At 72.1% G+C, this 84,243-nt stretch carries 91 protein-coding genes (1 of these 91 cut by a window edge); 70 read left to right on the top strand and 21 right to left on the bottom strand.

What is annotated here, in order from left to right; all coding sequences use genetic code 11:
• Positions 1-137: 137 nt before the first annotated feature.
• The 5 genes from ACZ3IL_RS04485 to ACZ3IL_RS04465 all read right to left on the bottom strand — a co-directional run bounded on the left by ACZ3IL_RS04485 (position 138) and on the right by ACZ3IL_RS04465 (position 3,479).
• Positions 138-1,376: a hypothetical protein gene (locus ACZ3IL_RS04485; protein ID WP_467386417.1), complete on the bottom strand. Its 1,239-nt coding sequence runs from the start codon at positions 1,374-1,376 to the stop codon at positions 138-140.
• Positions 1,366-2,160, bottom strand: a complete 795-nt coding sequence (locus tag ACZ3IL_RS04480) for a DUF8175 domain-containg protein (RefSeq protein ID WP_467386415.1) — start codon at positions 2,158-2,160, stop codon at positions 1,366-1,368. The genes ACZ3IL_RS04485 and ACZ3IL_RS04480 overlap by 11 nt, the downstream gene beginning before the upstream one ends.
• 17 nt (positions 2,161-2,177) lie before the next feature.
• Positions 2,178-2,459 (bottom strand): hypothetical protein, encoded by a 282-nt coding sequence (locus ACZ3IL_RS04475; RefSeq protein ID WP_467386413.1) that lies wholly within the window; start codon positions 2,457-2,459, stop codon positions 2,178-2,180.
• A 167-nt stretch (positions 2,460-2,626) separates the two neighbouring features.
• Positions 2,627-2,869, bottom strand: a complete 243-nt coding sequence (locus tag ACZ3IL_RS04470) for a hypothetical protein (RefSeq protein ID WP_467386411.1) — start codon at positions 2,867-2,869, stop codon at positions 2,627-2,629.
• A gap of 22 nt (positions 2,870-2,891) precedes the next feature.
• On the bottom strand, positions 2,892-3,479 hold the full coding sequence (locus ACZ3IL_RS04465; RefSeq protein WP_467386409.1) for a DUF6668 family protein: 588 nt from the start codon (positions 3,477-3,479) through the stop codon (positions 2,892-2,894).
• A gap of 167 nt (positions 3,480-3,646) precedes the next feature.
• Between ACZ3IL_RS04465 and ACZ3IL_RS04460 the strand changes: the two genes are divergently transcribed.
• The 7 genes from ACZ3IL_RS04460 to tuf all read left to right on the top strand — a co-directional run bounded on the left by ACZ3IL_RS04460 (position 3,647) and on the right by tuf (position 11,427).
• On the top strand, positions 3,647-4,684 hold the full coding sequence (locus ACZ3IL_RS04460; protein WP_467386407.1) for a peptidoglycan DD-metalloendopeptidase family protein: 1,038 nt from the start codon (positions 3,647-3,649) through the stop codon (positions 4,682-4,684).
• A gap of 38 nt (positions 4,685-4,722) precedes the next feature.
• Positions 4,723-5,397, top strand: a complete 675-nt coding sequence (locus ACZ3IL_RS04455) for a hypothetical protein (protein ID WP_467386406.1) — start codon at positions 4,723-4,725, stop codon at positions 5,395-5,397.
• Positions 5,398-6,338: 941 nt separating this feature from the next.
• Positions 6,339-6,749: a hypothetical protein gene (locus ACZ3IL_RS04450; protein ID WP_467386404.1), complete on the top strand. Its 411-nt coding sequence runs from the start codon at positions 6,339-6,341 to the stop codon at positions 6,747-6,749.
• A gap of 323 nt (positions 6,750-7,072) precedes the next feature.
• A complete protein-coding gene (gene rpsL / locus ACZ3IL_RS04445) occupies positions 7,073-7,444 on the top strand; it encodes a 30S ribosomal protein S12 (RefSeq protein WP_003948652.1) in 372 nt (123 codons plus the stop codon).
• A 2-nt stretch (positions 7,445-7,446) separates the two neighbouring features.
• Entirely contained in the window at positions 7,447-7,917 is a 471-nt protein-coding gene (rpsG, locus tag ACZ3IL_RS04440) for a 30S ribosomal protein S7 (RefSeq protein ID WP_015035567.1), read from the top strand.
• A 39-nt stretch (positions 7,918-7,956) separates the two neighbouring features.
• Positions 7,957-10,083, top strand: coding sequence for an elongation factor G (gene fusA / locus ACZ3IL_RS04435; protein WP_467386401.1), 2,127 nt, complete (start codon positions 7,957-7,959; stop codon positions 10,081-10,083).
• Positions 10,084-10,233: 150 nt separating this feature from the next.
• Positions 10,234-11,427 (top strand): elongation factor Tu, encoded by a 1,194-nt coding sequence (gene tuf, locus ACZ3IL_RS04430; RefSeq protein WP_388687963.1) that lies wholly within the window; start codon positions 10,234-10,236, stop codon positions 11,425-11,427.
• Between the two features lie 115 nt (positions 11,428-11,542).
• Here tuf and ACZ3IL_RS04425 read toward each other — a convergent pair whose 3' ends face one another.
• The gene (locus tag ACZ3IL_RS04425; RefSeq protein ID WP_467386399.1) at positions 11,543-13,531 is read right to left on the bottom strand and encodes a PIG-L family deacetylase; all 1,989 of its coding nucleotides are present in this window, start codon (positions 13,529-13,531) and stop codon (positions 11,543-11,545) included.
• Between the two features lie 270 nt (positions 13,532-13,801).
• Here ACZ3IL_RS04425 and gdhA point away from each other — a divergent pair, with 270 nt between their 5' ends.
• From gdhA to truA, 34 genes are all read left to right on the top strand, one after another.
• On the top strand, positions 13,802-15,169 hold the full coding sequence (gene gdhA / locus ACZ3IL_RS04420; RefSeq protein WP_467386397.1) for an NADP-specific glutamate dehydrogenase: 1,368 nt from the start codon (positions 13,802-13,804) through the stop codon (positions 15,167-15,169).
• Between the two features lie 330 nt (positions 15,170-15,499).
• Complete coding sequence (locus ACZ3IL_RS04415) at positions 15,500-15,862, top strand: YciI family protein (RefSeq protein WP_467386395.1); 363 nt, start codon at positions 15,500-15,502, stop codon at positions 15,860-15,862.
• Entirely contained in the window at positions 15,859-17,121 is a 1,263-nt protein-coding gene (locus tag ACZ3IL_RS04410; RefSeq protein WP_467386393.1) for an RNA polymerase sigma factor, read from the top strand. Before ACZ3IL_RS04415 ends, ACZ3IL_RS04410 begins: the two co-directional genes overlap by 4 nt.
• Positions 17,122-17,575: 454 nt before the next feature.
• Positions 17,576-17,884: a 30S ribosomal protein S10 gene (gene rpsJ, locus ACZ3IL_RS04405; RefSeq protein WP_003948644.1), complete on the top strand. Its 309-nt coding sequence runs from the start codon at positions 17,576-17,578 to the stop codon at positions 17,882-17,884.
• Between the two features lie 13 nt (positions 17,885-17,897).
• Positions 17,898-18,542 (top strand): 50S ribosomal protein L3, encoded by a 645-nt coding sequence (rplC, locus tag ACZ3IL_RS04400; protein WP_388687950.1) that lies wholly within the window; start codon positions 17,898-17,900, stop codon positions 18,540-18,542.
• A 7-nt stretch (positions 18,543-18,549) separates the two neighbouring features.
• Complete coding sequence (gene rplD / locus ACZ3IL_RS04395; RefSeq protein WP_467386391.1) at positions 18,550-19,200, top strand: 50S ribosomal protein L4; 651 nt, start codon at positions 18,550-18,552, stop codon at positions 19,198-19,200.
• Entirely contained in the window at positions 19,200-19,523 is a 324-nt protein-coding gene (rplW, locus tag ACZ3IL_RS04390; protein WP_053646169.1) for a 50S ribosomal protein L23, read from the top strand. Before rplD ends, rplW begins: the two co-directional genes overlap by 1 nt.
• Before the next feature lie 39 nt (positions 19,524-19,562).
• Positions 19,563-20,399, top strand: coding sequence for a 50S ribosomal protein L2 (gene rplB, locus ACZ3IL_RS04385; RefSeq protein WP_030208986.1), 837 nt, complete (start codon positions 19,563-19,565; stop codon positions 20,397-20,399).
• 12 nt (positions 20,400-20,411) lie between these two features.
• Positions 20,412-20,693, top strand: a complete 282-nt coding sequence (gene rpsS / locus ACZ3IL_RS04380) for a 30S ribosomal protein S19 (RefSeq protein WP_015035577.1) — start codon at positions 20,412-20,414, stop codon at positions 20,691-20,693.
• A gap of 42 nt (positions 20,694-20,735) precedes the next feature.
• Positions 20,736-21,083 (top strand): 50S ribosomal protein L22, encoded by a 348-nt coding sequence (gene rplV / locus ACZ3IL_RS04375; protein ID WP_004571827.1) that lies wholly within the window; start codon positions 20,736-20,738, stop codon positions 21,081-21,083.
• Positions 21,083-21,931 carry a 30S ribosomal protein S3 gene (gene rpsC, locus ACZ3IL_RS04370; RefSeq protein ID WP_017239578.1) on the top strand — a complete coding sequence of 283 codons (849 nt, stop codon included), beginning with the start codon at positions 21,083-21,085 and terminating at the stop codon, positions 21,929-21,931. The genes rplV and rpsC overlap by 1 nt, the downstream gene beginning before the upstream one ends.
• Before the next feature lie 5 nt (positions 21,932-21,936).
• Positions 21,937-22,356: a 50S ribosomal protein L16 gene (gene rplP / locus ACZ3IL_RS04365; RefSeq protein ID WP_015035580.1), complete on the top strand. Its 420-nt coding sequence runs from the start codon at positions 21,937-21,939 to the stop codon at positions 22,354-22,356.
• Entirely contained in the window at positions 22,356-22,580 is a 225-nt protein-coding gene (gene rpmC / locus ACZ3IL_RS04360; protein WP_017239580.1) for a 50S ribosomal protein L29, read from the top strand. Before rplP ends, rpmC begins: the two co-directional genes overlap by 1 nt.
• The gene (gene rpsQ, locus ACZ3IL_RS04355) at positions 22,580-22,861 is read left to right on the top strand and encodes a 30S ribosomal protein S17 (RefSeq protein WP_388687943.1); all 282 of its coding nucleotides are present in this window, start codon (positions 22,580-22,582) and stop codon (positions 22,859-22,861) included. Before rpmC ends, rpsQ begins: the two co-directional genes overlap by 1 nt.
• A gap of 106 nt (positions 22,862-22,967) precedes the next feature.
• Positions 22,968-23,336, top strand: a complete 369-nt coding sequence (gene rplN / locus ACZ3IL_RS04350; protein WP_003956455.1) for a 50S ribosomal protein L14 — start codon at positions 22,968-22,970, stop codon at positions 23,334-23,336.
• Positions 23,337-23,338: 2 nt separating this feature from the next.
• On the top strand, positions 23,339-23,650 hold the full coding sequence (rplX, locus tag ACZ3IL_RS04345; protein ID WP_030208998.1) for a 50S ribosomal protein L24: 312 nt from the start codon (positions 23,339-23,341) through the stop codon (positions 23,648-23,650).
• Positions 23,647-24,204, top strand: a complete 558-nt coding sequence (rplE, locus tag ACZ3IL_RS04340) for a 50S ribosomal protein L5 (RefSeq protein ID WP_104860432.1) — start codon at positions 23,647-23,649, stop codon at positions 24,202-24,204. Before rplX ends, rplE begins: the two co-directional genes overlap by 4 nt.
• 5 nt (positions 24,205-24,209) lie before the next feature.
• Complete coding sequence (locus ACZ3IL_RS04335) at positions 24,210-24,395, top strand: type Z 30S ribosomal protein S14 (RefSeq protein WP_003948630.1); 186 nt, start codon at positions 24,210-24,212, stop codon at positions 24,393-24,395.
• Between the two features lie 206 nt (positions 24,396-24,601).
• Positions 24,602-25,000 carry a 30S ribosomal protein S8 gene (gene rpsH, locus ACZ3IL_RS04330; RefSeq protein ID WP_015035585.1) on the top strand — a complete coding sequence of 133 codons (399 nt, stop codon included), beginning with the start codon at positions 24,602-24,604 and terminating at the stop codon, positions 24,998-25,000.
• A gap of 21 nt (positions 25,001-25,021) precedes the next feature.
• Positions 25,022-25,561: a 50S ribosomal protein L6 gene (gene rplF, locus ACZ3IL_RS04325; protein ID WP_467386386.1), complete on the top strand. Its 540-nt coding sequence runs from the start codon at positions 25,022-25,024 to the stop codon at positions 25,559-25,561.
• A gap of 4 nt (positions 25,562-25,565) precedes the next feature.
• A complete protein-coding gene (gene rplR / locus ACZ3IL_RS04320; RefSeq protein WP_056651228.1) occupies positions 25,566-25,949 on the top strand; it encodes a 50S ribosomal protein L18 in 384 nt (127 codons plus the stop codon).
• A 46-nt stretch (positions 25,950-25,995) separates the two neighbouring features.
• Positions 25,996-26,598, top strand: coding sequence for a 30S ribosomal protein S5 (gene rpsE, locus ACZ3IL_RS04315; RefSeq protein ID WP_017239585.1), 603 nt, complete (start codon positions 25,996-25,998; stop codon positions 26,596-26,598).
• Positions 26,598-26,780, top strand: coding sequence for a 50S ribosomal protein L30 (gene rpmD, locus ACZ3IL_RS04310; RefSeq protein ID WP_015035589.1), 183 nt, complete (start codon positions 26,598-26,600; stop codon positions 26,778-26,780). The genes rpsE and rpmD overlap by 1 nt, the downstream gene beginning before the upstream one ends.
• A gap of 1 nt (position 26,781) precedes the next feature.
• Positions 26,782-27,237 (top strand): 50S ribosomal protein L15, encoded by a 456-nt coding sequence (rplO, locus tag ACZ3IL_RS04305; protein WP_030687807.1) that lies wholly within the window; start codon positions 26,782-26,784, stop codon positions 27,235-27,237.
• Between the two features lie 219 nt (positions 27,238-27,456).
• The gene (secY, locus tag ACZ3IL_RS04300) at positions 27,457-28,776 is read left to right on the top strand and encodes a preprotein translocase subunit SecY (protein ID WP_467386817.1); all 1,320 of its coding nucleotides are present in this window, start codon (positions 27,457-27,459) and stop codon (positions 28,774-28,776) included.
• Complete coding sequence (locus ACZ3IL_RS04295) at positions 28,776-29,423, top strand: adenylate kinase (protein ID WP_467386383.1); 648 nt, start codon at positions 28,776-28,778, stop codon at positions 29,421-29,423. The genes secY and ACZ3IL_RS04295 overlap by 1 nt, the downstream gene beginning before the upstream one ends.
• Before the next feature lie 97 nt (positions 29,424-29,520).
• Positions 29,521-30,372 (top strand): type I methionyl aminopeptidase, encoded by an 852-nt coding sequence (gene map / locus ACZ3IL_RS04290; protein ID WP_467386381.1) that lies wholly within the window; start codon positions 29,521-29,523, stop codon positions 30,370-30,372.
• 208 nt (positions 30,373-30,580) lie between these two features.
• Positions 30,581-30,802, top strand: coding sequence for a translation initiation factor IF-1 (gene infA / locus ACZ3IL_RS04285; RefSeq protein ID WP_003956442.1), 222 nt, complete (start codon positions 30,581-30,583; stop codon positions 30,800-30,802).
• A 63-nt stretch (positions 30,803-30,865) separates the two neighbouring features.
• Positions 30,866-30,979: a 50S ribosomal protein L36 gene (rpmJ, locus tag ACZ3IL_RS04280; RefSeq protein WP_003956441.1), complete on the top strand. Its 114-nt coding sequence runs from the start codon at positions 30,866-30,868 to the stop codon at positions 30,977-30,979.
• Positions 30,980-31,169: 190 nt separating this feature from the next.
• Entirely contained in the window at positions 31,170-31,550 is a 381-nt protein-coding gene (rpsM, locus tag ACZ3IL_RS04275) for a 30S ribosomal protein S13 (RefSeq protein WP_030209021.1), read from the top strand.
• Positions 31,551-31,616: 66 nt separating this feature from the next.
• Complete coding sequence (gene rpsK / locus ACZ3IL_RS04270; protein WP_003956432.1) at positions 31,617-32,021, top strand: 30S ribosomal protein S11; 405 nt, start codon at positions 31,617-31,619, stop codon at positions 32,019-32,021.
• A 116-nt stretch (positions 32,022-32,137) separates the two neighbouring features.
• Positions 32,138-33,160, top strand: a complete 1,023-nt coding sequence (locus ACZ3IL_RS04265) for a DNA-directed RNA polymerase subunit alpha (RefSeq protein ID WP_030209023.1) — start codon at positions 32,138-32,140, stop codon at positions 33,158-33,160.
• 177 nt (positions 33,161-33,337) lie between these two features.
• Entirely contained in the window at positions 33,338-33,808 is a 471-nt protein-coding gene (gene rplQ, locus ACZ3IL_RS04260) for a 50S ribosomal protein L17 (RefSeq protein ID WP_467386379.1), read from the top strand.
• An 84-nt stretch (positions 33,809-33,892) separates the two neighbouring features.
• Positions 33,893-34,750, top strand: coding sequence for a tRNA pseudouridine(38-40) synthase TruA (gene truA / locus ACZ3IL_RS04255; RefSeq protein ID WP_467386377.1), 858 nt, complete (start codon positions 33,893-33,895; stop codon positions 34,748-34,750).
• On the opposite strand, the gene ACZ3IL_RS04250 is transcribed toward truA, so the two are convergent.
• On the bottom strand, positions 34,721-35,737 hold the full coding sequence (locus tag ACZ3IL_RS04250; protein ID WP_467386375.1) for a hypothetical protein: 1,017 nt from the start codon (positions 35,735-35,737) through the stop codon (positions 34,721-34,723). The genes truA and ACZ3IL_RS04250 overlap by 30 nt on opposite strands.
• 55 nt (positions 35,738-35,792) lie before the next feature.
• Here ACZ3IL_RS04250 and ACZ3IL_RS04245 point away from each other — a divergent pair, with 55 nt between their 5' ends.
• The 4 genes from ACZ3IL_RS04245 to glmM all read left to right on the top strand — a co-directional run bounded on the left by ACZ3IL_RS04245 (position 35,793) and on the right by glmM (position 40,142).
• Complete coding sequence (locus tag ACZ3IL_RS04245) at positions 35,793-37,415, top strand: ABC-F family ATP-binding cassette domain-containing protein (protein WP_467386373.1); 1,623 nt, start codon at positions 35,793-35,795, stop codon at positions 37,413-37,415.
• Positions 37,416-37,634: 219 nt separating this feature from the next.
• Positions 37,635-38,078 carry a 50S ribosomal protein L13 gene (gene rplM, locus ACZ3IL_RS04240; protein WP_467386371.1) on the top strand — a complete coding sequence of 148 codons (444 nt, stop codon included), beginning with the start codon at positions 37,635-37,637 and terminating at the stop codon, positions 38,076-38,078.
• A gap of 44 nt (positions 38,079-38,122) precedes the next feature.
• Positions 38,123-38,635, top strand: coding sequence for a 30S ribosomal protein S9 (gene rpsI, locus ACZ3IL_RS04235; protein WP_015035601.1), 513 nt, complete (start codon positions 38,123-38,125; stop codon positions 38,633-38,635).
• 148 nt (positions 38,636-38,783) lie between these two features.
• Positions 38,784-40,142 carry a phosphoglucosamine mutase gene (glmM, locus tag ACZ3IL_RS04230; protein WP_467386369.1) on the top strand — a complete coding sequence of 453 codons (1,359 nt, stop codon included), beginning with the start codon at positions 38,784-38,786 and terminating at the stop codon, positions 40,140-40,142.
• Positions 40,143-40,239: 97 nt separating this feature from the next.
• On the opposite strand, the gene ACZ3IL_RS04225 is transcribed toward glmM, so the two are convergent.
• Both ACZ3IL_RS04225 and coaA read right to left on the bottom strand, forming a co-directional pair.
• Entirely contained in the window at positions 40,240-41,223 is a 984-nt protein-coding gene (locus ACZ3IL_RS04225) for a DUF389 domain-containing protein (RefSeq protein ID WP_467386367.1), read from the bottom strand.
• A gap of 37 nt (positions 41,224-41,260) precedes the next feature.
• Positions 41,261-42,412, bottom strand: coding sequence for a type I pantothenate kinase (gene coaA / locus ACZ3IL_RS04220; RefSeq protein ID WP_467386365.1), 1,152 nt, complete (start codon positions 42,410-42,412; stop codon positions 41,261-41,263).
• Positions 42,413-42,583: 171 nt separating this feature from the next.
• Between coaA and ACZ3IL_RS04215 the strand changes: the two genes are divergently transcribed.
• The 8 genes from ACZ3IL_RS04215 to ACZ3IL_RS04180 all read left to right on the top strand — a co-directional run bounded on the left by ACZ3IL_RS04215 (position 42,584) and on the right by ACZ3IL_RS04180 (position 51,294).
• Positions 42,584-43,345: a hypothetical protein gene (locus tag ACZ3IL_RS04215; protein ID WP_467386363.1), complete on the top strand. Its 762-nt coding sequence runs from the start codon at positions 42,584-42,586 to the stop codon at positions 43,343-43,345.
• 111 nt (positions 43,346-43,456) lie between these two features.
• Positions 43,457-45,304: a glutamine--fructose-6-phosphate transaminase (isomerizing) gene (glmS, locus tag ACZ3IL_RS04210; RefSeq protein ID WP_467386361.1), complete on the top strand. Its 1,848-nt coding sequence runs from the start codon at positions 43,457-43,459 to the stop codon at positions 45,302-45,304.
• 66 nt (positions 45,305-45,370) lie between these two features.
• Positions 45,371-45,739: a holo-ACP synthase gene (locus ACZ3IL_RS04205; protein WP_467386359.1), complete on the top strand. Its 369-nt coding sequence runs from the start codon at positions 45,371-45,373 to the stop codon at positions 45,737-45,739.
• 583 nt (positions 45,740-46,322) lie between these two features.
• The gene (locus ACZ3IL_RS04200) at positions 46,323-47,774 is read left to right on the top strand and encodes an NAD(P)H-hydrate dehydratase (RefSeq protein WP_467386357.1); all 1,452 of its coding nucleotides are present in this window, start codon (positions 46,323-46,325) and stop codon (positions 47,772-47,774) included.
• 275 nt (positions 47,775-48,049) lie between these two features.
• Positions 48,050-49,198 carry an alanine racemase gene (gene alr, locus ACZ3IL_RS04195; RefSeq protein WP_467386355.1) on the top strand — a complete coding sequence of 383 codons (1,149 nt, stop codon included), beginning with the start codon at positions 48,050-48,052 and terminating at the stop codon, positions 49,196-49,198.
• Positions 49,199-49,210: 12 nt separating this feature from the next.
• Positions 49,211-50,461 (top strand): alpha/beta fold hydrolase, encoded by a 1,251-nt coding sequence (locus tag ACZ3IL_RS04190; protein WP_467386353.1) that lies wholly within the window; start codon positions 49,211-49,213, stop codon positions 50,459-50,461.
• Positions 50,462-50,471: 10 nt separating this feature from the next.
• Entirely contained in the window at positions 50,472-50,996 is a 525-nt protein-coding gene (tsaE, locus tag ACZ3IL_RS04185; protein WP_467386351.1) for a tRNA (adenosine(37)-N6)-threonylcarbamoyltransferase complex ATPase subunit type 1 TsaE, read from the top strand.
• 115 nt (positions 50,997-51,111) lie between these two features.
• The gene (locus ACZ3IL_RS04180) at positions 51,112-51,294 is read left to right on the top strand and encodes a hypothetical protein (RefSeq protein ID WP_467386349.1); all 183 of its coding nucleotides are present in this window, start codon (positions 51,112-51,114) and stop codon (positions 51,292-51,294) included.
• A gap of 96 nt (positions 51,295-51,390) precedes the next feature.
• Here ACZ3IL_RS04180 and ACZ3IL_RS04175 read toward each other — a convergent pair whose 3' ends face one another.
• Positions 51,391-51,933 carry a L,D-transpeptidase gene (locus ACZ3IL_RS04175; protein ID WP_467386815.1) on the bottom strand — a complete coding sequence of 181 codons (543 nt, stop codon included), beginning with the start codon at positions 51,931-51,933 and terminating at the stop codon, positions 51,391-51,393.
• A gap of 120 nt (positions 51,934-52,053) precedes the next feature.
• Between ACZ3IL_RS04175 and tsaB the strand changes: the two genes are divergently transcribed.
• The 5 genes from tsaB to ACZ3IL_RS04150 all read left to right on the top strand — a co-directional run bounded on the left by tsaB (position 52,054) and on the right by ACZ3IL_RS04150 (position 55,506).
• The gene (gene tsaB, locus ACZ3IL_RS04170; RefSeq protein WP_467386347.1) at positions 52,054-52,713 is read left to right on the top strand and encodes a tRNA (adenosine(37)-N6)-threonylcarbamoyltransferase complex dimerization subunit type 1 TsaB; all 660 of its coding nucleotides are present in this window, start codon (positions 52,054-52,056) and stop codon (positions 52,711-52,713) included.
• Positions 52,714-52,736: 23 nt separating this feature from the next.
• Entirely contained in the window at positions 52,737-53,198 is a 462-nt protein-coding gene (gene rimI, locus ACZ3IL_RS04165) for a ribosomal protein S18-alanine N-acetyltransferase (RefSeq protein WP_467386813.1), read from the top strand.
• Positions 53,198-54,295: a tRNA (adenosine(37)-N6)-threonylcarbamoyltransferase complex transferase subunit TsaD gene (gene tsaD, locus ACZ3IL_RS04160; protein ID WP_467386345.1), complete on the top strand. Its 1,098-nt coding sequence runs from the start codon at positions 53,198-53,200 to the stop codon at positions 54,293-54,295. Before rimI ends, tsaD begins: the two co-directional genes overlap by 1 nt.
• Before the next feature lie 11 nt (positions 54,296-54,306).
• On the top strand, positions 54,307-54,552 hold the full coding sequence (locus ACZ3IL_RS04155) for a hypothetical protein (RefSeq protein ID WP_467386811.1): 246 nt from the start codon (positions 54,307-54,309) through the stop codon (positions 54,550-54,552).
• A 102-nt stretch (positions 54,553-54,654) separates the two neighbouring features.
• Complete coding sequence (locus ACZ3IL_RS04150; RefSeq protein ID WP_467386343.1) at positions 54,655-55,506, top strand: polysaccharide deacetylase family protein; 852 nt, start codon at positions 54,655-54,657, stop codon at positions 55,504-55,506.
• 304 nt (positions 55,507-55,810) lie between these two features.
• On the opposite strand, the gene ACZ3IL_RS04145 is transcribed toward ACZ3IL_RS04150, so the two are convergent.
• Positions 55,811-56,998: a THUMP-like domain-containing protein gene (locus ACZ3IL_RS04145; protein ID WP_467386341.1), complete on the bottom strand. Its 1,188-nt coding sequence runs from the start codon at positions 56,996-56,998 to the stop codon at positions 55,811-55,813.
• Positions 56,999-57,106: 108 nt separating this feature from the next.
• Between ACZ3IL_RS04145 and ACZ3IL_RS04140 the strand changes: the two genes are divergently transcribed.
• From ACZ3IL_RS04140 to groL, 3 genes are all read left to right on the top strand, one after another.
• A complete protein-coding gene (locus tag ACZ3IL_RS04140) occupies positions 57,107-58,066 on the top strand; it encodes a polysaccharide deacetylase family protein (protein WP_467386339.1) in 960 nt (319 codons plus the stop codon).
• A gap of 648 nt (positions 58,067-58,714) precedes the next feature.
• On the top strand, positions 58,715-59,023 hold the full coding sequence (groES, locus tag ACZ3IL_RS04135) for a co-chaperone GroES (RefSeq protein ID WP_190121666.1): 309 nt from the start codon (positions 58,715-58,717) through the stop codon (positions 59,021-59,023).
• A gap of 117 nt (positions 59,024-59,140) precedes the next feature.
• Positions 59,141-60,769, top strand: coding sequence for a chaperonin GroEL (gene groL / locus ACZ3IL_RS04130; RefSeq protein ID WP_388687863.1), 1,629 nt, complete (start codon positions 59,141-59,143; stop codon positions 60,767-60,769).
• Positions 60,770-60,959: 190 nt separating this feature from the next.
• On the opposite strand, the gene ACZ3IL_RS04125 is transcribed toward groL, so the two are convergent.
• The 5 genes from ACZ3IL_RS04125 to ACZ3IL_RS04105 all read right to left on the bottom strand — a co-directional run bounded on the left by ACZ3IL_RS04125 (position 60,960) and on the right by ACZ3IL_RS04105 (position 66,293).
• On the bottom strand, positions 60,960-61,979 hold the full coding sequence (locus ACZ3IL_RS04125; protein ID WP_467386335.1) for a hydroxyacid dehydrogenase: 1,020 nt from the start codon (positions 61,977-61,979) through the stop codon (positions 60,960-60,962).
• 17 nt (positions 61,980-61,996) lie between these two features.
• Positions 61,997-62,851 (bottom strand): carbohydrate ABC transporter permease, encoded by an 855-nt coding sequence (locus ACZ3IL_RS04120; RefSeq protein ID WP_467386333.1) that lies wholly within the window; start codon positions 62,849-62,851, stop codon positions 61,997-61,999.
• Positions 62,848-63,747, bottom strand: coding sequence for a carbohydrate ABC transporter permease (locus tag ACZ3IL_RS04115; RefSeq protein WP_467386331.1), 900 nt, complete (start codon positions 63,745-63,747; stop codon positions 62,848-62,850). Before ACZ3IL_RS04115 ends, ACZ3IL_RS04120 begins: the two co-directional genes overlap by 4 nt.
• Before the next feature lie 5 nt (positions 63,748-63,752).
• Positions 63,753-65,069, bottom strand: a complete 1,317-nt coding sequence (locus tag ACZ3IL_RS04110) for an ABC transporter substrate-binding protein (protein ID WP_467386329.1) — start codon at positions 65,067-65,069, stop codon at positions 63,753-63,755.
• 102 nt (positions 65,070-65,171) lie between these two features.
• The gene (locus tag ACZ3IL_RS04105; protein WP_467386327.1) at positions 65,172-66,293 is read right to left on the bottom strand and encodes a substrate-binding domain-containing protein; all 1,122 of its coding nucleotides are present in this window, start codon (positions 66,291-66,293) and stop codon (positions 65,172-65,174) included.
• A gap of 348 nt (positions 66,294-66,641) precedes the next feature.
• On the opposite strand from ACZ3IL_RS04105, the gene ACZ3IL_RS04100 reads away from it, so the two are divergent.
• A complete protein-coding gene (locus ACZ3IL_RS04100; RefSeq protein ID WP_467386325.1) occupies positions 66,642-68,483 on the top strand; it encodes a DUF2264 domain-containing protein in 1,842 nt (613 codons plus the stop codon).
• Positions 68,484-68,669: 186 nt separating this feature from the next.
• Here the strand turns inward: ACZ3IL_RS04100 and ACZ3IL_RS04095 are convergent, their stop codons facing one another.
• Together ACZ3IL_RS04095 and ACZ3IL_RS04090 are read right to left on the bottom strand one after the other, a co-directional pair.
• A complete protein-coding gene (locus ACZ3IL_RS04095) occupies positions 68,670-69,443 on the bottom strand; it encodes an SDR family NAD(P)-dependent oxidoreductase (RefSeq protein WP_467386323.1) in 774 nt (257 codons plus the stop codon).
• Positions 69,444-69,471: 28 nt separating this feature from the next.
• Complete coding sequence (locus tag ACZ3IL_RS04090; protein ID WP_467386321.1) at positions 69,472-70,137, bottom strand: MOSC domain-containing protein; 666 nt, start codon at positions 70,135-70,137, stop codon at positions 69,472-69,474.
• Positions 70,138-70,218: 81 nt separating this feature from the next.
• On the opposite strand from ACZ3IL_RS04090, the gene ACZ3IL_RS04085 reads away from it, so the two are divergent.
• On the top strand, positions 70,219-71,112 hold the full coding sequence (locus tag ACZ3IL_RS04085; RefSeq protein ID WP_467386319.1) for a LysR family transcriptional regulator: 894 nt from the start codon (positions 70,219-70,221) through the stop codon (positions 71,110-71,112).
• A 61-nt stretch (positions 71,113-71,173) separates the two neighbouring features.
• On the opposite strand, the gene ACZ3IL_RS04080 is transcribed toward ACZ3IL_RS04085, so the two are convergent.
• Positions 71,174-71,509 carry a WhiB family transcriptional regulator gene (locus ACZ3IL_RS04080; RefSeq protein WP_467386317.1) on the bottom strand — a complete coding sequence of 112 codons (336 nt, stop codon included), beginning with the start codon at positions 71,507-71,509 and terminating at the stop codon, positions 71,174-71,176.
• 433 nt (positions 71,510-71,942) lie between these two features.
• Between ACZ3IL_RS04080 and ACZ3IL_RS04075 the strand changes: the two genes are divergently transcribed.
• The 4 genes from ACZ3IL_RS04075 (at position 71,943) to ACZ3IL_RS04060 (ending at position 76,263) form a co-directional block, all read left to right on the top strand.
• Positions 71,943-72,554: a response regulator transcription factor gene (locus ACZ3IL_RS04075; protein WP_003948568.1), complete on the top strand. Its 612-nt coding sequence runs from the start codon at positions 71,943-71,945 to the stop codon at positions 72,552-72,554.
• 243 nt (positions 72,555-72,797) lie between these two features.
• Positions 72,798-73,400 carry a sigma-70 family RNA polymerase sigma factor gene (locus ACZ3IL_RS04070; protein ID WP_467386315.1) on the top strand — a complete coding sequence of 201 codons (603 nt, stop codon included), beginning with the start codon at positions 72,798-72,800 and terminating at the stop codon, positions 73,398-73,400.
• A gap of 130 nt (positions 73,401-73,530) precedes the next feature.
• On the top strand, positions 73,531-75,033 hold the full coding sequence (gene guaB, locus ACZ3IL_RS04065) for an IMP dehydrogenase (RefSeq protein ID WP_467386313.1): 1,503 nt from the start codon (positions 73,531-73,533) through the stop codon (positions 75,031-75,033).
• Between the two features lie 105 nt (positions 75,034-75,138).
• Positions 75,139-76,263, top strand: coding sequence for a GuaB3 family IMP dehydrogenase-related protein (locus ACZ3IL_RS04060; RefSeq protein WP_467386311.1), 1,125 nt, complete (start codon positions 75,139-75,141; stop codon positions 76,261-76,263).
• 66 nt (positions 76,264-76,329) lie between these two features.
• Here the strand turns inward: ACZ3IL_RS04060 and ACZ3IL_RS04055 are convergent, their stop codons facing one another.
• Both ACZ3IL_RS04055 and ACZ3IL_RS04050 read right to left on the bottom strand, forming a co-directional pair.
• Positions 76,330-76,821 (bottom strand): hypothetical protein, encoded by a 492-nt coding sequence (locus tag ACZ3IL_RS04055; RefSeq protein ID WP_467386309.1) that lies wholly within the window; start codon positions 76,819-76,821, stop codon positions 76,330-76,332.
• Between the two features lie 124 nt (positions 76,822-76,945).
• Positions 76,946-78,187: a nucleotide sugar dehydrogenase gene (locus ACZ3IL_RS04050; RefSeq protein WP_467386307.1), complete on the bottom strand. Its 1,242-nt coding sequence runs from the start codon at positions 78,185-78,187 to the stop codon at positions 76,946-76,948.
• 350 nt (positions 78,188-78,537) lie between these two features.
• Between ACZ3IL_RS04050 and ACZ3IL_RS04045 the strand changes: the two genes are divergently transcribed.
• The 3 genes from ACZ3IL_RS04045 to ACZ3IL_RS04035 form a co-directional block, all read left to right on the top strand.
• On the top strand, positions 78,538-80,244 hold the full coding sequence (locus ACZ3IL_RS04045; RefSeq protein WP_467386305.1) for a glycerol-3-phosphate dehydrogenase/oxidase: 1,707 nt from the start codon (positions 78,538-78,540) through the stop codon (positions 80,242-80,244).
• Between the two features lie 621 nt (positions 80,245-80,865).
• Positions 80,866-83,244, top strand: a complete 2,379-nt coding sequence (locus tag ACZ3IL_RS04040) for a serine/threonine-protein kinase (RefSeq protein WP_467386303.1) — start codon at positions 80,866-80,868, stop codon at positions 83,242-83,244.
• Between the two features lie 163 nt (positions 83,245-83,407).
• On the top strand, positions 83,408-84,243 hold the 5' portion of the coding sequence (locus ACZ3IL_RS04035) for a protein kinase family protein (RefSeq protein ID WP_467386301.1). The gene runs 2,602 nt beyond the window's last position; only the first 836 of its 3,438 coding nucleotides appear in the window; its start codon is at positions 83,408-83,410; its stop codon lies beyond the right edge, outside the window.

Genomic DNA, 84,243 nt, shown 5'->3' with positions numbered 1-84,243 from the left:
GGGGGGGGGTTGCCGCCGGGGGCTTAGGGCTTTTGTTCTCGGGGTTGGTTGGGTTTTTGGGGGGGGGGGGGGGGGGGGCCGGGGGGGGGGCCCCGGGGGGGGGGCCGGCGCGCCGCGCGCCCCCCCCGCCGCCGTGGTTACTGGTTGTGGCCCTTCATACCGTCGTTGTCGTCCAGGGAGCCCGCGACCTCGTTGGCCGCGTTCAGGCCCGCCTGGGCGACCACCGCCGCGGCCTGGACGGCGACCATCGCGGGGCCCGCGGCCGCCGCGGCGCCACCGGCCGCCGCTCCCGCGCCACCCGCTCCGGCGCCTCCGGCACCGCCCGCGCCGGCCGACGGGGCCGCGCCGGCGCCGGACGACGGGGAGCCCGCGGGGCCCCGTCCGCCGCCTCCGCCACCACCGGCGCCACCCCCGCCTCCGCCTCCGCCGCCTCCGCCGCCACTGGCGATGCTGATCGCACCGCTCGCGATGCTGTTGGCGAAGTTGAGGGCCACGGTGCCGCCCGAGGTGCCGCCGAGCGCGGCGGTCGCCGGGACGATCAGCTTGAGCAGGGCGGGCAGGGCGAAGACCGAGAGGATGAGCATGCCCATGCCCGCGATGGTGTTCTCCAGGCCCGGGTCCTTCCGGCTCTGGGTCATGGACGTGGCCGAGTAGATGATCAGCGCGGCGGCCGGCTTGTAGAGCAGCCAGGCGACCAGCCAGCCGATGTGCTTCTTCCACCAGCCGTCGCCCCAGCCCGTCATCGAGGAGGCGGCGGCGATGGGGAGGGTGCCGATCAGCATGATGAGCACGCCCAGCCTGATGTACATCAGGATGATCTGCACGAAGCTGGCCAGCATGACCAGCAGGCCGAAGATCAGGATCAGGCCGGGGCTGGTCAGGGCGGTGACGCCGAGGATGGTCTCGGCGTTGTCCCCCAGGTTGGCCTTCCTGTAGACCTCCTGGGCGTACGCGTCCGACGCCTGGTACAGCAGACCGGCCACGACGGGGACGAGGGTGGAGACCAGGATGACCTTCCACATGCCCATGAACGCCTGCTGCATGGACTGGCCCTTGCGCTCGTAGGCCATCCTGATCGCGGCGACGAGGACGGAGGCGACGGCCACGTAGCCGACGATCCACTTCGTCTCGCCGATGATCATGTCGAGCCCGGTGCCCCCCTCGGGGTTGAGGCTGCTGCCCGTCCCGACCTTCATCCAGACGCCGTTGAGGGCCTTGAGGACTTCGGAGGCGGCCGCGCCGATCGCGTTCGCGAAGGCCTCCACGGCGCTGCCGACCACGCTGTCGACGGCGCCCTTGGCGCCGTCCTTGGCGCACTGCAGCGGACTGGTGGCGCACTCGAGGATGTCTCCGGGGCCGGGCAGGTCAAGCGCCACTTCCGCCTCCCCAGAGGACGAATCCGTCCGTGCCGCCGACCGGGGTGATGCTCTCCGTGATGGAGCCGCTCAGCGTGGGACGGAGCTTCCAGTCCCCGCCCTCCCAGACGACCGAGACGGTGCCCGTGACGTACGCGCCCTCGGGGAGCCGCATGAGCATCATCACCGTGGCGCGGTCCTTGTCGTAGGTGACCATGCTGAAGCCCACGTAGGTGCCGTTGCTGCCCGGTGCGCCGGCGTCGTTCTCGTCCTTCTTCGCGGCGCGGGACTTCTTGAGGGCCTCCGTGCCGGGGCCGCGGGCGAACTGCCTCTCGACGACGGCCTTCCAGTCCGAACCGCCCATCTTGGTGGAGATGGAGTGCACCGCGAGCGCCGCGCCCAGCGGCGTGCGCGCGAAGCAGGACCAGACGGGTCCGTCGTACTGGAGGGGGCCCGCCGTCGCGGACACCGGGACGAGTTCCGCCCGGTAGACCTTCCACTTCAGGTCCGCCGGGCTCTTCGGCGGAACCGTCTGGTCGCCGTCGTCCGTACGGCAGCCCGCCGGGCGGGGTTCCTCCGTCCCGTTCGACGGCGCGCCCGAGGGAGTGGGCCGTGTGCCCGAGGTGGGGGACGCCGTCGTCTCCGGCCCCCGGCCGGCGTTCGCGTCCCCGTCGTCGGCGAGCACCACGAAGCCGCCGACCAACGCCAACACCAGGAAGAATCCGGCGGACAGCAGCCAGCCGGGCTGCTGCCAGAACGGCTTCTCCCACTCGCCACTGCTGTTTCGCCGGCTTCGCGGACTCATGGGTCGGCCTTCCCGGGTCAGTTGAAGACGAAGGAGACGAGCGGTCCGGCGGTGGCGACCAGGATGCATCCGCCCAGCACCATGCCGAGGCGGCCCATGTGCTCCGAGCCCTCGCCCCGGCGCATGGAGATCGCCATCATGGCGCCGGTGATCAGCACGCCCGCGACGCCCGCCGCGGTTCCCGCCCACGCGACGATGCCGAGGACGTCGTTGACCTTGCTGGTGAGTTCCTTCGGCGCGTCCATGCCCGGCTTGGGCACGTCGGCGGCGAGGACGATGTCGCGGACCTTGCTCAACATGGAGAAGCTCCCCCCGTGGAAGTGAGCCGTTTTGGCTCAAATGTGTTGTCTCTGGTGGTGGTTGGGCGGCGAAGTCGCCGCTGCATCATGTCAGGGCTTCTTCGGTGCGTGTCCGTTCGAGGCCGCAACAGTGACCTGTTCGGAACGGAACGCGGTCCGAAATCCCTTCAAGGCAGCAGGAACTGGACGAGCGGCCCGGCGGTCGCCCCGATGATGCAGGCCCCCATCACGACCGCGAACTGTGTCAAGTGCTCCTCCCCGCTTCCCGATCGCAGCGAGATCGCCATCCGCGACCCGATGATCAGGACGCCCAGCACGCCCGCGGCGGTGACCAGCCAGGCGAGGTAGCCGAGGATCTGGTTGAGGGGACCGGTGACGTTCGCACCGGGAGCGGCCAGTATCAGTTCCATCTCGTACTTCCCGTGGGCCGGTTCAGGTGCCGGCGACGAGCCGGCCGAGTGCGGCGACCTCGCGCGGCAGGGGCCCGGAGAGATTACCGGTACGCCAGGACGGGACCCAAGGGACCCGGTGCACTTCGACCACCGAACCGATCACCTTGATCCGCTGGTTCAGCTCCCTCGGCAGCCGGCCGGGAGCGTCCGCGACGAGGACGACCCCGGCGAGCGTGACGCCCGCCGGAAGCTCGTTCTGCCGCTGGGCGTTGAGGATCCGGGAGACCGCCTGGAGGCCCGATGCGTGGGTGCGGGCCACCAGCAGCACGTTCCCGGGCAGCCCGGCCGCCGTGTCGGGCCAGGAGAGACCGGCGTCGTGCCCGCCGAACACCTGGGCCAGGGTGGAGGTGCCCGCCCCGCCGTGGGCCCCCCTCCAGGAGAACGGGCCGGAGGAGCCCGGCGGGACGGCCGCCCCGGGCACCGGACCGGACGGCACGGGTGCCGGAAGGTCCTGGTGCGGCACGGGAGTCGGCCCGGCCCCGTCCGGGTGCGCCGGTGCCGGCCGTGCGGAATGGTCCACCGGACCGCGGAGCCAGATCTCCGGTCCGCCGATCGTGTTCTGCTGCATATGTCCTGCCCCCGTGTCGACGTCCGTCGACTGTCTCGCGTAGCGTCCGACCCCGACAACGTACTGCGGAACTCCGGGCGTCGAGCGCGCCGGACACGTGAGGGTGCCGCCGGGCATGTGGAAGCGCGGCCCGGCGCGGGACCTCGGAACACGCCGACGGGGGAGCGATGTCAGGCAATGGGGGAAGCACGGTCGCGTGGATCGCGGGCGGTGCCTTCGCGCTGGTCGTCATGCCGGTCTTCCTGTTCGTGGGAGTCGGAGCGGGAGACGCCGGACCCGACATGTCGGGGGTCGAGGGCGGGACGCTGGACCCGAAGCACGTACCGCCGCAGTACCTGCCGTGGGTGCTGAAGGCGGGCTCCATGTGCCCGCAGATCACCCCGCCGGTCATCGCCGCGCAGATAGAGGCCGAGTCCGGCTGGATCAACGGACGGACCTCGCCCGTCGGGGCCCAGGGGCTCTCCCAGTTCATGCCCGGCACCTGGACCACCTGGGGCCGGGACGACGACGGCAACGGCCGCGTGAACCCCTTCGACCCCGGGGACGCGATCATGGCCCAGGGGCGCTACGACTGCGCCCTCGCCAAACAGGTCGAGGGGTACAAGTCCCGGGGGAAGGCGAGCGGACCGACGCTCGACCTCACCCTCGCCTCCTACAACGCGGGGCCGGGCGCGGTGCTCAAGTACGGCGGCATACCCCCGTACCAGGAGACCCAGGGCTACGTCGTCAAGATCAAGGCCGCCATGGCGAAGTACACGGCGATCGCCTCCGGGCCCGGCACGGGCACCATCCCCGCCGGGCAGCGGCTGGCCATGCCCCTCTCCGGGAACCCGCCCGTCACCTCGCCCTTCGGCATGCGCGTGCACCCCATCACCGGGGTCCGCAAGCTCCACTCCGGCATGGACTTCGGCGTGGCGACCGGAGTGCCCATCCTCGCCGCGAAGGAGGGCGTCGTCACCTTCTCCGGCATGACGCGCGGATACGGAAACCGCGTGATCGTCTCCCACGGCACGATCGGCGGCAAACAGATCTCCACGACCTACAACCACATGTCCGCGATCAGCGTCTCCAAGGGACAGAGCGTCGGCGTGGGAACGGTGGTCGGCCTCGTCGGCAGCACGGGCTACTCGACCGGGGCCCACCTGCACTTCGAGGTGCAGGAGAACGGCCAGTACGTCGACCCCGCGCCCTGGATCGGCAAATGACCGGGCGCCGGGCGGACGGGGACAGGAGGAGGACGACCGTGCGGAAGGGCATCGCCACCGTGCTCGTGACCGTCATGGGGGCGGCCGCGCTGGCCGGCTGCGGACTGAAGGACCTCCGGGAGGAGTCCGACGGCGCGGGCGGGGGGCCCGGACCGGACCCGGTGGCCTCCGGCAGCTTCACGCCCAAGGCGCCCGTCCCCCGGGGAAGGCCCCTGGACGCGGGAAGCCGGCTCCCCGCCCCGCCGAAGGCGGACGACCGGGACCCGACCTCGGTCGCCGGGGCCTGGGCGACCGTCGCCTACGGCTACGACACCGCCTACGACGCGGGACCCCAGGACGCGGTGCTCCGGGCCCTTCCCTACCTCACCCCCGAACGCGCCGCCGCCGAACGCGAGCACGTCCCGGTGGGCGGCACCGGGGACGACTGGAACGTCTGGGCGCGGCACAAGGCGTGGACCACGGTGCGGCCCGCGTTCGACGACGGCGACGACGACCTCCCGCCCGACACCCCCGTCCTCGCCTACCGGGAGGTCTTCGTCGAGGGCACGGCCCGGGGCCGGGACGGCTGGACCGGCCCCGGGCCCCGGCTCATGGCCTCGGTCAAGCTGACCCGCGCGGCCGGCGGCCCGTGGCGCGTCGCCGACGTCAGGGTGGTCACGGAGGCCGTACCGCCCGCCGTCACCGCCTCCCCTCCGTCCGCACGAAAGAACTGAGTGAGGCATCCATGTCCGTGTTCAGCCGCCGGAAGCGGGCGGAAGGAACTCCGCCGCCGCCCTCCGGGCCCGTGGCGGCCGAGGTGCGGGTGCGCGCCGACGGTTTCGCCGAGGTCGACGGCCGGCCCGTCGTGGCGGGGGTGGGGGAGACGCCCCAGGACGCCGTGCTCGACTACCTGCACCGCCTGGCCCTGACGTCCGGGGGAGCGGTCCGGGCCACGGTGTACGACGAGCGGATCGGGACGATCGTCCCGCTGCGGGTGCTGGAGGACGGGTCGAGCGCCCTCCTGGGGCAGCCGGTGCCCCTGGAGGGCGCCGGCCGGGCCTGGCCCGCGCCGGTGTCGGACCTCGGGTCCCGGACCGCTCCGGCGGCACCGGCACCTCCGCCCGCGACTCCGGCACCGGAAGACCCGGCGCCCCGGCGGGAGCCCGTACCGGCGCCTGGACCGGCGCCTGAACCGGTGCCGGGACCGACGCCTGAACCGACGCCCGGGCCGGCGCTTGAACCGGCCCCCGCACCGGCCGCGTCTCCCGTGCCGCCTCCGGTTCCCGTGCCGACGCCCGTGCCGTCCCCGGCGTCCACGCCGATGCCCGTGCCGTCTCCCTCCCCCGTGCCGACGTCCGTGCCGTCCCCGGCGTCCACGCCGATGCCCGTGCCGTCTCCCTCCCCCGTGCCGACGTCCGTGCCGTCTCCGGTTCCGGAGCCGACGCCCGTGCCGTCTCCCTCCCCCGTGCCGACGTCCGTGCCGGCCCCGGTGCCGGCCCCGTCTCCCGTGCCGTCTCCGGTTCCCGGGCCGACGCCCGTGCCGTCCCCGGCGTCCACGCCGACGCCCGTGCCGTCCCCGGTTCCGGAGCCGACGCCCACGCCGTCTCCGGTTCCCGCACCGCCGCCGCCGGCGCCGTCCCCCCGTCCTCCCGTCGGCGATCCGGCCGCCGGCCCCGTGGCCCGCATCCACGAGGCGCTTCAGTCCGGGCGCATCGAGTGGGCCGCCACCCTCGCCCTGCAGAGCGTGAACGAGGCCGCCGCGCGCCTCGGCCCGGAGGCGCCGGAGACGCTGCGGCTGCGCGAGCTCAACGCGTACGTCGCCTTCGTCGCGGGGGACAGCCACCGCGCCTTCGAGGGGTCTCTGGAGATCGCCCGCATACGGGCCGGACGCGACGACCCGCAGGCGCTGCAGAGCGTGATGAACGCGGCGGCGGCCTGGCTCAGGGTCTCGGACCCCCGCGAGGGGCTCCGGATGGGGCGCGATCTGATCGCCCTCTGGTCCACCCTGCCCCCGGCGGACCAGGCCCGGCTGGAGTCCGCGCGGGCCCGGATGGCCCGGCTGGAGCGGCGGGCGGAGACCGGCTAGGAGGCACGGACCCACCACGCACCGCGCGGGCGCCGTCCGCGCGGTGCGGCCCGGCCCCGCCGCGTCCGCTCCCCGCCGCCGCTCGGCCGCGTCCCATTTGTTTTGACCGGAGTCCGTGCGATAGGTACGCTCAAGCCTTGTGCCTGGGGTGTGCCTGGGCTCGTGTGCGTGTCTTCAGCCGCACGGCGAGTCAGATATCGGCCACCGTGATCCGCGCTTTTTCCGCCCTTGGCGGGGTCCGCGTGATTCGACACACCCGACCGCGTGGGTCGGTGACTGTTCCGGGTTAGTTTTACCGACGGCACACAGAAACCGGAGAAGTAGTGCCTACGATCCAGCAGCTGGTCCGGAAGGGCCGGCAGGACAAGGTCGAGAAGAACAAGACGCCCGCACTCGAGGGTTCCCCTCAGCGTCGCGGCGTCTGCACGCGTGTGTTCACGACCACCCCGAAGAAGCCGAACTCGGCCCTCCGTAAGGTCGCGCGTGTGCGTCTGACCTCCGGCATCGAGGTCACGGCCTACATCCCGGGTGAGGGTCACAACCTGCAGGAGCACTCGATCGTGCTCGTGCGCGGTGGCCGTGTGAAGGACCTGCCGGGTGTTCGTTACAAGATCATCCGCGGTTCCCTCGACACGCAGGGCGTCAAGAACCGTAAGCAGGCTCGCAGCCGCTACGGCGCCAAGAAGGAGAAGTAAGAATGCCTCGTAAGGGCCCCGCCCCGAAGCGCCCGGTCATCATCGACCCGGTCTACAGCTCTCCTCTTGTCACCTCGCTGATCAACAAGATCCTGCTGGACGGCAAGCGTTCCACCGCCGAGCGCATCGTGTACGGCGCCATGGAGGGTCTTCGCGAGAAGACCGGCCAGGACCCGGTCATCACGCTGAAGCGCGCTCTCGAGAACGTGAAGCCGGCCCTCGAGGTCAAGTCCCGCCGTGTCGGTGGCGCCACCTACCAGGTGCCGATCGAGGTCAAGCCGGGCCGCGCGTCCACGCTCGCCCTCCGCTGGCTCGTCGGTTACTCCCGCGCCCGTCGCGAGAAGACCATGACCGAGCGCCTCATGAACGAGCTGCTCGACGCCTCGAACGGCCTCGGCGCTGCGGTCAAGAAGCGTGAGGACACGCACAAGATGGCCGAGTCCAACAAGGCCTTCGCGCACTACCGCTGGTAGTCGCAACCCACATCGAGACCGAGAGAAGACTGAGCCGATATGGCTACCACTTCGCTTGACCTTGCCAAGGTGCGCAACATCGGCATCATGGCGCACATCGACGCGGGCAAGACGACCACCACCGAGCGGATCCTGTTCTACACCGGTGTCTCGTACAAGATCGGTGAAGTCCACGACGGCGCTGCCACGATGGACTGGATGGAGCAGGAGCAGGAGCGCGGCATCACGATCACGTCCGCCGCGACGACCTGCCACTGGTCGCTCGAGAACGTCGATCACACGATCAACATCATCGACACGCCCGGCCACGTCGACTTCACCGTCGAGGTGGAGCGTTCGCTGCGCGTGCTCGACGGTGCTGTCACCGTGTTCGACGGCGTGGCCGGCGTCGAGCCGCAGTCCGAGACCGTCTGGCGTCAGGCGGACCGCTACGGCGTTCCGCGCATCTGCTTCGTCAACAAGCTCGACCGCACCGGTGCCGACTTCCTGCGCTGCGTCGACATGATCGTGAACCGCCTCGGCGCGACCCCGATCGTCATGCAGCTCCCGATCGGTGCCGAGGCCGACTTCCAGGGCGTGGTCGACCTCGTCCGCATGAAGGCGCTCGTCTGGTCCGCCGAGGCCAGCAAGGGCGAGATGTACGACGTCGTCGACATCCCGGCCGAGCTGACCGAGCTGGCCGACGAGTACCGCGGCAAGCTGGTCGAGACCGTCGCGGAGAACGACGAAGAGATCATGGAGCTCTTCCTCGAGGGCGTCGAGCCCACCGAGGAGCAGCTGTACGCCGCGGTCCGTCGCATCACCATCGCCTCCGGCAAGGGCGGCGAGACCACGGTCACCCCCGTGTTCTGTGGCACCGCGTTCAAGAACAAGGGCGTCCAGCCCCTGCTCGACGCGGTCGTCCGCTACCTGCCGTCGCCCCTGGACGTCGAGGCCATCGAGGGCCAGGACGTCAAGGACCCCGAGGTCGTCGTCCGGCGCAAGCCGTCCGACGACGAGCCGCTGTCGGCCCTCGCGTTCAAGATCGCGAGCGACCCGCACCTCGGCAAGCTCACCTTCGTCCGGATCTACTCCGGTCGCCTGGAGGCCGGCACCGCGGTGCTGAACTCCGTCAAGGGCAAGAAGGAGCGCATCGGCAAGATCTACCGCATGCACGCGAACAAGCGTGAGGAGATCGACTCGGTGGGCGCCGGCGACATCGTCGCCGTCATGGGCCTCAAGCAGACCACCACCGGTGAGACGCTGTGCGACGACAAGAACCCGGTCGTCCTGGAGTCCATGGACTTCCCGGCGCCGGTCATCCAGGTCGCCATCGAGCCCAAGTCCAAGGGTGACCAGGAGAAGCTGGGTGTCGCCATCCAGCGTCTCGCGGAGGAGGACCCCTCCTTCCAGGTCCACTCGGACGAGGAGACCGGCCAGACCATCATCGGTGGCATGGGCGAGCTCCACCTCGACATCCTCGTCGACCGCATGCGGCGCGAGTTCAAGGTCGAGGCGAACGTCGGCAAGCCGCAGGTCGCGTACCGCGAGACGATCCGCAAGGCCGTCGAGCGCGTGGACTACACCCACAAGAAGCAGACCGGTGGTACCGGTCAGTTCGCCAAGGTGCAGATCGCGATCGAGCCCATCGAGGGCGGCGACGCCTCGTACGAGTTCGTGAACAAGGTCACCGGTGGCCGCATCCCGAAGGAGTACATCCCCTCGGTCGACGCGGGTGCGCAGGAGGCCATGCAGTTCGGCATCCTGGCCGGCTACGAGATGACCGGCGTTCGCGTCATCCTTCTCGACGGTGGCTACCACGAGGTCGACTCCTCCGAGCTCGCGTTCAAGATCGCCGGTTCGCAGGCCTTCAAGGAGGCCGCGCGGAAGGCTTCGCCGGTCATCCTCGAACCCATGATGTCCGTCGAGGTCACCACGCCCGAGGACTACATGGGCGAGGTCATCGGCGACATCAACTCCCGCCGTGGCCAGATCCAGGCCATGGAGGAGCGCAGCGGCGCTCGCGTCGTGCGGGGCCTCGTGCCCCTCTCGGAGATGTTCGGCTACGTCGGAGACCTCCGCAGCAAGACCTCGGGTCGCGCAAGCTACTCGATGCAGTTCGACTCCTACGCCGAGGTTCCCCGGAACGTCGCCGAGGAGATCATCGCGAAGGCCAAGGGCGAGTAACTCTTCCGAGTTCACGCTTTAGGCTTGACACCGAACGCCGGGGCTCGGCCCCCGAAACCCGAGGAACGGGCCCCGGCGGACGGCATCCCAGCAAAGATCACCTGGCGCCGATGAGCAAGGCGTACAGAACCACTCTCCAGGAGGACCCCCGTGGCGAAGGCGAAGTTCGAGCGGACTAAGCCGCACGTCAACATCGGCACCATCGGTCACATCGACCACGGTAAGACGACCCTCACGGCCGCCATTACCAAGGTGCTGCACGACGCGTACCCGGACCTGAACGAGGCCTCGGCCTTCGACCAGATCGACAAGGCTCCCGAGGAGCGCCAGCGCGGTATCACGATCTCGATCGCGCACGTCGAGTACCAGACCGAGTCGCGTCACTACGCCCACGTCGACTGCCCCGGTCACGCGGACTACATCAAGAACATGATCACGGGTGCGGCGCAGATGGACGGCGCCATCCTCGTGGTCGCCGCCACCGACGGCCCGATGCCGCAGACCAAGGAGCACGTGCTCCTGGCCCGCCAGGTCGGCGTTCCCTACATCGTCGTCGCCCTGAACAAGGCCGACATGGTGGACGACGAGGAGATCCTGGAGCTCGTCGAGCTCGAGGTTCGTGAGCTCCTCTCCGAGTACGAGTTCCCGGGCGACGACCTGCCGGTCGTCCGTGTCTCGGCGCTCAAGGCCCTCGAGGGCGACAAGGAGTGGGCGGACAAGCTCCTCGGTCTGATGAAGGCCGTCGACGAGTCCATCCCGCAGCCCGAGCGCGACGTCGACAAGCCGTTCCTGATGCCGATCGAGGACGTCTTCACGATCACCGGTCGTGGCACCGTCGTCACCGGTCGCATCGAGCGCGGTGTCCTCAAGGTCAACGAGACCGTCGACATCATCGGCATCAAGACCGAGAAGACCACCACCACGGTCACCGGCATCGAGATGTTCCGCAAGCTGCTCGACGAGGGCCAGGCCGGTGAGAACGTCGGTCTGCTCCTCCGTGGCATCAAGCGCGAGGACGTCGAGCGCGGCCAGGTCATCATCAAGCCGGGTTCGGTCACGCCGCACACCAGCTTCGAGGCCCAGGCCTACATCCTGTCGAAGGACGAGGGTGGCCGTCACACCCCGTTCTTCAACAACTACCGCCCGCAGTTCTACTTCCGTACCACGGACGTGACCGGCGTCGTGACCCTCCCCGAGGGCACCGAGATGGTCATGCCGGGCGACAACACCTCCATGTCCGTCGAGCTGATCCAGCCCGTCGCCATGGAGGAGGGCCTCAAGTTCGCCATCCGTGAGGGTGGCCGGACCGTCGGCGCCGGCCAGGTCGTCAAGATCAACGCCTGATCTCGCACTGACCTGGTGGCTCGCAGGAGCCGCTGAGCGATAAGGGGAAGGCCCCGCACCGAGAGGTGCGGGGCCTTCTTCGCGTTCCGCCACCGGGGCCGCCGCGGCCGGGCCCTCAGGGCCGCCAGCTCCACGGCCGCCCGTCGGCGCCGACGCCCACCACGGTCACGCCCCGCGCGCCCAGGTGCAGCGCGGCCGAGACCACCGGCCCGCCGGCCGTACGGGTGCGCCTCCGGCCGCCGGCCCGCACCGTCACCCGGCCGCGCGGGTCCGTGCCGAGCAGGACGGTCCCGAGCGCCGCCGTGTGCGCGGCGACCACGCCCCCGTACCCGTCGAGGCCGGTGTCGCCGTGCGGGCCGGTCAGCTTCCCGGACGCCGGGGCCCGGTGGTACAGCGCGCCGTTCGCGCTCGCCACCGTGGAGCCGGAGAGCGGCAGGCGTTCCGCCCGTTCCGCTCCGTCCACCCAGTGCCGCACGGACTCCCGGCCCGCCGCGTAGAGGTGCGTCCGGCCCGCCGCGTCCACCGAGACGGCCAGCCCGTCTTGGACCTCCGCGTTCCCGGGGAGGGGCCGCCAGGGGCTCCAGGTCCCGTCCGCCGACCGGACCCTGGTCGAGACTCCCTTGTCCGCGTTCCGCACGAAGAGGTGGACCCGGCCGTCGGGGGCCGCGACCGCCACCGGAGAACCGATTCTGCGTCCCCGGTCGTTCGTGCGCTCCGGGTTGCCCAGGCCCCGCCAGGCGAGGAACGGGCCGCCGGGGGAGCGCTGCTCCAGGAGGACCACCTCGCGCCGGTTGGCCCCGCCGTGCCCGTCGAGCGCGGCGAACCGCACGCCGAAGAGCAGCGTCCGGCCGTCGTCGAGCACGGCCGAACCGAGCACCGGGGCCAGCGGGCCGCCGCCCAGGTCCTCCGGCCCGCCCCAGACGCCGCTGCCGGGCGCCGACTCGCGCCGGCGGACCGCGCGCGTGCCCAGCACCCCGTACGCCACGAGCCGCCCGTCCGGCTCCTCGGCGAGCGCCGGACGGGCACCGGGCCAGCGGTGGTGGGTGGAGCGGACCCAGCCCTTGCGGTTGGTCAGCGGCCGGTCCCCGCCCACGCCGTAGTCGCCGCAGCCCGAGGGGTTCCCGCACCGCCAGGACGGGCTCCCGCCGTACGGGACGAGCCGGGCGGCCTTCTCCTTCAGGACCCCCGGCGGGAGGTTCTTGGGCCAGTGCCGGTTGTAGTAGCCCCGGAAGGCGGTCGTGGTGAAGGCCGGCACCGGCTCGCCGTCCCGCACCGCGTCCGCGACGCGGCGGCACAGCGCGGCCCAGGTGAAGCAGGCGACCGCCGTGTGGTCCCCGTGGTCCTCGTAGCCCGGCTGTTCGGAGTCCCGCCGCCGGTCCGCGTCACCGGCGTGCTGGATGTCGGGGTCCGGGTCCAGGGTGTGCACCACGGTGGGCCGGTAGCGGGCGAGCAGCCCGGCGAGGACGCCGACCAGCCCGTCGTAGTCGTAGGTGTCCGTACGGGTGAGGGGGGAGCCCGCCGGCAGGTGGGTCCGCACCTCCAGGGAGCGGTCCTCCCAGAGCGCGGGCAGGGCCATGTACCGGCGGGGGACGTGCATCGGCAGGTTGAGGAAGACCAGCTCGACCCTGCGGGTGCCGTGCGCGAGCACGTCGACCTCGGCCCGGCGGCCCCCCGGGAGCGTCAGGACCTCCCGCCGCCACGGCGTGAACACCGGGAGGCCGAGGGCCACGGCGTACGACTGGCGCAGCCCCTGGTGACGGGCGGCGGAGTAGGCCGCCCGGTCCGGGCGGGCCCCGGGCGTCCCCGCGGCCCGGTTCCTGCCGTCGTGCTCCCCGGCGGTCACGTACACGGAGACGAGCGGGACCCCCGCGTCGACCAGCCGCTGCGAGTCCGGGTTCATGAAGTACAGGTCGTCGTCCGGGTGCGCGGCGAACTGCATCAGGAGCGCCCGGCCGGGCGGCGTCGGGGCGACCGGCTTCCCCGGCGCCGGATCGGCGGTCGGCCCGGCCCGGCGGGGCTCCGGCACGGAGCACCCGGCGACGGCCGGAGCGGCCGCGAGGGCGGCGGCGAGAACCGTCCTGCGGCGGGGGGTGGTGTGCTGCACTGCGGGGCCCTTCCCTCATCGGTCTCCCGGGAAGACGGACGGGTGTGCGAAGGGGTTGTGTCCGTACGGCACGGCCGGCGGCCGTCTCGGATGACGGAACCCGGACTCCGCTCACTGGTGCTCACGATCACATGGATGTAACAGTGAGGACGACGGCGGCGGGACGAAGGGGTTCCGGACGGCCGTCCCTCCCTCCCGCGCGCGGCAACGGCGCCGAGCGCTCCCACCGTTTTCTCTGCCGGCGCATGCCGTGCCAGAAGGGGGTCCCACGTGCCGAACCGACCCGACCCGAAGACCGCCCGGGCCGCTCTCGACGCCCTCCGCGCGGAGATCGAGCACCGCAACCCGGCGCAGCCCGAGTTCCACCAGGCCGTCCACGAGGTGCTCGACAGCCTCGCCCCGGTGCTCGCCGCCCGTCCGGAGTTCGCCGAGCCGGGGCTCCTGGAGCGGCTGGTCGAGCCGGAGCGGCAGATCGTCTTCCGGGTGCCGTGGCAGGACGACCAGGGCCGCACGCGGGTCAACCGGGGCTTCCGCGTCGAGTTCAACAGCGCCCTCGGTCCCTACAAGGGCGGCCTGCGCTTCCACCCGTCGGTGAACCTCGGGATCGTCAAGTTCCTCGGCTTCGAGCAGATCTTCAAGAACGCCCTGACCGGGCTGGGCATCGGCGGCGGCAAGGGCGGCAGCGACTTCGACCCGCACGGCCGCAGCGACGCCGAGGTCATGCGGTTCTGCCAGTCGTTCATGACCGAGCTGTACCGGCACCTCGGCGAGCACACCGACGTGCCGGCCGGTGACATCGGCGTCGGCGGCCGGGAGATCGGCTACCTGTTCGGCCAGTACCGGCGGATCACCAACCGCTGGGAGGCCGGCGTCCTCACGGGCAAGGGCGCCGGCTGGGGCGGTTCCGCGATCCGCCCGGAGGCCACCGGCTACGGCAGCGTGCTCTTCACCGAGGCCATGCTCCGCGAGCGCGGCGAGGACCTGGAGGGCCAGACGGCCGTCGTCTCCGGCTCCGGCAACGTGGCCCTGTACACGATCGAGAAGCTGCTCGCCCTCGGCGCCAACCCGCTGACCTGCTCCGACTCCAGCGGTTACGTGTACGACGACAAGGGCATCGACCTCGACCTCCTCAAGCACGTCAAGGAGGTCGAGCGCGGTCGCGTCGCGGACTACGCCGAGCGCCGGGGCGCCTCCGCGCGCTTCGTGCCCGGCGGCCGGGTCTGGGAGGTCCCCGCCGACGTGGCCCTGCCGTCCGCGACCCAGAACGAGCTGGACGAGAACGACGCGGCGACCCTGATCCGCAACGGCGTGAAGGCCGTCGCCGAGGGCGCCAACATGCCCACGACGGCGGAGGCGGTCCACCTCTTCCAGCGGGCCGGCGTCGCCTTCGGCCCGGGCAAGGCCGCCAACGCGGGCGGCGTCGCCGTCAGCGCCCTGGAGATGGCCCAGAACCACTCCCGCACGACCTGGAGCGCGACCCGGGTGGAGGAGGAGCTGGCGGGGATCATGACCTCGATCCACACCGCCTGCCACGAGACGGCCGAGCGCTACGGGGCGCCGGGCGACTACGTCACCGGGGCCAACATCGCCGGGTTCGAGCGGGTCGCCGAAGCGATGCTGGCGCAGGGCGTCATCTGAACCGCGGCCGGGGGGCGCCGGGCCCCGGCCCCGCGCGTCTCCCGGGCCTGTCCGGTCCCGGACCCCGGCCCCGTACGTCCCCCGGCCTGTCCGATCCAGGGCCCCGGCCCCCCGGGCGCCGGGCCCGCGCGTCCCCCGTCCCCGCGCGACCTCCGGTCCCGCCCGGTCCCGGCTCCGCAGGCCCCGTGACGGCGCGTCCCCCGGCCCCTTACGTCCCCCGGAAAATTCTCCAGAAGATTTTTCCGGGGGACGTAGAGGCGGCCGGAACGGCTCCGACCGTAGGGTGACAGCGCGCCGGAGGGGCGCGCGGGGACGGGGAGGACACCCGGAATGAAGTACGTCGCGATGATCTACGGCAACCAGGCGAAGTGGGACTCCTTCCCCGCCGAGGCGTGGCCCGAGGCGATCGCCCGGCAGGAGGCCTTCAACCGCAAGTACCGGGAGAGCGGCGAGCTGATCGGCGCGTACGGCCTCGCCGACGCGGCCGCCACCCGGCTCGTGCGGCGCGAGGACGGGGCGCCGGCCGTCACCGACGGCCCGTACCTGGAGACCAAGGAGTACCTGGCCAGCTTCTACCTCCTGGACTGCGACAGCCAGGAGCGGGCGCAGGAGATCGCCGCGGACATGCCCTTCGCGGACGTCGAGCCCGTCGAGCTGTGGCCGGTCCTGCACGAGTCCGCGGCGGACGTGTGAGCGACCCGAACGGCGTCGAGGACCTGCTGCGCGCGCACGCGCCGCGGGTCCTCGGCGCGCTCGTCCGGCGGCACGGCGACTTCGACCTCTGCGAGGACGCCCTCCAGGAGGCCCTGATCGCCGCCGCCCGGCAGTGGCCCGAGGAGGGCGTCCCCGGGAACGCGTACGGCTGGCTGCTGACCGTCGCCCGGCGCCGGTACGTGGACCTGGTGCGCGGCGAGGCCGCGCGGAGGCGCCGCGAGGACGCCGTCGCGCTCGCCACCCCGGACTCCGAACTCCTGGCGCGCGCGGCGGACGAGGACCCCGGCACGGACCGGGACGACTCCCTGGCGCTGCTCTTCCTCTGCTGCCGTCCCGAGCTGTCGCCCCCCAGCCGGATCGCGCTGACCCTGCGGGCCGTCGGCGGCCTCACCACCGCGCAGATCGCCGCCGCCTTCCTGGTGCCCGAGGCGACCATGGCGCAGCGGATCAGCCGGGCCAAACAGGCGATCAGGGAAGGGGGCTGGCCGCTGTCCCCGTCCGGGGACGAGGACCGCACGGCCCGCCTCGCCGAGGTGCGGCACGTGCTGTACCTGATCTTCAACGAGGGCTACACGACCAGCGGCGGCGACGCGCTCACCGCGCCCGCGCTGTCCACGGAGGCGATCCGGCTCGCCCGGCTGCTGCACCGGCTCGTCCCCGACGACACCGAGACGGCGGGACTGCTCGCCCTGATGCTGCTCACCGACGCCCGCCGCCCTGCCCGCACGGGACCGGGCGGGGAACTCGTGCCGCTCGCTGACCAGGACCGGACGCGCTGGGACGGCCGGCTGATCGCGGAGGGCGTGGAACTGCTGGGCCGCACCCTGCCGAAGGGACGGGTCGGCCCGTACCAGCTCCAGGCGGCGATCGCGGCCGTGCACGACGAGGCGGGGTCCGCCGGGGAGACGGACTGGCCGCAGATCCTCGCCCTGTACGACCTCCTGGAGCGGACCGGGCCGAATCCGATGGTCACGCTCAACCGCGCGGTCGCCGTCGCGATGGTCCACGGCCCCGGGGCCGGGCTCGCCGTCCTGGACGGGCTGGCGGAGGACCGGCGGCTCGCCCGGAACCACCGTCTCCTCGCCGCCCGCGCCCATCTCCTCGAACTCCTCGGCGACGGCGCGGCCGCCGCCACCGCCTACCGCGAGGCGGCCCGCCGCACGGCCGGGGCCCCCGAACGGCGCTATCTGACGGAGCGGGCCCGGCGCCTGGCGGGACCGGGGGAGGGGAGCGCCTGAACGCCGCGCGCACACCCTGTGTATGCGCCCCGGCGCATGGCCGTACGTGACGTGGGGTACAGTCTTGGACCCCGATTGGCGGCCGGATGCCCGCGTGTGGCAGACTGTCGGGGTTGCTCGGTTGAGTGCCGATGCTGCGCGCCTCCCGTCGGGGGGACCGGAAGCGAGTCCCACAGTACTCGTCGCTCCTTCTCAGGGGCGGACGTACGGGAATCTTCTGGGAAGCGTGAGCGGGGTGCCGGCCAGGCGCCCGGTGGGCCGGTGGAGACAGTGCAGCCGCCCCCGGCCCGCGGTCATGGTGACCGTGCCCCCTTGGTTGGGAAGTCCCTGGGACTTCTGCGTAGAGGGAGCGCGACACACCCGACCGCGTGGGTCGGAGGAGGGCCGTGGTTCTCCGGAAGCACGACCGACCGGGTTCCAGAGCGTTTACGAGACAAAGGACTACTGAGTAGCCATGGCGGGACAGAAGATCCGCATCCGGCTCAAGGCCTACGACCACGAGGTCATCGACTCCTCGGCGAAGAAGATCGTCGAGACGGTGACGCGCACTGGTGCGTCGGTCGCGGGCCCGGTGCCGCTGCCCACTGAGAAGAACGTGTACTGCGTCATCAAGTCGCCGCACAAGTACAAGGACTCGCGCGAGCACTTCGAGATGCGCACGCACAAGCGCCTCATCGACATCCTCGACCCCACGCCGAAGACGGTCGACTCGCTCATGCGCCTCGACCTGCCGGCGGGCGTCGACATCGAGATCAAGCTCTGAGGTGACGCGCGAGATGGCTAAGAACATCAAGGGCATCCTGGGCGAGAAGCTCGGCATGACGCAGGTCTGGGACGAGAACAACCGGGTCGTCCCGGTGACCGTCGTCAAGGCCGGCCCGAATGTCGTGACCCAGGTGCGTACGAACGACACCGACGGCTACGAGTCGGTCCAGATCGCCTTCGGCGAGATCGACCCGCGCAAGGTGAACAAGCCCCTCAAGGGTCACTTCGCCAAGGCCGACGTCACCCCGCGCCGCCACCTGGTGGAGCTCCGCACCGCCGACGCCTCCGAGTACACGCTCGGCCAGGAGATCACCGCCGAGCTCTTCGAGGCCGGCGTGAAGGTCGACGTCACCGGCAAGAGCAAGGGCAAGGGCTTCGCCGGTGTCATGAAGCGCCACAACTTCCGTGGTGGCAAGGCGTCGCACGGTGCCCACCGCGTGCACCGCAAGCCCGGTTCCATCGGTGGCTGCGCCACCCCGGGCCGTGTCTTCAAGGGCATGCGCATGGCCGGTCGCATGGGCAACGAGCGTGTGACCACCCAGAACCTGACCGTCCACGCCGTTGACGCCGAGAAGGGTCTGCTGCTCATCAAGGGCGCCGTCCCCGGCCCGAACGGTGGCCTCGTCCTGGTCCGCACCGCGGCCAAGGGGGTTTGAGGAACCGATGAGCACCATTGACATCCTTTCGCCGGCGGGCGACAAGGCCGGGACCGTCGACCTCCCCGAGGAGATCTTCGGCGCGAAGGTCAGCGTTCCGCTGATCCACCAGGTCGTCGTCGCGCAGCTGGCCGCGGCCCGTCAGGGCACGCACAAGACCAAGACCCGTGGCGAAGTCCGCGGTGGCGGCAAGAAGCCGTACCGCCAGAAGGGCACCGGCCGCGCCCGTCAGGGTTCGACCCGCGCCCCGCAGTTCGCCGGTGGTGGCGTCGTGCACGGTCCCGTGCCGCGTGACTACTCGCAGCGGACCCCGAAGAAGATGAAGGCCGCCGCTCTCCGCGGTGCCCTCTCGGACCGGGCGAACCACTCCCGCATCCACGTCGTCACCGGCGTGGTCGAGGGTGAGATCTCCACCAAGGCCGCCAAGACGCTGTTCGGCAAGATCTCGGAGCGCAAGAACCTGCTCCTGGTCGCCGAGCGCTCCGACGAGGCCGCGTGGCTGTCCGCTCGTAACCTGCCCCAGGTGCACATCCTGGAGCCGGGCCAGCTCAACACGTACGACGTGATCGTCTCCGACGACGTGGTCTTCACCAAGGCCGCCCTCGAGTCCTTCGTGTCTGGCCCCCAGACCGCTGAGACCGAAGGGAGCGACGCCTGATGAGCGAGGCCGTCGTCACCAGCAAGACCTTCTCGGACCCGCGTGACATCCTCGTCAAGCCGGTCGTCTCGGAGAAGAGCTACGCCCTGCTCGACGAGAACAAGTACACGTTCATCGTCGCGCCCGGCTCCAACAAGACCCAGATCAAGCAGGCCGTCGAGGCGGTCTTCTCGGTCAAGGTCACCGGGGTCAACACGATCAACCGCCAGGGCAAGCGCAAGCGGACCAAGGCCGGTTTCGGCAAGCGCAAGGACACCAAGCGCGCCATCGTGACCCTTGCTGAGGGCAACCGAATCGACATCTTCGGCGGCCCGACCGCCTGACGGCGGTCGAGTCGTCCGATATCGGACGAGGACTGAGAAATGGGTATCCGCAAGTACAAGCCGACTACGCCGGGCCGCCGTGGCTCCTCCGTAGCCGACTTCGTCGAGATCACGCGGTCCACGCCGGAGAAGTCGCTGGTCCGCCCCCTGCACAGCAAGGGCGGCCGTAACAACACCGGTCGTGTGACCGTCCGTCACCAGGGCGGTGGCCACAAGCGCGCCTACCGCGTGATCGACTTCCGTCGTCACGACAAGGACGGCGTGCCGGCCAAGGTCGCTCACATCGAGTACGACCCCAACCGCACCGCGCGCATCGCGCTGCTCCACTACGTGGACGGCGAGAAGCGCTACATCATCGCCCCCAAGGGTCTGACGCAGGGCGACCGCGTCGAGAACGGCCCCGGCGCGGACATCAAGCCCGGCAACAACCTGGCGCTCCGCAACATCCCGGTCGGTACCACGATCCACGCGATCGAGCTCCGTCCCGGTGGCGGCGCCAAGTTCGCCCGCTCGGCCGGTGCCTCCGTGCAGCTGCTGGCGAAGGAGGGCACCATGGCCCACCTCCGCATGCCGTCCGGTGAGATCCGTCTGGTCGACGCCCGCTGCCGCGCCACCATCGGCGAGGTCGGCAACGCCGAGCAGTCGAACATCAACTGGGGCAAGGCCGGACGCAAGCGCTGGCTGGGTGTTCGCCCGACCGTCCGCGGTGTGGCGATGAACCCGGTCGACCACCCGCACGGTGGTGGTGAGGGCAAGACCTCCGGTGGTCGCCACCCGGTCTCCCCGTGGGGTCAGAAGGAGGGTCGTACTCGTTCGCCGAAGAAGGCTTCGAACAAGTACATCGTCCGCCGCCGCAAGACGAACAAGAAGCGCTAGGAGCGGGTTTAGATGCCGCGCAGTCTCAAGAAGGGACCCTTCGTCGACGGCCACCTCGTCAAGAAGGTGGACGCCCAGAACGAAGCCGGTACCAAGAACGTCATCAAGACCTGGTCCCGTCGCTCGATGATCATCCCGGCCATGCTCGGCCACACGATCGCGGTGCACAACGGCAAGACCCACATTCCGGTGTTTGTCACCGAGTCGATGGTCGGCCACAAGCTCGGCGAGTTCTCGCCGACGCGCACCTTCCGGGGTCACGTGAAGGACGACCGGAAGTCGAAGCGCCGCTAGTAGCGGGGTGGAATGACCATGACAGACACTGGAAGGACAACCATGGAAGCCAGGGCCCAGGCGCGGTACATCCGCGTCACGCCCATGAAGGCCCGCCGCGTGGTGGACCTTATCCGTGGCATGGACGCCACGGAGGCTCAGGCGGTCCTGCGTTTCGCCCCGCAGGCCGCGAGCGTGCCGGTTGGCAAGGTGCTGGACAGCGCCATCGCCAACGCTGCACACAACTACGACCACACCGACGCCTCTTCGCTGGTCATCAGCGAGGCGTACGTGGATGAGGGCCCGACCCTGAAGCGGTTCCGTCCGCGTGCTCAGGGCCGTGCCTACCGGATCCGTAAGCGGACCAGCCACATCACCGTGGTCGTCAGCAGCAAGGAAGGAACCCGGTAATGGGCCAGAAGGTTAACCCGCATGGGTTCCGGCTCGGCATCACCACGGACTTCAAGTCCCGCTGGTACGCCGACAAGCTGTACAAGGACTACGTCAAGGAAGACGTCGCCATCCGCAGGATGATGACGTCCGGCATGGAGCGCGCCGGCATCTCGAAGGTGGAGATCGAGCGCACCCGTGACCGTGTGCGTGTGGACATCCACACCGCGCGTCCCGGCATCGTCATCGGCCGCCGCGGCGCCGAGGCCGACCGCATCCGCGGCGACCTCGAGAAGCTCACGGGCAAGCAGGTCCAGCTGAACATCCTCGAGGTCAAGAACCCCGAGATGGACGCCCAGCTGGTCGCCCAGGCCGTCGCCGAGCAGCTCTCCTCCCGCGTCTCCTTCCGTCGTGCCATGCGCAAGAGCATGCAGGGCACGATGAAGGCCGGCGCCAAGGGCATCAAGATCCAGTGCGGCGGCCGTCTCGGCGGCGCCGAGATGTCCCGCTCGGAGTTCTACCGCGAGGGCCGCGTGCCCCTGCACACGCTCCGCGCGAACGTCGACTACGGCTTCTTCGAGGCCAAGACGACCTTCGGCCGCATCGGCGTGAAGGTCTGGATCTACAAGGGCGACGTCAAGAACATCGCCGAGGTCCGCGCCGAGAACGCCGCGGCCCGTGCGGGCAACCGCCCGGCCCGTGGTGCCGGCGCTGGCGACCGCCCGGCCGGCCGTGGTGGCCGCGGTGGCGAGCGTGGCGGCCGCGGCCGCAAGCCGCAGCAGCAGTCCGCGCCGGCTGCCGAGGCCCCCAAGGCCGACGCTCCCGCCGCCGCTGCCGCTCCGGCTGAGAGCACCGGAACGGAGGCCTGACCGACATGCTGATCCCCCGTAGGGTCAAGCACCGCAAGCAGCACCACCCCAAGCGCTCTGGCATGAGCAAGGGTGGTACGCAGGTCGCGTTCGGCGAGTACGGCATCCAGGCCCTCACGCCGGCGTACGTGACCAACCGCCAGATCGAGGCGGCCCGTATCGCGATGACCCGCCACATCAAGCGTGGCGGCAAGGTCTGGATCAACATCTACCCGGACCGCCCCCTCACGAAGAAGCCCGCCGAGACCCGCATGGGTTCCGGTAAGGGTTCTCCCGAGTGGTGGATCGCGAACGTCAAGCCGGGTCGGGTGATGTTCGAACTGTCCTACCCGAACGAGAAGATCGCGCGCGAGGCTCTGACCCGTGCGGCTCACAAGCTGCCGATGAAGTGCAAGATCGTCAAGCGCGAGGCAGGTGAGCTGTGATGTCGGCCGGTACCAAGGCGTCCGAGCTGCGCGAGCTGGGCAACGAGGAGCTTCTCAACAAGCTCCGCGAGGCCAAGGAAGAGCTGTTCAACCTCCGCTTCCAGGCGGCGACGGGCCAGCTCGAGAACCACGGTCGGCTCAAGTCCGTCCGTAAGGACATCGCCCGGATCTACACCCTGATGCGTGAGCGCGAGCTGGGCATCGAGACGGTGGAGAACGCCTGATGAGCGAGAGCAACGTGACTGAAAAGAACGAGCGGAACGCTCGTAAGGTCCGCGAGGGCCTGGTCGTCAGCGACAAGATGGACAAGACCGTCGTCGTCGCCGTCGAGGACCGCGTCAAGCACGCGCTGTACGGCAAGGTCATCCGCCGTACGAACAAGCTCAAGGCTCACGACGAGCAGAACGCCGCCGGCATCGGTGACCGCGTCCTCCTGATGGAGACCCGGAAGCTGTCCGCCACGAAGCACTGGCGCGTCGTCGAGATCCTCGAGAAGGCCAAGTAATCACCTAGGGGGCTTTCCCTTAGGTTCAGTTCCGCCAGGCTCGGTGGAGAAGCGCTCGTCACGAGTGCTTCTCCACCGGGAACCGGCAGACAATCAGGAGATAGACGTGATCCAGCAGGAGTCGCGACTGCGTGTCGCCGACAACACTGGTGCCAAGGAGATCCTTTGCATCCGTGTTCTCGGTGGCTCGGGTCGCCGCTACGCGGGCATCGGTGACGTCATCGTCGCCACCGTCAAGGACGCGATCCCCGGTGGCAACGTGAAGAAGGGTGACGTCGTCAAGGCGGTCATCGTTCGCACCGTGAAGGAGCGCCGCCGCCAGGACGGCTCGTACATCCGCTTCGACGAGAACGCCGCCGTCATTCTCAAGAACGACGGCGACCCTCGTGGCACCCGTATCTTCGGCCCGGTCGGCCGTGAGCTGCGCGAGAAGAAGTTCATGAAGATCATCTCGCTCGCGCCGGAGGTGCTGTAAGCATGAAGATCAAGAAGGGCGACCTGGTCCAGGTCATCACCGGTAAGGACAAGGGCAAGCAGGGCAAGGTCGTCACGGCCTTCCCCCGCGAGAACCGCGTCCTCGTCGAGGGTGTCAACCGGGTCAAGAAGCACACCAAGGCCGGCCCCTCGCAGGCCGGCGGCATCGTGACGACCGAGGCCCCGATCCACGTGAGCAACGTTCAGCTCGTCGTGGAGAAGGACGGCAAGAAGGTCGTCACGCGTGTCGGTTACCGCTTCGACGACGAGGGCAACAAGATCCGCGTTGCCAAGCGGACGGGTGAGGACATCTGATGGCTACCACCACTCCGCGTCTCAAGACGAAGTACCGCGAGGAGATCGCGGGCAAGCTGCGTGAGGAGTTCTCGTACGAGAACGTCATGCAGATCCCCGGTCTCGTCAAGATCGTGGTCAACATGGGTGTCGGCGACGCCGCCCGTGACTCGAAGCTGATCGACGGCGCGATCCGCGACCTCACGACGATCACCGGTCAGAAGCCGGCCGTCACCAAGGCGCGCAAGTCCATCGCGCAGTTCAAGCTCCGCGAGGGCCAGCCCATCGGCGCCCACGTCACGCTCCGTGGCGACCGCATGTGGGAGTTCCTGGACCGCACCCTGTCGCTGGCGCTCCCGCGCATCCGCGACTTCCGCGGCCTGTCCCCCAAGCAGTTCGACGGCCGTGGCAACTACACCTTCGGTCTCACGGAGCAGGTCATGTTCCACGAGATCGACCAGGACAAGATCGACCGTGTCCGGGGTATGGACATCACCGTGGTGACCACGGCGACCAACGACGACGAGGGCCGTGCCCTTCTGCGTCACCTCGGCTTCCCGTTCAAGGAGGCGTAAGCGAGATGGCGAAGAAGGCTCTCATCGCGAAGGCTGCCCGCAAGCCCAAGTTCGGCGTGCGCGGTTACACGCGCTGCCAGCGCTGTGGTCGTCCCCACTCCGTGTACCGCAAGTTCGGCCTGTGCCGCGTGTGCCTCCGTGAGATGGCTCACCGTGGCGAGCTGCCGGGCGTGACCAAGAGCTCCTGGTAATCCCTCACTTGGGATGACCGGAGTCTCTCGGTAAGCATTGGGTCGGCGGAAGCCCGCCCCCGCATGCCTTAGGCTTGTGGGGTTGGGCGTCCGCCGCCCGTACGACTTACTACGCCGTAGGTCCCCGCGCCGCACCCGTCCCGCCCCTGTGTGGGGAGAGGGATGGCGCACTGGAAACCCCGGCGAGAGAGGCCGAAGGCCAATTCATGACCATGACTGATCCGATCGCGGACATGCTGACTCGTCTGCGTAACGCGAACTCGGCATACCACGACTCCGTGACGATGCCGCACAGCAAGATCAAGTCTCACATCGCGGAAATCCTCCAGCAGGAGGGCTTCATCACGGGCTGGAAGGTCGAGGACGCCGAGGTCGGCAAGAACCTCGTCCTCGAGCTCAAGTTCGGTCCGAACCGTGAGCGCTCCATCGCGGGCATCAAGCGGATCTCGAAGCCCGGCCTCCGGGTTTACGCGAAGTCCACCAACCTGCCGAAGGTCCTCGGCGGCCTGGGCGTGGCGATCATCTCCACGTCCCACGGTCTCCTGACCGGCCAGCAGGCAGGCAAGAAGGGCGTAGGTGGGGAAGTCCTCGCCTACGTCTGGTAGTCGGGAACGGAGGAATAGCTAATGTCGCGTATTGGCAAGCTGCCTATCCAGGTTCCCGCCGGCGTGGACGTCACCATCGAGGGCCGCACGGTCACGGTGAAGGGTTCCAAGGGCACCCTGAGCCACACCGTCGCCGCGCCGATCGAGATCGTTAAGGGCGAGGAGGGCGTTCTCAACGTCACCCGTCCGAACGACGAGCGTCAGAACAAGGCCCTCCACGGCCTGTCCCGCACGCTGGTGGCCAACATGATCACCGGTGTGACCCAGGGTTACGTCAAGGCGCTCGAGATCAGCGGTGTCGGTTACCGCGTCGCCGCGAAGGGCTCCAACCTGGAGTTCCAGCTCGGTTACAGCCACCCGATCCTGGTCGAGGCGCCCGAGGGCATCTCGTTCAAGGTCGAGTCGCCGACCAAGTTCTCGGTCGAGGGCATCGACAAGCAGAAGGTCGGCGAAGTCGCCGCCAACATCCGCAAGCTGCGCAAGCCCGACCCGTACAAGGCCAAGGGCGTCAAGTACGCGGGCGAGGTCATCCGCCGCAAGGTCGGAAAGGCTGGTAAGTAAAGCCATGGCATACGGTGTGAAGATCGCCAAGGGCGACGCCTACAAGGGCGCCGCCAAGAAGCGCCGCCACATCCGCATCCGCAAGAACGTGTCGGGTACGGCGGAGCGTCCGCGCCTCGTCGTGACGCGTTCCAACCGCGGCATCACCGCTCAGGTCATCGACGACCTCAAGGGTCACACCCTTGCGTCGGCGTCGACCCTGGACGCGTCGATCCGCGGCGGCGAGGGTGACAAGTCCGCGCAGGCCAAGCAGGTCGGTTCCCTGGTCGCCGAGCGCGCCAAGGCCGCCGGCGTCGAGGCTGTCGTGTTCGACCGTGGTGGCAACAGGTACGCCGGGCGCATTGCCGCTCTGGCTGACGCCGCCCGCGAAGCCGGGCTGAAGTTCTGAGCCCCGGTTCCGGGACCAACGGACGTAACAGAGAGAGGTAATCCAAATGGCTGGACCCCAGCGCCGCGGAAGCGGTGCCGGTGGCGGCGAGCGGCGGGACCGGAAGGGCCGCGACGGTGGCGCTGCCGCCGAGAAGACCGCGTACGTTGAGCGCGTTGTCGCGATCAACCGCGTCGCCAAGGTTGTCAAGGGTGGTCGTCGCTTCAGCTTCACCGCGCTGGTCGTGGTGGGCGACGGTGACGGCACCGTAGGTGTCGGTTACGGCAAGGCCAAGGAAGTTCCCGCGGCCATCGCCAAGGGCGTCGAGGAAGCCAAGAAGAACTTCTTCAAGGTTCCCCGCATCCAGGGCACCATCCCTCACCCGATCCAGGGCGAGAAGGCCGCGGGCGTCGTCCTGCTCAAGCCGGCTTCCCCCGGTACCGGTGTGATCGCCGGTGGCCCGGTGCGCGCCGTGCTCGAGTGCGCCGGCGTTCACGACATCCTGTCGAAGTCGCTCGGCTCCGACAACGCGATCAACATCGTGCACGCGACCGTGGCGGCCCTCAAGGGCCTGCAGCGTCCCGAGGAGATCGCGGCCCGCCGCGGTCTGCCCCTCGAGGACGTCGCCCCCGCGGCTCTGCTCCGTGCGCGTGCTGGGGCGGGTGCGTAATGGCTCGCCTCAAGGTCACGCAGACGAAGTCGTACATCGGCAGCAAGCAGAACCACCGCGACACCCTGCGCTCGCTCGGCCTCAAGAAGGTCAACGACGTGGTTGTCAAGGAGGACCGCCCCGAGTTCCGCGGCATGGTGCACACCGTCCGCCACCTCGTGACGGTCGAGGAGGTTGACTGACATGGCGGAGAACAACCCGCTGAAGGCCCACAACCTCCGTCCCGCCCCCGGTGCCAAGACCGCGAAGACCCGTGTCGGTCGTGGTGAGGCGTCGAAGGGTAAGACGGCCGGTCGTGGTACCAAGGGCACCAAGGCCCGTTACCAGGTTCCGGAGCGCTTCGAGGGCGGGCAGATGCCCCTCCACATGCGCCTCCCGAAGCTCAAGGGCTTCAAGAACCCCTTCCGCACCGAGTACCAGGTCGTGAACCTGGACAAGCTCACCGCGCTCTACCCGCAGGGTGGCGAGGTCACGGTGGCCGATCTGGTCGCCAAGGGTGCCGTTCGCAAGAACCAGCTCGTCAAGGTCCTGGGCCAGGGCGAGGTCTCCGTGGCGCTGCAGGTGACGGTCGACGCCGTCTCCGGCTCCGCCAAGGAGAAGATCGCCGCCGCCGGCGGCACCGTCACCGAGCTCGTCTGAGACGACCGCTCGATGGCTTGAACATCCGACCGGGGATGCCTCTCAAAAGGGGCATCCCCGGTTGGTCGTTCCTAGGGGGGCATGGTCGCCGGTAAGGTGGCGTGCACTGTCCGGACTCCGTGTGCCGTGTGCGCGCGGGGTCGATGACTGAAACCAACTATTCGTCGAACCTCAAGACCGTCACCCTTGACGCATTGCGCGGGGGTCGCAGGAGGCACCGTGCTCACCGCGTTCGCCCGGGCGTTCAAGACGCCCGACCTGCGCAAGAAGCTACTCTTCACGCTCGCCATCATCGTGCTGTACCGGCTCGGGGCCCACGTCCCGGTCCCCGGTGTCAGCTACGAGGCCGTCCAGCAGTGCGTCAAGCAGGCCAGCGAGGGCAACAGCAGCCTGTTCGGCCTCGTCAACATGTTCAGCGGCGGGGCGCTGCTGCAGATCACGATCTTCGCGCTCGGCATCATGCCGTACATCACGGCGAGCATCATCCTGCAGCTGCTGACCGTCGTGATTCCGCGCCTCGAGGCCCTCAAGAAGGAGGGTCAGTCCGGTACCGCCAAGATCACGCAGTACACCCGGTACCTGACGATCGCCCTCGCCATCCTCCAGGGCACCGGTCTCGTCGCGACCGCCAAGAGCGGTGCGCTCTTCAGCGGCTGCGCCGTCGCCGACCAGGTCGTGCCCGACCAGTCGATCTTCACCATCGCCACCATGGTCCTCACCATGACGGCCGGCACCGCCCTCGTCATGTGGCTCGGTGAGCTGATCACCGACCGCGGCATCGGCAACGGCATGTCGATCCTGATGTTCATCTCGATCGCCGCCGGCTTCCCCGGCGCCCTGTGGGCCATCAAGGAGAGCGGCAAGCTCGCCCAGGGCTGGATCGAGTTCGGCGTCGTCATCCTGGTCGGCTTCGTGATGGTGGCCCTCGTGGTCTTCGTCGAGCAGGCCCAGCGCCGCATTCCGGTGCAGTACGCGAAGCGCATGATCGGCCGGCGCTCCTACGGCGGTACGTCCACGTACATCCCGCTGAAGGTGAACCAGGCGGGTGTGATTCCTGTCATCTTCGCGTCGTCGCTGCTCTACATTCCGGCCCTCGTCGCCCAGTTCTCCAACTCCACCGCGGGCTGGAAGACCTGGATCGAAGCCCACTTCGTCAAGGGTGACCACCCGTACTACATCGCCGCCTACTTCCTCCTGATCGTGTTCTTCGCCTTCTTCTACGTGGCGATCTCGTTCAACCCCGAGGAAGTCGCCGACAACATGAAGAAGTATGGTGGCTTCATCCCGGGTATCCGGGCCGGTCGACCTACTGCCGAGTACCTGAGCTACGTGCTCAACAGGATCACTTGGCCGGGCTCGCTGTACTTGGGCCTGATCGCTCTTGTGCCGACGATGGCGTTGGCAGGCTTCGGTGGCGCCAATGCCAACTTCCCCTTCGGCGGGACGAGCATCCTCATCATCGTGGGTGTGGGGCTGGAGACCGTGAAGCAGATCGAGAGCCAGCTCCAGCAGCGCAATTACGAAGGGTTCCTCCGCTGATGCGAATCGTCCTCGTCGGACCGCCCGGTGCGGGCAAGGGCACGCAGGCTGCGTTCCTCGCCAAGAACCTGGACATCCCGCACATCTCCACGGGTGATCTGTTCCGTGCCAACATCTCCCAGGGCACGGAGCTGGGTCTCAGGGCCAAGGCGTTCATGGACGCCGGCGACCTGGTGCCCGACGAGGTGACCATCGGGATGGCCAAGGACCGGATGGACCAGCCGGACGCCGCCAACGGCTTCCTCCTGGACGGGTTCCCCCGGAACGTCGCCCAGGCCGAGGCCCTGGACGCCGTCCTGAAGGCCGGCGGCATGGAGCTGGACGCGGTCCTGGACCTGGAGGTCCCCGAGGACGAGGTCGTGAAGCGGATCGCGGGCCGCCGCATCTGCCGCAAGGACAGCGCGCACGTCTTCCACGTGACGTACAACGCGCCGAAGACCGAGGGCGTCTGCGACGTCTGCGGCGGCGAGCTCTACCAGCGCGACGACGACTCCGAGGAGACCGTCCGCCGGCGCCTGGAGGTCTACCACACGCAGACCGAGCCGATCATCGACTACTACCGGGCGCAGAACCTGGTCGTGACGATCTCGGCGCTCGGCAAGGTGGACGAGGTCACCGCCAAGGCGATGGCCGCGCTCCAGAAGTAACCCCGCTCCGTCCGATACGGCCGCGGTGCCCCTCAGGGGCGCCGCGGCCGTATCGTTGTTCTGTTCACCCGTACCCGATGGAAAGGCCCCGGCCACGATGGTGCAGATCAAGACCCCCGAGCAGATCGCGAAGATGCGCGAGGCGGGGCTGGTCGTCGCCGCCATCCACGCGGCGACCCGCGAGGCGGCCGTGCCGGGCGCCACGACGAGGGACCTGGACGAGGTCGCGCGCAAGGTCATCGCCGACCACGGGGCGAAGTCGAACTTCCTCGGTTACGGCGGGTTCCCCGCGACGATCTGCACCTCGGTGAACGAGGTCGTCGTCCACGGCATCCCCGACGACAAGACCGTCCTCAAGGACGGCGACGTCATCTCGGTCGACTGCGGCGCGATCGTGGACGGCTGGCACGGCGACGCGGCCTACACCGCCTTCGTGGGCACCGGGCACGCGCCCGAGCTGATCGAGCTGTCCCGGGTGACCGAGGAGTCCATGTGGGCCGGCATCGCGGCCATGCGGACCGGCAACCGCCTGGTGGACGTCTCGAAGGCCATCGAGACCTACATCAAGCGGCAGCCGCGCCCGGCGGTCGGCGACCACAGCCTCGGCCGGTACGGGATCATCGAGGACTACGGCGGCCACGGCATCGGCACCGAGATGCACATGGACCCGCACCTGCTGAACTACGTCTCCCGCAAGCGCGGCAAGGGCCCGAAGCTGGTCCCCGGCCTCTGCCTGGCGATCGAGCCGATGGTCTCCCTGGGCACCCCGCGCACGGAGGTCCTGGAGGACGACTGGACGGTCGTCACGACCGACGGCACCTGGTCCTCCCACTGGGAGCACAGCGTGGCGGTGACCGAGGAGGGGCCCCTGGTCCTGACGGCGGTCGACGGCGGGAAGGCGAAGCTGGCGGAGCTGGGCGTCACGGCGGCGCCGGACCCGCTGGCGTAGCCCGGGCTCCCGGGCGGTCCTCCCGCGCGGTCCTCCCGCGTGGATTTCGCCGCACGGCGTCCCGCGTAAGGATCACCCGGGAGGGGCAGACTTCCCGATTCGTCTTTCGCTTGCTCCTGGCGTAGACTGATGCGTCGGCTCTCGTGTACCCGTGTGTCCTCATGCGGAGGCGAAAGTCGATCAAGGTAGCCGATTCGAAAGGCGAAGCGTGGCCAAGAAGCAAGGTGCCATCGAGATCGAGGGCACCGTGATCGAGTCCCTCCCGAACGCCATGTTCAAGGTGGAACTTCAGAACGGTCACAAGGTCCTCGCGCACATCTCCGGCAAGATGCGGATGCACTACATCCGAATCCTTCCGGACGACCGGGTCGTCGTGGAGCTCTCTCCGTACGACCTGACGCGTGGCCGGATCGTCTACCGGTACAAGTAGATCTTGCCCGCACCCCGCCTCCGCGCGCGGGTGGTGGCACTGACCCGGAGAACCTCACATCCCATGAAGGTCAAGCCGAGCGTCAAGAAGATCTGCGACAAGTGCAAGGTGATCCGCCGTCACGGCCGGGTCATGGTCATCTGCGACAACCTGCGCCACAAGCAGCGCCAGGGCTGACGCACGCCGACCGACCTGCAATCTCGCAGTTCTTCGCGCGACGCATAGCAACACGTACATAGCAGAGCCCGTCGGGCCGTGGTTCCACGGCTGACGGCACCTCCGGCGGGGGCCGGGGACCCGATCTGTACCTCACACGGCAGCCGGGAACGGTTCTGCAGCAGACCCCCGAGAACACAGGAGCCATTGAATGGCACGCGTTTCCGGTGTTGACATCCCGCGCGAAAAGCGTGTGGTGGTCGCACTCACCTACGTCTTCGGCATCGGGCGCACCCGGTCCGAGGAGATTCTCGCCGCGACCGGCGTGAACCCGTCCACCCGTGTCCGCGATCTCGCCGAGGAAGACCTCGTCAAGATCCGCGAGTACGTGGACGCCAACCTCCGTACCGAGGGTGACCTCCGCCGTGAGATCGCCGCCGACATCCGCCGCAAGGTCGAGATCGGCTGCTACCAGGGCCTCCGCCACCGTCGTGGCCTGCCCGTCCGCGGTCAGCGCACCAGCACGAACGCCCGTACCCGCAAGGGCCCGCGTCGCGCCATCGCCGGCAAGAAGAAGCCGGGCAAGAAGTAGTCCTCAGCGGACGCTTTACCAAGCGGTCTTCGCTGTAGGACCGACCACCTCCCGTAGGAGTTATAGATGCCCCCCAAGGGTCGTCAGGGCGCTGCCAAGAAGGTGCGCCGCAAGGAAAAGAAGAACGTCGCTCACGGCCACGCGCACATCAAGAGCACGTTCAACAACACGATCGTCTCGATCACGGACCCCTCGGGCAACGTGATCTCCTGGGCCTCCGCCGGCCACGTCGGCTTCAAGGGCTCGCGCAAGTCCACCCCCTTCGCCGCGCAGATGGCCGCCGAGTCGGCCGCCCGCCGCGCGCAGGAGCACGGCATGCGCAAGGTCGACGTCTTCGTCAAGGGTCCCGGCTCCGGCCGTGAGACCGCGATCCGCTCCCTCCAGGCCACCGGCCTCGAGGTCGGCTCGATCCAGGACGTCACCCCCACGCCGCACAACGGCTGCCGTCCCCCCAAGCGCCGCCGCGTCTGACGCACGGCCGCTTGTTCGGGACTTCGGGCGGTACGGCTCTTCGGGCCGTACCGCCCGTACCCTTGCAGTACCCCGAGGACGTCAAATAGTGGGCGTCCACGACTGAAGGAAAAGACATGCTTATCGCTCAGCGTCCGTCGCTGACCGAAGAGGTCGTCGACGAGTTCCGCTCCCGGTTCGTGATCGAGCCGCTGGAGCCGGGCTTCGGCTACACCCTCGGCAACTCCCTCCGCCGTACCCTCCTGTCCTCGATCCCGGGTGCCGCCGTCACCAGCATCCGCATCGACGGCGTCCTGCACGAGTTCACCACCGTGCCGGGCGTCAAGGAGGACGTCACCGACCTCATCCTGAACATCAAGCAGCTGGTCGTCTCCTCGGAGCACGACGAGCCGGTCGTGATGTACCTGCGCAAGCAGGGCCCGGGTCTGGTCACCGCCGCCGACATCGCGCCCCCGGCCGGTGTCGAGGTGCACAACCCCGACCTCGTCCTGGCGACGCTGAACGCCAAGGGCAAGCTGGAGATGGAGCTGACCGTCGAGCGCGGCCGCGGCTACGTCTCCGCCGTGCAGAACAAGCAGGCGGGCCAGGAGATCGGCCGCATCCCGGTCGACTCCATCTACTCCCCGGTGCTCAAGGTCACGTACAAGGTCGAGGCGACCCGTGTCGAGCAGCGCACCGACTTCGACAAGCTGATCGTCGACGTCGAGACCAAGCAGGCCATGCGCCCGCGCGACGCCATGGCGTCCGCCGGCAAGACCCTGGTCGAGCTGTTCGGTCTGGCGCGCGAGCTCAACATCGACGCCGAGGGCATCGACATGGGCCCGTCCCCCACGGACGCCGCCCTCGCCGCCGACCTGGCGCTGCCGATCGAGGAGCTGGAGCTCACGGTCCGCTCCTACAACTGCCTCAAGCGCGAGGGCATCCACTCCGTGGGTGAGCTCGTGGCGCGCTCCGAGGCCGACCTGCTCGACATCCGCAACTTCGGTGCGAAGTCGATCGACGAGGTCAAGGCGAAGCTGGCCGGCATGGGCCTGGCCCTCAAGGACAGCCCGCCCGGATTCGACCCGACCGCCGCCGCCGACGCCTTCGGCGCCGACGACGACGCGGACGCCGGGTTCGTCGAGACCGAGCAGTACTGATCCGCCCGGGGGCCCGCCCCCGGAGGATCGGAACGACTGCGGCCGCGGGCTGGCTCCGGCCGGCCGTGCGGTTCCCCGCGCCCCCCTGAGGGGCGCGGGTCTCCGACGGGCGACCGCCCGCTCGGACACTGACACCGGTACCTCGTACGGCCGGTGCAGATCACAAGGAGAAAGACCATGCCGCGTCCCGCCAAGGGTGCCCGTCTCGGTGGCAGCGCCGCTCACGAGCGTCTGCTGCTCGCCAACCTGGCGAAGTCCCTCTTCGAGCACGGCCGCATCACCACGACCGAGGCCAAGGCCCGCCGCCTGCGTCCGGTCGCCGAGCGCCTGATCACCAAGGCGAAGAAGGGCGACATCCACAACCGTCGCCTGGTGCTGCAGACGATCACCGACAAGGGCATCGTCCACACCCTCTTCACCGAGATCGCCCCCCGCTACGCGGAGCGTCCCGGTGGCTACACCCGCATCACCAAGATCGGCAACCGTCGTGGCGACAACGCCCCGATGGCCGTGATCGAGCTGGTCGAGGGCGAGATCGCCAAGAAGGCGACCGTCGCCGAGGCCGAGGCCGCCGCCAAGCGCGCCGTCAAGGAGGCCGACGAGGCCGCCGCCACCGAGGCTCCGGCCGAGGAGTCGAAGGACGCGTAAGCGTTCTTCCGGCTGTTTCCGTGTGCGGGCCCGTACCCCTCGTGGGTGCGGGCCCGCTCCCGTGTGTCTGAGAGGATCTTCCGCGTGAGCGACGACGTGCAGGACGGTTTCGTACGGGTCCGGCTGGACCTTTCGTACGACGGCAGGGACTTCTCCGGCTGGGCCAAGCAGGCCCGCGGGCAGCGGACCGTCCAGGGGGAGATCGAGGACGCCCTGCGGACCGTGACCCGGTCCCGGGAGACGTACGAGCTGACCGTCGCCGGACGGACCGACGCCGGCGTGCACGCGCGCGGCCAGGTCGCCCACGTCGACCTGCCCGCGGAGCTGTGGGAGGAGCACCGGGACAAGCTGCTGCGGCGGCTCGCCGGGCGCCTGGGCCACGACGTGCGGGTCTGGTCCCTGACCGAGGCCCCCGACGGCTTCAACGCCCGCTTCTCCGCGATCTGGCGCCGCTACGCCTACCGCGTCACCGACGACCCCGGCGGGGTCGACCCGCTGTTGCGCGGGCACGTGCTCTGGCACGACTGGCCCCTCGACGCGGACGCCATGAACGAGGCCGCCGCCGCGCTCGTCGGCGAGCACGACTTCGCCGCGTACTGCAAGAAGCGCGAGGGCGCCACCACCATCCGCACCCTCCAGGAGCTGCGCTGGGAACGGCGGCCCGACGGGGTCCTGGAGGCGACCGTCAAGGCGGACGCCTTCTGCCACAACATGGTCCGCTCGCTCGTCGGCGCGCTGCTCTTCGTCGGCGACGGCCACCGGCCCGCGGACTGGCCGGGCAAGGTGCTCGCCGCCGGTGTCCGCGACTCGGCCGTGCACGTCGTGCGGCCGCACGGCCTCACCCTCGAGGAGGTCGGCTACCCGGCCGACGAGCTGCTCGCCGCCCGCAACAGGGAGGCCCGCAACAAGCGCTCACTGCCCGGGGGCGCCGGCTGCTGCTGAGGCCTGGGCGCGCCCGCGGGCGTAGATCTGGTTGAAGGCGAAGGTGCCGAGGTCGTCGCTGGACAGGAAGACGGCCCGGTCGGCCTTGGTGACCTTCCGGCCGTCGGCGAAACCGGCCTGGGTGAAGTACGCGTACCGGCCGATCGCGTTCGACCGGCGCAGGCAGACCGTGGCGCGGCAGAAGTCGCCCACGCCCGCGCCGGCCAGCGGGGCGATGCCGCCGGTGGCCTGGTTCTTCGCCTTCAGGGCCGCCGCCTCGGAGGGGAAGACGGCGACGCCGACGGTGGTCGCCACGCCGTCCCGCACATAGGTGGCGCGCAGCACCCGCTGGCAGCCGTTCCCCTTCAGGACGGCGCCGAGGCCGCCCTGGGCGACGGCCGCGCAGTCGGTCGTGGCGGAGGTCGCGCCCTTCTGGTACGGGCGGCCGCTCATGGTCAGCTTCCTGCCCGGGAAGAGGCCCTCGGCGGTGAGCGGGGCCCTGTCCTTCTTCGGGTCCGAGATGTAGTCCTTCGGGTTCGGCGGGGGCGGCGGCGCCACCGAGGAGAAGGTCGGCTCCGGGGTGGGGGTCCCGGTGGGGGAGGCCGTGACGGTGGGGAGCGCCCCGCCCTTCCCGGCGGTCCCGTCCTTCTTGCCGGTGGCCACCACGGCGGTGGCGACGACCGCGCCGACGACCAGGGTGGCCAGGACGCCGCCGCCGATCATCAGCCGGCGCCTGCGGCGGTCGCGGGCGGCCGTGGCGTCGGCCAGGGCGCTCCAGTCGGGGGCGGACTGCCCGGGGGCGCCCGGCAGCTGCCCCTGCCCCTGCCCCTGTCCCTGCCCATGGCCCGGCTGTCCGTACCCCGGCAGGGCGGGGCCGGCGGGCTGCTGCCACCCCGGCTGCGCGGGGCCGGCGGGCTGCTGCCCGTGTCCCGGCCCCGGACCGTGCCCCGGCTGCCCCTGCCCCTGTCGCTGCGGCTCCTGCGGCCACTGCGGTCCCCCAAAGCTCATGCCGCGCATCCTAAACCGCTTGGGCCGGACCGGGGCGGGCGGTGACAATGCCCCCATGGGACACGTCGAGGCCGCACATCTTGAGTACTACCTTCCCGACGGGAGGGTCCTGCTCGGGGACGCCTCCTTCCGGGTGGGGGAGGGCGCCGTCGTCGCGCTCGTCGGGGCCAACGGCGCCGGGAAGACCACGCTCCTCCGGATGATCGCCGGGGAGCTCCAGCCGCACGGCGGCTCCGTCACCGTCAGCGGCGGACTCGGCGTGATGCCGCAGTTCGTCGGCTCCGTGCGGGACGGGTCCACCGTCCGCGACCTGCTCGTCTCGGTCGCGCAGCCCCGCATCCGGGAGGCCGCGAGGGCGGTCGACGAGGCCGAGCACCTGATCATGACCGTCGACGACGAGGCCGCGCAGATGCGGTACGCGCAGGCGCTCTCCGACTGGGCCGAGGTGCAGGGGTACGAGGCCGAGACCCTCTGGGACATCTGCACCACGGCCGCGCTCGGCGTCCCGTACGAGAAGGCGCAGTTCCGGGAGGTCCGGACGCTCTCCGGCGGCGAGCAGAAGCGGCTGGTGCTCGAAGCGCTGCTGCGCGGCCCCGACGAGGTGCTGCTCCTCGACGAGCCCGACAACTACCTCGACGTGCCCGGCAAGCGGTGGCTGGAGGAGCGGCTGCGGGAGACCCGCAAGACGGTGCTCTTCATCTCCCACGACCGGGAGCTGCTCTCCCGGGCCGCGCAGAAGATCGTCGCGGTCGAGCCCGGACCGGCCGGTTCGGACGTGTGGGTGCACGGAGGCGGCTTCGACACCTTCCACGAGGCGCGGCGGGAGCGGTTCGCCCGCTTCGAGGAGCTGAAGCGGCGCTGGGAGGAGAAGCACGCCCAGCTGAAGAAGCTGGTGGTGAACCTGCGGCAGGCGGCGGCGGTCAGCCACGAGATGGCCTCCCGGTACGCGGCGGCGCAGACCCGGCTGCGGAAGTTCGAGGAGGCGGGCCCGCCCCCCGAGCCGCCGCGCGAGCAGGACATCCGGATGCGGCTGCGCGGCGGCCGGACCGGAGTCAGGGCCGTGACCTGCGAGAACCTCGAACTGACCGGGTTGATGAAGCCCTTCTCCCTGGAGATCTTCTACGGGGAGCGGGTCGCCGTCCTCGGCTCGAACGGCTCCGGCAAGTCGCACTTCCTGCGGCTGCTCGCCGGGGACGGGTCGGTCGCGCACACCGGGACGTGGAAGCTGGGCGCCCGGGTCGTGCCGGGGCACTTCGCGCAGACCCACGCGCACCCGGAGCTGACCGGCCGGCCGCTCGTGGACATCCTGTGGACGGAGCACTCCAAGGACCGGGGCGGGGCGATGTCCGTCCTGCGCCGGTACGAGCTGGAGCGCCAGGGCGACCAGCCCTTCGACAAGCTCTCGGGCGGCCAGCAGGCCCGGTTCCAGATCCTGCTCCTGGAGCTGGCGGGCACCACCGCGCTGCTCCTGGACGAGCCGACGGACAACCTGGACCTGGAGTCGGCCGAGGCGCTCCAGGACGGTCTGGAGTCGTACGAGGGGACGGTGCTGGCCGTCACGCACGACCGCTGGTTCGCGAAGAGCTTCGACCGGTTCCTGGTCTTCGGCTCGGACGGGGTCGTGCGGGAGACGGACGAGCCGGTGTGGGACGAGCGGCGGGTGGAGCGGGCCCGGTAGGTCCGGCGCGTTTTGACCCGTCCGGGGGCGCGCGGGTACTGTGGCGGTTTGTTACGCGTGGTGGCTTCGTCGTGCTCGCACGAGGGGCCGTTGCGCAGGTTCCCTGGAGCAGTTACCAGTGGCTCGCATACGGGCGGCGTCCCGGCAGTGCAGGCCCCAGCTGCATGATCGCTTCAGGTGTGTCTGGACTCCATCCACTGAAGAAGCGAAGGCTACGAAGTGCGTACGTACAGCCCCAAGCCCGGCGATGTCACTCGCCAGTGGCACATCATCGACGCGCAGGACGTTGTCCTGGGCCGTCTCGCGACCACGGCTGCCAACCTCCTGCGAGGCAAGCACAAGCCCGTCTACGCGCCGCACATGGACATGGGCGACTTCGTCATCATCATCAACGCCGACAAGGTCCACCTGTCCGGCAACAAGAAGACCCAGAAGCTGGCGTACCGCCACTCCGGCTTCCCGGGCGGTCTGCGCTCGGTGCGCTACGACGAGCTGCTCTCCAAGAACCCGGAGAAGGCCGTCGAGAAGGCCATCAAGGGCATGATCCCCAAGAACTCCCTGGGCCGTCAGATGCTCTCGAAGCTGAAGGTCTACGCGGGTGAGAACCACCCGCACGCTGCCCAGCAGCCCGTTCCGTTCGAGATCACCCAGGTCGCGCAGTAGTTCCGGCCACACCCCCTAAGAACGAAAGAAATCTGAGGAGCATCGTGGCCGAGACCACCCCCGAGACCCCCGTCGACGAGTTCGAGGGCGTCGAGGAGTACACCACCGAGACCGAGCTCGTCGAGGGTGAGTACACCTCCGAGTCGCTCGCCTCCCGCTTCGGCGACCCGCAGCCGGCCGCCGGCCTGGGCCGTCGCAAGAACGCCATCGCCCGCGTCCGGATCGTCCCGGGCACCGGCAAGTGGAAGATCAACGGTCGCACCCTCGAGGACTACTTCCCGAACAAGGTGCACCAGCAGGAAGTCAACGAGCCCTTCAAGGTGCTCGAGCTCGACAACCGCTACGACGTCATCGCCCGCATCGCGGGTGGCGGCGTCTCCGGCCAGGCCGGCGCCCTGCGCCTCGGCGTGGCCCGCGCGCTGAACGAGGCGGACGTCGAGAACAACCGCCCGGCGCTGAAGAAGGCCGGCTTCCTCTCCCGCGACGACCGTGCGGTCGAGCGCAAGAAGGCCGGTCTCAAGAAGGCCCGCAAGGCCCCGCAGTACAGCAAGCGTTAATCACGCCTGCTCGGTCTGTATCTCGTACGCCCCGGCGGCACTGCCCGTGCCGTCGGGGCGTACGTTTTTTCGTACTCTCCTTTCCTAAGCCTCTTTTTCATGGGCCTCTCTTTCACGGGCCCGGGCACGTCATTCTCGGAGGACAGCTGTGGGACGACTCTTCGGCACGGACGGCGTACGGGGCGTCGCCAACGCGGACCTGACGGCGGAGCTGGCGCTCGGCCTGTCGGTCGCGGCGGCGCACGTACTCGCCGAGGCGGGCACCTTCGAGGGCCATCGCCCGACCGCCGTGGTCGGCCGCGACCCGCGCGCGTCCGGAGAGTTCCTGGAGGCCGCCGTGGTGGCGGGGCTCGCCAGCGCCGGCGTCGACGTGCTGCGCGTCGGCGTCCTGCCGACCCCGGCCGTGGCCCACCTCACCGGCGTCCTCGGCGCCGACCTCGGCGTGATGCTCTCGGCGAGCCACAACGCCATGCCCGACAACGGCATCAAGTTCTTCGCGCGCGGCGGCCACAAGCTGGCCGACGAACTGGAGGACAGGATCGAAGCCGTGTACGAGGAGCACCGCACCGGTGCCCCCTGGGAGCGCCCGACCGGCGCCGGCGTCGGCCGGGTCCGCGACTACGACGAGGGCTTCGACACCTACGTCGCCCACCTCATCGCGGTCCTCCCCAACCGGCTCGACGGCCTCAAGGTCGTCCTGGACGAGGCCCACGGCGCCGCCTCCCGCGTCTCGCCCGAGGCCTTCTCCCGGGCCGGCGCCGAGGTCGTCACCATCGGCGCCCGGCCCGACGGCCTCAACATCAACGACGGCTGCGGCTCCACCCACCTGGACCTGCTCCGCGCCGCCGTCGTGGAGCACGGCGCCGACCTCGGCATCGCGCACGACGGCGACGCCGACCGCTGCCTGGCCGTGGACGCGGACGGCAACGAGGTCGACGGCGACCAGATCCTCGCCGTGCTCGCCCTCGCCATGCGCGAGGCCGGCACGCTGCGCGGCGACACCGTCGTCGCGACCGTCATGTCCAACCTGGGCTTCAAACTGGCCATGGAGCGCGAGGGCCTGACCCTCGTCCAGACGTCGGTCGGCGACCGCTACGTCCTGGAGGCCATGAAGGAGCACGGCTACGCGCTCGGCGGCGAGCAGTCGGGCCACGTCATCGTGCTCGACCACGCCACCACCGGCGACGGCACCCTCACCGGCCTCATGCTGGCCGCCCGGGTCGCCGCCACCGGCAGGCCGCTCGCGGAGCTCGCCGGGGTGATGGAGCGGCTGCCGCAGGTCCTCATCAACGTGAAGGACGTCGACAAGTCGCGCGTCGCCACCTCCGGCGACCTGGCCGCCGCCGTCACCGACGCCGAGCGCGAACTCGGCTCCACCGGCCGCGTCCTGCTCCGCTCCTCCGGCACGGAGCCGCTGGTCCGCGTCATGGTCGAGGCCGCCGACATCGAGCAGGCCCGCGCGGTCGCGGAGCGCCTCGCGGACGTCGTGAAGTCCGCGCTGGGATAACCGGTTCCGCCGCGGGGCAGCCTCCCCGCGGCACCGTCGTGCGCGGCGGCCCCGCCGTCCCGGGACCCGGGACGGCGGGGCCGCTTCCGTACCGGGCCTACCGCTTCGCCGTACGGCGGGGGCCCGCCGCGCGACGGGCGGGCGCCGTGCGGCGCCAGCGGCCGCGCTGGGTCCGCCACAGCGTCCTCTGCGCGTACAGCGTCACCGTCCCGGCGAGCACGATGCCGGTGAGGTTGAGCGCCAGCTGTTCGAGCGAGCCCCACATCTGGCCCAGGTCGCCGTAGGCGAGCGCCACCGCCGCGTTCGCGCCCGCCGGGACCGTCGTCACCGAGATCGCCACGCCCACCAGGGCCCCCGACTTCGCGGAGGTCAGGGAGAGCGTGCCGGCGACGCCCGCGAGCACCGCCACGACGAACGAGAACAGGTCCGGCTGCCAGATGAAGCGGGTGTTGGGGCGGTCCGCGTCCAGCTGGGCCCGGGTGAACAGGCCGGAGGCGTCCATCGCCAGGCTGAACAGGGTGGTGACGGCGATCGCCGCCGCGAACCCCACGAGCAGCGCGAGCAGCGAGCGCCCCACCGCCTTCGGGGAGCGCCGCACCACCCCCGTGAAGATCCCGGCGAGCGGGCCGAACTCCGGGCCCACCGCCATCGCGCCCACGATCAGGATCGCGTTGTCCAGGACGACGCCGCAGGCCGCGATCATGGTGGCCAGGACCATGAACGCGCAGTAGGTGAGCGAGAGCGTCGACTCCTCGTGCGTCGCCTCCGAGAGCTCCTCCCAGATCACCGCGTCGGCGGGGTCGCCGGGCGCCTCCGCCTCGGCCTCGTCGGCCCGCGCGGACAGCGTCAGGCCGATGTCCTGGACGGTGATCGCGCCGTCCCGGTCGATCCCGAGCCCGCGCAGCTCGTTCAGCAGTTCGTCGCCCGCCTCGCGGGCCACGTCGCACGTCACCAGGTCCCCGGCCGGGTCGCGGGCCGCGCCGGGGACGACCACCAGGTGGGCGGTCCCGACGGTCGACTCGATCAGGCCGACCGTGGCCGGGGTGCGGGCGGGAGGGACGATCATCCGCAGATGCAGCATGCGGAGAGCTTACGGAGGGCCCGGCCGGGCGGCGGGGTCAGAGCTTGCGGAGGCTCAGCCGCTGCACCTTGTGGTCGGGGCCCTTGCGGACCACCAGGGTCGCCCGGCCGCGCGTGGGCGCGACGTTCTCCAGGAGGTTCACCTTGTTGATGGTCCGCCACATGGTGCGCGCGTAGTCGAAGGCCTCCTCCTCGGAGACCTGGGTGTAGCGCCGGAAGTACGAGGACGGGTCCTGGAACGCGGTGTCGCGGAGCTTGCGGAAGCGGTTGAGGTACCACCGCTCGATGTCCTCCGGCCGCGCGTCCACGTACACCGAGAAGTCGAAGTAGTCGGCGAGGCCGACGCGGGTGCGGCCGTCCTTGCCGGGCAGGGCCGGCTGGAGGACGTTCAGGCCCTCCACGATGAGGATGTCCGGGCGGCGCACGACGAGCCGTTCGCCGGGCACGCGGTCGTAGATCAGGTGCGAGTAGACCGGGGCCGAGACCTCGTCCCTGCCCGCCTTGATGTCCGCGACGAACCGGGTCAGGGCCCGGCGGTCGTACGACTCGGGGAAGCCCTTGCGGGACATCAGGCCGCGCGCCTTCAGCTCCTCCATCGGGTAGAGGAAGGCGTCCGTGGTCACCAGCTCCACGCGCGGGTGCTCCGGCCAGCGGGCGAGGAGGGCCTGCAGGAGGCGGGAGACCGTGGACTTGCCGACGGCGACCGAACCGGCGACCCCTATGACGAAGGGGGTCCCGCGCTGCTCGGCGCTCTCGCCGAGGAAGGTGTTCAGGGCGCCGCGCAGACCGCTGGTGGCCTGCACGTACAGGTTCAGCAGCCGGGACAGCGGCAGGTAGACGTCCCGCACCTCGTCGAGGTCGATGACGTCCCCGAAGCCGCGCAGCCGCTCCACCTCCTCGGCGGTGAGCGGCAGGGGCGTCTTGTCGCGCAGGGCGCTCCATTCGGCGCGGGTGAGGTCGACGTAGGGGGTGGTGGCCTCGGAGGGGCGGCGGTGGCCGGCCCGGGGGCCTTCCCCGGCTCCGGCGTCGTCGTGGGGGGCTTCCCCGGCTGCGGCGTCGCCGCGGGGGGCGTCTCCGGTCCCGGCGTCGTCGCGGGGACCGTCCTCGTGCGGGGGGCCGCCTCCGTCGGAGGGACCGTTCCCGTCGGCGGGGCCGTCCCCGTGGGGGCTTCGTGGCGGCGAAGTGATCACACCGCCATTGTCGGGGGTCGGGGGCGGCCGTGGGTGGTGGGGTCGGTCACGCGGCCCGGGGGTTGGTCCGGTCGGCGGAGGTGGGGGATCATGCGGGGGCCGCGTGTGCACGCACTTCACGCGGGGGGAGCCGCCACGGGGCGGCACGAAGAGAAGCAGAGAGCCACACGCATGCGCACGTCCATCCGCACCGCCGCCGTCGCCACCACCGCCGTCTCCCTCGCACTGCTCGTCACCGCCTGCGGCGGGACGAAGAGCGACGACGGGGGCAAGGGCAAGGAGAGCGCCCCCGCCGCCTCCGCCACGTCCGAGGCGCCCGCCGAGGCGCTGTCCGCCGCCGAGCTGGAGAAGCTGATCCTGGCGAAGGGCGACGTCGAGGGCCACCAGGTGCAGAAGGCCGGTGCGAAGGACGTCGTGGCGGCCGACAAGATCACCACCGACAAGGCCGCCTGCACGCCGATCGCCCACGCCATGTCCTTCGTCTCGCCCGGCTCGCCCGCCGCGTCCGCGCGGCGCAGGGTGATGGAGGAGCCGAAGAAGGACGCGACGGCCTCCCCGGAGGACGCGCTCCGCAACGGGCTCGGCGTCCGGATCACCGCCCTGACGCTCGGCTCGTACGACGGCAAGGGCGCCCAGGACGCCTTCGCCTCCGTGAAGAAGGCCGGCACCGACTGCGCCGGCGGCTTCACGGTGAACCACCTCACGGAGAAGACCAAGGTCGCCAAGGTCGCCCCGGAGAGCGTCACCGCCGGTGATGAGGCGGTCGCCTTCACCGTCACCTCCGACATGGAGGGCGAGCCGTTCGTCAGCAAGCTCGTCGTCGTCCGCAAGGGCAACACGCTCGCGTCCTTCTCGACCGTCAGCGCGGCCCCCGGCGGGACCAAGGAGCTCCCGAAGGCGGTCGTGGACGCGCAGGTCGCCAAGCTGGGCTGAACCGGCCGCGTCCGGGGGCCGTCCTCCGGCCGGAGCGCCGCGCGACACGGGCCCGCGCCCGTCCCGCGCCGTCTCCGGCCGGTGGGGCGCCTTCCGCCGTAGTCTTCCGACATGTGCGGAATCGTGGGATACGTCGGCGGGCAGTCGGCACTTGATGTGGTGGTCGCGGGCCTCAAGCGGCTCGAATACCGGGGCTACGACTCGGCCGGCGTCGCGGTCCTCTCCGACGGGGGACTCGCCGCGGCCAAGAAGGCGGGCAAGCTCGTCAACCTGGAGAAGGAGCTTGGCGAACGGCCCCTGGCCGACGGCTCCGTGGGCGTCGGGCACACCCGCTGGGCCACCCACGGCGGCCCGACCGACGCCAACGCGCACCCGCACCTGGACAACGCCGGGCGGGTCGCCGTCGTCCACAACGGCATCATCGAGAACTTCGCCGCGCTCCGCGAGGAGCTGGCGGAACGCGGTCACGACCTGGCCTCCGAGACGGACACCGAGGTCGTCGCGCACCTCCTCGCCGAGGAGTTCTCCTCCGCCGGGGACCTGGCGGAGGCCATGCGCCTGGTGTGCCGGCGGCTCGACGGGGCGTTCACCCTGGTCGCCGTGCACGCCGACCAGCCGGACGTGGTGGTCGGGGCCCGCCGGAACTCGCCGCTCGTCGTCGGCGTCGGCGAGGGCGAGAACTTCCTCGCCTCCGACGTGTCCGCCTTCATCGCCCACACCCGTTCCGCGATCGAACTGGGCCAGGACCAGGTGGTCGAGCTGACCCGGGACGGCGTCGCCGTCACCGACTTCGACGGGGTCCCCGCCGACGTGCGGGCCTACCACGTGGACTGGGACGCCTCCGCCGCCGAGAAGGGCGGCCACGACCACTTCATGCTCAAGGAGATCGCCGAGCAGCCCAAGGCCGTCGCGGACACCCTCCTCGGCCGGATCGACGCCTCCGGCCGGCTCACCCTGGACGAGGTGCGCATCCCCGCCGCCGTGCTCCGCGAGGCCGACAAGGTGGTCGTCGTCGCCTGCGGCACCGCCTTCCACGCCGGGCTCATCGCCAAGTACGCCATCGAGCACTGGACCCGCGTCCCCTGCGAGGTGGAGCTGGCCAGCGAGTTCCGCTACCGGGACCCGATCCTCGGCCCGCGCACCCTGGTCGTCGCGATCTCGCAGTCCGGCGAGACCATGGACACCCTGATGGCGGTCCGGCACGCGCGCGAGCAGGGCGCGAAGGTCCTCGCCGTCTGCAACACCAACGGATCGACCATCCCGCGCGAGTCCGACGCCGTCCTCTACACGCACGCCGGTCCCGAGGTCGCCGTCGCCTCCACCAAGGCGTTCCTGACCCAGCTCGTCGCCTGCTACCTGCTGGCGCTCTACCTCGGACAGGTGCGCGGCACCCAGTGGGGCGACGAGATCCGGTCCGTCGTCCGCGAGCTGTCCCGCATGGGGGACGAGGTCGAACGCGTCCTGGAGACGATGGAGCCCGTCCGGGCCCTGGCCCGCTCCCTCGCCCACAAGGACACGGTCCTCTTCCTCGGCCGGCACGTCGGCTATCCGGTGGCCCTGGAGGGCGCGCTGAAGCTGAAGGAGCTGGCGTACATGCACGCCGAGGGCTTCGCGGCCGGCGAGCTCAAGCACGGGCCGATCGCCCTCGTCGAGGAGGACCTGCCGGTCGTGGTCGTGGTGCCGTCGCCCAGGGGCCGCTCCGTCCTCCACGACAAGATCGTCTCCAACATCCAGGAGATCAGGGCGCGCGGCGCCCGCACGATCGTGATCGCGGAGGAGGGCGACGAGAGCGTGGTCCCGTACGCCGACCACCTCGTCCGCGTCCCCGCGACGCCTACGCTGCTCCAGCCGCTGGTCGCCACGGTGCCGCTCCAGGTCTTCGCCTGCGAGCTCGCCACGGCGCGGGGCAACGAGGTGGACCAGCCGCGCAACCTGGCCAAGTCCGTGACCGTGGAGTGAGGGTCCCGAGCGGGGGACCCGGGAGTGAGGGGACCCCCGCACGGGGGCCCCGGGAGTGAGTGGGAAATGATCATCGGGGTGGGGATCGACGTGGCCGAGATCGACCGTTTCGCCGCGTCGATCGAGCGGACGCCGGGGCTGCTCGGGCGCCTCTTCGTCGAGGGGGAGCTGCTGCTCCCCGGCGGCGAACGGCGCGGGACCGCCTCGCTCGCGGTGCGGTTCGCCGCGAAGGAGGCCCTGGCGAAGGCGCTCGGCGCGCCGGCCGGGCTGCACTGGACGGACGCCGAGGTGTACGTCGAGGAGACGGGCCGGCCGAGGCTGCGGGTCCGGGGGACGGTGGCGGCGCGGGCGGAGGAGCTGGGCGTGCGGCACTGGCACGTCTCGCTGAGCCATGACGCGGGGGTGGCGTCGGCGGTGGTGATCGCGGAGGGATGAGCCCTCGCGCGCGTGCCCGGTTCCGTGCTCCGGGCCGAACCGGCCCGACGGGGTGAGTCTTCGCGCGTGCCCGGCCCCGCGCTCCGGGCCGAACCGGCGCTCGCGGTGGGCCCTCGCGCACGTGGAGCCGGGGCCAGTGGGTGTCGACGGTCGCCCGGCCCGACGGGGCGGGCCGCCGCGCGTGGGCCGGGCCGTCCCTCAGGCCTCCCACCCGCGTCCTTCGGGGGTGGACCCTCGCCGCAGGCCGGGCGGGGTCCGGCTCGTGCGCGCACGGCATCCCGCCGCGTCCCCGGCCGTTCGGCTGTCGCACGTCTGGACGACCGTCCCCGACCGACGTCCTCGCCGGCCGCGTCCCCGGCCGTTCGGCTGCCGCGTACGCGCGACCCGGGGCCCGGCCGTCTGTGACGGCCGGGCCCCGGGTCGTACGGCGCGCGGCTGCCAGGGCCGGCGGCGGATGATCGCGCCGCGCGCCTGGGCACTTCGGGAACGAGTGCCTTAGGTAAGCCTTACCTTAGTTCTATGCGTGACGGTACGTCAACCCGTCCCCGGGCGTGCCCCCGGCCGCTGCGGCAGACTGCTGCCCATGCGTACCGCTTACCGCGTGGAGACCGTACGGGCCGCCGAGGCCGCCCTCATGGCCCGCCTTCCGGAGGGCGCCCTGATGGGGCGGGCCGCCGCCGGGCTCGCCGCCGCCTGCTGCTCACTGCTCGGGAGGGGGCGGGTGTACGGGGCCCGGGTCGTCCTGCTCGTGGGGAGCGGCGACAACGGCGGCGACGCGCTGTACGCCGGGGCCCGGCTCGCCCGGCGCGGCGCGGGCGTGACCGCCGTGCTGCTCGGCGCGCGCGCCCACGAGGGCGGGCTCGCGGCGCTCCGGGCGGCGGGCGGGCGGACCGCCGACGAGCCGTTCGGGCCGCTCGCCGAGGCCGACCTCGTCCTCGACGGGATCACCGGCATCGGCGGACGGGGCGGGCTGCGGCCCGACGCCGTCCCCGTCGCCCGGGCCGCCCGCGGCTCCGGGGCCGTCGTGGTCGCCGTCGACCTGCCGAGCGGCGTCGACGCCGACACCGGGGAGGTCGCGGGAGAGGCGCTGCGGGCCGATGTGACGATCACCTTCGGGACGTACAAGCCGGGACTCCTCGTCGACCCGGCACGGGAGTACGCGGGCGCGCTGCGCCTCGTGGACATCGGGCTCGGCGCGACCCTGCCGGGGGTGCCGGACCTCGAAGCGCTCCAGCACGAGGACGTGGCGCGGCTCCTGCCGGTACCGGGCGCCGAGAGCGACAAGTACCGGCGCGGCGTCGTCGGCGTCGCCGCCGGCTCCGACCGCTATCCCGGCGCCGCCGTCCTCGCGGTCGCGGGGGCACTGCGGGGCGGGGCGGGGGCCGTGCGGTACGCCGGGACCGGCGGGGACGCGGTGCTCGCCGCGCACCCCGAGACCCTGGTGCACGCGGGTCCGCCGCGGAAGGCCGGGCGGGTGCAGGCCTGGGCCGTCGGACCGGGGCTCGGCGAGGAGGCCGGGGCGCGGGCGGCGGTGGCCGACGTCCTCGCCTCGGACGTGCCGGTCCTGGTCGACGCGGACGGGCTGCGGGGGCTCGACCCGGCGGCGGTGCGGGGCCGCGACGCCCCCACCCTCCTCACCCCGCACGCGGGCGAGGCGGCGGCGCTGCTCGGCGCCGCGCGGGAGGAGGTCGAGGCGGGACGCCTCGCGGCGGTGCGGGAACTGGCGGACCGGTTCGGCGCGACGGTCCTCCTGAAGGGCTCCACGACGCTGGTGTGCGGGCCGGAGGGCGGTCCCGTACGGGTGAATCCCACCGGGACGCCCTGGCTGGCCACGGCCGGGAGCGGCGACGTCCTCTCCGGCCTCGCGGGCTCCCTCCTCGCGGCGGGCCTCCCGCCGCTGGACGCGGCCTCCTGCGCCGCCTACCTCCACGGCCTGGCGGCACGCCTCGCCGCGTCGCGGGGGACCCCGGTCACGGCGACGGACGTGGCGGGCTCCCTGCGGGAGGCGTGGCGGGACGTGACGGAACCGGCGTAGGACCCGCCCCTTCCCGTCCGGCCCGAACGGCGGGTGGCGGGCGCCGGGGTTCCGGGCGTTCCCGGGCAGGTGACGGGCGCCGGGGTTCCGGGCGTTCCCGGGAGGGTGGCCGACACCGGGGTCCCAGGCGCTCCCGGGAAGGTGACGGGCGCCGGGGTTCCGGGCGTTCCCGGGAAGGTGGCGGGCGCCAGGATTCGGGGCGTTCCCGGGAGGGTGACCGGGGCTACACCCGGCGGAAACGGGCCCGGGGGTCCGCACCTGAGAGACTGTGCCCGATGACTGAGACACCGCCGCCCCGCAGAGCCCGCGCCGAGATCGACCTCGGCGCGCTGCGTGCGAACGTCCGCACGCTGCGCGCCCGTGTCGCCCCCCACGTCCGGATCATGGCCGTGGTCAAGGCCGACGCGTACGGACACGGCGCCCTGCGCTGTGCCCGCGCCGCCCTGGACGCGGGCGCGGACTGGCTCGGCACGGCCACCCCGCACGAGGCGCTGGCCCTGCGGGCCGCCGGGATCACGGACGTGCCCGTCATGTGCTGGCTCTGGACCCCGGGGGACCCGTGGGACCGGGGCATCGAGGCCGGGCTCGACATGTCCGTGAGCGGGATGTGGGCCCTGGAGGAGGTCACCGCGGCCGCGCGGGCCACCGGGAGGACGGCCAGGGTCCAGCTCAAGGCCGACACCGGCCTCGGCCGCAACGGCTGCCAGCCCGCCGACTGGCCCGAACTCGTCGGCGCCGCCCTCAAGGCCGAGGCCGACGGTCTCCTCAAGGTGACCGGGCTCTGGTCGCACCTCGCCTGCGCCGACGAGCCCCACCACCCCTCCGTCGCGGCCCAGCTCGACGTCTTCCGCTCGATGCTCGACCACGCGGAGCGGGCCGGCGTCGAGCCCGAGGTGCGGCACCTCGCCAACTCGCCGGCCACCCTCACCCTCCCCGACACCCACTTCGACATGGTCCGGCCCGGCATCGCGATGTACGGCATCTCGCCCAGCCCCGCGCTCGGCACCTCCGCCGAACTCGGCCTGCGGCCCGTCATGTCGCTCAGGGCGGGCGTCGCGCTCGTCAAGCGGGTCCCGGCCGGGCACGGCGTGAGCTACGGCCACCACTACGTCACCGACCGCGAGACCACCCTCGGCCTCGTCCCCCTCGGATACGCCGACGGCGTCCCCCGGCACGCCTCCGGGCGCGGCCCCGTCCTCGTCGGGGACGCCGTCCGCACGGTCGCCGGCCGCGTCGCCATGGACCAGTTCGTGGTCGACCTCGGCGGGGACACCCCCGAGCCCGGCACCGAGGCCGTGCTCTTCGGCCCCGGCGACCGGGGCGAACCGACCGCCGAGGACTGGGCGGTGGCCGCCGACACCATCGCGTACGAGATCGTCACCCGGATCGGGGCGCGCGTCCCGCGCGTCTACCTGGACGACTGAGGGGGAGGGGCCGTGGGGGAGTCCAGCAACGGCGGCGCCTGGCGGCGCGCCGGGTTCGCCGGTGTCGCGCTGGGCGTCCTGGCGGCCGGGGCCGCCGCCGGCGTCGCCGTCGAACGGCTCACCGTCGGCCGCTCCGTGCGCCAGAAGGCGCGGCTCGCCCTGGACGCCACCGGTCCCTACGGCGGACTGCGCGGCACCCCGGGCCGGGCGCTCGCGGACGACGGCACCGTCCTCTACTACGAGGTCGATGAAGTCGGCGAGTTCAGTGCGACGGCCGGGACGGGCGGGACGAGCGGGGCCGACGAGCCCGGCGGAGCCGGCCGGTCCGGCACGGACGCCGCGTCCGCCCGCCGCCGTCACCTCCTCGGGACCGGGGAACCCTCCCCCGTCACCGTCGTCTTCAGCCACGGCTACTGCCTCAACCAGGACTCCTGGCACTTCCAGCGGGCCGCCCTGCGCGGCCTCGTGCGGACCGTCCACTGGGACCAGCGCAGCCACGGCCGCTCCGGCCGGGGCGTCGCCCAGGACGGCCCGGCCGGCGAGCCCGTCTCCATCGACCGGCTCGGCCGCGACCTCGGGGCCGTCATCGAGGCGGCCGCCCCCGAGGGCCCCCTCGTCCTCGTCGGGCACTCCATGGGCGGCATGACGGTGATGGCGTTCGCCGAGCAGTACCCGGAGGTGATGCGCGACCGTGTCGCCGGCGTCGCCTTCGTCGGCACCTCGGCCGGAAAGCTGAACGAGGTGACGTACGGCCTCCCCGTCATGGGCGCCAACGCGGCCCGGCGCGTCCTGCCGGGCGTCCTGCGCGCGCTCGGCGCCCGGACGGAGCTGGTCGAGCGCGGCCGCCGGGCGACGGCGGACCTCTTCGCCGGGCTGATCAAGAGGTACTCGTTCGCCTCGGAGGACGTGGACCCGGCGGTCGCCCGCTTCGCGGAGCGCATGATCGAGTCCACTCCCATCGACGTCGTCGCCGCCTTCTACCCGGCCTTCGCCGAGCACGACAAGACCGCCTCCCTGCCCGCCCTCCGGGGCCTGCCGGCGCTGGCGCTCGCGGGGGAACGGGACCTCATCACCCCCAGCTCCCACACCGAGGCCATCGCCGCCCTGCTCCCCGGCGCGGAGCTGGTGATCGTCCCCGACGGGGGCCACCTGGTGATGCTGGAACACCCGGAGACCGTCACCGACCGGCTGGTGGACCTGCTCGTGCGGGCCGGGGCCGGACCGGGGGCGACGGCGGCGGAGGCGGGCGCCGGCAAGGGCTAAATTGGCGGGTATGGAAGCAGCGCACCCGTCCGCAGCCGGTGGCACCCCGTCCGTGTCCGAGGCCACCCTCTCCGTCGACTCCCCCCAGCGCATGCAGGACCTGGGCCGCCGGCTCGCGAAGGTCCTCCGCCCCGGCGACCTCGTCATGCTCACCGGCGAACTGGGCGCCGGGAAGACCACCCTCACCCGCGGCCTCGGCGAGGGACTGGGGGTGCGCGGCGCCGTCACCTCGCCGACCTTCGTCATCGCCCGCGTCCACCCGTCCCTGGTCGGCGGCCCGGCCCTGGTCCACGTGGACGCGTACCGCCTCGGCGGCGGCCTCGACGAGATGGAGGACCTCGACCTGGACGTCTCGCTGCCCGAGTCCGTCGTCGTCGTGGAGTGGGGCGACGGCAAGGTCGAGGAGCTGACCGACGACCGGCTGCACCTCCTGATCCACCGGGTCACCGGCGACACCGACGACGACCGGCGCACGGTCGTGCTGCGCGGTGTCGGCGCCCGCTGGGCCGGGGAGGACCTCGACGCCCTCCGGTAGGCCCGTCGTCCGTAGGTTCCGACGACGTGTCGGCAAAATGTTGCGCGGGCCGTACGTGCCGTGGTGACATGGAGGCACGAGCTGGTTAGGTGTACCTAACCTACGGGAGGCAGGCATGGCGAGGCCGAAGCACGCGGAACCCGGTCGGGAGCACGTCCCGATGAGCGAACTGCTGGCGTCCTGCGCGGCCGCCCGTGCCCTGTCGACCCCGCCGCGCCGGCGGTACGAGGACGACGAGCGCGACGAGCGCGGCGCGTACGCGCCCGCGGGGGACGGGAAGGCCGCCGAAGCGGCGTAGCCCCGCACGCTCCCGCCGGGGCCCGGGGAGTCCCGGTCCCGCCACGGGCGCGGGACTCCGGCTCGGCGCGCGGGCGCAGGAGCGCGGACGCGGGGGTCAGGCGACGACGACGACCTTCGCGCCGATCACCGCGAACGCCCACAGCGCGTCCCCGTCGGCCCGCTTCATGCGGACGCCGCCGGTCCTCTTCGACGGGTCCGGGGACGGCGTCGAGCCGTCCACCGCCGCGCTGAAGCCGATCGCCACGTCCTGGACGGTCGCGAACCGCACCACGTGCTCGATCTGCACGCCGTCCGAGCCCCGCACGGAGCCGGACCGCGAGGTCACCGCGTACGTCCCCGGGGCCGGGGAGACCGTGCTCGGCATCACCGGGAAGGTGCGGGTGACCTTGCCCTTCCCGTTCACCAGCCACACCCGGCGCCCGGCCGGCGAATACACGACCCGCTCGCCGGCGCCCGAGTTCGCCGGCAGCGCCAGCGGGTCCCTGACCGGCCGCTTCGGGCCGCCGCTCGGGGAGACCGAGGGGGCCGCCGCGCTCGGTGCCGGGGGCTTCGCCGACACGTCGGCGGGGGCGTTGGCCGACGCCTGGTAGGCGAGGAAGCAGACCGCGGCGACCGCCGCCGCCGTGAGCCCGGCCACGAATCCCGAGCTGCTCCGTGCCACCGTGCCCACCTCTCGTACGAACGTGTCGAAGGGTGACGGTAGCAGCCGGTGCTCCGGGGTTCGGGGCAGCGTGCCCGGGAGCCGTAGGCTGTTCGCGTGCTGTTGCTCGCCATGGATACCGCCACCCCCGCCGTCACCGTCGCCCTCCACGACGGCGAGGCCGTCGTCGCCTCGTCGTGCCAGGTCGACGCCCGCCGCCACGGGGAGCTGCTGATGCCCGCCGTGGACCGGGTCCTCCGGGAGGCCGGACTGACCCTGGACGCGGTCACCGGCCTCGTCGTCGGCGTCGGCCCCGGCCCCTACACCGGCCTGCGCGTCGGCCTCGTCACCGCCGCGGCCTTCTCGTCCGCGCTCGGCGTGCCCGTGCACGGCCTGTGCACCCTCGACGGCCTCGCGTACGCCTCCGGGATCGACGGGCCCTTCGCCGTCGCCACGGACGCCCGCCGCAAGGAGGTCTACTGGGCGCGGTACGACGACTCCCGCACCCGCGTGACCGACGCCGCCGTCGACCGGCCCGCCGACATCGCCGGCGCGCTCGCCGGGCTCCCGGTCGTCGGCGCGGGCGCCCGCCTCTACCCCGGGGACTTCCCCGACGCCCGCGACCCCGAGCACCAGTCGGCCGCCGCGATCGCCGCCCTCGCGGCGGAGAGGCTGGCGGCCGGGGACGCCGGGGGCTTCCTGGACCCGCTGCCGATGTACCTGCGCCGCCCCGACGCCCAGGTGCCCAAGAACTACAAGGTGGTCACGCCCAAGTGACCGGCGGCGCGGAACTGCGCGAGATGCGCTGGTGGGACATCGAACCGGTGCTCGCCCTGGAGGGCGAGCTGTTCCCCGAGGACGCCTGGTCGGAAGGGATGTTCTGGTCGGAGCTCGCGCACGCGCGCGGCCCGGGCGCCACGCGCCGGTACGTCGTGGCGGAGGACCCCGGCGGCAGGCTCGTCGGGTACGCCGGACTCGCCGCCGCCGGCGGCCTCGGGGACGTGCAGACCATCGCCGTCGCCCGCGACCAGTGGGGCACGGGCCTCGGCGCCCGGCTCCTCACCGACCTTCTCCAGCACGCCACCGCCTTCGAGTGCGACGAGGTCCTGCTCGAAGTGCGCGTGGACAACACCAGGGCCCAGAAGCTCTACGAGCGCTTCGGCTTCGAGCCCATCGGATTCCGGCGGGGCTACTACCAGCCGGGGAACATCGACGCGCTCGTGATGCGACTGACCGTTCAAGGAACCGGGACCGATATCTGATGGCTGCTGACGAACCGCTGGTGCTCGGCATCGAGACCTCCTGCGACGAGACCGGCGTCGGCATCGTCCGGGGAACCACCCTCCTCGCGGACGCCGTCGCCTCCAGCGTCGACACCCACGCCCGCTTCGGCGGCGTCGTGCCCGAGATCGCCTCCCGCGCCCACCTGGAGGCCATGGTCCCGACGATCGAGCGCGCGCTGAGGACCGCCGGGATCTCCGCCCGGGACCTCGACGGCGTCGCCGTCACCGCCGGGCCCGGCCTCGCGGGCGCGCTGCTCGTCGGCGTCTCGGCGGCCAAGGCGTACGCCTACGCCCTCGGCAAGCCGCTCTACGGCGTCAACCACCTCGCCTCGCACATCTGCGTCGACCAGCTGGAGCACGGGAAGCTGCCCGAGCCGACGATGGCCCTCCTGGTCTCCGGCGGCCACTCCTCGCTGCTGCTCTCCGCCGACATCACCTCCGACGTCCGGCCGATGGGCGCCACCATCGACGACGCGGCCGGCGAGGCCTTCGACAAGATCGCCCGCGTCCTCGACCTCGGCTTCCCCGGCGGACCGGTCATCGACCGGCTCGCCAGGGAGGGCGACCCGGCCGCCATCGCCTTCCCGCGCGGCCTGAGCGGCCCCAGGGACCCGGCGTACGACTTCTCCTTCTCCGGCCTGAAGACCGCCGTGGCCCGCTGGATCGAGGCGAAGAAGGCGGCCGGCGAGGAGGTGCCGGTGCGGGACGTGGCCGCGTCGTTCCAGGAGGCGGTCGTGGACGTGCTCACCCGCAAGGCCGTCCGGGCCTGCAAGGACGAGGGCGTCGACCACCTGATGATCGGCGGCGGCGTGGCGGCGAACTCGCGGCTCCGGGCCCTCGCCCAGGAGCGCTGCGACCGCGCCGGAATCCGGCTGCGGGTGCCCCGGCCGGGCCTGTGCACCGACAACGGCGCGATGGTCGCGGCCCTCGGCGCGGAGATGGTCGCCCGCAACCGGGCCGCCTCCGACCTGGAGCTGTCGGCGGACTCGTCGCTGCCGGTGACGGACCCGCACGTGCCGGGCGCCCACCACCACGACCACGTGCACGAGACCGGCGAGGAGAACCTGTACCCGTGAGGCTCACGCTGATGTGGGAGGCGCGGGCCGCGCGGGGCCGGGGCGCCGAACTCCTGGAATGGGCCCGGGAACGGTCCCGGGTCCTCGCCCGCGAGCCGGTGCGCCGGGAGGTCTTCCGGGCGCCCCAGGACCGGGTCCTCGTCCTCACCTGGTGGGAGGCGGAGACGTTCGGCGCCGAGCTGCCGGAACTGCCGGAGCCGGACGCGGAGCTGATCAGCCGTCCGGTCCACCGCTGGCGGTTCGAGGCGGTGGAGTAGCCCCCTCCTCCCGTGCGGCCGCCCCGGCCGCACGGGGAGTCGGATCGGACACACGGACGCCGTTCGGGCAACCTTTCGACGCGCGGGGGCATCTCCCCGCGCGTGAAGAAGACGATCGCGCTCTGGGCGGCCCTGACCGCCTCGGCCCTGCTGGTGACCGGCTGCACGGCGCAGCACCCCGCCGCGCCCGCGCCCGCGTCCGCGCCCGCCCCGAGGACGTCGTCCGTCCCCTCGCCCGCGCCCCCGGCCGGGGCCCCGGCGGCCCCCGGGACCGCCGCCGCGTACCGCGCGTGGGGACTCGAACCCCTCCCGGCGCCGCCCGCCCCGCCGGCGGTGAAGCCGGTGGTCCGGCGGGCGGGGCAGCCGGTGCCGGTGATCAGCGAGATCCCCACCCGGGAGAAGATCGTCTTCCTCACGATCGACGACGGGGCGGAGAAGGACCCCCGCTTCGTCACGATGATGAAGGACCTCGGAATCCCCTTCACCATGTTCCTCACCGACGCGGCCGTCCGCGCCGACTACGGGTACTTCGACCCGCTGGTCGCCCAGGGCCACGGCGTCGCCAACCACACCCTCACCCACCCGAACCTGCGCACCCTCTCCCCGGACGCCCAGCGCCGGGAGATCTGCGGCCAGCAGAGGAAACTGGCGGACCGGTACGGCAGGACCCCGCGCCTCTTCCGCCCGCCGTACGGCAACTGGAACGAGGCCACGCGCACGGCGGCCGGGGCGTGCGGGGTGGACGCGATCGTGCTGTGGCGCGAGTCCATGCAGATCAAGAACATGCAGTACCAGCGCGGCGACCGGAAGCTCCACCCCGGCGACATCGTCCTCGCCCACTTCCGGGGCCCCTCCGAGCTCAAGGGCCGCACGATGACCGAGATGACGGCCACCCTGCTGCGCCGCATCCGGGAGCAGGGCTTCACGGTGGCGCGCCTGGAGGACTACGTCTGAGGTCCTTCCGGGCGCGGTGCCGACGGGGGCGGTTCCCGTTCGTCGTAGGAGCGGAAGGCGGGGGAAGGCCCCGCCGCCGCATCCGCGAGGAGAGAGCGAGCGGGCGCTGCCGCTCGGGCGGGCGCGGGAGACGGGCGCGGGAGACGGGCGCGGCCCGTACGGCGCCCGGCCGCGCGGCCCCGCCCTGAGGCCTCCCGCGTGGCGCCGTTCTGAGGCCTCCCGCGCCGCCCCGTCCTGAGCCCTCCCGCGCCGCCCCGTCCCGAGGCCTCCCGCCGGCCGGTGCCGTCCCCCGCCGCGGTGCGGCTCACCGCTCGCCGGCCGGCCGGGCGGGGCTTCCGATCAGCATCGCCGGGGCCCCCGCGACCCGGGTGAGCAGCACCGTCGCCGCGTGGGGGCCCTTCGGCCTCACCTTGCGCCGGACCTCCTCGGGTTCGACCGCCGAGCCGCGCTTCTTCACCGTCAGGGTGCCGACCTCGCGCTCCCGCAGCAGCGCCTTCAGCTTCTTGAGGTTGAAGGGGAGCACGTCGGTGATCTCGTACGCGGCGGCGTACGGGGTGGGGACGAGCGCGTCCGCCGTGACGTACGCGATCGTCTCGTCGATCAGGCCGCCGTCCAGCTCCTCCGCCACCTCGGCGACGAGGTGCGCGCGGATCACGGCGCCGTCCGGTTCGTACAGGTAACGGCCGACCGGCCGGACCGCCGGGTCGGGCAGCCCGCGTCCGGTGAGGCCCGCGCCGGAGGGCAGCAGGGTGGCCCGGCGCGCGCCGGGCTCCGTGCCGAACCAGAGCACGGCCTCCTTCACGTCCCCGCCGTCCGAGATCCACTCGGCCTCGGCCTCCGCCGGAACGGCCTCGTGCGGGATGCCCGGGGCCACCTTCAGGGCGGCGTGCGGGGCCTTCCGGGCCGCCTCGACGGCCCAGGACAGCGGCGGCGAGTACGCCTCCGGGTCGAAGATCCTGCCCCGGCCGCCGCGCCGCGCCGGGTCCACGAAGACGGCGTCGTACGGGCCGGTGTCGATCTCGGTCACGTCCGCGCACCGGACCTCGATCAGGCCGGACAGGCCGAGCGCCTCGGCGTTGGCGCGGACCGCCTCGGCGGTCAGCGGGTCGCGGTCGACGGCGAGGACGGAGATCCCGGCGCGGGCGAGGGCGATCGCGTCGCCGCCGATCCCGGAGCACAGGTCCGCCACGCTGCCGACGCCCAGCGCCTTCATCCGGGCCGCCCGGTGCGCCCCGACCGGGGCGCGGGTCGACTGTTCGACGCCGTTCGGCGTGAAGTACATCCGGAACGCGTCCTCCGCCCCGAACTTCGCCACCGCCCGCTGCCGCAGCCGTGCCTGGCCGAGCGCGGCCGTGACCAGCTCGACCGGGTGGTCGCGGCGCAGCCGGGAGGCCACGGCCAGCTCCCGGGCGGGGTCGTGGTCGCGCAGGGCGGTGAGGAGCGCCTGCCCCTCGGGGGTGAACAGGGCGGCGAAGGAGGCGAGGTCGGTCACCGCCCCATTGTGGTCCCTGGAGGGCTGTGGGCCGGCCGGGGGACGGCGGGCGCGGTACGGCGGTGTCGCGGGCCCGGAAGGGTTCCCGCGCTGACAGGATGCGGCGCCATGCAGCTCGTACGACAAAAGGAAGAAAAGATGGCAAAGGGCGCGCATCGATCCCGCCGGACGTCCGGGGCGGCGCTCGTCGTCGCCGCCCTCGCCGCCGTCGCCACGGCCTGCTCCGGGGCCGCCGCTCCGGACCGCGCCGCGCCGCCCGCCCCCGCCGCCGGCCAGCAGGCCGCGAAGCAGGGGGCCGAACGGAAGGCGGCCCCCCGGACGCGGGCCGAGGAACTCCGCGCCCAGCGGGCCGCCCGCGTGCTCGCCGCCCGGAAGTGGGGCCTCGCGAAACCCCCGCTCGAAGCGCCCGCCCCGCCGGCCGTCAAGCCGCGGATCAGCACCCGCAAGGGGTTCGAGACGAAGAGCGACGGCATGCCGCCCGTCTTCACCACCGTGCCGACCAAGGAGAAGGTCGTCTTCCTGACGATCGACGACGGCGCGGAGAAGGACCCCGAGCTGCTGCGGATGATGGACGAGCTCCGGCTGCCGTACAGCGCCTTCCTCAGCGACTACGTCGTCAGCGACGACTACGCCTACTTCTCCCGCATGCAGAAGTCCCAGAAGGGCGGGGTCGCCCTCCACAACCACACCCTCCACCACCGCTACCTGCCCGGCCTCTCGTACGACGAGCAGAAGCACGAGATCTGCGGCATGCAGGAGGTCATGGAGAAGAAGTTCGGCAAGCGGCCCGAACTCTTCCGCCCGCCGTACGGCAACTACAACGACGACACGCTGCGCGCGGCCAGGTCCTGCGGCATCAGGGCGGTCCCGCTCTGGGCGGCCGAGGCCTTCCCCGACCGCATGGAGTGGCGCGAGTGGGACCGGGACCTGCACCCCGGGGACATCGTGCTCACCCACTTCCGGGGCAAGGAGGACTGGGACGGCAGCATGGCCGACATGGTCCGCCACGTGATGAACGTGATCACGGCCAAGGGGTACGCGGTGGCGAAGCTGGAGGACTACGTGTGAGACCGGTGAGGTGCGGGTGGCGGCGGACCGCCGCCGCCCTGGCCGTGACCGGCTCGCTCCTCGCCCTCCCGGCCTGCTCCTCCCCGGTCGACCCGATCGAACGGCTCGGCCGGAAGGCGGCGGAACGGATGGGGCCCCGCTCCCCGGAGCCGCCCGCCCCGGCGTCCGCCCGTGCGGGGGCCCGGGGGAGCGGCGGAGAACGGCGCTGCGGGAACGCGGGGGGTCCCCGTACGGGAGGCGGAGAGGGAACCCGTACGGAAAGCGTGGAGGAGACCCGTACGGGAGGCGGGGGAGAGGCCCGTACGGGAGGCGGGGGAGAGGTCCGTACGGGAGGCGGGGGAGAGGCCCGTACGGGAGGCGGGGGAGAGGTCCGTACGGGAGGCGGGGGAGAGGTCCGTACGGGGAGCGAGGGGGAGCGATCCTCCGCGGGAGGACCCCGCACGAGCGCGCCCCCGATCACGCCACGGAGCGATCAATTGGCACTCCGCTTGACCGAGTGCTAATCGCGGCCATAGTCTCGGCTCTGGCACTCCCCACCGGAGAGTGCCAACACAGCGACGGGCAGGTCCGGCACCCGCGACGACGGATCCACCTGGTTCGCCACCTCAGACAGTCAACCCCGTGATCTCCGAAGGGGGAGGTCGGATCGTGACGACCACCAGCTCCAAGGTTGCCATCAAGCCGCTCGAGGACCGCATCGTGGTCCAGCCGCTCGACGCCGAGCAGACCACCGCCTCTGGCCTGGTCATCCCGGACACCGCCAAGGAGAAGCCCCAGGAGGGCGTCGTCCTGGCCGTGGGCCCGGGCCGCTTCGAGAACGGCGAGCGCCTGCCGCTCGACGTCAAGACCGGCGATGTCGTGCTCTACAGCAAGTACGGCGGCACCGAGGTGAAGTACAACGGCGAGGAGTACCTCGTCCTCTCGGCCCGCGACGTGCTCGCGATCATCGAGAAGTAGTTCACCGAAGTACCGAAGTACCTGAAGCAGATGCTTTGAGCTGCGCCCCGAGGCCCCTTCCAGGCGCCCCGGGGCGCGGTTCGTTCCACCCGATTCCGAGAGGGCTGAACCGCTCCCATGGCGAAGATCCTGAAGTTCGACGAGGACGCCCGTCGCGCCCTTGAGCGCGGCGTCAACAAGCTTGCCGACACGGTGAAGGTGACGATCGGCCCCAAGGGCCGCAACGTCGTCATCGACAAGAAGTTCGGCGCCCCCACCATCACCAACGACGGTGTCACGATCGCCCGCGAGGTCGAGATCGAGGACCCGTACGAGAACCTCGGCGCCCAGCTGGTGAAGGAGGTGGCGACCAAGACCAACGACATCGCGGGCGACGGCACCACCACCGCCACCGTGCTCGCCCAGGCGCTCGTCCGCGAGGGCCTGCGCAACGTGGCCGCCGGCGCCTCCCCGGCCGCCCTGAAGAAGGGCATCGACGCCGCCGTCAAGGCCGTGTCCGAGGAGCTGCTCGCCACCGCGCGCCCGATCGACGACAAGTCCGACATCGCCGCCGTCGCCGCGCTCTCCGCGCAGGACCAGCAGGTCGGCGAGCTCATCGCCGAGGCGATGGACAAGGTCGGCAAGGACGGCGTCATCACCGTCGAGGAGTCCAACACCTTCGGCCTGGAGCTCGACTTCACCGAGGGCATGGCCTTCGACAAGGGCTACCTGTCCCCGTACATGGTGACCGACCAGGAGCGCATGGAGGCCGTCCTCGACGACCCCTACATCCTGATCCACCAGGGCAAGATCTCCTCGATCCAGGACCTGCTCCCGCTCCTGGAGAAGGTCATCCAGGCCGGCGCCAGCAAGCCGCTCCTGATCATCGCCGAGGACGTCGAGGGCGAGGCCCTGTCGACCCTGGTCGTGAACAAGATCCGCGGCACCTTCAACGCCGTGGCCGTCAAGGCCCCCGGCTTCGGCGACCGCCGCAAGGCGATGCTCGGCGACATGGCGACGCTGACCGGCGCCACCGTCATCGCCGAGGAGGTCGGCCTCAAGCTCGACCAGGCCGGCCTGGACGTGCTCGGCACCGCCCGCCGCGTCACGGTCACCAAGGACGACACCACCATCGTCGACGGTGGCGGCAACTCCGAGGACGTGCAGGGCCGCGTCAACCAGATCAAGGCCGAGATCGAGTCCACCGACTCCGACTGGGACCGCGAGAAGCTCCAGGAGCGCCTCGCGAAGCTGGCCGGCGGCGTGTGCGTGATCAAGGTCGGCGCCGCCACCGAGGTGGAGCTGAAGGAGAAGAAGCACCGTCTGGAGGACGCCATCTCCGCGACCCGCGCCGCGGTCGAGGAGGGCATCGTCTCCGGTGGTGGCTCCGCGCTCGTCCACGCCGTCAAGGTCCTGGAGGGCAACCTCGGCAAGACCGGCGACGAGGCCACGGGTGTCGCGGTCGTCCGCCGCGCCGCCGTCGAGCCGCTGCGCTGGATCGCCGAGAACGCCGGCCTGGAGGGCTACGTCATCACCTCCAAGGTGGCGGAGCTCGACAAGGGCCAGGGCTTCAACGCCGCGACCGGCGAGTACGGCGACCTGGTCAAGGCCGGCGTCATCGACCCGGTGAAGGTGACGCGCTCCGCCCTGGAGAACGCCGCCTCGATCGCCTCCCTCCTCCTCACCACCGAGACCCTCGTGGTGGAGAAGAAGGAAGAGGAGCCGGCGGACCACGGCCACGGCCACGGTCACGGCCACTCCCACTGAGGCGCGTAACTGACCACTGAGGCCCGGTGCCCCCGTCGCGGGGGCACCGGGCCTCGGTGTTTTCGGCGTTCGCGGTGTTCTCGATGGTCCCGGCGTTCGCGGTTTCGGTTTCCCGCGGCACCGGACGGCCCCGGCGGCCCGGACGCGCCGTACCGCCGCCGTCCTCCCGGAAGCGCCCGGCCCCGCCCGGCTACGCGGACCGCCGGAGGTCCGACGCCCGCACCTCCTCCGCGAACGCCTCCCCCCGTACGTACCGCTCCACCTCGTCCACCGCCCGGTCCGCCATCCGGTGCAGTTCGTTGCCGAGCGAGCCGGCCACGTGCGGGGTGAGGAGGACGTTCGGAAGGGTGTAGAGGGGGGAGTCCGGCGGGGGGACCTCCGGGTCCGTGACGTCGAGGACCGCGTGGAGGCGGCCCGCGACGAGGTGGGGGAGGAGGGCCGCCTCGTCCACCAGGGAGCCCCGGGAGGTGTTGATCAGGGTCGTCCCGTCCGGCATCGCCGCGAGCTGCGCCGCGCCGATCATGCGGTACGTGGACGGGAGCTGCGGCGCGTGGACCGAGACGACCGTGCTGCGGGCGCAGAGTTCGTCCAGGCCCACGAGTTCCGTACCCGGGGGCGGGGCCTCGGCGTACGGGTCGTACAGCAGGACCTCGAAGTCGAAGGGGCGCAGGAGGTCGATCACCCGGCGGCCGATGCGGGAGGCGCCGACGATGCCGACCGTGCGGCGGTAGTTGCCCCGGCCGGCGGACTCGGCGAGCCAGTCGTGGCCGGCGCGGAGCCCGGCGTACCGCCGGGCCGAGTCCAGGACGCCCTTCCCGGCGAAGAGGATCGCGGCGAGCGTGTACTCGGCGACCGGCAGCGCGTTGGCGGCGGCGGCCGAGGTGACCCTCAGCCCCCGCTCCCAGCAGGCGTCGGTGACGTGGTGCTTGACCGATCCGGCCGCGTGGACGACGGCCCGCAGCCGGGGCGCCCGGTCCAGGACCTCCGGGGTGAGCGGGGTCGCCCCCCAGCAGGTGAGCAGGATCTCGGCCTCCGCGAGCGCGGCGGCGGTCCGCTCGTCCGGGGCGGCGAGGTCGTGGGCGACGAGGTGCGGGTCGGTGCGGGTCAGGGCCGCGAGGCGGGTCCGGTGGGCCTCGGTGAGCAGGCGTCCGGCGACGCCCCCGCCCATCGCGAGGAGCAGGGAGGGGCGGGGGTCGGTGGCGGGGTGCATCGGGGAACCGGCCTTCCTCACTTGACGCTGCCGGCGGTCAGGCCGGCCTTCCAGTGGCGCTGGAGGGAGACGAAGGCGAGGACGAGGGGGAGGACGGCGAGCAGGGAACCGGTGACGACGAGGGGGTAGTAGTCGGGTTCGGCGTGGGCGTTGCTGTTCCACGCGTACAGGCCGAGGCTCAGCGGGTACAGCTTCTGGTCGGACAGCATCACCAGGGGGAGGAAGAAGTTGTTCCAGACGGCGGTGAACTGGAAGAGGAAGACGGTCACGAAGCCGGGCATGACCATGCGCAGACCGATCGACCAGAAGACGCGCAGCTCGCCCGCCCCGTCGATGCGGGCCGCCTCCAGGGCCTCGTCGGGGACGTAACCGGCGCAGAAGACCCGGGAGAGGTAGACGCCGAAGGGGTTGACGAGGACGGGGATCAGCACGGCCCAGTAGGTGTTGACGAGGCCGATCTCGCTGGCCAGGAGGTACATCGGCAGGGCGAGCGCGGTGGTGGGGACGAGCACGCCGAGGAGGACGAGGCCGAACAGCTTCTCCCTGCCCCGGAAGTCGTAGACGTGGAAGGCATATCCGGCGGCGACGCTGACCAGGGAACAGGCGAGGGCGCCGAACCCGGCGTAGAGGAGGCTGTTCAGGTACCAGTGGAAGTAGACGCCGTCGTTGTACTCGGCGAGCCGGGAGAGGTTGCCGCCCAGGTCGAAGCCCTCGAAGGAGAAGGCGTTCCCGGCGAGGAGGCCGCCGGCGTCCTTGGTGGCGGCGGTCAGCAGCCAGACGAGCGGGAAGAGCATGTAGACGGTGGCGAGCGCGAGCGCGCCGTTGACGGCCGTCTTGGAGAGCCAGCGGTGGTCGCGGCGGGGGCCGTTCACGCGGTGCGCTCCTTCCGGGCCGCCCGGCGGCCGGTCAGTCGCGTCACCGCGAACGAGAGCAGGGCCGCCGTCAGGGCGAGGAGCACGGAGGCCGCCGCGGCGAGGCCGTAGTCGTTGCGGTCGAAGGCTGCGGTGTACGCGTACATGTTCGGCGTCCAGGTGGAGGTGACGGCGGAGCCGGTGCCCCTGTTGAGGATGAGCGGCTCGGTGAAGAGCTGGAGGGAACCGATGACCGTGAAGAGGCCGACCATCGCCAGCGACGCCTTGACGAGCGGCACCTTGATGGCGAACGCGGTCCGCCAGGCGCCCGCCCCGTCGACGGTGGCCGCTTCGAGGACGGAGCGGTCGATCGCCTGGAGGGCGGCGTAGAAGATCACCATGTTGTAGCCGAGCCACTCCCACAGGGCGATGTTGACGACGGAGGGGAGGGCGCCTCCGGGGGAGAAGAAGTCGAAGCCGACGCCGCCGGCCTCCATGGCCCGGACGACCGGGCTGAGCTGGGGCGTGTAGAGGTACACCCAGATCAGGGCGGCGATGATGCCGGGGACGGCGTGCGGCAGGAAGAGCGCGAGCTGGAAGAAGCGGCGGGCGCGGGCGAGCGCCGAGTCCAGCAGGAGGGCGAGGCCGAGGGCCCCGGCGAGCAGCAGGGGGATGTAGAGGAGGCAGTAGCCGAGCAGGACGCCGAAGCCCTCGCGGAAGGCCCGGTCACCCAGTGCCGCCGCGTAGTTGTCGAGGCCGCTGAAGACGGTCTCGGAACCGCCGAAGCCCAGTCCGGACTGCTTCTCGGTGAAGAGGCTGAGCCAGACCGCGTATCCGATCGGCACCACCATCACCGCGGTGAAGAGCAGGAAGAAGGGCGCCAGCAGGATCGTGGCGGCACGGGTGCGGGCCTTCACGCGGATCAGCCCTCGACCTTCAGGCCGCGCTTGGTGAGTTCGGCGACGGTGGCGTCGTGACCGGCCTTGACGGCGTCGGCGAGGGACGGGCCGCCCGGGGCGATCCTGCCGAACTGGTCCTTGATCGTGGTGTTGGTGGTGCCGGTGGTCGGGCCCCAGGTCCAGCCGGGGGTGATGGAGGCGCCGGCGGCCTCGAAGAGGGAGTAGATGTCCTGGCCGCCGTAGTAGCCGGCGTCGAAGGCCTTCTTGGCGACGGGGCGGAGGACGGCGGCGGCGGGGAAGGCGGAGGAGGTGCCGGAGGCGATGCGGGCCCTGACGCCCTCCTCGGTGGTGGACATCCACTTCGCGAAGGTGACGGCCGCGGCCTTCTGCTTGCTGTTCTTGGTCACGGCGAAGGAGGTGCCGCCGAGCATGCCGCTGGCGGGCTTGCCGTCCCAGGTGGGAACGGGGGCGACGGCCCACTTGCCGGCCTGTTCGGGCAGGGTGCCCTTGAGGACGCCGGCGCCCCAGGAGGCGCCCAGGTAGCCGAGGGTGGTGCCGTTCTTGAGCGAGCCGGTCCACTCGGGGGAGAACGAGGCGTTCTTGTGGACGAGCCCGGCGTCGAGGAGGCCCTGCCAGTAGGTGGTGACCCTGGTGGTGGCCGGGTCGGTGGTGTTCACCTTCCAGGTGTCGTTCTCGGCCTTGAACCACTGGGCCCCGGCCTGCCAGGCCATGGCCTCGAAGGTGGTCGGGTCGTCCGGGAAGAAGGTGGCGATGCGGGCCTTGGAGTCCGCCTTCCGCACCTGCTCGGCGGCCTTCCTGAACGCGTCCCAGGTGGCCGGGACCGGGATCTTGTACTTCTCGAAGAGGTCCTTGCGGTAGTAGAAGGCCTGGGGGGCGGCGTCGAAGGGGACGGCCCAGGTCTTGCCGCCCAGGGTGGTCAGCTCGACGGCCTGGGAGAGGAACTTGGCGCGGTCGGTCTCGGTGAACTCGCCGCCGATGTCCTGGAGGGCGCCGGAGCTGACGAACTCGGGGAGCGAGGGGTACTCGACGGAGACGAGGTCGGGGGCGTTGCCCGCCTTCACGGCGTTGGAGATCTTGGCGTAGCCGCCGGCGTTGCCGGAGGGGATCTCCTCGAACTTCACCTTGATGTCGGTGTGGGAGGCGTTGAAGGCGTCCACGACGTCCTTGGTGCCCTTGGCCCAGCCCCAGAAGGTGAGGGTCACGGGTCCGTTCGGCTTGTCGGCGGCGTCACCGGCACCGCCGCCGCAGGCCGTGAGGACGGCGAGGGCGGTGACGGTGCCGGCTATGACGCGGGTCGTTCTGCTCCGGATGGGGGACACGGCACGGCTCCTGGGGGCGGGGCGGCTGGGAGGTTGTGGCCGTGATCCTGTGACCCTTCGTGAGCGAAGTCAAGAGCGAAAGATTGATTGATCGAAAAAAGATCAGACCGCCGGGGTGCCGGGGGCGGGTTCCCGCGCGCCGCACGAGGCCCGCACGCGCAGCCGGGGCAGCAGGCTCAGATGGCGCCGCGCCTCCTCCTCCCCGGACCCCCCGGCCGCCCCCTCGGCGAGCCGCTCCAGCAGGAGTTCCGCCGCGTGCCGGCCCACCTGCCGCTTGGGCGGGGCGACCGCCGTCAGGGGGGTCTCGGCGAGTGCGGCGACCTCGTCGTCGTACGCGATCAGGGCCAGGTCCCCGGGGACCCGGACGCCCTTCTCGGCCAGGCGCCGCGTGATCTCGATGGCGTCCACGTCGTTGTGGACCAGGGCCGCGCTCGCCGGGCCGGACCGGACGGCGTCGTACAGCGCCCCCACCGCCCGCTCGAACCCCTCCGGGTCCTCCTCCGCCGGTACGGAGTCGATGACCGGGTGCGGCTCGGCCAGACCCAGCGCGGCCAGCGCCCCCGCGTACCCGGCGCGCACCGCGAGCGCGGTCGGGGAGTCCCGGCGGGCGACGAGCAGCGGCGTCGTGCGGCCCAGGGAGAGCAGGTGGCGCAGGGCGAGCAGCACGCCGTGGCCGTGGTCGGAGACGACCCGGTCCAGACCGTCGAGCGGGCTGCCGGGCTCGGCGCGCCGCTCCAGGAGCACGGCCGGCACGGGCAGCCCGGCCAGCCAGTCCCCGTACGCCAGCCGGTCCTCGGGCCCCCGCCAGCCGGGCGCGACCAGGACGCCCTCGGCGCCCGCCGCGAGCAGTCCCTCGGTGCGGGCCCGGTCCTCCTCGGGCCGGTAGTCCGAGACGCGCAGCACGAGCCGGGCCCCGGCGCGGGCCGCCGCCTCGTGCGCCCCCCGGACGACCTCGGCGAAGTAGTACGTGGCGGAGGGGGCGAGCAGGCCGATGACCGGGCCCTCGCCGGGCCGGGCGCCGCCCCGGGCGTTCCGCCCCGAGGGCCAGGACACCTGGCCGTGCACCCGGTCGAGCAGGCCCCGGCCCGCCAGGGCCTCGACGTCCCTGCGGGCGGTGACGGGGGAGACCCCGAGGCGTTCGGCCAGGTCGGAGACGCGGGCGGTGCCGCGCTCGCGCACCAGGGCCAGCAGTCGGTCGTGTCGTTCGGCGGCACTCTCGCGCACGGTGCGTATCCCCCTCGTGGTGGTGGTCCCCCGAGCTTAAGCCCAGAATGATCGAACGACGGGATTTTCGATCATTCGCTCCCCGGCTCTTGACGTCCGATCGAAGCCTGTCGAGGATTCCCGGCGACGGACACCTCGCCACGGGACCCTCCGGAGCGGTCGGAGGCCACCGGAAACCGCCGGGAACCGCTGGAAACCGCCGGGGGCCCGGGGAGTTCCGGAAGTCCCGGAGCCGTCGGTGGCCGCCGAAAGCCGTAGGAACCACCGGCCACCTGCCACCGGGGCGCCACCGGACCCGCCGGGAACCACGGAGAGCCCCGGAGCCGCCGGAAAGCCACAGGGAGCATCATGCCCGCGCCGCCCGAGAACCGCGGGCTCAGCCCGTACACCGGCTGGACCCGCGCCCACTGGGAGGCCGCGGCCGACCGTCTCCTCCTGGACGTGCGCCCGTTCGCCTCGCCCCGGTACGGCCTCATCGGCCTCCCCGGGCCCCGCCCCAGCTGGTCGGGGGCCCGCTCGGACGGACTGGAGGGCTGGGCCCGCACCTTCCTGCTCGCCGCCCTCCGCGTCGCGGGCGACCGCGGCGCGGACCCGCACGGCCACCTCGACCGGTACGCCGAAGGCCTCGCCGCCGGGACGGAGGGGCCGGGCCGGGACGACGCCGAGTCCTGGCCGCTCATGGCCGGCACCCGCCAGGCGGTCGTCGAGTCCGCCTCGGTCGCCCTCGGCCTCCGCCTCACCCGCCCCTGGCTCTGGGACCGGCTCGACGACCGCGTCCGCGAACGGGTCGTGGAGTGGCTGCTGCCCGCCCTCGGCCCGTCCCCCGTCGACAACAACTGGTGGCTCTTCGGCCTCACCGTCGCGGGCTTCCTCGGGGACGCCGGGATCGAGCCCGACCGCGCCGCCGCCACGATCGACCGCTCCCTCGCCCGGATCGAGGACTGGTACCTCGGCGACGGCTGGTACAGCGACGGCGACAACCGCGCCTTCGACCACTACAACGCCTGGGCCCTGCACTTCTACCCCGTGCTCCACGCCCACCTCGCCGGCGACCGCGCCCTCCTGGACCGGTACGGCCCCCGGCTCCGCGCCCACCTGGACGACCACGTCCACCTCTTCGACGCGAACGGCGCCCCCGTCCCGTACGGGCGCTCCCTGATCTACCGCTTCGCCGCCGCCGCCGCGCCCTGGCTCGGGACCCTCACCGGCCACACCCCGCTCACGCCCGGCGCCACCCGCCGGCTCGCCTCCGGCACCCTGCGGTACTTCCTCGACCGGGGCGCCACCGACGGACGCGGCCTCCTCACCCTCGGCTGGCACGGCCCGTACCCGCCGCTCGTCCAGGAGTACTCGGGCCCCGGCTCCCCCTACTGGGCGTCCAAGGGGTTCCTCGGCCTCCTCCTGCCCGCCGGCCACCCGGCCTGGACCGACCCCGAGGAGCCCCTGCCCGCCGAACGCGCCGACACCGTCCGCGCCTTCGCCCCGGCCGGGCTGCTCGTCCAGACCACCGCGTCCGACGGGCTCGTGCGCCTCCACAACCACGGCAGCAACCACGTGCACAGCCGCGAGGGGGGCGAGGACGACCCCGGCTACGCCCGCCAGGCCTACTCCACCCGCACGGGCCCCACCACCGGGCCCGCCCCGGCCGACAACCACTTCGCGCTGCTCGGCGACCCCGCCGGCCCCGCGGCCCCCGGGTGCGGGGACCGGGCCACCACCCGGGGGCCCGCCGTCCCCGCCGGGACCGGCCCCGGCTGGGCGGCCTCCCTGCACACCCCGCGCCCCGGCGTCCGGGTCCTCTCCGCGACCCTCGCCCACGGCCGCGCCGAACTCCGTGCCCACCTCGTCCTCGGCGCCCCGGAGGGGACCCCCGTACGGCAGACCGGCTGGGCCGTCCCGCCCGGGGGACCGAGCGCCCAGCTCCACCCGGTCCACGGCTACCCGTCCGGGGAACCGGCCACCGAGCTCCCCACCGGGGAGACCCTTCAGGGTCCCGGCAGCCGCACCCTCGCCCTGCACGGCGTCACGCGCGGTCCGGCCGCCCTCTTCGCCGCCCTCGCCTCGCTCACCGCCGAACCCGCCCCGGCCCCCGTCACCGGCCTGGCACGCGTCCGGATCGACGGCCACGCCCTCGACGTGACCTGGGAGGACGGCACCACCACCCGCCTGGACCTCGACACCCTGCTGTGAACCGCCGCGAACGGGCCGCGCCCGCTCACTCCGGGCCGTACCCGCGCCTCACTCCGGGCCGGGGCCGCGCCCCGCTCCGGACCGCGCCCGCGCCCCGCTCCGGGCCGGGGCCGTCTCTCACTCCGGGCCGCGCCCGCGTCCCGCCCCGGGCCGGGTCCGCCCCTCACGCCGGGCGGTTCCCGCGCCTCACTTCGGGCCGTACTTGCGCCCCGCCTTCGAGGAGACCCCGCCCAGCAGGCCGCGCGGCGCCAGTTTCACCACGCCCATCAGGGCCTTGTAGCGGGGGTCGGGGATCGACAGCGTCTTCCCCCGGTCCAGGTCCGAGAGCGCCGCCGCCACCAGCTTGTCCGCGTCGAGCCACATCCAGCCCGGGATGTTGCCCGTGCCCATCCCGGCCCGCTCGTGGAACTCGGTCCGCACGAAGCCGGGGCAGAGCGCCATCAGCCGCACCCCGCTGCCCGCGAGGTCCCGCGCCGCGCCCTGGGTGAACTGCACCACCCACGCCTTGGAGGCCCCGTACGTGCCGCGGGGGACGAAGGCCGCCACCGAGGCGACGTTCACCACCCCGCCCCGGCCGCGCTCCTTCATCGAGGCGGCCGCGGCCGAGGTCAGCCGCAGCACCGCCTCGCAGTGCACGGTGAGCATCTTCAGCTCGTCGGCCATGGACACTTCGAGGAACCGGCCCTTGTTGCCGAAGCCCGCGTTGTTCACGAGCAGGTCCACCGACCGCCTCGGGTCCGAGAGCCGCGCCTCGACGGCGGCGATCCCCTTCTCCTCGGAGAGGTCCGCCGCGAGCACCTCGGCCTCGACGCCGTGCCGGTCGTGCAGCTCGGTCGCCTGCTCCCGGAGCCGCTTCACGTCCCGGGCCACGAGCACGACGTGGTGGCCGTCCGCCGCGAGTCTCCGTGCGAAGGCGGCCCCGATGCCCGCGGTGGCGCCCGTAATCAGTGCAGTCGTCATACGGGCACGGTAGTGCCCCGCGCGGCGGCTACGCGCGGGCGTACTTCTCGGTGTACCGGCGGGCGAGGTCCAGCAGCCCCGACTCCATCCACTCGGCGGCGGCCAGCGTGCCGGGGAGCAGGGCGCGTTCGGAGGTCGCGGCCCGGTGGAGCAGCGCGACGGTGATCCCGTGGTCCGGCCGGCGCACGACCGTGACCGGGTCGCCCGCCCGCACCTCGCCCGGCGCGATCACCCGCAGCAGCGCGCCCGGCCCGGCCTCCGCCCGCGTGAACCGCCTGACCCAGCCCTTCTCCCCGAGGAAGCCCGCGAAGGTGCCGCACGGGATGCGGCCGCCGGTCACCTCCAGGACCACCTCCTCCCCGATCCGCCAGCGCTCGCCGATCAGGGCGCCGTTGACGTCGAGGCCGCGGGTGGTGAGGTTCTCGCCGAAGGAGCCGTTGGCCAGCTCGCGGCCCAGCTCCCGCTCCCACACGTCCAGGTCCTCGCGGGCGAAGGCGTACGCGGCCCGGTCGTCGCCGCCGTGGAAGCGCGGGTCGCAGACGGCGTCCCCGGCGAGCCCGCTCGTCCGGGCGCCGGGCGCCTCGATCCGCACGGGTCCTTCGACGGGACGCTTGTCGATGCCGGTGAGGCCGGAGGGGGAGTCGGTGTAGTCCACGGCCCGGGCGCGGCCGACGTTCACGCTCAGCAAGGTCATGCGGGCACCCTACGACCGCCCTTCTCAAAGGCGCTCGCCATTATCCGGGCCCTTTCCCAAGCGTCCCTTATGCTGGAGTCCATGATCGAGGCACGCCACCTCCGCGTCCTGCGCGCCGTCGCCGCCACCGGCTCCTTCTCGGCCGCCGCGCGCGAACTCGGCTGCACCCAGCCCGCCGTCAGCCAGCAGATGAAGGCGCTCGAAGCCTCCGCCGGCACGCCGCTGCTGATCCGCACGGGCCGCGAGATGCGCCTCACCCAGGCCGGCGAGGTCCTGGTGCGCCACGCCTCCGGCATCCTCGCCGGGCTCACCGCCGCCGAGGAGGAGGTCGCCGCCATCGCCGGGCTCCGCGCCGGCCGGGTCCGCCTGGTCTCCTTCCCCAGCGGCAGCTCCACCCTGGTCCCCACCGCCCTGGCCGCCCTGCGGGCCGCGCACCCGGGCACCCGGGTCTCCCTGGTCGAGGCCGAGCCGCCGCGCTCGATCGAGATGCTCCGCGAGGGCGACTGCGACATCGCCCTCGCCTTCCGGTACGGGGCCGGGCGGGCCGAGTGGGACGACCTCGTGGTCCGCCCCCTCCTCGCCGACCGGCTCGTGGGCCTGGTCCCCGAGGGGCACCGGCTCGCCGGGACCGGCCCGGTGGGCATCGCGGAGCTGGCGGACGAGTCCTGGATCGCGGGCTGCCCGCGCTGCCGCCGCCAGCTCGTGGACGTCTGCGAGGAGGCGGGTTTCACCCCCCGCATCGACTTCGCCACCGACGACTACCCGGCGGTCGTGGGCCTGGTGGGCGCGGGGCTGGGCGTGGCCGTCCTGCCGGAGCTGGCCATCGAGTCCGTACGGCCCAAGGGGGCGCTGACCGTGGCCGTGGAGCCCGCCGTGGAGCGGGAGATCGTGGCACTGACCCTGCCGGACCTCGCGCAGGTCCCGGCGGTCGCCGCCACGCTCGACGAGCTCACCCGCGCCGCCGCGCGCGCGTAGGCGCGGGCCGGCGCCCCCGCGCGGGGCGAGGGGCGGTCGAAACGTGTGAAGAAACGTTACTTCACAGGGATGTCGACGGGGCGGTGGTGGACGCCGCCGGCGTCGTCGTGATCAGGCGGTTGCGCGCGCGTCCCATGAGTTCCTCGCGTTCGTCCTCGGTGAGGCCGCCCCAGACGCCGTAGGGCTCCCGCACGGCGAGCGCGTGGGCCGCGCACTCCGCGCGGACCGGGCACCGCATGCAGACCTCTTTAGCCGAGTTCTCACGCGCACTCCGCGCCGCGCCGCGCTCTCCCTCCGGGTGGAAGAACAGGGAGCTGTCGACCCCGCGGCAGGCCGCGAGCAGCTGCCAGTCCCACAGATCGGCGTTGGGTCCGGGAAGGCGGGAGAAATCTGCCATTGCGCTTGTCCCCTTGAAACCGTGTCGAACGGATAGGCGGGCGGGTGGATGGCCGCCGGCCGGGGCTCCTCCGGTCCCCGACAGGTCGGGTCGTAACACCTACTGTCTAAGTAGATGTAAATATGACTCATTGCGAATCTAGCCACAGACACCGCGAAAAGGGAAGAAATCCCGCTAAATGGTGCATAGCATCTGATCTCGCGACGGAAGGGTCGCGTCGCGCTTCTCCGCGCACGGCCCCTCACGTAGAGTGCCGAAGCCTGCCGTCCGGCCCGTAACTCTTTCGGGTGACCGTCGTTGAGAGTGCGGAGGCGGTTGGAGGAACAAGCGATCGGGCAGGTGTCCGAGAGCGTCGACCGCACAGGTGACGATACGTACAGCCCTGGAGGCTCAAGGTGACGCGCAACAGCTGCGAGAGCCGCGGAGGTCACGCATGACATCCGTCCTCGTCTGCGACGACTCCCCGCTTGCCCGAGAGGCGCTTCGCCGCGCGGTCGCGACCGTGCCCGGCGTCGAGCGCGTGACCACCGCGGCCAACGGCGAGGAAGTCCTCCGCCGCTGGGGAGCGGACCGCTCGGACCTGATTCTGATGGACGTGCGCATGCCCGGCCTGGGCGGCGTGGAAACCGTCCGCCGGCTGCTCTCGGCCGACCCCGGCGCCCGCATCATCATGCTCACGGTCGCCGAGGACCTCGACGGCGTCGCGCTCGCGGTCGCCGCCGGCGCCCGAGGTTATCTGCACAAGGACGCCTCGCGCGCCGAACTGCGGGCCACGGTCACCCAGGCGCTCGCCGACCCGACCTGGCGGCTCGCCCCGCGGCGGCTCCGCTCGGCCGAGATGGGCGCCGCGCCCACCCTCACCGCGCGCGAGATCCAGGTCCTCGAAGGCATGAGCCACGGCCGGTCCAACGCGGAGATCGGGCGCGAGCTCTTCCTCTCCGAGGACACGGTCAAGACCCACGCCCGGCGCCTCTTCAAGAAGCTGGGCGCCTCGGACCGCGCACACGCCGTCGCCCTCGGCTTCCGCTGGGGCCTGGTGCGCTGAACCGCAGGTCACCCGCCGCGTCCCCGTCCTCACCCGCGCCCGTCGCGGGACGGACGGGGTGGGCTTGTGTCACTTCCCGGCCGGATGACGCATCCTTGAGGTGTGGAGTTCCTCGGGGACGAGTCGATCGAGCGGGAGGGGAGGGCGCGGGAGATGAGTTCCGGCGTACCTGCTCATAACGCTTCGGTGCACAACTACGGACGCGGTGCCACGAACGCGGAAGCGTCGGGGCACCATGGAGCGATGCGCGACGACGAGACCGCGGGAGCCCCCGTGCCTGCCGGGCGGGGGGAGATCGGCGCGCTCGTCCACCGGGCGGTCGACGGCGACGCGCAGGCCACGCACGACCTGCTCGCGCGCGTCCACCCGCTCGCCCTGCGGTACTGCCGCACCCGCCTCAGCCGGCTTCCGGGTGACGCCCGCCACTTCGTGGAGGACCTGGCCCAGGAGGTCTGCGTCGCCGTCCTGATGGCGCTGCCGCGCTACAAGGACACGGGCAGGCCCTTCGAGGCCTTCGTCTTCGCCATCGCCGGGCACAAGGTCGCCGACCTCCAGCGGGCCGCCATGCGGCACCCCGGGTCCACGGCCGTGCCCTCCGACGAGATGCCCGAGCGCCCCGACGACTCCCTCGGCCCCGAGGAGCGGGCGCTGCTCAGCGACGACGCCGAATGGGCCAAGAAGCTGCTCGCCAACCTCCCGGAGAACCAGCGCGAACTCCTCGTGCTCCGGGTCGCCGTCGGGCTCACCGCCGAGGAGACCGGGCAGATGCTCGGCATGTCCCCCGGCGCCGTCCGGGTCGCCCAGCACCGCGCCCTCAGCCGCCTGCGCGCGCTGGCGGAGCAATGACCCCCGCCCTCCCCGGCGCACCCGTACGAAGGTCCAAAGCTCGCGGCTGATCTTGCTCGTGGAATGAGACACCGCTTCGGCCCGTTAGCATGGACATCCGCACCGATCAAGGCCATTTGGGGAAGGTGTCATGACTGCCAACGTCGACGGAGTGCCCGAGAAATTCGCGACACTCGGGCTGACCTACGACGACGTGCTGCTGCTGCCGGGGGCCTCCGAGGTGCTCCCCAACGCGGTCGACACCTCGTCCCGCATCTCCCGCAACGTCCGGGTGAACATCCCGCTGCTCTCCGCGGCGATGGACAAGGTCACCGAGTCCCGCATGGCGATCGCGATGGCCCGCCTGGGCGGCGTCGGCGTCCTGCACCGGAACCTGTCGGTCGAGGACCAGGTCAACCAGGTCGACCTCGTCAAGCGCTCCGAGTCCGGCATGGTCACCGACCCCATCACCGTGCACCCGGAGGCGACGCTCGCCGAGGCGGACGCCCTGTGCGCCAAGTTCCGCATCAGCGGCGTCCCGGTCACCGACCCGGCGGGCAAGCTGCTCGGCATCGTGACCAACCGCGACATGGCCTTCGAGAGCGACCGCACCCGTCAGGTCCGCGAGGTCATGACGCCGATGCCGCTGGTCACCGGCGAGGTCGGCATCTCCGGCGTGGACGCCATGGAGCTGCTGCGCAGGCACAAGATCGAGAAGCTTCCCCTGGTGGACGACCGGGGCGTGCTCAAGGGCCTCATCACCGTCAAGGACTTCGTCAAGGCGGAGAAGTACCCGAACGCCGCCAAGGACGCCGAGGGCCGTCTGCTCGTCGGCGCCGCCGTGGGCGCCAGCCCCGAGGCGCTGGACCGCGCCCAGGCGCTCGCCGGCGCCGGGGTGGACTTCCTGGTGGTGGACACCTCGCACGGCCACAGCAGCAACGCCCTGAGCTGGATGGCGAAGATCAAGTCGAGCGTGGACGTCGACGTGATCGGCGGCAACGTCGCCACCCGCGACGGCGCGCAGGCGCTGATCGACGCCGGCGTCGACGGCATCAAGGTCGGCGTGGGCCCCGGCTCGATCTGCACCACCCGCGTGGTCGCCGGCATCGGCGTCCCGCAGGTCACCGCCATCTACGAGGCCTCCCTCGCGGCCCGTGCCGCCGGCATCCCGCTGATCGGCGACGGCGGCCTGCAGTACTCCGGCGACATCGGCAAGGCGCTGGCCGCCGGCGCCGACACCGTGATGCTCGGCAGCCTCCTCGCGGGCTGCGAGGAGTCGCCCGGCGAGCTGCTCTTCATCAACGGCAAGCAGTTCAAGTCGTACCGCGGCATGGGCTCGCTCGGCGCCATGCAGTCCCGCGGCCAGGGCCGGTCGTACTCGAAGGACCGTTACTTCCAGGCCGAGGTCGCCTCCGACGACAAGCTCGTGCCCGAGGGCATCGAGGGCCAGGTGCCCTACCGCGGCCCGCTGGCCAACGTCCTGCACCAGCTCGTCGGCGGTCTGCGCCAGACCATGGGCTACGTCGGCGCCGCCACCATCGAGGAGATGGAGAGCAAGGGCCGCTTCGTCCGGATCACCTCGGCGGGCCTCAAGGAGAGCCACCCGCACGACATCCAGATGACGGTCGAGGCGCCGAACTACAGCAAGAAGTAGCGACCGCGTGAGTGAGGGGCGGTTCCGGCACGCGGCCGGAACCGCCCCTCACCCGCGTGTCGGGGATACTGGTAGGCGCAGACGTAGAGGGAGAGGCCACACATCGTGACTGAGATCGAGATCGGGCGCGGCAAGCGCGGCCGCAGGGCGTACGCGTTCGACGACATCGCCGTCGTGCCCAGCCGGCGCACCCGGGACCCGAAGGAGGTCTCGATCGCCTGGCAGATCGACGCCTACCGTTTCGAGCTGCCGTTCCTGGCCGCTCCGATGGACTCGGTGGTCTCGCCGCAGACCGCCATCCGCATCGGCGAGCTGGGCGGCCTGGGCGTCCTGAACCTCGAAGGCCTGTGGACCCGGTACGAGGACCCGCAGCCGCTGCTCGACGAGATCGCGGAGATGGACGAGGCCACCGCGACCCGCCGCCTCCAGGAGATCTACGCGGCCCCCATCAAGGAGGAGCTGATCGGGCAGCGCATCAAGGAGGTGCGCGACTCCGGCGTCGTCACCGCCGCCGCGCTCTCCCCGCAGCGCACCGCGCAGTTCTCCAAGGCCGTCGTGGACGCCGGGGTGGACATCTTCGTCATCCGCGGCACGACGGTCTCCGCCGAGCACGTCTCGGGCGCGGCCGAGCCGCTGAACCTCAAGCAGTTCATCTACGAGCTGGACGTCCCGGTCATCGTCGGCGGCTGCGCCACGTACACCGCGGCCCTGCACCTGATGCGCACCGGAGCGGCGGGCGTCCTGGTCGGCTTCGGCGGCGGCGCCGCGCACACCACCCGCAACGTCCTGGGCATCCAGGTCCCGATGGCGACCGCCGTCGCGGACGTGGCCGCGGCGCGCCGCGACTACATGGACGAGTCCGGCGGCCGGTACGTGCACGTCATCGCCGACGGCGGCGTGGGCTGGTCCGGCGACCTGCCGAAGGCGATCGCCTGCGGCGCCGACGCCGTGATGATCGGCTCGCCGCTGGCCCGCGCCACGGACGCGCCCGGCAAGGGCCACCACTGGGGCATGGAGGCCGTCCACGAGGACGTGCCGCGCGGCAAGCTGGTGGACCTGGGCATCGTCGGCACCACCGAGGAGATCCTCGCGGGCCCGTCGCACATCCCGGACGGTTCGATGAACTTCTTCGGCGCCCTGCGCCGCGCGATGGCCACCACCGGCTACAGCGAGCTCAAGGAGTTCCAGCGCGTCGAGGTCACGGTCGCGGACGCGCAGCACAAGCGCTGACGCCTCCGGGCGCGCAGGAGGGGCCCCGCACCGGGACGGTGCGGGGCCCCTTCCCGTACGCGCGGGTCAGCGGGTGGCCTTCTTGGCGCCCGAGAACGCGGCGAACGCGGCGAGGGCGAAGAACAGGAAGGTGATCGGGTCGAGGTCTTCCTTCCATGCCGCCGTGAGGACGCCGAAGTGCTGGAGGAAGACGTCGGTGGCGGAGGCGTTCACCTGCTTGGCGAGCAGGACCGCCAGGGTGACGAGCTGGCCGAGGTAGACCGAGCCGAGCGAGAGCACGGCGGCGGCCACGGGGAGCACCGGGTTGCGGCCGCCGGTCTTGCCGGCCGCGAAGCCGACGAGGAAGCCGACGCCGACGGCGAGCCAGCCGATCTCCCGCTCGACGGCACCGGAGATCCCGCCGTAGACCCCGGCGGCGACGAGCGCCGCGACCAGGGCGGCCGCCAGGCCGAGCCCCACGTTGTCGCGGGCGGGGGCGGGCGGCGGCGCGGCCGGGTAGGGCTGGGGCGCGGCGCCCTCGGCGAACGGGTTGCCGGGCGGCGGGACGGGCTGGGACATGCGGGTTCCCCCTGGGGACGTCGACGCGCGGACGCGCGTTCGAGAGGCCCGGAGGCTAGCAGGCCGCCGTGACGGCGGCACGGGTTTCGGGCGGGTCCGCCGCCCCTGCGGCGGCCGCCCGGCCTCAGAGGCGGTGGGCCGCCCCCGTCGGGGTGGCGCCCCGGGTGTCGAGGAGGAGCTGCGCCTTCACGGAGAGGCCCTGGAGGTCGTAGGTGCGGTGGTGCTGGAGGAGGATCGTCAGGTCGGCGTGGGCGGCCGCCTCGTAGAGGGAGTCGGCGCGGGGCACGGGGAGGTCGCGGACGCGCCAGTCGGGGACGTGGGGGTCGTGGTAGCTGACGGCCGCCCCCAGGTCCATGAGGCGGCGGGCGATCTCGTCGGCGGGGGAGCCCTGCCGGTCGGGGAGGTCGGGCTTGTACGTGATGCCGAGCAACAGGACGCGGGCGCCCCGGGCCGATTTGCCGTGCTCGTTGAGGAGGGTGGCGGCGCGCTGGACGACGTACCCCGGCATGCGTTCGTTGACCTGGCCCGCGAGTTCGACGAGGCGGAGCGGGCGGTGGGCGCCGACGGTGTCGACGGGGACGCCGTGGCCGCCGACGCCGGGGCCGGGGCGGAAGGCCTGGAAGCCGAAGGGTTTGGTCTCGGCGCAGCGGATGACGTCCCACAGGTCGACGCCGAGTTCGTGGCAGAGGACCGCCATCTCGTTGACGAGGGCGATGTTGACGTGCCGGAAGTTGGTCTCCAGGATCTTGACCGTCTCCGCCTCGCGGGGGCCCCGCGCGCGCACCACCTTGTCGGTGAGGCGTCCGTAGAAGGCGGCGGCGGACTCGGTGCAGGCGGGGGTGAGGCCCCCGATGACCTTGGGGGTGCCGGTGTAGCCGTGGGTGCGGCTGCCGGGGTCGAGCCGGCCGGGCGAGTACGCGAGGTGGAAGTCGCGGCCCGCGCGCAGTCCGGAACCGGCTTCCAGGACGTCGCGGAGCAGCCCCTCGGTGGTGCCCGGCGGGACCGGGGACTCCAGGAGGACGGTGGTGTGGGGGCGCAGCCGGGCGGCGAGGGCGCGGGCCGCGTCGGTGACGGCCGTGAGGTCGAGGGTCCGGTCGGGACCGAGGGGCGTCGGGACGCAGAGGACGGCGGTGCGGACCCGGCCGAGTTCGGCGGGGTCGCGGGTCGGGCGGAAGCCCCCCGCGAGCATCCGGCGGATCTCCGGGGTGGTGAGCGAGCCCTCGACCGGAGAACGGCCGGCGGCGAGTTCGGCGGCGGGACGCGGATCGACGTCGTAGCCGATGGTGTCGAAGCCTGCGGCGGCGGCGGCCTGGGCGAGGGGTAGTCCGTGGTGGCCGAGGCCGATGACGGCGAGATCAGCGGGCATGGGGGTGGACCGTCCTTCCCAATAGCCGGAGGGGACGCGACGCGCAAGCCCGGTGGGCGGAACGGGTCGCACGCAATGTCAGACTAGGCGTAAATATGACCGTTATGGTGCATTGTGTGACCGCAGGTCGCCGAGTGTTGTCCACAGGGTGGCGGGGAGGCGGTGGCTGAAGTCGCCGGGCCGGGACAGAATCGGACTGTGAGCCGGACCACACGGGCCCGGCGCGCGTGCGGAAGGCCGTGGACGGGGCAGCCGGTACGCGGAAGGCCGCGCACGGGCGGCCCGGACACGGGAACGCCGCGGACGGGACGACCGTGCGCGCACGACGGGGGACGACGGGAGGCGCAGACGTGAGGACAGCGAAACTGGGACCGGCCGAACGCGCCGAGGCGCTCACGGCCATGGCCGGGCGCGAGCTGGACGTGCTGGTCGTCGGGGCCGGGGTGGTCGGCGCGGGCACGGCCCTCGACGCCGTCACGAGAGGACTCTCCACCGGCATCGTCGAGGCCCGCGACTGGGCCTCGGGCACCTCCAGCAGGTCCAGCAAGCTCATCCACGGCGGCCTGCGCTACCTGGAGATGCTGGACTTCGCCCTCGTGCGGGAGGCCCTCAAGGAACGCGGGCTCCTCCTGGAGCGGCTCGCCCCCCACCTCGTGAAACCGGTGCCCTTCCTCTACCCGCTCCAGCACAGGGGCTGGGAGAGGTTCTACGCCGGGTCGGGCGTCGCGCTGTACGACGCGATGTCGCTCTCCTCCGGACACGGCCGGGGCCTCCCCGTCCACCGGCACCTCTCCCGGAGCCGCGCCCTGCGCGTCGCCCCCTGCCTCAGGAAGGACGCCCTGGTCGGCGCCCTCCAGTACTACGACGCCCAGATGGACGACGCCCGCTTCGTCACCACCCTCGTGCGCACGGCCGCCTCCTACGGGGCCAGGGCCGCCAGCCGGACCCGGGTCGTCGGCTTCCTGCGGGAGGGCGAGCGGGTCGTCGGCGCCCGCGTCCAGGACGTCGAGGCCGGGGCCGAGTACGAGATCCGGGCCAAGCAGGTCGTCAACGCCACCGGCGTGTGGACGGACGACACCCAGGCCCTCATCGGGGAACGCGGCCAGTTCCACGTCCGCGCCTCCAAGGGCATCCACCTCGTCGTGCCCAAGGACCGCATCCACTCCACCACCGGCCTGATCCTGCGGACCGAGAAGTCCGTCCTGTTCGTGATCCCCTGGGGACGGCACTGGATCGTCGGCACCACCGACACCGACTGGGACCTCGACAAGGCCCACCCGGCCGCGTCCAGCGCCGACATCGACTACCTCCTGGAGCACGTGAACACCGTGCTCGCCACCCCGCTCACCCGCGACGACGTCGAAGGCGTCTACGCGGGCCTGCGCCCCCTCCTCGCCGGCGAGTCGGACGCCACCAGCAAGCTCTCGCGCGAACACACCGTCGCCCACCCCGTCCCCGGCCTGGTCGTCGTGGCGGGCGGCAAGTACACGACGTACCGCGTGATGGCGAAGGACGCGGTGGACGAGGCGGTGCACGGCCTCGACCAGCGCGTCGCGCCCTGCGTCACGGAGGACACCCCGCTCCTCGGCGCCGAGGGCTACCGGGCCCTGTGGAACGCGCGGGCCGGGATCGCCGCCAGGACCGGACTGCACGTCGTGCGGGTCGAGCACCTCCTCAACCGGTACGGCTCCCTGGCGGAACAGGTCCTCGACCTCGTCGCCGAGGACCCCCGCCTCGGCGAACCCCTCCCGGCGGCCGACGACTACCTGCGCGCCGAGATCGTCTACGCGGCCTCGCACGAGGGCGCCCGCCACCTCGACGACGTCCTCACCCGGCGGACCAGGATCTCCATCGAGACCTTCGACCGGGGCACGCGCAGCGCCCGCGAGTGCGCGGAGCTGATGGCCCCGGTGCTCGGCTGGGACGACCGCCAGATCGACAAGGAGGTCGAGCACTACGAGAAGCGGGTGGAGGCGGAACGCGCGTCGCAGCGGCAGCCCGACGACCTGGCGGCGGACGCGGCGCGCCTGGGAGCACCGGACATCGTGCCGCTCTGACGGCGTTTCGGAGGGTCGCGGCGGCCCACGGCGGTCCGCGCGGGTCCGCTGCGGTCCGTGAGCTTCCATGAGGGTTCGTAGTGGTCCGCCGCGGTTGGTGAGGGTCCGTGAGGGTGCGTAGTGGTCCGCTGCGTTCCGTGCGGGTCCGTCGTGGTCCGTCGTGGTCCGTAGCGGTCCGTGGCGGTCCGCCGGGGACGCCCCGGGACGCTCCGGTGTTCTCCGGGTTTTTTCCGGGGTTTCCCGGGGCGCCCCGGGTCCGCGTGGCGAATTTTCTCCGCCGGTCCTCCGGGGGCCGCCGGCGCTTCCTCCGCCCTCCCTCCCCGCCCCCCTCCCGCTCCATCCGTCCTCCTCCGCCGGTTCCCCGGCGGCTTCCTGACGGTCCTTCGGCGGTTCTCCGCCCACTCTCCGGAGGCCCTTCCGGGGTCCCGTGACAGGGCGTCCGGGTCGTCCCTATCGGGTGGGAACCTCCGGAGTGCGCGGCGGCGTCGTCGTTCCGGATGACGGACCCGGGGGCGCCGACCGTCCCGTGGTGAGGGACAATGGGCTCTCTTCCAGGGCGGGTTACCGCATCGTGCGGGAAGCGGCAGACGCGGCGGAGATCAGGGATCGCAGAGGGGACGCATGTCGGAGGCGGAGCAGTCGCGGGACACGGCGAAGGACCCCGGGCGGGACGCCGCCGCGGGGGCCGCGACCGACGGCGACCGAGGAACGGTTCCGGCCGCGCGTGAGCCGGAGCGGGACGCGAAGGACACGCAGGTCGGACAGGGTGCGCAGGCCCCCGGGGACGCGACGGGGGCGGGGCGGGACACCGAGGACGCCGAGCCTTCGGAAACCCCCTCGGGCGCCGGGTCTCCGGACGCCGGCACCCCGGGCGGGGAGTCTCCGGCAGCGGAGCCCGCTCCGGACGCCACGGATGCGAAGGGCGCCGGAAGCGCGCGGTCCGGCGGAGCGACGGGTTCCGGCGCCGAGGGGTCCGGGACGGCCGGGCGGCTCCAGGGGACCGAGCCGTCCACCGGGCGGGCCGGGTTCGGCGCCGGGGACGGCGACGGCGGGCGCGCGACGGCCGCGAACACCGGCGCGACGCGCGGCGGCGGCACGGCGCGCGGCGACAAGCCGCGCACGTCCCCGGCGGGCGAGGGCCGGCTGCTCGCCGGACGCTACCGGCTCGGCGCGGTCCTCGGACGCGGCGGCATGGGCACCGTGTGGCGCGCCGTCGACGAGACCCTCGGCCGCACCGTCGCCGTCAAGGAGCTCCGCTTCCCCAGCAGCATCGACGAGGACGAGAAGCGACGCCTCATCACCCGGACCCTGCGCGAGGCGAAGGCCATCGCCAGGATTCGCAACAACGGCGCCGTGACCGTGTACGACGTGGTCGACGAGGACGACCGCCCGTGGATCGTCATGGAGCTGATCGAGGGCAAGTCCCTCGCGGACGCCGTGCGCGAGGACGGAACCCTCACGCCCCGGCGTGCCGCAGAGGTCGGCCTCGCCATCCTCGACGTGCTGCGGTCGGCCCACCGCGAGGGCATCCTGCACCGCGACGTGAAGCCGTCCAACGTGCTGATCGCCGAGGACGGCCGCGTCGTCCTCACCGACTTCGGCATCGCCCAGGTGGAGGGCGACCCCTCGATCACCTCCACCGGCATGCTCGTCGGCGCCCCCTCCTACATCTCGCCCGAGCGGGCCCGGGGTCACAAGCCAGGCCCCGCCGCCGACATGTGGTCGCTCGGCGGCCTGATCTACGCGGCGGTCGAGGGCAGCCCGCCGTACGACAAGGGCTCCGCCATCGCCACCCTCACCGCGGTGATGACCGAGCCGGTCGACCCGCCGAAGAACGCGGGCCCCGAGCTCGAGAAGGTCATCTACGGCCTCCTCGCCAAGGACCCGGCGCAGCGGCTCGACGACGCCGGTGCCCGGGTCCTGCTGCGGGCCGTGCTCGACGCGCCGGCGGAGACGCCCCCGGTCTCCCCCGAGGTGACCAGGGTCGTGCCGCTGCCGCCGCACCCGGCGGGACCGGCGGCGGACCCGGTGCTCCCGGCGGCCGGCCGGGACAAGGGCCCGGACGCGACGGCCGATCGGATGCGGGGCGCCCTGAAGTCCGTGCGCAACGCGGCGGCCTCCGTGAAGGCGGAGCCGAAGCCGAAGCCCCGGCCGCTCCAGGGCGGCGGCAGGCAGGCCCCGGCCCGCGCGCCGCTGACCGACGTCGTGCCCCGCCGCACGCTGGTCGTCATCGCCGCGGTCGTGGTCCTCGCCCTGCTCGGGACGATCCTCGCGGTCTCCCTCGGCGGGGGCGACGCGGACAAGGGGAAGGGCGACGCCTCGGCCTCGGCCGGCGCCTCCGCGGGCGGCACGGGCGGTTCCGGCGCGGGCACGGGCGGGAACCCGGCCGATCCCGGGCAGCAGGGCGGCGCACAGCCCGGCGGCAACGGCTCGGCGGGCACCGACGGCACGACGGGCGCCACGGACGGGCGGAACGGCGCCACGCCGTCCGGACAGCCCTCCGGCAAGCCGTCCGGAGACCCCGGCGGCGCGGGCGCGCGGCTGCCCGCCGGCTACACCCTCGTCACCAACGACCGGTTCCACTTCACCATGGCCATGCCCTCGTCCTTCCGGCTCAGCACCATTCCCGGATACGACCTCGGCGGCATCTTCAGCGAGAACGGCGGCTTCCCGCGCGTCCAGGTCGACTTCAACGACAGCCCGAAGGACAACGCGGCGAGCGCCTGGGAACTGGCCAAGATCGGTGTGGCCGCCACCAGCAAGGACTACCGGCACATCGGCATCAGCCCCGTCTCGTACAAGGGCTACCCGACCGTCGCCGACTGGGAGTTCGAGCGCACCCAGAAGGGCGTGCGCGTCCACGTGCTCAACCGCGGCTTCAAGGTGAACTCCGGGCGCGGCTACTCCATCATGGTCACCTGCGCGGCGGGCGAGTGGAACGGCGCGGAGTGCAGGACGCTGCGGGAGACGGCGTTCGCCACGTTCAGCCCCAAGGGCTGAGCCCGGCCCGTATCGTGAGGGACCGGGGACCGTACACGGTCGAACAGAGCCGTCGACCGTACGGCCCCGGACCTGACCGGACCGGAGCCGGCGGACTGGCGTGATCCCGCACGATCCCGGGTATCCGCAGGTCCACGGGGGACAGCGCGCGTGGGGAGGCGTCGTGGACGACTACGCGGGAAGGGTGCTCGCGGACCGCTACCGTCTGCCGCTGCCGTCGGCGGACGCGGACGCGGCCGGGGACGACCTGACAGAGACGTACGCCTTCGACACGTACAGCGGGCAGGAGGTCCTGGTCCGCCGGGTGCCGCTGCCGGAGTTCGTGGACGCCGAGGTGCTCGACGGCGACGACGGCCCCGCCGACCCCTACGGGAGTACGGGACGGGCCACCCGCAGGCCCGCCGAACCCGTCGTGCGCCGGGCGGTCGAGGCGGCCCAGGCCGCCGCGCAGATCCCCGACCACCCCTTACTGGACCAGGTCTTCGACGTCTTCGCGGAAGCCGGGTCGCTGTGGATAGTCAGCGAACGCGTGGCGGCGAGACCGCTGGCCGCCCTCCTCGCCGGGCGGCCGCTCAACCCGTACCGGGCGGCCGAGATCGGCGCCGACGTCCTCACCGCCCTGCGCGCGCTCCACGCCCACGGCTGGGTGCACCGGAACATCACCTCCCGGACCGTGCTCGTCTGCGACGACGGCCGGGTGATGCTCACGGGCCTCGCGGTGGGCGCCGCGGAGGAGGCCCTCTGCGGCTACGCCCCGGTGCCGGTGCCCGAGCCGGACGACGCGTACGGGTTCGGCCGGCCGGCCTCCGAGGGGGAGGAGACGGAGGAGTACGGGGCGGAGACGGCGTACGGGGCGGAGACGCACCACCCGGAGACGCACGAGGCGCACGAGGAACACGAGGCGCCCGGGGAACCGTACGGGGTGGAGGACCACGCGCCGTCCGGACGGTACGGGCCGGAGGGACACGCGTCCGGGCGGTACGCGTACGCGGACGAGTA

This window comes from Streptomyces sp. NPDC014907 (genome assembly GCF_055562975.1).
Note: the sequence above shows the minus strand (reverse complement) of the source record. Positions and strands in the feature narration are given on the sequence as shown.

What these genes read in the sequence shown, in the direction of transcription:
- ACZ3IL_RS04180 (WP_467386349.1), top strand. Translation starts at nt 51,112, where the DNA reads ATGGCGAGGCCGAAGCACGCGGAACCCGGTCGGGAGCACGTCCCGATG.
- rplF (WP_467386386.1), top strand. Translation starts at nt 25,022, where the DNA reads ATGTCGCGTATTGGCAAGCTGCCTATCCAGGTTCCCGCCGGCGTGGAC.
- rplV (WP_004571827.1), top strand. Translation starts at nt 20,736, where the DNA reads ATGGAAGCCAGGGCCCAGGCGCGGTACATCCGCGTCACGCCCATGAAG.
- rpsG (WP_015035567.1), top strand. Translation starts at nt 7,447, where the DNA reads ATGCCTCGTAAGGGCCCCGCCCCGAAGCGCCCGGTCATCATCGACCCG.
- rpmC (WP_017239580.1), top strand. Translation starts at nt 22,356, where the DNA reads ATGTCGGCCGGTACCAAGGCGTCCGAGCTGCGCGAGCTGGGCAACGAG.
- rpsM (WP_030209021.1), top strand. Translation starts at nt 31,170, where the DNA reads ATGGCACGCGTTTCCGGTGTTGACATCCCGCGCGAAAAGCGTGTGGTG.
- ACZ3IL_RS04225 (WP_467386367.1), bottom strand. Translation starts at nt 41,223, where the DNA reads ATGCTGCATCTGCGGATGATCGTCCCTCCCGCCCGCACCCCGGCCACG.
- rpmD (WP_015035589.1), top strand. Translation starts at nt 26,598, where the DNA reads ATGGCTCGCCTCAAGGTCACGCAGACGAAGTCGTACATCGGCAGCAAG.
- ACZ3IL_RS04415 (WP_467386395.1), top strand. Translation starts at nt 15,500, where the DNA reads ATGAAGTACGTCGCGATGATCTACGGCAACCAGGCGAAGTGGGACTCC.
- ACZ3IL_RS04215 (WP_467386363.1), top strand. Translation starts at nt 42,584, where the DNA reads ATGCGCACGTCCATCCGCACCGCCGCCGTCGCCACCACCGCCGTCTCC.
- ACZ3IL_RS04250 (WP_467386375.1), bottom strand. Translation starts at nt 35,737, where the DNA reads ATGAGCTTTGGGGGACCGCAGTGGCCGCAGGAGCCGCAGCGACAGGGG.
- rpsJ (WP_003948644.1), top strand. Translation starts at nt 17,576, where the DNA reads ATGGCGGGACAGAAGATCCGCATCCGGCTCAAGGCCTACGACCACGAG.
- ACZ3IL_RS04475 (WP_467386413.1), bottom strand. Translation starts at nt 2,459, where the DNA reads ATGTTGAGCAAGGTCCGCGACATCGTCCTCGCCGCCGACGTGCCCAAG.
- ACZ3IL_RS04055 (WP_467386309.1), bottom strand. Translation starts at nt 76,821, where the DNA reads ATGTCCCAGCCCGTCCCGCCGCCCGGCAACCCGTTCGCCGAGGGCGCC.
- rpsE (WP_017239585.1), top strand. Translation starts at nt 25,996, where the DNA reads ATGGCTGGACCCCAGCGCCGCGGAAGCGGTGCCGGTGGCGGCGAGCGG.
- ACZ3IL_RS04265 (WP_030209023.1), top strand. Translation starts at nt 32,138, where the DNA reads ATGCTTATCGCTCAGCGTCCGTCGCTGACCGAAGAGGTCGTCGACGAG.
- tsaE (WP_467386351.1), top strand. Translation starts at nt 50,472, where the DNA reads ATGGAAGCAGCGCACCCGTCCGCAGCCGGTGGCACCCCGTCCGTGTCC.
- ACZ3IL_RS04205 (WP_467386359.1), top strand. Translation starts at nt 45,371, where the DNA reads ATGATCATCGGGGTGGGGATCGACGTGGCCGAGATCGACCGTTTCGCC.
- rplB (WP_030208986.1), top strand. Translation starts at nt 19,563, where the DNA reads ATGGGTATCCGCAAGTACAAGCCGACTACGCCGGGCCGCCGTGGCTCC.
- ACZ3IL_RS04480 (WP_467386415.1), bottom strand. Translation starts at nt 2,160, where the DNA reads ATGAGTCCGCGAAGCCGGCGAAACAGCAGTGGCGAGTGGGAGAAGCCG.
- rpsS (WP_015035577.1), top strand. Translation starts at nt 20,412, where the DNA reads ATGCCGCGCAGTCTCAAGAAGGGACCCTTCGTCGACGGCCACCTCGTC.
- rplW (WP_053646169.1), top strand. Translation starts at nt 19,200, where the DNA reads ATGAGCGAGGCCGTCGTCACCAGCAAGACCTTCTCGGACCCGCGTGAC.
- tsaD (WP_467386345.1), top strand. Translation starts at nt 53,198, where the DNA reads ATGGCTGCTGACGAACCGCTGGTGCTCGGCATCGAGACCTCCTGCGAC.
- ACZ3IL_RS04470 (WP_467386411.1), bottom strand. Translation starts at nt 2,869, where the DNA reads ATGGAACTGATACTGGCCGCTCCCGGTGCGAACGTCACCGGTCCCCTC.
- ACZ3IL_RS04100 (WP_467386325.1), top strand. Translation starts at nt 66,642, where the DNA reads ATGCCCGCGCCGCCCGAGAACCGCGGGCTCAGCCCGTACACCGGCTGG.
- ACZ3IL_RS04090 (WP_467386321.1), bottom strand. Translation starts at nt 70,137, where the DNA reads ATGACCTTGCTGAGCGTGAACGTCGGCCGCGCCCGGGCCGTGGACTAC.
- ACZ3IL_RS04465 (WP_467386409.1), bottom strand. Translation starts at nt 3,479, where the DNA reads ATGCAGCAGAACACGATCGGCGGACCGGAGATCTGGCTCCGCGGTCCG.
- ACZ3IL_RS04080 (WP_467386317.1), bottom strand. Translation starts at nt 71,509, where the DNA reads ATGGCAGATTTCTCCCGCCTTCCCGGACCCAACGCCGATCTGTGGGAC.
- ACZ3IL_RS04335 (WP_003948630.1), top strand. Translation starts at nt 24,210, where the DNA reads ATGGCGAAGAAGGCTCTCATCGCGAAGGCTGCCCGCAAGCCCAAGTTC.
- ACZ3IL_RS04155 (WP_467386811.1), top strand. Translation starts at nt 54,307, where the DNA reads ATGTGGGAGGCGCGGGCCGCGCGGGGCCGGGGCGCCGAACTCCTGGAA.
- ACZ3IL_RS04050 (WP_467386307.1), bottom strand. Translation starts at nt 78,187, where the DNA reads ATGCCCGCTGATCTCGCCGTCATCGGCCTCGGCCACCACGGACTACCC.
- rpsK (WP_003956432.1), top strand. Translation starts at nt 31,617, where the DNA reads ATGCCCCCCAAGGGTCGTCAGGGCGCTGCCAAGAAGGTGCGCCGCAAG.
- glmS (WP_467386361.1), top strand. Translation starts at nt 43,457, where the DNA reads ATGTGCGGAATCGTGGGATACGTCGGCGGGCAGTCGGCACTTGATGTG.
- ACZ3IL_RS04295 (WP_467386383.1), top strand. Translation starts at nt 28,776, where the DNA reads ATGCGAATCGTCCTCGTCGGACCGCCCGGTGCGGGCAAGGGCACGCAG.
- ACZ3IL_RS04075 (WP_003948568.1), top strand. Translation starts at nt 71,943, where the DNA reads ATGACATCCGTCCTCGTCTGCGACGACTCCCCGCTTGCCCGAGAGGCG.
- rplO (WP_030687807.1), top strand. Translation starts at nt 26,782, where the DNA reads ATGGCGGAGAACAACCCGCTGAAGGCCCACAACCTCCGTCCCGCCCCC.
- ACZ3IL_RS04125 (WP_467386335.1), bottom strand. Translation starts at nt 61,979, where the DNA reads ATGCACCCCGCCACCGACCCCCGCCCCTCCCTGCTCCTCGCGATGGGC.
- rplQ (WP_467386379.1), top strand. Translation starts at nt 33,338, where the DNA reads ATGCCGCGTCCCGCCAAGGGTGCCCGTCTCGGTGGCAGCGCCGCTCAC.
- ACZ3IL_RS04095 (WP_467386323.1), bottom strand. Translation starts at nt 69,443, where the DNA reads ATGACGACTGCACTGATTACGGGCGCCACCGCGGGCATCGGGGCCGCC.
- rplC (WP_388687950.1), top strand. Translation starts at nt 17,898, where the DNA reads ATGGCTAAGAACATCAAGGGCATCCTGGGCGAGAAGCTCGGCATGACG.
- ACZ3IL_RS04460 (WP_467386407.1), top strand. Translation starts at nt 3,647, where the DNA reads ATGTCAGGCAATGGGGGAAGCACGGTCGCGTGGATCGCGGGCGGTGCC.
- rimI (WP_467386813.1), top strand. Translation starts at nt 52,737, where the DNA reads ATGCGCTGGTGGGACATCGAACCGGTGCTCGCCCTGGAGGGCGAGCTG.
- rplP (WP_015035580.1), top strand. Translation starts at nt 21,937, where the DNA reads ATGCTGATCCCCCGTAGGGTCAAGCACCGCAAGCAGCACCACCCCAAG.
- map (WP_467386381.1), top strand. Translation starts at nt 29,521, where the DNA reads ATGGTGCAGATCAAGACCCCCGAGCAGATCGCGAAGATGCGCGAGGCG.
- alr (WP_467386355.1), top strand. Translation starts at nt 48,050, where the DNA reads ATGACTGAGACACCGCCGCCCCGCAGAGCCCGCGCCGAGATCGACCTC.
- ACZ3IL_RS04245 (WP_467386373.1), top strand. Translation starts at nt 35,793, where the DNA reads ATGGGACACGTCGAGGCCGCACATCTTGAGTACTACCTTCCCGACGGG.
- ACZ3IL_RS04200 (WP_467386357.1), top strand. Translation starts at nt 46,323, where the DNA reads ATGCGTACCGCTTACCGCGTGGAGACCGTACGGGCCGCCGAGGCCGCC.
- rpsC (WP_017239578.1), top strand. Translation starts at nt 21,083, where the DNA reads ATGGGCCAGAAGGTTAACCCGCATGGGTTCCGGCTCGGCATCACCACG.
- ACZ3IL_RS04085 (WP_467386319.1), top strand. Translation starts at nt 70,219, where the DNA reads ATGATCGAGGCACGCCACCTCCGCGTCCTGCGCGCCGTCGCCGCCACC.
- groL (WP_388687863.1), top strand. Translation starts at nt 59,141, where the DNA reads ATGGCGAAGATCCTGAAGTTCGACGAGGACGCCCGTCGCGCCCTTGAG.
- rpmJ (WP_003956441.1), top strand. Translation starts at nt 30,866, where the DNA reads ATGAAGGTCAAGCCGAGCGTCAAGAAGATCTGCGACAAGTGCAAGGTG.
- fusA (WP_467386401.1), top strand. Translation starts at nt 7,957, where the DNA reads ATGGCTACCACTTCGCTTGACCTTGCCAAGGTGCGCAACATCGGCATC.
- rplX (WP_030208998.1), top strand. Translation starts at nt 23,339, where the DNA reads ATGAAGATCAAGAAGGGCGACCTGGTCCAGGTCATCACCGGTAAGGAC.
- rplD (WP_467386391.1), top strand. Translation starts at nt 18,550, where the DNA reads ATGAGCACCATTGACATCCTTTCGCCGGCGGGCGACAAGGCCGGGACC.
- ACZ3IL_RS04070 (WP_467386315.1), top strand. Translation starts at nt 72,798, where the DNA reads ATGCGCGACGACGAGACCGCGGGAGCCCCCGTGCCTGCCGGGCGGGGG.
- ACZ3IL_RS04040 (WP_467386303.1), top strand. Translation starts at nt 80,866, where the DNA reads ATGTCGGAGGCGGAGCAGTCGCGGGACACGGCGAAGGACCCCGGGCGG.
- rpsQ (WP_388687943.1), top strand. Translation starts at nt 22,580, where the DNA reads ATGAGCGAGAGCAACGTGACTGAAAAGAACGAGCGGAACGCTCGTAAG.
- guaB (WP_467386313.1), top strand. Translation starts at nt 73,531, where the DNA reads ATGACTGCCAACGTCGACGGAGTGCCCGAGAAATTCGCGACACTCGGG.
- rpsH (WP_015035585.1), top strand. Translation starts at nt 24,602, where the DNA reads ATGACCATGACTGATCCGATCGCGGACATGCTGACTCGTCTGCGTAAC.
- ACZ3IL_RS04140 (WP_467386339.1), top strand. Translation starts at nt 57,107, where the DNA reads ATGCAGCTCGTACGACAAAAGGAAGAAAAGATGGCAAAGGGCGCGCAT.
- rplR (WP_056651228.1), top strand. Translation starts at nt 25,566, where the DNA reads ATGGCATACGGTGTGAAGATCGCCAAGGGCGACGCCTACAAGGGCGCC.